The following is a 109529-nucleotide window of genomic DNA, read 5'->3' as shown; positions in this document are numbered from 1 at the left end:
CGCCGCGGTGGGTGGGATCGTGCGGTTTGCGTGGTTTCGCGGCAGCCGGGACCGGGGCTGCGGCGGAGGGCTGCTCGCCGCGGCGGACGGGGGGCCGCTGCGGGCGCCCGTGCACCACCGGCCGCTTGCGTTCGTCGGGCAGGTGGATCTCGCCGAGCCCGAGGCGCGTCTGCAGCCGCTTCATCCACAGCGGCGCCCACCAGCAGTCGTCGCCGAGCAGCTTCATGACCGACGGCACCAGGAACATCCGGATCACGGTGGCGTCCAACAACAATGCCGCCATCAACCCGAACGCGAGGTATTTCATCATCACCAGGTCGGAGAACACGAATGAGCCGGCGACCACGGCAAGGACGGTCGCTGCGGCGGTGATGATGCGGCCCGTCGTCGCCGTGCCGATCCGGATCGCCTCCGCGGTGGACATACCCCGCGCCCGTGCCTCGACCATCCGGGAGACCAGGAACACCTCGTAGTCGGTCGACAACCCGAAGACGACCGCGATGATCAGACCGATGACCGGCGCGGTCAGCGGTGTCGGCGTGAAATTCAGCCACTTGGCGAAGTGGCCGTCGACGAAGATCCACGTCAAAATGCCCATCGTCGATCCGAGCGTCAACGCGCTCATCACCGTCGCTTTCACCGGCAGCACCAGCGATCCGAAAGCCAGGAACATCAACAGCGTGGTGGTGCTCAACAAAATGACCAGCATCAGCGGCAGCTTGGCGAATATGCCGTGAATGCTGTCCTGCACCAGCGCCTGGGTACCCCCGACCATGATGTCGAGGCCTTTGGGTGCCGTGATGGCCCGCATCTCCTCGATCTTCTTGGCGGCGTCGTTGGAGTTCGACAAGCCGTTCTGGATCACCCGAACCGAGCTGTCCTTCGGATGCGACGTCCCATTGGGCCCTGCGACGCACGGATTACCGGCGATGTTCGGACAGGGCCGTTCTTCCCACTGCTTGCCGGTGAACCCGGAAAGCGGTGCCTTGCTGCGGATTTCGGCGACCTGCTGGTCGGTGACCTTGCTGTGGTTGGTGCTCTGGATCACCAGGGTCAACTGCTCGGTGCGGTAGGTGGGGAAAAGCTTGTCGAAATGCTCCTGTGCCTGACGCACCGGATTGTCTGGGGGCAGGTACTTTTCGCTGAAACCGCCGAGCTTGAGATTGAACAGCGGAAAAATCAGCACGATCATCGCGATCACGATGGGAATGGCGAACCATAGCGGCCGCTTCATCACCCGGTTGACCAGCTTGCCCCAGAACTCCTGTTCGACCTCTTCGCGGGTCTTGGTCTTTTGCAGCAGGTCCGCCAGCCAGTTCAGGTAGGCCCGGGAAATCTTCCAGTTCTGCAGGAACGGCACCCGAAACAGCGTGCGCACGCCGAGGGCGTCGACGTTGCGGCCGAGGATGCCGAGCACGGCGGGCAGGATCGTGATCGACAGGATCGCCGACAGCATGACCGCTGCGATGGTGGCGTAGGTAAGCGATTTCAGGAAGCCCTGCGGGAACACCAGCATGCTGGCCGCGGACACGGCGATCAACACCGCCGAGAACGTCACCGTGCGCCCGGCGGTCATCATCGTGCGGCGAACCGCAACCTCGCTGTCGTAGCCCTCGGCGATCTCCTCCCGGAACCGGCTGACCACGAACAACCCGTAGTCGACGGCGATACCGAGGCCGATCATGGTCACCACTGGTTGGGCGAAGAAGTGCACCGGGCCGAACATCGCGATGAACCGCATGATGCCCAGCGCGCCGGCAATACTCAGCCCGCCGACCAGCACCGGCAGGCAGGCTGCGACCACGCCGCCGAACACCAGGAACAACACCACGGCCACCAGCGGCAGCGCCAGAACTTCCATCCGTCGCTGGTCGGTTTCGATGGTGCCGGTCAATGCACTGGCCACCGGTTCGAGGCCGGCGAGTTCGACGGTGCCGCCGTCGAGCTTCTGCAGGTCGGGTGCGATGGTCTTGTAGTTGGTGAGGATCGTGTCGTCGTTGTCGCCCTTGAGCGGGATCGACACGAAGGTGTGCTTCTTGTCCGGGGTCGCCATGCCCTTCACGACCGGGCTGTCGGGCGCCGCCAGGTAGCCGACCCACCCGAGCACCTGATCCGGGTGCTCGTCCTTGAATTTGTTGAGTTGGTCTTTGACCTTCTTCGACCAGCCGGGGTCGTCGACCGTCTTGCCCTTCGGTGCGGTGAACGTCGCCACAATGTGACTAGTCCGGTCGCGGCCGTAGGTGTCGTCACCCAGCACCGACGCCTTGACCGACTGACTGCTGTCGTCGTAGAAACCGCTTTGCGTGACGTGCTTGCCCAGGCTGAGCCCGAAGATGCCGCCGCCGAGGCACACCGCCACCATGACGCCGATTACGACGAACCGGTAGCGGTACACAGTTCGACCCCACCAGGCGAACACGTAAGCTCCTTACTGGATCTGCTGAACCATCTCGGTGACCCGCGGCCTTTTTATCCAGTTATCAGACACGCGAGGTCAATAGCGATGACAGCGGCCGGAACGGCTGCAGCCATGCCCCCTGCTCAGGCAGCGAATCCAACCCGATTCGCGGCAGCGGCTCCCGGAAAACACCCGCGATGTCCTCCAGGTCGACGAATTCCAAGGTATCCGACGCTAACGCCCAACTCGCGTGTTCACGAAATCCGAGCACCGAAACGGGTACCCCGTCGCGGGAGATTTCCTCAAGCGGCGACCGGAAGGCCTGGCCGTCGGCGGAGGCCACCACCAGCGCCGCCAGCCCCTCGGTGTGCCGCTGTTCGATGTGGGCCAGCATGTCGCTGTCGACATCGCTGTCCTCGTCGACCTTCGGTTTGGCGAAAACAGCGAAGCCCACGTTACGCAGGGCATCCACCCACGGTCGAACCACCTCGGCGCTGCCGGGCGCGATGTTGGTGAACACGGTGGCCTCAGGTTCCGCGGACACATCGTCGAGGCCGGCTGCCACCTCGGCGGTGCGAGCGAGCAGCCACCGGCCGAGTGCATCGAAGCGCGGCCGTTCCAGCGCAGTCGGCCGACGGCCCAGGATGGATCCCAGGCCCATGTCCAGGTTCGGCGCGTCCCAGACCAGTAGCACCCGGCGAGCGCCCGGGCCGCCGGCGACGGCGCCGGGCGGCTCCTCCGGTGCCGGGAACGGTGTGCTCGCTTCCTCGGTCAGGCTCATGATGCGCGTCTTTCCCAAAGCAAGTCGGTGACGGCACTGCCCGCATGCCGCGCCTTGGTCTCGTATTTGGTGGTCGGGCGGACCACCGAGATCGGCAACGACGGGGCGTCCGGATCTATCCGGCGCAGTCGCGGCTCGGCATCGCCGACCTCGGCGATCTGCTCGGCGTACCCGGGATGGTCGGTCGCGGCGTGCAACACGCCGCCGGCTTCCAGGCGCTCGGCGATCAGGGCAACCGTGGCCGGCTGGAGCAGTCGGCGCTTGTGGTGACGGGTCTTCGGCCACGGGTCGGGGAAGAAGACCCGCACGCCGCTCAGCGAGCCCGGAGTGATCAGGTTCTCCAGCACATAGACGGCATCGCCGCGGATCAGACGGATGTTGGTGACGTTCTCCCGCTCGATGGCGCTGAGCAGCTGCGCCAGCCCCCGGCGGTACACCTCGACGGCGATCACGTCGACATCCGGTTCGGCTTGCGCCATCGCGAGCGTCGAAGTCCCTGTGCCGCAGCCGATTTCGAGCACCAAAGGGGCTTCACGGCCGAACCATGCGCGGATGTCCAGCGGTTCGTCCGGCCCGTCGGCGGCGCGTGCCTGGGTGCCGAGTTCCGGCCAGAGCCGCTCCCAGGTCCGCTGCTGGGCCGCCGACAGGGCAGCACGGCGGGTCCGGAAACTGGTGGTCCGGGGATAGCCGACGGCGTTGCGCTGCGCAGACACGCCGGTGTCGGGGCGTGCCTCTACCCCGGGCTGTGCGTGCATCCGTCCATCGTTACCCATGAATCCATGATGTCGCCGTCGGCGGCACAGATTGATACCCAACAGTTGCCTTCGAGTGGTAGTGGTGGCTCGCGCCGCGACCGCGCGGATGTCACCATGCGCTTGGCCCTGTTCGTTTTTTTCAGGCGACAATGGGCGGGATTTGACGTCCTCCCCGGACCGCGTTCGGGGATTTCAACCCGGTCCTACCTACTTATGCGGCAGGAGAACAAGGGTGAGGTTCACAGTTCATAGACCGCCCTGCGGCGAGGTCTCCCTGTGCTGGTACCGCCCGTCCGGCGGCGATGTTGCGGGCCGCGTTCACGTCGGCGTGGCACGGCCCCGCGCGACAGGCCACACACGCGAAGACCGCTTGGCTCTTGCGGTTCTCGGGTGCGATGTGCCCACAGGCGGAGCATCGTTGCGAGGTGTACGCGGCCGGGACCCGTTGGATGCGGCCCGCGGCTTTGTGGTCGAGTCGGGCAACCAGCCCGCCCCACCCTTGAAGGCTGATCGCACGATTAAGCCCGCGCTTCTGCGCAACCCCAACACCGGGTTGCTCCACGGTGCCGCGCGCAGAGCGGGTCATCGCTTTCACGTCGAGGTCCTCCACCCGAATGGTGTCGAACCGCCGAGCCAGATCGGTTGTCGTCTTCTCGACCCAGTCGCGTCGCCGGTCGGCTTCGCGGGCTTTGAGCCGCGCGATGGCCAACTTGGTGCGCTGTCGACGGTTGGAGCCACGCTGGGCTCGCGCAAGGCGTTGCTGCAGGCGGCGGAGCCGGGTCCGCTCACCGGGTGTCAGGCCAGGGGCGTGGAGCAGCTCGCCGGTGGACAGCGCCGCCGAGATGGCCACCCCGCGGTCGATGCCGACCACGCTGCCGTCGGCTGGTCCCGGGATCGGGTCGGGGATGTGGGCGAACGCGACATGCCACCGGCCCGCTCGATCACAGGTAATGCGGTAGGACTTGACCCCCGCGGGGATGGCCCGAGTCGAGCGGAAGCGTACCCACCCGACCTTGGGCACCCACACTCGGCCATAGCGGCGGTTGACCTTCTCGATGTGGCGCGGCTTGACCCCGACCTGGCGGAAGCCTTCATGTACGCCGGCCTTGCGCCACGACGGGCGGCGATGGGTTCCGGCGAAGAAGTTCCGCATGGCATGGGTGAAGTCGCGCAGCGCTTGCTGCTGCACGGTTTGCGATCCGGCCGCCAGCCAGTCGTATTCGGCGCGGATCTCCGTCAACTGCGCGCACTGCGTGTTATACCCCGGGGCGCGACGGCCTGGCTGCCACAACTGATGCTGCTCGACGGCCAAATTCCACACAAACCGGGCATGCCGGCAATGCTCCACCAACACCACCTGCTGAGCCGGTGTTGGCAACAACCGAAACCGAGACATAACCGCAAAGTAGCCGCCGCGACCGACACCAACGGCCGTCACACGCCAGCGCACATCAGGATCGGCGTTCCTCCCGCGAATAAATTCCGGCGTATCCCTCCGGAGGAGTTCAGATGAGCGGACACGGATATCGGGTTTTCGCCGATGAGCTGGACCGATTCGCCGCCGAGGTCGCAGATCCGCGCTGGGCGGCGATCGCCGATCGGCTCGGCGCGCCGCTGCACGTGGCGGTAGCGGGACGTCGCGGGGTGGGCCGCAGCACCCTCGCGCATGCGTTGGATCGGCTCGGCATCACGGTGACGACGTCACCGGACGCCGATCTGGTCGTCTACGTCATCGCTGAAGTGGTCAAACCCGAGGATCGCGACGCCATCGCGGCGGCATCGCAACCGGTGTTGGTGGTGCTGAACAAGGCGGATCTGACGGGCGTCTCGGGCGCCGCGCTCGACGGGGTCGCCGCCGAGCCCGTGGTGGGCTTACTCGCCGTCGCTGCACTCGACGAGCCGTTGGACGACACCATGTGGGCTGCGCTGCAGGCGCTGTCCGTCCGGCCGGCCGACCTGGACTCGCCGGACAGCTTTGTCGCGGGCGAGCATCCGGTGCCGGTCGAGGTTCGGCGCCGGCTGGTCGGCGCGCTCGACCTGTTCGGCATCGCTGCGGCCATCGCGGCGATCAGGCGGGGCGCGACGCCCGCCGAGACGCGCACCCTGCTGTGTCACCTCAGCGGCATCGACCGGGTCGTCCAGAAGATCGGTGCCGTCGGCGCTCAGGTGTATTACCGCCGCGTGCTGGATGCCACCGCCGACTTGGCGACGCTGGCCGTGACGGACCGGCGGGCCGGCGAATTTCTATCTCGCGAGGAGACCGTGCTTGCCCGGATGGCGGCCGCGGTGGACGTGGTCGAGGCGGCCGGCATGCCGGTCGACCGCAGCGACGATGCCGACGCGTGTCTGCGCCGCGCGGTGAGCTGGCAACGTTATGACCGGGAGCCGGTGGCGGGCCTACACCGCGCCTGCAGCGCGGATATCGTCAGGGGTTCGTTACGGCTCTGGTCGAAGGTCGGGGGAACAGCGTGAGCGACAAAGCGCAGGACGACCCGGTCGCCGGCGTGGACGCACTGGTCGGGTCGATCGGACCTCGACTGGACGCGCCGATCATTCAGCGTCGAGATGTGGTGCTGGTAACCGGTCCCTGGCTGGCCGGGGTCACCGGGGTGCTCAACGCGTTGCGTGACCGACTGCCCGACCACACCTTCGTGGAGTCGACGGATCTGCCGGCCGGCGAAGCACCCATGGCGGTGGTGTTCGTCGTCTCCGCGACCGCCCCGCTGACCGGCTCCGACTGCGTGCTGCTCGATGCCGCAACCGCCGACACCGACGTCGTCATCGGCGTTGTGTCCAAGATCGACATACATCGCAACTGGCGCGACGTGCTCAGCGCCGACCGCGAGGCCCTGGAGGCACACGCGCCGCGCTACCGGGATGTGCCCTGGGTGGGCGTCGCGGCCATGCCAGAACGGGGCGAACCACGCGTCGACGACCTGATCGCCGTTATCGGAGAACAACTCGGTGACCCGGACATCGCACGACGAAATAGGTTGCGGGCGTGGGAATCCCGATTACAAACCGTCGCGGACCGGTACAACCGTGACGCGGAGGGGGCCGGACGCCAGGCGCGGATCGAGGCGCTGGGTGAGCAGCGCAGCAGCGTGCTGCGGCAGCGACGGCTGGCCAAATCTGAGCGCACCATCGCGCTGCGGAGCCAAATCCAGCAGGCCCGAGTTCAGCTCTCCTACTTCGCCCGCAACCGCTGCGCCTCGGTGCGCTCCGAGCTGCAGGAGGACACGGCCGCCCTGACCCGGCGCAAGCTGCCGGCGTTCGAGGCCTACGCGCGCGGTCGCATCGATGAAGTGGTCGCCGAGGTGGACCAGGGCAGCGCGGCGCATCTGGCGGACGTCGCGCAGGTGCTCGGACTTGCCGTCGACCCGCCCGCCCCCGCCGCACTGCCCAAAATCGACATCCCCGCTCCACCGCTGAAATCACGGCGGCTGGAAACCCGGCTGATGATGCTGGTGGGCGCCGGTTTCGGGCTCGGCGTGGCATTGACGCTCAGCCGGTTGGTCGCCGATCTGGCCCCCGGGCTGACCGTTGCCGGAGTTGTGGCCTGCGTGGCGATCGGGCTGGCGGTCACCGTTTGGGTGGTCGGCACCCGCGGGCTGCTGCGCGATCGGGCAGTGCTCGACCGCTGGGCGGGTGAGGCGACCGCGTCATTGCGGTCCGCGCTCGAGCAGGTGGTCGCGACACGAGTGCTGGCTGCCGAGTCGTCGCTGTCCGCCGCTCTGAGCGAGCAAGACGAGACCGAGAGCGCGCGGGCCGCCGAGCAGATCAGAGCCATCGACACCGAGCTGCGTGAGCATGCCGCCGTCGGGGCGCGGGCCGCGGCACTGCGGGCCAGGGAGATGCCGACACTGCAGGCCGCACTCGAGGCGGTGCGGGCCGAGCTCGGTGAACCGGCGGAACCGACGGAATCCGAAACCGACCGCGGCGAGCGCCCAACCGAGACGGCGTCAGCTGTGGCAGATGAGGCGATCTGAATCGTTCCTGTGAGTGAGCTGATACACGCCCGAGCCCTTTGGGTATACGACCCGCGATAACCTGTGTTAAGGACTACCGAAGATTAGCCGAGCAAAAACGTACACAGGGATGCAGGAGATTTCGATGACGTCAGCGACCGTTCCCGGTCTGGATACCGCGCCGACAAACCACCAGGGCCTGCTGTCCTGGGTGGCGGAGGTCGCCGAGCTCACCGAGCCGGACCGGGTGGTGTTCGCGGATGGGTCCGATGAAGAGTGGCAGCGGCTGGCCCAGCAGCTGGTTGAGGCCGGTACCTTCAAGAAGCTGAACGAGAAGAAGCACCCCAACTCCTACCTCGCGCTTTCCGACCCCTCCGACGTCGCGCGCGTCGAGTCCCGCACGTTCATCTGCACGGAGAAAGAAAGCGGCGCCGGTCCGACCAACAACTGGATGGAGCCGGCCGAGATGCGCTCGATCATGACCGACCTGTACCGCGGATGCATGCGGGGCCGCACCATGTGGGTGGTGCCGTTCTGCATGGGCCCGCTGGGCGCCGAGGACCCCAAGCTGGGCGTCGAGATCACCGACTCCGAATATGTCGTCGTCTCGATGAAGGTGATGACCCGGATGGGCAAGGCCGCGCTGGAGAAGCTCGGCGACGACGGGTTTTTCGTCAAGTGCCTGCATTCGGTCGGCGCTCCGCTGGAGCCGGGCCAAAAGGACGTGCCCTGGCCGTGCAATGACACCAAATACATCACCCACTTCCCGGAAACCCGCGAAATCTGGAGCTATGGCTCGGGTTACGGCGGCAACGCGCTGCTGGGCAAAAAGTGCTACTCGCTGCGGATCGCCTCGGCGATGGCCCACGACGAGGGCTGGCTGGCCGAGCACATGCTGATCCTCAAGCTGATCTCACCGGAGAACAAGGCGTACTACATCGCGGCGGCGTTCCCGTCGGCGTGCGGCAAGACCAACCTGGCGATGATCCAGCCGACGATCCCGGGCTGGCGCGCCGAAACGCTCGGCGACGACATCGCCTGGATGCGGTTCGGCAAGGACGGCAGGCTCTACGCGGTCAACCCGGAGGCCGGCTTCTTCGGGGTCGCGCCGGGCACCAACTGGAAGTCCAACCCCAACGCCATGCGCACCATCGCCGCGGGCAACACGGTGTTCACCAACGTCGCGCTGACCGACGACAACGACGTGTGGTGGGAAGGACTGGAGGGCGAACCGGATCACCTGATCGACTGGAAGGGTCAGGACTGGATTATTCGCGAGACGGAAACCAAAGCCGCGCATCCCAATTCGCGCTACTGCACACCGATGTCGCAGTGCCCGATCCTGGCACCCGAGTGGGACGATCCGCAGGGTGTGCCGATTTCGGCAATCCTGTTCGGCGCCCGCCGCAAGACCACCGTGCCGCTGGTGACGCAGGCCCGTGACTGGCAGCACGGGGTGTTCATGGGCGCGACGATGGGCAGTGAACAGACGGCGGCCGCCGAGGGCAAGGTCGGCACCGTGCGCCGTGACCCGATGGCCATGCTGCCGTTCTGCGGCTACAACGTCGGCGACTACTTCCAGCATTGGCTCGACCTGGGCAAGAACTCCGACGAGTCCAAGCTGCCGAAGGTGTTCTTCGTCAACTGGTTCCGCCGCGGCGAGGACGGCAAATTCCTGTGGCCGGGCTTCGGCGAGAACAGCCGGGTGCTGAAGTGGATCATCGACCGCATCGAGGGCACGGCCGGCGGCCGGGACACTGCAATCGGCATTGTTCCCTCTGCCGAGGACATCAACCTGGACGGTCTGGACGTCGAGCCCGCCGACGTGGACAAGGCCTTGGCCGTCGACGCGAGCGAATGGCGCCAGGAACTGCCGATGATCGAGGAGTGGTTCGAGTTCGTCGGCGAAACGCTGCCGACCGGCGTCAAGGACGAGTTCGACGCGCTCAAGCACCGGCTGGCCGAGGCCGACTAGTCGCGTCCAGGGTAGCCGAATCGGTAACATCGGCTTACCGAATCCTCGTTTGCGACGAGTCTGACCAGCAAATTTGAGTTGCTATCGTCTACTTTTTAGTAGACAGGCTATGTTGCTGGATGCCGCTCAAGTGGGTACCTTCAGCTTCAACGGTGCAGACGACTGAAGGGGGACCATGACGAGCACGCTGCCCCGGCTCGTTCCCTCAGCCGTGCCGTCGCGGACGCTGATCCGCTCGCTGTCCATCACCGGCGCCATCATCTGCCCGGCCCTGGTGGTGCTCGTCGCCGGCCTGCACCTCACTCCGGTTCTCGGCTTGATCGTGTACGGGGCGGCTGTCGTGGCGGCCAGCTTCCTGCTGGCCTGGGCCGCCGAGGCAGCCCAGCTCGACGTGTCCGGCGGCATGGCGATCGCCGTGCTGGGCGTCATCGCCGTTCTGCCCGAATACGCGGTGGACCTCTATTACGCCTTCGCCGCCGGCCATACCCCCGCTTACACCCAGTACGCCGCCGCGAACATGACCGGATCGAACAGGCTGCTGATGGGCATCGGGTGGCCGGTCGTCGTGCTGGTCAGCATGCTGGTGGCGCGCAAGACCGGCGGCGGTAAGGTCCGCGAACTCGTGCTGGACGCCAGCAACCGAGTGGAGGTCGGTTTTCTGATGATCGCCGGCATCGTCGCGTTCGTCGTACCGGCGACCGGCCGCATCCACCTCGTCTTCGGCGTGGCACTGCTGGCCTGGTTCGGTTTCTACCTGTACAAGCTGAGCCGCGGCGACGTCGAGGAGCCCGAGCTGGTCGGCACCGCCGCGGCACTGGGCGCACTTCCCGACCGGGTTCGCCGCATCGCGGTGGCGGCGCTGTTCGTCGGCGCTGCGTCGGTGATCGTGGCATGCGCAAAACCGTTCGCCGAGAACCTGATCGACGCCGGAGTCCAGCTCGGTATCGACCGCTTCCTCCTGGTGCAGTGGCTGGCCCCGCTGGCGTCGGAGGCGCCGGAGTTCATCATCGCGATCATCTTCGCCGCGCGGGGCAAGGGCGCGGTCGCGATCGCGACGTTGATCTCGTCGAAGGTGAACCAATGGACGTTGCTGGTGGGCTCGTTGCCGGTGGCGTTTGTGCTCGGCGGTGGCGGCACGTCGCTACAGCTGGACGGCCGCCAGATCGAGGAAATGGTGCTCACCGCCGTGCAGACCATGATGGGCGTGGCCCTGCTACTCGGCCTGCGGTTCCACCGCTGGGCGGCATGGATGCTGCTCGGGCTGTTCCTGCTGCAATTCCCGATCACCTCGACCGAGGGCCGGATGCTGCTCAGCGCGGCCTATGCGGCCGTGGCCGCGGTGGCGCTTGTGCGCAATCGCCGCCACCTGGTGCCAACTCTGTTGGCGCCGTTCGCCGGTCGGGCCAAGCTGCACGGCGGGCATCCGCACCAGTTAGCCGCCAGTCACGCGACCCCTTGACACGTGTCAAGTTTGGCGGCGGTACAGTCTGCGCATGCAGATCCGCGAGCATCTCGGCGCTGACAAGCCCGCTGTCATTCTCTATCCGTCCGGGACGGTGGTCACGTTCGAGGATCTGGAAGCCCGCGCCAACCGGCTAGCGCACTACTTCCGGAGGGCCGGTCTGGCTGAAGGCGACGCCGTCGCGATTTTGATGGAAAACAACGAGCACATCCATGCGGTCATGTGGGCTGCCCGGCGCAGCGGACTGTACTACGTGCCGATCAACACTCATCTGACCGCGCCCGAGGCGGCCTACATCGTCGACAACAGCTCGGCGAAGGCGATCATCGGCTCGGCCGCGCTGCGCAAGACTTGCGAAAACCTGGCCGAGCATCTGCCTGCCGGCCTGCCTGACGTGCTGATGATCGCTTGCGATCAGGGAGAGGCCGATCTCGACGGTTGGCTGCGCTACCCGGAATGCGTTGCCGACCAGCCGGATACACCTATCGACAACGAACTCGAGGGCGATCTGCTGCAATACTCGTCCGGCACGACCGGTCGGCCCAAGGGCATCAAACGAGAGCTGCCACACGTCCCGCCGGCCGAGGCGCCGGGGATGATGTCGGCGCTGGTCGGCTTCTGGATGAATCCCGACTCGGTCTACCTGAGTCCGGCGCCGCTGTACCACACTGCGCCGTCGGTATGGTCGATGACCATTCAGGCAGCGGGTTTGACGACGGTCGTCATGGAGAAGTTCGATCCCGAGGGCTGCCTTGATGCCATCCAGCGCCACCGGGTCACACATGGGCAGTTCGTCCCGGCCATGTTTACCCGGATGCTGAAACTTCCCGAGTCAGTGCGTAATTCGTATGACCTTTCCAGCCTGCAGCGGGTGATGCACGCGGCCGCTCCCTGCCCGGTCGAGATCAAGAAGCAGATGATCGACTGGTGGGGGCCGATCGTCGACGAGTACTACGCTTCCTCGGAAGCCATCGGGTCCACGTTGATCAGCGCCGAGGAGTGGCTGGCGCATCCTGGCTCGGTCGGAAAGCCGATGATGTGCCAGCTACACATCCTCGACGAGGACGGCAACGAGCTGCCGCCAGGCCAGCCGGGGGAGATCTACTTCGAGGGCGGATTCGCTTTCGAGTACCTCAACGACGCGGCGAAAACCGCGGCCTCCCATGACAAACACGGTTGGGCGACTGTCGGCGACATCGGCTATGTCGACGACGAGGGCTACCTATACCTGACTGATCGCCGTCACCACATGATCATTTCCGGTGGGGTCAACATCTATCCGCAGGAGGCCGAGAACCTCCTGGTCACTCATCCGAAGGTGCTCGACGCGGCGGTGTTCGGCATTCCCGATGAGGAGATGGGTCAGAGCGTCAAGGCGGTGGTGCAGACCGTCGACCCGGCGGACGCCACCGACGAATTCGCCGACGAGCTGCTCGGCTGGCTGCGAGACCGCTTGGCGCACTACAAGTGCCCGCGGTCGATCTCGTTCGAAGCGCAGCTGCCGCGCACCGACACCGGCAAGCTGTTCAAGAACGAACTGGTCGAGAAGTATTCGGTGTGACACTGCGCATCGTCGACGTGTCGGAGCCGCCCTCCGACGCCGACACCGCGCCGTACGCCACTCCGGTGATCGCCGTTGGACCCCTTGCCCATGCGGCCGAATTCTGGTTAGAGAACGCGACATTCACCCTGACCGAGGCCGACACCGACGACCGTCGCGCGATCACCGTCGCGTCGATCGGCTCCGCGATCGCCGAGCTCGCCGCTCGTGTCGACCGGTGGCCGCAGGCCAGCGCCGTTTGCGATGACGTGCTGCGCTCGATTGATCCCGCTGGTCCGACGCTGGCCGGCGTCGTGACCGAGTCGCTGGCCTACTCCACGCTGCAGGCCGGCCCGGAATTCGCCCGCTGGCTCGCCGAACGCGGCCCCGTCCGCATGCCCGTCATCGCCGACCCGGTGCAGGTGGAGCGCGAGGGAAATTCCTTGCACATCAAGTTCAATCGGCCGTCGAGGCATAACGCATTTTCCAACGATGCGCGCGCGGCCTTGCTGGAGGCGTTGGCGGTTGCGGAGCTGGACACTTCGGTCGACGAGGTCGTGCTGTCCGGTAACGGGCCGTCCTTCTGCAGTGGCGGCGACCTCGCCGAATTCGGCACGCTCAGCGACCCGGCCAGCGCGCACCTCGCCCGCACCCGGCACAGCCCCGCGTTGGTGCTCGATGCGCTGACCGCCCGGCTGGGCCCGGCCTGTCGCGCCGAGGTGCACGGGCAGGTGCTGGGCAGCGGCTTGGAGATGGCGGCGTTTTGCGGACGCGTTGTGGCTCAGCCGGACTCGGTGTTCGGACTGCCAGAGCTGAGCCTGGGACTGATTCCCGGGGCGGGTGGGACCGTGAGCGTGACGCGGCGAATAGGCCGTTGGCGCACAGCGTATTTGGTGATCAGTGGTCAGACTATCGATCCGGCAAGGGCGCTGGCCTGGGGCCTGGTGGACGCGGTCGGCTAACCCGTAAGCACTCCATGCTCGCCGAGGAATCGCGTGATCGCGTCGATCATCACGAGGCCATCGAGCAGGTCCAGGCTGTTGTGGTCCGCTCCCGGCACCAGCAGGAATCGCTTTGGTTCGCGGGCCGCGTCATACAGCCGTCGGCTCAGTTTCGCCGGAACCAAGCCGTCGCGGTCGCCGGCAATCACCAACAGCGGCGCAGCCAGCCGGCCGATTCGCCTGATAGACGGATACTGGTCGGTCAGCACCGCAGCGACCGGTAGCCACGGGAAGAGCAACCGCCCGACATCGGTCAGCGACGTGAACGGCGAGCGCAACACCATTGCAGCGGGCGGAAACTCGAGCGCCAACCGAATCACCACTGCCGCGCCCAGTGACTCACCGAAATAGACGATCCGATCGGGATCCACCCCGGGTTGAGCGGCCAGGAATGCCCGTGCGGCACGTGCATCGGCGGCCAGGCCATCTTCCGACGGACTACCGGGATTGCCGGCGTAGCCGCGGTAGTCGAACAGCAGTACCGACAGGCCGATGCTGGACAGAGCGGCGGCCAGTGGTGCGCGCAGCGTGCGGTCACCCCCGTTGCCGTTGCACACCAACACCGCCGGACCACCGGCCGGGCCAGGCAAGAACCACGCTCCCAGCGCTAGCCCGTCCTCGGTGTGCAGCACAACGTCCTCGGCGCCGGGCAAGAAGGCAGCCGCAGGCGGCACCGGCCCCGGCGACGGGAAATAGATCAACCGCCGTTGCAGCGACGTCAACCCAGCCCGCCGAGTGGCCAGTTGAAGCACGCGATCCCCGAAAAACCGTGACATAAGTGGCCACTCGGCACTAGATGCCGCCGCGGGCGACCAGTTGCCCGGCGATCACGTTGCGCTGGATTTCGTTGGTGCCTTCGCCGACGATCATCAACGGCGCGTCGCGGAAGTATCGCTCGACGTCGTACTCGGTGGAGTAGCCATAGCCGCCGTGGATGCGCACGGCGTTCAACGCGATCTCCATGGCCACCTCGGAGGCGAACAGTTTGGCCATGCCGGCCTCCATATCGCAGCGCTCACCGCTGTCGTAGCGTTCGGCCGCGTAGCGCGTGAGCTGGCGAGCGGCGGTGAGCTTGGTCGCCATGTCGGCCAGGTAGTTGCCGACGGCCTGGTGCTTCCAGATCGGCTGCCCGAAGCTCTCGCGCTGCTGCGCATACGCCAACGCATCGTCGAGCGCGGCCGTCGCCACGCCCAATGCGCGTGACGCGACCTGAATGCGGCCGGTCTCAAGGCCTTTCATCATCTGCGCGAAACCCTCGCCCGGTGCGCCGCCCAGGATCGCCGACGCCGGTACCCGGAAGTTGTCGAACGAGAGCTCGCAACTCTCCACACCCTTATAGCCCAGCTTGGGCAGGTCGCGTGACACAGTCAGCCCCGCACCGTGCTCGACCAGCAGCACCGAGATGCCCTTGTGCCGAGGCTCGGCGCTCGGGTTGGTCTTGCACAGCAGCGCGATCAGACCGGAGCGTCGGGCATTGCTGATCCAGGTCTTGGTGCCGTTGATCACGAGCTCCCGGGAATCGGGGCCCTCGGGCAGCGCGGTGGTCGACATGTTCTGCAGATCACTGCCGCCGCCCGGCTCGGTGAGCGCCATCGTCGCCCGCAGCTCACCGGTGGCCATCGGCGGCAGATAGCGCCGCTTCTGTTCCTCGGTGCCGAACAGACCCAGCAGCTTGGCCACGACGGTATGTCCACCCATCGCGCCGGCAAGGCTCATCCAGCCGCGCGCCAATTCCTGGGTGACCAGCACGTAGCACGGCATCGACACTGGGGTGCCGCCGTATTCCTCCGCAATCGCCAGCCCGTAGATGCCGATGCGCTTCATCTGCTCGATCCACGCTTCGGGATACTCGTTGGCATGTTCACGTTCGCGCACCGTCGGCTTGACTTCTTTGTCGACGAAGTCGCGCACCGTCTCGACCAGCATCGCCTCTTCGTCGTTGAGACCCATACCGCCATGCTGACACGGCGGCAAACCGGATGACCGGCGGCCCATACTTCGACGACCTGCATGTCGGCCAGGTCTTCGCCGGCGCGCCCTCGATGACGTTGACGCCCGGGCTGGCTGCCGTGCACCAGAGCATCCTGGGCGACCGGCTGCGGTTGCCGCTCGATGCCGAACTGTCATTGGCGGTGACAGGCTCGACTGCGCCGCTGGCCCACCCGGGGTTGGTCTGTGACGTCGCGATCGGCCAGTCGACGCTGGTGACCCAGCATGTCAAGGCCAACCTGTTCTACCGTGGGCTGGCGTTCTATCGCTTCCCCGCGATCGGCGACACCCTGTTCACCCGCACCGAGGTCGTGGGCCTGAAGAAGAATTCGGTCAAGCCCGATCGGGCGCCCACCGGTCTGGTGGCGTTGCGAATGACGACCATCGACCAGGCCGATCGGTTGGTGCTCGACTTCTATCGCTGCGCCATGTTGCCACTGAGCGCGGACGCCGGTCCCAACGCCGCGGAGCACGCCGATGACCTGTCGAAGGTCGGCGCCGATCTGGCTGCACCGCCGTCACCCGTCGACGATTGGGACGGCGACGTTTTCCGCCAGCGCATCCCAGGACCGCATTTCCACACCGAAATGGCGGGCGCGGTACTGCACAGCAGCGCCGATGTGGTCAGCAATGCACCCGAATTGGCTCGCCTGACGCTGAATATCGCTGCGGTACACCATGATTCACGCGTTAGCGGCCAGCGGTTGGTGTACGGCGGTCATACCATCGGCCTGGCGCTGGCCCAAGCCAGCCGGTTGCTGCCCAATTTGGCGACGGTGCTGGGCTGGCAGTCCTGCGATCACACCGCTCCGGTGTACGAGGGCGACACCCTCTACAGCGAGTTGCACATCGAATCCGCCGAGCCGGCCGCCAACGGCGGAGTGCTGGGCTTGCGATCGCTGGTCTACGCCGCCTCAGACTCAGACACCGTGAGACAGGTCCTGGACTGGCGGTTTACCGCACTTCAGTTTTAGCGTCGCGCACAATGGGGGCGTGGACGCGGCGGCGGACTGGGCCGATAGCGGGCTGGCCTATTTGACCGGCCTGCCCGACGCCCAGCCGGACTTCTCCCGCGCCGCCGTGCTGGCCGAAGCACGTCGGGTGTGCGCCGACATCGCCCGGCTCATCGGTGTCGACGTCGACGCCGCAACGGTATTGGCGGGCCGTGCCGCGATCCTCGGCCTGACCCGCCGCGGCCACGTTTCGGCGGGGGGCGCCACCTGGCTGTTGCCCACCGCCGACGGCTGGTGCGCCGTCGCGCTGCCCCGCGCCGACGACATCGCTGCGCTACCCGCGCTGCTGGAGACCGACGACGTTCCCGCCGACGCGTGGTCGGCGCTATCCTCTTGGGCCGCAACACGTTCGACTGACGCCGTTCTCGACCGCACCCGCTTGCTGGATATCGCTGCAGCGGGGCTCGGCGAAGTCAGCGCCGCCCCGCCGGCGGTGGAGCGCGCCGGCAGCAGTGCCGAGCCACGGCCGGTCGACGGGCTGTTGGTCGCCGATCTGTCGTCACTGTGGGCCGGGCCGCTGAGCGCGCAGTTGCTCGCCCGGGCGGGGGCGGTCGTCGTCAAGGTGGAAAGTCCGTCGCGGCCGGACGGGACCCGTGCCGGCGAGCCGGCCTTCTACGATTGGATGAACTTCGGAAAGCTCTCCTATGCAATCGATTTCGATGACGACATCGAGGCGCTGCGGCAGCTGCTGGCGGCCGCCGACGTCGTCATTGAGGGGTCCCGGCCCGCAGCGCTGCGCCGCCGCGGGCTCAGCGCTGACGACATTCCGGCCCGGCGGGGTCGAGTCTGGTTACGCGTCAGCGGTTATGCCGGTCAGCCGGACCGGCCGGCGTTCGGCGACGACGCCGCGGTGGCCGGGGGACTGGTCGGCGCCGATGCCGAGGGACCGGTGTTCTGCGGCGATGCGATCGCCGACCCGCTCAGCGGGCTGGCGGCGGCGCGAGCACTCGGGGAGTCGCTGCGCCGCGGCGGGGGCGAGGTGATCGAGGTGTCGATGGCGCAGGTCGCCGCGCAGTACGCGGCGCTGCCGACGGCACCTTCGGCTGGCGACGCGCCAGTCGCCCGCCCCCAGGCGCCGCCGCTCAACCCGTCGGCATCACCGCTGGGTGCCGACAACATCGCGGTGCGCCACATCGTGTCCGAAAGACTATGTGAATCATGCTGATTCGGCGAGCCACCACGTTGGACGGCGCGATGGTCGACCTGCGGGTGGGTGAGCGGATCGACGAAGTGGCCGACAACTTGGCGCCGCGGGCCGGCGAGGAGGTGTTCGACGCGGCGGGCGGAACCGTGCTGCCCGGCCTGCACGATCACCACGTCCACTTGTACGCAGCGGCGGCCGCCGCGACTTCGGTTCAGGTCGGTCCGCCCCAGGTCCGCGACCGCGAAGCGCTGGCCAACATGTTGGCGAACAGCAGGCCCGGCGACGACGGCTGGATACGCGCCGTCGGATACCACGATTCGGTCGCCGGGCCGCTGGACCGCGCACTGCTGGACTCGATGATTCCGTCGGTGCCGGTGCGGGTGCAGCATCGCAGCGGCGTGCTGTGGATCCTCAACTCGGCGGGCCTGGCCGCCATCGGTTTACCGGAGCATTCGGACGGCCGGCTGCGCAGCACCGACTCGTGGTCGGATGCGCTGACCCGCCGCGAAACCGGCCTGGCCGAACTGAGCAATCGGTTGAGTCGTTACGGCGTCACCGGAATCACCGACGCCACACCGGATATCGGCGCCACCGACATCGTGCGATTGACCGAGCTGCACCGCAAGGATGAACTGCGCCAACGCATGCATTTTCTGGCCCCCGGCAAACGCATCCTGCACGACGACGCCCTCGATCTCGACGAGCTCGCCGGATGGATCGCCCTTCGACATCACAGCGGCGGCCCGGTCGCCATTCACTGCGTAACTGCCGCCCAGCTGATCGTCGCCATCGCAGCGCTGCGACAAGCCGGCACGCACCCGCGCGACCGGATCGAGCATGCCGCCGTCGTCCCGCAAGACTCCGTAGGCGACCTCGCCACGCTCGCCGTAACCGTGGTAACCCAGCCAAACTTCGTCGCCGAGCGTGGCGATCAGTACCTCGACGAGGTTCCCACGACCGAGCACGACCAGCTATGGCGCGTGGCGTCGTTGCTCCGGGCCGGTGTGGCGGTGGTGTTGTCCACGGATATGCCCTTCGGCGATGCTGACCCATGGGCGTCGATGCGCGCGGCCGTGCATCGCACCACGCCGAGTGGTGCCGTGCTGGGCGCTGACGAACGCATCTCGGCGCGAACGGCTTTGACGATGTTCTTCGGCTGTCCTGATGAACCCACGCGACTGCGCGCTGTGGCGCCGGGAGAGCCGGCGGATCTGTGTGTGCTCAGGCTGCCGCCCGCGGCGGCGCTGGCCGAGCTGGACGTGGACATGGTCGCTGCTACGATCATCGGCGGCAAGATCGTGTACGTCGCCGGTTGAGCACCGGGCCAAAACGTCAGTGCGGTAGCTCGCGGAACGGTGTATTGCGGTACGGGTCAGGCTCTTTCGGTAGGCCCAGCATACGCTCGCCGATGATGTTGCGCTGAATCTGATCGGTTCCGCCGCCGATCGACGTGAAGTAGGCGTTCATTGTCCGGAACGTCACCTCCTCACCGCGGGGATTCTCCGGGCCGGCCAACATGGCCTCGGCGCCGACGATCTCGGTCTCGACGCGGGCCGTCTCGTGCAGAATCCGCGACATCGCGATCTTGCCCAGCGCCATCAGCGTCGCCGCCTCGGCGCGGTCGGTGGCGGCCTTGGATCGCTGCCTGTTCCAACGGTTGACGGTGGCCAGGGCGTCGATCCAAGCGATCTGCTGACGGAGATGAGCATCGTCGAGCCGGCCCGCCTCCCGAGCCAGCTCCACCAGGTGATTCTGCTGCTCGGGTCTGGGCCGCTTGACGTCTTTGGTGGTGCGGGCGAGATCGCCCATGAACCGGCGTTCATAGCCGAGCGCGACCTGCAGCACCGACCAGCCGGCTCCCGGCTCGCCGACCATGTTGTCGGCCGGCACCCGGGCATTCTCGATGAATACCTCGTTGAACTCCGATTCGCCGGTGATCTGGTGGATCGGACGGATCTCCACACCGGGCTGGCGCATCGGGAACATGAAGAAGCTGATGCCGTTGTGCTTGGGCACATCCCAGTCGGTGCGGGCCAGCAGCATCCCGTAATCGGCGGTCCTGGCGAATGACGTCCATACCTTTTGCCCGTTGATCACCCATTCGTCGCCGTCGCGGTCGGCGCGGGTGCGCAGGCCCGCCAGGTCCGACCCCGCGCCGGGCTCGCTGTAGAGCAGGCACCATTTGCTTTCGCCGCGAATCGACGGAGGGATCAGCCGCCGCCTCTGCTCGTCGGTACCACAGTCGTGCAGGGTGCAGGCGAACAGGTTCGCCCGGTCGTGACCGCAGCCCGATGCACCGACTGCGGCGAATTCCTCAGCGACAAGACGTGATTGGGAATCTGACAAGCCGCAGCCGTACCACTCGGGCTCCCAGCTCGGGACCGCCCACCCGGCGTCGACGACCGTGTGTGCCCACTGCGCGCGATCGACACCCGGAGACCAGTTGGCGGCCAGCCAGTCTCGGACCTCTCTGCGCAGCTCCTCGTCAGTCATGGCGCCGCTCCTCCTCATCGCTGCGTCCCCCTCGCCGCTGCGCGGCTGGGGGTGCCCCCACTGCATCGTCGCCGGCGCGAGTCAAGGCTCACGCTCCGATCTGCTCAAGGTAGCGCTCACGGTGCCACGAGGAACTGCCCAGCAGCTGGGCGTCAGTGCGGGCGCGCCGCAGATACAGGTGCGCCGGATGCTCCCAGGTGAACCCGATGCCGCCGTGCACCTGGATGTTGGTCGCGGCGACGAAGACGAACGCGTCCGAGCAATATGCCTGTGCCAGTGCAAGGTCCGCGAGGCGCGACGGTGCCTGCGCCGCGAACGACTCGGCGACATAGCGCGCCGCCGACACCGCCGACTCGGCCTCCAGCAGCATGTCGGCGCACATGTGCTTGACGGCCTGAAAACTGCCGATCGCCCGGCCGAACTGGAAGCGGGTCTTGGCGTACTCGGCGGCCATCTCCACGGCGCGGCGTGCACCGCCGGCCTGCTCGCTGACCAATGCCACCGCCGCGCGATCCAGCGCCGCGTCAAGGGCTTCCACGCCGGCGCCCAGCCGCCCGACCAGACGTGCCGGCGTGTCGACGAATTGGACGCGGCACTGCTTGCGGGTCTGATCCACCGTGGTCGATGGCGTCACGTCCAGCCCGTGCGCACCTGACTCGACGGCGAACACCGCCGGCCCGGCGTCGGTGCCGGCGAGCACATACAGCAGTTCGGCCGATTGCGCGTCCAGCACGAAGCGCTTGTCGCCGGTGACGTGCCAAGCCCCACCGACGGTCTCAGCGCACGTCGCGATCGAGTCGGGCACCCGGGCGGAGCCGTCCTCGGCGAACGCGACCGTCGCGATCAGGTGACCGGCCGCAATCCTGGGCAGCACAGTTGCGCATTCGTCGGCGTCGCCGGCTTCGGCCAGCAGACCGGGCACCAGCACGGCAGTGGAAAGATACGGTGCGACCAGCAGCGCCCGCCCCATCTCTTCCATCACGATGCCCAGCTCCACCGGACCGGCCCCGACGCCGCCGTGCTGCTCGGGGATCAGCAACCCCAGCAGACCCATCTCCGCCAACTCCTGCCACACCGCCGGATCGAACCCGGTATCGGTGGCCATCAACGCTCGCACGGCGGCCTCCGTCGAGCGTTTCGCCATCAAGTCGGCGACCGCGCTTCGCAGTGCCCGCTGCTCGTCGGTAACCGAAAACGACACCCGTCAGTCCTCAGCTCCCAGCGCCTTGCCCAAAAACGCGCACTGGCTGGCGAAAAAGTCCTGTGAGACTTGAGCTTTCGGTATGAACAGGTCGAACCCGTGGAAAGCGCCGGGGACGACCTCGACCTGGCACGGCACCCCGGCCTTGGTGAGGCGCTCCGCGTAGGCCAAGTCCTCGTCATGGAACAGGTCGTTGGTGCCGACGCCGATCCACGCCGGGGGTAGGCCACTGAGATCGTCGCGGCGTGCCGGGACGGCGACCTGCGGGTCAGCATCGCCGAGATAAGCCGTCCAGCCGAAACGATTGCTGTTCGGGCTCCACAGCCGGTAGTTCGGATTCTTGGGACCGGTCGCGCTGCGGTCGTCGAGCATCGGGTAAGCCAGCAGCTGCGCAGCCGGGGTGAGCTCGCCGCGGTCCCGGGCCAGCAAGGCCAAGGCCGCCGCCAGGCCGCCGCCGGCGCTGGCCCCGCCGATGGCCACTCGCCCCGGATCCACCGTGGGCAAGCCGGCCAGCCAGGCCAACGCCGAATAACAGTCCTCCAGCGCGGCCGGGTAGGGATGTTCGGGGGCCAGCCGGTATTCGACCGACGCCACCGTGGCGCCCAACCGTCGGCTGAAGCGACGGCACAGTTTGTCGTCTTGCCGCGCCCGGCCCACCACGTAGCCGCCGCCGTGAATCCACAGCAGCGCGGGCGTGGTTTCGCCGACACCCTCCGGCCGGAACAAGCGGACACCGGCGCCGGAATCGAGGGTGAGCACTTCGACGCCGTCGGTGCTGCCGCGCCGAAACACGTTCAGTGCCGCCCGCATAAGTGGCAAAGTCCGCGGGCTGACCAATGTGCGTGGGGTGACGCGCGCGATCCGGCGAAGGTCGGGGTGAAAATCGGCGCTCGACATCGGTCCAGTATGGCGGGAGTTCCCGTCATGTCGACGGCTGGCTCCGAATACTGATGTGATGAGTAATAGCAAGCGTTTGCGGTGGCGCAGCCCACTACGCGGCCCCTGGCTGACGTCGATGCTCGGCTCGGTGCTGTTGGTGACGCTGCCGATCGTCATCCTCACCGGCCTGCTGTCCTACATCGCGTACGGGCCGCAGCTGGGCCAGGCCATCCCCGCCGACGTCGGCTGGCTGCGGCTACCTGTCTTCGACTGGCCCACCGAGCCGTCGTGGCTGTACCGGCTGACCCAGGGCGTGCACGTCGGGCTGGGTTTGGTGCTCATCCCGGTGGTGCTCGCCAAGCTGTGGTCGGTGATACCGCGGCTGTTCGTGTGGCCGCCGGCCTCCTCGCCGGCCCAACTATTGGAGCGGGCATCGTTGCTGCTACTGGTCGGCGGGATCCTCTTCGAGATCGTCACCGGTGTGCTCAACATCCAGTACGACTACGTTTTCGGGTTCAGCTTCTACAGTGCCCACTACTTCGGGGCCTGGGTCTTCATCACCGGCTTCGTCATGCACGTCGTGCTCAAGATTCCGCGCATGGTTACTGGGCTGCGCACGCTGCGACTGCGAGATGTGTTGCGCACCAAGTCATCAGATACTCGCCCAGAGCCGCCCGACCCGGACGGTCTGGTGGCCGCGGATCCGGCTGAACCCACGATGAGCAGACGCGGTGCGCTGGCGCTGGTGGGTGCAGGCGTGTTGTTGATGACCGTGCTGACCGCCGGCCAAACCATCGGCGGGCTCACTCGCCCCGCGGCGTTGTTGCTGCCTCGCGGCCGTAGCCGCGGCTCCGGCGATTTCCAGGTCAACAAGACCGCCGTCGCCGCCGGCATCGATCCGCAAGACACCGGGGATCGATGGCGGCTGACGTTGCGCGCAGGCGCGTCGACAGTGGTGCTGGACCGTGCCGCGTTGGCGGCCATGCGCCAGCACAGCGCGCGGTTGCCGATCGCCTGCGTGGAAGGCTGGTCGACCACTCAGACGTGGAGCGGGGTGCGGCTGGTCGACTTGGCCCGGCTCGCCGGGGTGCGCGCACCGCGAGCGGCAACGGTGGTGTCGCTGCAGCGTCGCGGCGCGTTCGGGCGAGCAACCTTGCAGGCCAACCAGATCGCCGATCCCGACGCACTGCTGGCACTGCGCGTCAACGGCGCCGACCTGTCGCTTGACCACGGATACCCGGCACGAGTCATCGTCCCGGCACTGCCGGGTGTGCACAACACCAAATGGGTTGCCGCCATCGACTTCGAGGCGGGCTGACGTGACTCGTTGGCGCGCAATCTACGGCTCCCATCCGCTGCACCTGGTGACCATGGCCGCGGGTTTCGCGTTGTTCGGCTACGTCGTGGCGACCGTCAAACCGATCACGCTGTGGAACCCACACACCTGGTGGCAGTCGATCGCCGTCTGGTTCGCCGGAGCCGTCATCGCCCACGACCTGCTGCTGTTCCCGATCTACGCGCTGGCCGACCGCTTGCTGGGCGGCCGGCCTGTGCGCTGGCCCGGTGTCTCGGCGCGCAACTACGTCCGGCTACCGGCGCTGGGATCCGGCCTGACGCTGCTGGTGTTCCTGCCAGGCATCATCCGGCAGGGCGCGGGGACCTACCTGGCCGCGACCGGCCAAACTCAGCAGCCGTTTCTGGGCAGATGGCTGCTGCTCACCGCCGCAATGTTCGGCGTCAGCGCCGTCGTCTACCTGATCCGGGCGGCAGGTGTCTTCCGGCGACTCGGCGGTGATCAGCGTTTGGAGTGACACCCCGCGAGGTACGCTCCCGCCATGACGGTGCGACCGGCGAGCCGGGCGAGATGGTTACTGAGAGCCCGCCCGTCCGACTATCTGCTGGCAATGAGCGTTGCGACGGCGTCGTTGCCCGTGGTCGGCAGGCGTCTCGAGCCGCTGGGCGGGGCCACCGCGATGGGTGTCTGGGGCTGCCGGGTCCTGCCGGAGTTGGTGTCCGCCGCAGCGAAGTCCTGGCTGACTCCGGGCATCGCCGAGATCCGCAAGGCCGAGCGCGACAAGACCCGGGCCGTCTCCGACGCCGCGCTGCGCGGCATCGTGTCGGCCAAGGACCTGGACATCGAGTGGCCGGCGCCCGAGCGGATGCCGCCGATGTGGAAGCTGCTGCAGCAGCGCCGTTTCCTGCACCGCGGCTCGGTCCGCTACGGCGAACACCCGTGCCAGCTGCTCGACGTGTGGCGTCGCAAGGACCTGCCGGTCCGACCGGCGCCCGTGCTGATCTTCGTACCGGGCGGCGCCTGGGTGCACGGCAGCCGCACCCTGCAGGGCTATGCGTTGATGTCGCATCTGGCCGAACTGGGTTGGGTGTGCCTGTCGATCCAGTACCGGGTTGCGCCGCACCACCGCTGGCCGGCCCACATAACCGACGTCAAAACCGCGGTGGCTTGGGCACGCGCCAACGTCGACAAGTTCGGTGGCGACCGCAATTTCGTTGCGGTAGCGGGTGCTTCGGCGGGCGGGCACCTATCCGCGCTGGCCGGGCTCACCGGGAACGACCCGGGGATGCAGACCGAGCTGCCGGCGGGCTCGGACACCGCGGTGGACGCCGTGGTCGGCATATACGGCCGCTACGACTGGGAGGACCGCTCGACCGCCGAGCGGGTCCGTTTCGTCGACTTCCTCGAACGCGTGGTGGTCAAGCGCAGGATCGACCGCCACCCCGAGGTGTTCCGTGACGCCTCGCCGATCGCCCGGGTGCATCGAGATGCCCCGCCGTTCCTGGTGATTCACGGCAGCAACGACCGGGTGATACCGGTCGAGCAGGCGCGCAGCTTCGTTGAACGGTTGAGGTCGGTTTCTCATTCGGTGGTCAGCTACATGGAGCTGCCGGGCGCCGGTCACGGTTTCGACCTGACCGATGGGGCGCGCACCGGCGCAATGGCCACCGCGGTCGGGCTGTTCCTCAACCAGGTCCACCGCAACCGGGTGATCGCGGCCAAAGAGGTCATTTAGCCGTCGGCCGACTGTATGGTCCCCCCATGAGGGTCCGAAAAGCGGGAGCACACAGGTGAAAAGGCTGAGCGGCTGGGACGCGGTGCTGCTGTACAGCGAGACACCGAATGTGCACATGCACACCCTCAAGATCGCCGTGATCGAGTTGGACCCCGACCGCCGCGACTTCGACATCGACGCGTTTCGCAGGGTCATCCACAGCCGGCTGTACAAGTTGGAACCGTTCTGCTACCAGCTGGTGGACATCCCGCTCAAAATGCATCACCCGATGTGGCGGGAAAACTGCGACGTCGACTTGACGTACCACATCCGGCCCTGGCGGCTGCCCGCCCCCGGCGGTCGCCGCGAGCTCGACGAGGCGATCGGCGAGATCGCCAGCACGCCACTGGATCGCAGCCACCCGCTGTGGGAGATGTATTTCGTCGAGGGCCTGGCCAATCATCGGATCGCGGTGGTCGGCAAGATCCACCACGCTCTGGCAGACGGGGTCGCGGCCGCCAACCTGCTGGCCCGCGGCATGGACCTGCAGCCCGGGCCGCAACGCGACAGCCGCGCCTATACACCCGACCCGGCCCCGTCGACCGGAGAGTTGGTGCGATCGGCGCTTGCTGATCACGTCCGCCACATCGGGCGGATCCCCCGGACCATCGGCTACACCGCACAGGGTGTCAACCGGGTGCGTCGCAGCACGCGCAAGCTTTCACCCGAGCTCACTCGGCCCTTCACGCCGCCGCCGACGTTCATGAACCATATGCTCACGCCGGAGCGCAGATTCGCCACGGCCACACTGGCATTGGCGGATGTCAAGGAGACCAGCAAACGGCTCGGGGTGACCATCAACGACATGGTGCTGTCCGTCTCATCGGGCGCGCTGCGCACATTGCTGCAACGCCACGACGGCAAGGCCGACCATCCGCTGCTGGCGTCGGTGCCGGTGAGCTTCGACTTCTCGCCGGAGCGGATTTCGGGGAACTACTTCACCGGGATGCTGGTGGCGCTGCCCGTCGACGTCGATGACCCACTCGAGCGGGTGCGGCTCAGCCATGACAACGCCGTCTCCGCGAAGGAAAGCCATCAGCTGATGGGGCCCGAATTGGTCAGCCGGTGGGCGGCCTACTTCCCGCCGGCGCCGACGGAGTCGCTGTTTCGGTGGCTGGCCAACCGCGGCGGGCAGAACAAGGTGCTCAACCTGAATGTCTCCAACGTTCCCGGCCCGCGCGAACACGGGCGGGTCGGCGGCGCGCTGGTCACCGAGATCTATTCGGTGGGGCCGTTGACCGCGGGCAGCGGACTGAACATCACGGTCTGGAGTTACGTGGACCAGCTCAACGTCTCGGTCCTCTCCGACAGCGCCACCCTCGAGGATCCCCACGAAGTGACCGAGGCGATCATCGAAGACTTCATCGAAATACGCCGCGCCGCGGGCCTTTCCGAAAAGCTCACGGTCGTCGAGACCGCGATGGCACAGGCCTAGCCGATTACCGGGAGGCGGCGCTCTTTGGCCAACTCGTCGAGCGCCCGTTGCATCACTCGGCGGACGTGGGCGTCGACTGCGTCGATGTCGGGTTCCTCGCCGAACTCGGCGGTCACGTCGATCGGATCGAGCACCTGCATGACGATCTTGGTCGGCAGCGGCACGTTGACCGGCACCACAGCGGAAAGCCCGAATGGAAAGCCCACCGAGATCGGCAGGATCTTCACGCGCATCAGCTTGTCCAGCCGCAGTGCGTGGGCCAGCCACGTGCCGCGCGACAGGTACAGCTGGTTTTCCTGACCGCCGACGGCCACCGCCGGCACGATCGGCACCCCGGCATTCAGCGCCGCGCGCACGTATCCGGTGCGCCCGTCGAAGTCAACGATGTTCTCCGACAGCGTCGGTCGGTAGACGTCGTAGTCGCCACCCGGGAACACCACCACCACTCCGCCGGACCGCAGGGCCTCGTCGGCGTTCTCGTGATTGGCGCGGATGAACCCCGTGCGGACGAAGAAGTCGCCCAACGGGCCGGTGAACAAGACGTCGTGGCTCAGCGTGTACACCGGACGGTCATATCCGAATTTCTCGTAGAACCCTGTCGCGAAGACCGGAACGTCCATCGGGAACAGCCCACCGGAGTGGTTGGACACCACCAGCGCGCCGCCCGGCGGGAACGACTCCAGCCCGCGCACCTCCGCGCGGTGATAGCCCTTGATCAGTGGACGGATCCAGCCGATCACGCGTTCGGTGAGCCCGGGGTCCCACTTCGATGTTTCGGTTCGCTCGACGTCGGTGGCAGTCATTTGGCTGTGATGCTAGCCGGGCGGCGATGCCGGGTTCAGGCCGGCCGATACGATCGCGCTGTGAACACTGAGAGCGAAGAAACCGGATCCCCAGTTCTCGTCGAACAGCGAGACCGGATCCTGATCATCACCATCAACAGGCCGAACGCCAAGAACGCGGTCAACGCCGCGGTCAGCAAGGGCCTGGCCGACGCCATGGATCGGCTCGACGGCGACGCCGGCCTTTCGGTGGGGATCCTGACCGGCGCGGGTGGCTCCTTCTGCGCGGGCATGGATCTCAAGGCGTTCGCTCGCGGCGAGAACGTCATCGTGGAGGGCCGCGGCATGGGCTTCACCGAACGTCCACCGACCAAGCCGCTGATCGCCGCCGTTGAAGGCTACGCGCTGGCCGGTGGCACCGAACTGGCGTTGGCCACCGACCTGATCGTCGCTTCCAGAGAATCCGCGTTCGGTATTCCTGAAGTCAAACGGGGCCTGGTCGCCGGCGGTGGCGGATTGCTGCGGTTGCCGCATCGCATCCCGTATGCGATCGCGATGGAGCTCGCGCTGACCGGAGACAACCTGCCCGCCGAACGGGCGCAAGCCCTGGGGCTGGTCAACGTGCTGGCCGAGCCGGGCAAGGCACTGGACGCGGCAATCGCGTTGGCCGAGAAGATCACCGCCAACGGTCCGCTCGCCGTGGCCGCCACCAAGCGGATCATCGTCGAGTCCCGCGGCTGGAGGCCGGAGACTATGTTCGCCGAGCAGACGAAGATCTTGATGCCGGTGTTCGCGTCAAACGACGCCAAAGAAGGCGCGATCGCGTTCGCGGAGAAACGGCCTCCGCGCTGGACCGGGACCTGACTTCAGGCGGTGGTGGGCTTGGCGCCCAGCACCCGCTGTAGATCGGGCTTCATCTGCTGCAGCTGCTGACCCCAGTACGCCCAGTTGTGGGTGCCGTTTTCGAAGTTGAAGACCCCGTTGTGGCCGCCGGCGCCGACATAGGCGTTTTGGAAAGTGCGATTGCTGTCGATGGCGAATCCCTCCAGCGCGCCCAGCCCGGTCACGTTGGCGTTGGTGGCGTCGAGAGGTGTCGAGGTGCCGTTGCCGCAGTAAACCCATACCCGCGTGTTGTTTGCGGCGAGCCTGGCGGCGTTGACGGTCGGATCGTGGCGCGCCCAGGCCGGGTCGGACGGCGGACCCCACATCGCATTGGAGTCGAAGCCGCCGTCGTGCTGCATGGCGATGTGCACCAAGCCCGGCCACTGGCCCTGAGAAAGATTGAGAAAGCCCGACATCGATCCGGCGTAGATGAATTCCTGCGGGTGATAGCCGGCCAGGTCCAGGGCCGACGAACCGCCCATCGATGCACCCACCACGGCGTTGCCGTCCCCCGGGACGCTTCTGTTCGCCGACAGCCAGGCCGGAAGCTCCTGGGTCAAAAAGGTTTCCCACTTATACGTGTAGGTCTGACCATTGCCGACCGCCGGTTGGTACCAGTCGCTGTAGAAGCTCGACATGCCGCCGACCGGCATGACCACCGACAGTCCGGAGCCGTGGAACCAATCGAACGCCGCGGTGTTGCGGTCCCAGCCGTTGACGTCGTCAGCCGCCTCCATGGTGTCCAGAAGGTACAGCGCGTGCGACCCCGGACTGCCGCCTTCGAACTCGACGGGGATATCGCGGCCCATCGCCGGCGACGGAATTGCGAGCTGCTCGACGGGAACGCCGGAGAAGGCGCTCACCGGCGCTGCGCCGCCGTAGGTGGCCAGCAGGCCGGGCAATACCGCGGCTGTTATCGCTGCAACGGCGAATCTGCGCACCGGGGCCATCGGTTCCCCCAACCCTGCAGAGTGGCGGCCATGCTGACGTGCAGGTCAAAAGCGTATCTTGCTCGACGCCGCCGTGGGCCGGTATTTGGATGATCTAAACTACAACTGAACGTGACACTTCCGGGCGCATTTGTAACGGGTTGACACCAAGAAAGTTCGAGGATGAGCATTTCGTTACTTCTCGAGATGGCCGCGTCGAGCAATCCCGACCGGACGGCCGTCGTCTCTGGGGACACCCGGCTGACCACCCAGGAGTTGAGCGAGCTCGCCGACGGCGGCGCCGGCGTCATCGCGAAATCGAACGCCGAACATGTGGTGTACGTCGGCACAGGCGGGGTGATGCTGCCCCTGCTGATCTTCGCGTCGGCACGCGCCGAGCGGGCGTTCACCCCGATCAACTACCGGCTCTCCGCAGAAGGCATCCAAGCGTTGATTCGCCGGCTGCCCACACCGCTGGTGATCGCCGACAGCCGCTACCGGGACATGGTCGGCGGACAGGTAATGGACTCCGAGGAATTCTTGGCCCAAGCCCGCAGCGCGGAACCGGCCGCTGAGTTTCCCGACCCCGACGCCACCGCAATCGTGCTGTTCACTTCTGGCACCACGTCGCAGCCCAAAGCCGTTGAGCTGTCACACAATAACCTAACCAGCTACGTCACCGGCACGGTGGAGTTCGAATCTGCCGAACCGACCGATGCAGCCCTGATCTGCGTGCCGCCCTATCACATCGCCGGCGTGGGTGCGGCGCTGTCCAACCTGTATGCCGGCCGAAAGATGGTGTATCTGCCCAACTTCGACGCCGAGGAATGGGTGCGACTGATCAACGCCGAGCACGTCACCACCGCGACGGTGGTGCCCACCATGCTCGACCGCATCGTGAGCGTGCTGGAAAGCGGCAAGCACGAGCTGCCGTCGCTGCGCAATCTCGCCTACGGCGGCTCGAAAGTGGGCTTGCCGCTGGTGCGCAGGGCGCTGGAGCTGTTGCCGAACGTGGGTTTCGTCAACGCCTACGGCCTGACCGAGACCAGCTCGACGATCACCGTCCTCACCCCGGAGGACCACCGTCAGGCGCAGGCGGCAACGGATGCCGCCGTGGCGAAGCGGCTGGGTTCGGTGGGTCAACCGGTGCCCGGCGTCGAGGTACAGATCCGCGACGAGAACGGCGCAGTGCTGCCTGCGGGGCAGACCGGCGAGTTGTTCGTGCGCGGTGACCAGGTCTCGGGCCGATACAGCGGGATCGGCTCGGTGCTCGACGCCGACGGGTGGTTTCCCACCAGAGACATCGCCACCCTCGACGAGGACGGCTATCTGTTCATCGGAGGACGCAGCGACGACACCATCATCCGCGGCGGGGAGAACATCGCGCCCGCCGAACTGGAGGACGTGCTGATCGAGCACCCCCGGGTGCGCGATGTCGCCGTCGTCGGCGTCGACGACCCGCAGTGGGGCCAGGCGATTGTCGCGGTGGTGGTGCCGACCCCCGGCGTCGAGCCGGACCCCGACGAACTGCGTGAGTATGTCCGCAAGAGCCTGCGAGGTTCGCGTACCCCCGACCGAGTAGTCTTTCGCGACGAGCTGCCGACCAATGCAACCGGCAAGGTGCTCCGCCGCGAAATCGTTGAATGCCTTACGACTCTAGGATCGAAACCATGATCAAGAACGGAACCCGTATGGCCAGCCAAGTGTGCGACACCCAGGTCATCGTCGTGCGCAGCGCCGACAGCCTCGACGACTTGCGCTGCGGCGGTGCGCCGATGGTGCCGTTGGGCGGCGAGCGTTCCGGTGAGCTGGATCCGGCGTTCGCCGACGGCAACGTGATGGGCAAACGCTACGTGGACGAGACCGGCGCCGAGGTGCTGGTGACCAAGGCGGGCGCCGGGACGCTGACGATCGGCCAGACCGCGCTGAGCCTCAAGGAAGCCAAGCCGCTGCCGGCCAGCGACTAACCCCTGGGGACTCGCGCTACTTCGGTAGTCCGTTGCGACGGACGAATTCCCTTGACTTGATCAGGAACTCGAGCTGATCGTCGACCTTGTGTAGCGGGTCGGTGCTACGTGTCGAACGGCACAGGACCACGGCGCCCTCCAGGGAAGCGATCGCCATCACCGCGAGCGAATCGGCGTCCGACTCGGCGAAGCCGTCGGCGACGAAGGCCCGAGTCAGCGCTGCGCGCCAGTGAGCGAAAATCCGTCCGGCCTCGGCGGTCAACTGAACTTCGTCATCAGGGCAGCCGATCGCTGCGGCCACGACGGGGCACCCGGCGTTGAAATCGCTCTCCGCCAGCACGCCCTCCCAGAATTCGACGAACTGCCGCAACAGCACCATCGCACCTCGCCCGGCGGCGGCGTCGATATCGGCGGTGATGGCATCCCCCGCGTACTGGAGCGCTTCGGCCAGGATCTGATTGCGGCCATCGGGAAAGTGGTAGTACACCGAGCCGCGTGGCGCGCCGCTGCGGCTGAGCACCTCGTCGATGGTCACGCCGGCGGCGCCGCGTTCACGCATCACCTCGGCGGCGCTGATCAGCATCTTGGTCCGGGTATCGCCGCGCTTTGCGCGCGCGCGTGTTGCCAGTGACATGGTGACCTCCCCCTAGTCCGATCGTCAGGCAGCGTGCGAATGGCGCCAGTGGATGGCACGCGGACTGAATCGCACGGAACGCAACGGCTTGCGGCGTAGGTCGGGAATCTCCCGGCTGAAGCGGAGGCCGGCGATGTTGAGCTCAACGATCATCATGATCTTCTCCTGGGCTCTTCGAGTGCCCTCATGCGCCGGGTCCACCGACCCATGAATTATGTAATAGACCATACAGCAGATGGATTTATTAGGCAAATGTCTTATGCGGAGGATAATAATCCCCTGGAAGAACCAGCTATGCCGCCTTAATCCGCCGAGCGATGATATCGGGCCTATGCAATATTGCATATTCCGGCGGGGTGCGGTTCACTCGGCCCATGAGCAATGCGCTACCCGATCTGGAAACCGTCACCGTGGAGCGCGACGGGCACGTCCTGCTGATTGGCCTGAACCGGCCGCATAAACGCAACGCCTTCAACCAGGCGATGCTCGCCGACCTGGCCCGCGCCTACGGGCTACTGGAGTCCGATGCCTCGGTGCGCGCCGGCGTTCTGTTCGCACACGGCGACCACTTCACCGGTGGTCTCGATCTGGTCGACGTCGGCCCCAACATCGCGTCCGGGGACTTACCCGCCCCGGCAGACGGACGGGACCCATGGCGCCTGGACGGGCCCTGGACCACGCCGCTGGTGGCCGTCGCGCACGGCTGGTGTATGACGTTGGGCATCGAGCTGCTGCTGGCCGCCGACATCCGGCTTGCGGCGAGGGGAACCCGATTCGCGCAGTTGGAGGTCCAGCGCGGTATCTACCCATTCGGGGGTGCGACCCTGCGGTTCCCGCGCGAGGCCGGATGGGGCAACGCCATGCGGTGGCTGCTCACCGGTGACGAGTTCGACGCCGAAGAGGCCCATCGCATGGGAATGGTGCAGGAGGTGGCCGACGACGCCGCGGCCGCTCTGACGCGTGCTCGCGAGATCGCCAATACGATCGCCGAGCGCGCGGCGCCGCTGGGTGTGCGGGCCACGCTCGCGTCGGCCCACCTGGCCCGCGAGCAGGGTGACGCGGCCGCGATCGAACGGCTGCGACCCGACGTCGCCGCCTTGTTCGGTACCGCCGACGCCGCCGAGGGTGTGCAGTCGTTCGTCGAGCGTCGTCAAGCCCGATTCGAAGGTCGCTAGGGCAATGCGCCGAACGTGCAGCCATGGCGGAAAAATCGCGAAATTCTCGCCGTCAGTGCACGTTCGGCACGGGGCAGCCCTTAGCTCTCTACGGTGTAGCCCATCGGCATCAGCACGCTCTTTTGCTGCGTGAAGTGCTCCACACCTTCCGGTCCGTTCTCGCGGCCGATGCCGGAGTTCTTGTAACCGCCGAACGGGCAGCCGGGATCGAAGGCGTACCAGTTGATCCCGTAGGTCCCGGTGCGGATCTTCTCCGAGATCTCAATGCCCTTCGGCACATTGGAGGTCCACACGCTGCCCGCCAACCCGTACACCGAATCGTTGGCGATCGCGATCGCGTCCTCCTCGGTGTCGTAGGGAATGATGGACAGCACCGGCCCGAAAATCTCTTCCTGCGCGATCGTCATCTTGTTGTCGACGTCGGCGAACAGCGTGGGCTGCACGAAGAATCCGTTGTCCAGGCCCTCCGGACGGCCACCACCGCACACCAGCCGAGCGCCCTCTTCGATGCCCTTGGCGATGTAGCCCTCGACCCGGCTTCGTTGCTTCTCCGAGATCAGCGGCCCGATCTGGACGGCCGGGTCCGACGGCGGCCCCACCGGTAGCGCCTGCACGAAAGCGCTTACCGCATCGACGATTTCGTCATAGCGTGAGCGCGGCGCCAGGATACGGGTCTGGTTCACGCAGCCTTGTCCGGCGTTCATCACCCCGGAGAACACCATCATCGGAATCGCGGAGGCCAGGTCGACATCCTCGAGGATGATCGCCGCCGACTTCCCGCCGAGCTCCAATGTGCACGGCTTGAGCATGTCCGCGGCACGCTTGCCGACCTCCTTGCCGACCGCCGAGCTGCCGGTGAAGGTGAACATGTCGATGTCGGGGTTCGACGTCAGTGCCTGGCCGGTCTCGATTCCGCCGGGCACCACCGACAGCACACCCTCGGGCAGGCCGGCTTCGGCAAACACCTCCGCCAAAGCGTTTGCGGTAAGCGGGGTTTCGGCGGCCGGCTTGAGCACCACCGTGCAGCCGGCAAGCAACGCCGGCCCGAGCTTGTTGACCGCCAGGAACAGCGGCACATTCCATGCCACGATCGCGCCGACCACCCCGACCGGCTCGCGGTAGACGATGGTCTGCCCGTAGGAGCCGTTGCGGGTCTCCTTCCACTTGACCTGATCGACGGCGTCGGTGGCGAAGAAGTTCATCGCCCCCATCGAACCCATCCAGTGCATCGTCTCGATGATGGTCGGCGGCTGACCGGTCTCATCGGTGAGCAGCTTGGTGAAAAGCTCTTTGCGGTCTTCCATGAGCTTTACCGCCGCAGCAATGACCGCCGCGCGTTCTTTCGGCGGGGTCGTGGGCCACGGCCCCGAGTCGAACGCCTTGCGGGCCGCCGCGACGGCGGCGTCGACGTCGGCTGCCGCCGCCAACGGCACCTTGCCGACGTACTCGCCGGTGGCCGGGCAATGGACCTCGATGACGTCGGAGGTCGAAGGTTCCGTCCACTTGCCGCCGATGAAAAGCTTGTCGTATTCGGTCTTCTGGCTGTCGGTCATGGCGCCACCCTACCCAAGCCAAGGCAAAACGAGAACATGTTTCATTCTCGCGGTTGGAGGACCAGCACGAGATTGCTCACCAGGAACTCCCGTAGCACCGGTACAGAGGTCAGCCACCAGGCCCATCGCGGGTGGTAGCGGGGGAATGCGCAGACCATGGCGCCCGTGCTCGCCGCCCAGCGCAGCCCGTCGGCCGCCGATACCGCGAACAACGACGACCCGTAGTCGTTCTTCGCCGGGTGGCCGTGTTTGCGGGCATAGCGCGCCGCGGCCCGCGCCCCGCCCAGGTAATGGCTCAGCCCCATTTCGTGACCGCCGAACGGCCCGAGCCACACCGTGTAGGACAGCACCGCCAAACCGCCCGGTCGGGTCACCCGCAGCATCTCGGCGCCCAGTTGCCATGGCCGCGGCACGTGCTCTGCGACATTGGACGACAGGCACATGTCCACACAGTCATCGGCGAACGGCAGCGCCATACCCGACGCGCGCACGAAGGCAACCGACAGGTCGTCGGGCGCCCCACTGGGCGCATGCATCTCGGCCGGGTCGGGCTCGACTCCCAGATAGCGGATGCCGGCCTCGGCAAATGCCGCCGCGAAATATCCCGGTCCGCCGCCGACGTCGAGCAGCGTGCAACCGGCCGGCGATCGGCCGTGGATGCCCAGCCACAAGTCGCTGATCATCGCCGCGGTGTCGGCGGCCAGCGCGCCGTAGAAGCGGGCCGGGTCCCGCTGCTCATAGCGGAACTCCGACAGCAGCCGCAGCGAGCGGGAAAGCGTCGCCCGCCGGGCGAACGTGTCGGTGGCGGCCATCGGCCCAACCATACGGTTGGCGCCCGCTAGGCTGGCGATCGATGTCTGCTCTGCGGTCCGCCCTGCTGCTGTGTTGGCGCGACACCGGGCACCCGCAGGGCGGCGGGAGCGAAACCTACCTGCAGCGCATGGGAGCGCAGCTGGCCGCGGCCGGTGTCGTGGTCACTTTGCGCACCGCCCGCTATCCGGGCGCGGCGCGGCGCGAAGTGATCGACGGCGTGCGGATCAGCCGCGCCGGCGGGCGTTATTCGGTGTACCTGTGGGCGCTGCTGGCGATGGCTGCGGCGCGGATGGGGCTGGGACCGCTGCGGCGGGTGCGGCCGGACGTGGTGATCGATACCCAGAACGGTTGGCCGTTTCTGGCCCGGCTGATCTACGGTCGGCGGGTCGCGGTCCTGGTACATCACTGCCATCGCCAGCAGTGGCCGGTGGCCGGCCGGCTTCTCGGCCGGGTCGGTTGGTTCGTGGAGTCGCGGCTGTCGCCGTGGCTGCACCGGCGCAACCAGTACGTGACCGTTTCACTGCCGTCGGCGCGTGACTTGATCGCCCTTGGTGTGGGCAACGAGCGAATTGCCGTGGTGCGCAATGGTCTCGACGAAGCGCCGTCATCGTCGTTGTCTGGCCCGCGGGCGGCCACACCGCGCGTGGTGGTGTTGTCCCGGCTGGTACCGCACAAGCAGATCGAGGACGCGCTCGGTGCGGTGGCGTTGTTGCGGTCCAGGGTGCCCGGCCTGCATCTCGACATCGTCGGCGGCGGATGGTGGTGGGGGCGGCTGGTCGACCACGCGGCGCGGCTCGGTATCAGCGATTCGGTGACCTTCCACGGCCACGTCGACGATGCGACCAAACACCATGTGCTGCAACAGTCTTGGGTGCACGTGCTGCCGTCGCGCAAAGAGGGCTGGGGCCTGGCGGTGGTCGAGGCCGCTCAGCATGCGGTCCCCACGATCGGCTACAGATCGTCCGGCGGGTTGGCCGACTCCATCATCGACGGGGTGACCGGCGTCTTGGTCGATGATCACGCCGAGCTGGTGGATCGGCTGGAGGAGCTGCTGGCCGACCGCGTGCTGCGTGACGAACTGGGCGGCAAGGCGCGTGCGCGCAGCGCCGAATTCTCTTGGCAGCAAAGCGCGGACGCGATGCGCAGCGTGCTGGAGTCGGTGGTAGCCGGCGACCGCGTCAGCGGAGTGGTGTAGCGGCGCTCGCCGGATGCCGTCGGGCGCGCAGCCGCGATCCGGCCATCGCCAAACCGCCGGCCAGCATCGCCAGCCATACGACGTGGGCGAACATGACCACCAACCGTCGATCCGCCGACACCCCGATCGCCGTCCCGCCGACGCGATACAGCACCAAGTCGCGCCCTCGATAGCTCACCGGCAGTCGCTCGAAAGTCCTTGCGGCCATGCCCATGTCGCCCGGAGTGCCCGATTCGACCACCAGCCATGTCACGCCGGCGCGGCGAAGCGTGACGGGATCGGCGCCCGCCAGCAGCAGACCCTGCACCTCGCGCGCCCGGCTTCCCTCACCGGGCACGCTGACGCCGGAAATGGTCAGGTCGCCGGTCGTCAGAACGTCGGCGCGCACCCAGCGCGGCAGCGGATCGAGCACCGGCGCCGGCCCCGACCAGGCGAAGCGCCGCATGGTGCCGGCGGGCAGCACCGCGACCGCCCCGGGCTCCCGGTTGACCATCGCGGCAACGGCTGCCCAATCGGCCGGGTAGTGCACCGGCGTCAGCTTTCCGCCCACACCCCACGCCAAGTCGGGCAACGCGAGCACCAGTGCGGTGCAGCAGGCCAGCGCGGTCGCCGTCGGCCGCAGCCATCGGCGCAGGGTCAGCACGGCGCCCGCGCCCGCCAGCGCGTACCCGGGCATCGCCAGCGCCACCCACTTCTGCCCGTCGCGCAGCACGCCCAGGCCGGGCGCGATGTCGACGACCGCCCGCAGCAGCGCCAGCCCGGGGCCGGTGGCGAGCGCGGGGGGCACCAGCACCGACACCGCCGCCAACACCAGCAGTGGCAGCGCCGCCCGACGACGCGCCAGTGCGGGCAGCCCGGCGGCCACCACAACCAGCAGCACCGCGGCCGACAGCACCGCGAAAAGGCTTGCCCGCGAACCGGGTACGGCCTCGCCGTTCCACATCCCGCCCAGGCTGGCCAGGCTGCCCAATGTGCCAAGACCGGGCTCGGCGCGGGCCGCGAACGCGGGAAGGCCGCGGGCATGCGCCCACCCCGTCGACGAGGAGCCCAGCGCAGACGCCGTCAACCACGGCAGCGCCGCGAGCACCGCGGCAGCCAGCGTGACCGCGGCGCACAGCCAGCGCGGACGACCGGTTCCCGGAGCCGCCACGCAGACCAACCCGACCGTCGCGGCGAGCATCAGCCCGGTCGGAGTCAACCCGGCCAACGCGATCCAGAACGTCAGCCCGAAAAGCCGCGCCCAGCCGGCGTCGTCCCCGGAGCGCAGTGAGAGCATCGTCGTCGCAACCCATGGCAGGCAGCCGTAGCCGAGCAGGAGGCTCCAATGGCCCTGCAGGAGCCGTTCGCCGACATAGGGATTCCAGATCGCCAGCGTGATCGCGATGAACTGACCGCTGGCCCCGGCCTCCGGCAATACTGTCGCCACCAACCGGGCCGCGCCCCAGCCCGCCAGAAACAGCCCCAGCACCAGCAGCGCCTTCACCACGACTCCGCCGTCGATGCAGTGCGACGCCAGCGCCACCGCGAAATCCTGCGGTGTCGCGCGTGGGGCGGACGTCAACCCCAGTGCGCTATCGGACAGATACGACCGCGGCGTTGACACCGCGTCGCGTAGCAGCAAATACCCGGGGGCGAGCAGCGGCGCCACCACCAGCAGCGCCAACACCAGTGCGCACCCGAGACGGGACCACCGCAGGATCCGTGCCGTGGTCACACTCGCGGACTAGGGCCGCTCGGGTGGAGCGGCGCCGGGCGGACCGGGTTCGTGCGGCACATCCTTGGGCGGCGTGGGCAGGATCTCGGTCTCGGCTTCGGCACCGGACACCGGTTCTTCTGCCGGCTCGCCGCGGCCGAAGAAGCCATGGTCGGCGGTGTCGAGTCCGGGGTCGAGCAGCGCCGCCTCGGTCCGCAAGCTGAACGAGCCGAGCAGCAGCCCGCCGATCAGCGCGATCAGGCCGGACGCGGTGAAGGTGATCGGCAGCACCCGCGACCACAACGCCAACCGGTCACGCTCGTTTCGGGCGGCATTCACTTGCGATTCGATGGTCTCTTCGTTCGACGTGACCTTGTAGTCGGCCAGCGTGAGCTCCGGCTTCAACGGGTCGCGGGCAAAGTAGTGATTGGCGTGCTCTTCTTCCTTGACGATGGTCCCCGACTCCGGGTCCACCCAGAAGGTGCGCTGCGCCGCGTAGTAGCGGCTCATGGTGATCTTCTCGTCCGGATCGCCGGGCACGCCCCACATCGCGGCGGTCGCGGTGGCCTTGCTGTCATCGTCGTTGGCGTACAGCGACGGGTACGTCACCGGGTCGGCCAGCTTGCCGTCGGCGTCGTAACCGACGTCCTGGGTGAACCGGTAGGTGGTCAAGCCGTTGACGTCTTCTTCTCCGTCGTAGTTGGCGTCGAACGCCTTCTGTGCAATCGGGTCGAAGTAGGGATACGTCCGTTTCTCGGTGTGGAACGGGAACCGGTAGGCCAGTCCATCGTGCGGCAGCGCGATGTTGGTGGGTGGGGTGTCGTCATTGAAGCCGCGCGGCTTCTGGATGGCGCCGCCGGGATGGGTCTCGTCGGAAACCGCCATCGCGGTTTTGCGGTTGAGCGTGACGGTGTCGACGAGCGCGAGCAGCAGGCCGGTGTCCTTTTGCTTGTCGCTGCGACGAACCGAGGTGCCCACCTGGAGCGTGACCACATCGGCGTTGGCGGGGGACTCGACGCTGATCTGCTGCTGGGACACCAGCGGCACGTTCTTGTTGACGACGTACTTCTGGCTGTTCATCGAGCCCGGGTCCAGCGCGGTGCCGCTGCCGTCGCTGATCAAGGTGGCATCCAGGTCGAGCGGGATCTTGGTGATCCTGCTGGTGGTGTACGTCCACAGCAGCAGCGCGGCGATCAGCAAGGCGGCTCCGAGTCCCATGATTCCGCATGCGGCCATCCGCAACATGACTGCTCGGTTCACGCTGCCGTGACCTCCTTCTGGTCTCCTGCGGTTTGGGGACCGCCAAGCAAAACTCGTTCGACCCTAACAGCAAAATTTAAGGTCGCCGTTTATGTCTCCTAGGTGGGCAAAGCGGTTGTACCCGATTTGTCGGGCAACCCATCACGCCGCCACACTGATCGTCATGGACGGCCGACAGGTGGGCGGGACCCGCAGCTTCCTGCCTGCTGTGGAAGGCATGCGGGCGTGCGCGGCGATCGGCGTCGTGATCACCCACGTCGCTTTTCAGACCGGGCATGCCGGCGGAGTCGATGGCCGGCTGTTCGGCCGCTTCGATCTGGCGGTCGCGGTGTTCTTCGCGTTGTCGGGGTTCTTGTTGTGGCGCGGACACGCCGCCGCGGCGCGAGGCCTGGGGCCGCGTCCGTCGACAGGTCACTACCTGCGATCGCGTGCGGTCCGCATCATGCCGGCATATCTGGTGGCCGTCGTGGTGATCCTGACCCTGCTGCCGGATGCCGATCACCCGAGCCTGACGGTGTGGCTGGCGAATCTGTCGCTCACCCAGGTCTATGTGCCGCTCACGTTGACCGCCGGGCTGACCCAGATGTGGAGCCTGTCGGTGGAGGTCACCTTCTATCTGGCGTTGCCGATCCTTGCGCTGCTGGCCCGCCGGATACCCGTTGCCGCCCGGGTGCCGGTGATAGCGGGTCTCGGTGTCGCCAGCTGTTTTTGGGGCTGGATCCCGTTTGCCGCACCTGCAGGCGTGAATCCGCTGACCTGGCCGCCCGCTTTCTTCTCCTGGTTCGCGGCGGGGATGTTGCTCGCGGAGTGGGTGCACAGCCCGATCGGGTTGCCGCACCGGCTGGCGCGACGCCGGCTGCCGATGGCCGTGGCGGCGGTGGCGGCCTATCTGGTGGCCGCCTCACCGCTGGCCGGGCCGGCGGGGCTGATTCCCAGTACCGCCGCCCAGTTCACGGTGAAGACGGCAATGGGGGCGGTGGTGGCGCTCGCACTCGTCGCGCCGTTGGTGCTGGACCGGCCCGACACCGACCACCGACTGTTGGGCAGCGCACCGATGGTGACGCTGGGCCGCTGGTCCTACGGAATATTCATCTGGCATCTGGCGGCGTTGACCATGGTCTTCCCGGTAATCGGCGAATTCCCGTTCAAGGGCCATATGCCGGAGGTATTGGTGCTGACGCTGATCTTCGCCATCGCGATCGCCGCAGTCAGCTACGCGCTTGTCGAATCACCGTGCCGGGAAGCGTTGCGAGAGTGGGAGACCCGTAAAAAACGGGGCCAGGAAGCCCGAGCGGTTACCCCGCGTCAAGAGGACGCAATCGCCCCATGACCTGATCGCGTACCGCCGAGCGTCGCGCCTTGCCGGCGTCGTCACGCAATGGGGTTTCGACGAATTCGACGGTGCGCGGCACCTTGTAGGGGGCGATGCGCTCGCCCAGAAACGCCTGCACGCCGGCCTCGTCCAGTCCCGACCCCTCGACCGCCTGCACCAGGGCGTGCGGCACCTGGCCCAGATCACTGTGGGGTATGCCGACCACCAGACACGACAGCACATCCGGGAGAGCGGACAGGGCGTTCTCGATCTCTGCGGGATAGACGTTGCGGCCGCCGACGGTGAACATGTCGACCCGGCGATCGGACAGATACAAAAACCCGTCCTCGTCGAAATAGCCCAAGTCGCCCAAGGAATCCCAGCCGTCGCGGTTTTTCGCTTTGGACCCGACGTAGCGGTAGGTCGGCGCGCTGCCGGGGCTTGGCCGCATGTAGATCTCGCCGCCCACCCCGGGCGGGCAGGGGTTGCCGTCGTCGTCGAGCACCTTCATCTCGCCGGCAACCACCACGCCAACCGAACCGCGATGGGTCAACCACTGGTCGCCGGAGATGAACGTCAGGGCCTGTAATTCGGTGCCGCCGTATAACTCCCAGACTTTTTCGGGGCCCAGCAGGTCAATCCACGCCTGTTTGATCGCGGGCGGGCATGGTGCCCCCAGGTGCCAGAACCGCCGGATCGACGACAGGTCGTAGGCATCGGGGTCGGCGCGGTAGACCGGCAACAGGCGCTGCATGATGGTCGGCACCGTGGTCAGGAACGTCACCCGGTGATCGGTGACCAGGCGCAGAAATTCGTGCGGCTCGAACCGCGGCATCAGCACCAGGTGATGACGCATCAGCAACGCGACCACCGCTGTGGTGAACCCGGTGTTGTGGCTCAACGGCACGGACACCAAAGTCGTATCGCCCTCCTGAGCGCCCAACGGGTAGCCGATTATCGGCGGGATCCGGCTGTCGCCACCGGCCTCGATGAGCTTGGGGCGGCCGGTGCTGCCACCGGAGGCCAACGACTTCCAGCACGGCGACACCGCTTCCGGTAGTGGGGCGTCAGACGTTTTTGGCATGAAACCTGCTGGTACACTTGGAATTTCGCCGCGAGGGTCGTCGCGCCCAACCAGCAGGGCACGTGTGCGCAGGTCCAACAGGCCTTCGAGCTCGGCATCAGGAAGTCGTGGGGACAGCGGCTGGGGCACCGCGCCCAACTTCCAGCACGCCACCGCGGCCTGCACCCACTCGACGGAGTTCGGCAACACGATGCTCACGTAATCGCCGACGCCCACGCCACGTTCGGCGTAGGCGCGGGCGAGCCGGTTGGTTGACAAGTCGAGTTCCGCGCGGGTGATGGTGCGCCCGGCGCAGGTGACCGCCGGTTCGTCGGGAGCGATCGCGGCCAGCGCCGAAATCTGCGTGCCGATCGGCGCGACCGGCTCACTCACTGGTAGGCACCTTGCCGCTCGAAGATGCGGCGCGGGTTGTCGACCAGCATGGTGTGCAGCTGCTCGTCGGTGACACCGCGCTCCTTCAGCGCCGGGATCACGTCGTTATGGATGTGTAGGTAATGCCAATTGGGGGCGGCCACGGGCATCAGCTCCTCGGGCAGCGCGTCGAAATAGCAGTTGGCGTCATGGGATAGCACCATCTTGTCGGCGTGCCCGCGCTCGCACATCTGCGCCACGATGTTGACTCGGTCCTCGAACGGCAGGATCACGTCGATGCCGAACCGGTCCATGCCGAGGTAGGAGCCGGCGGCGATGAGCTCCTCGAGGTAGCCGATGTCGGTGCTGTCGCCGGAATGGCCGATGATCACCCGGCTCAAATCGACGCCCTCCTCTTCGAAGATGCGTTGCTGCTCGAGCCCGCGCCGCAGTCCGGCGTGGGTGTGGGTGGAGATCGGAACCCCGGTGCGTTTGTGCGCCTGGGCGACCGCGCGCAGCACGCGTTCGACGCCCGGGGTGATGCCGGGCTCGTCGGTGGCGCACTTCAGGATCCCCGCCTTGATGCCGGTGTCGGCGATGCCCTCTTCGATGTCGCGGACAAACATGTCGGTCATGATCTCCGGCCCGTCCAGCTGGGTTCCCGGGCCTTGATAGTGGAACCGGAACGGCACGTCGTTGTACGTGTAGAGGCCGGTCGCGACAACGATGTTCAGGTCGGTTTCGGCGGCAACCCGGGCGATACGCGGGATGTAGCGGCCCAACCCGATCACGGTGAGGTCGACGATGGTGTCCACCCCGCGCGACTTCAGTTCGTTGAGCCGGTTGACGGCGTCGGAAACCCGTTGGTCCTCGTCGCCCCAGGCTTCCGGATAGTTCAGCGCGATTTCGGTGGTCATGATGAACACGTGCTCATGCATCAGCGTGACGCCGAGATCGCCGGTATCGATCGGTCCGCGTGCGGTATTCAGTTGCGACACGCACCTGATGCTAAGGCTCTCGCGGCTCAAGTTCGAGCGGCGGGCTTGAAAGCACCACGCGATGACGGCCGCAGTGCTGCACTGGTACAAGGGGCGGTGACGAACGGAAGTAGCGGAGCAGACCGATGAGCCAGGTTCAATTTGGCGTGTCACTCGCACCGAGGACCGAAGATCTCGACACCATCGTCAAACTCGCCGTCGCCGCCGACGCCGCCGGCCTGGATCTGCTCGCCATCCAAGACCATCCGTATGTGGCGGAGTTCGTCGATACCTTCAGCCTGATCGGGCATCTGCTGTCGCGGACCACGCGGATACGGATTTTTCCTGATGTGGCCAACCTGCCACTGCGGCCGCCGGCAATGCTCGCAAAGGCTGCCGCCACATTGGATTTGCTCAGCGGCGGGCGCTTCGAGCTCGGTCTTGGTGGGGGCGCCAGCATGGACGCCATCGCGGCGATGGGTGGACCTGTTCTCGCGCGCCGGGACGCCCTGCCGGCGCTGGCGGAGGCTATCGACGTCATCCGCGCTTTGTGGCGAGCCGGAGAAACCGCCCACGCCGGTGGCGACCACCACCGCGTCGACGGAATCGACGCCGGGCCTGCGCCGGCGCACGCGATCGGCATCTGGCTGGGCTCCATCGGTTCGCGGGCTCTGGATTTGACCGGCCGTGTCGCCGACGGGTGGGCGGCGCCCATCCCGAAGTACCTGGCCCATGAAGACCGGGCGGCGGCGCAGGATCGCATCGATACCGCCGCCAGGGCCGCCGGACGGGACCCACGCGCCATCCGACGACTCGCTCAACTACCGGGCATCATCACCGACGATCGCGACGACGGTGCACCTGTGGGCAACGACTCCATCGTCGGCCCACCGCAGCGATGGGTGGAAACCATCGATCATTTCGTGCGCGATCTCCGGTATGACACCGTGATCTTTTGGCCCGACCAGACCACCGAAATCCAGCTTCGCCGGTTCACCGACGAAGTGATGCCCGGCGTGCGCGCCAAGCTGACCCGAGGTGATCGGGGAGAGATGCTGTGAAACGTAATGAAACGGCCGACAGCGGTAATTCCCTAGCCCGCAATGGAAACGACACTCGTGCTGTGCGTGCGGCAGAGTTGGGTAGCGCGGCATTGGTCGATGCGATGGGGCGGGTTCACATCCACCGCGCGCACATCCTCGCGTTGGCAAGCCCGGATCCGACACGGCCGCTTTTCGGCCCCGCAGTCACCATCGCTTTTCTGCCTTACCGTGACGACCTGCCAGAAAGCCAGCTCGGATTCGCTGACCTGTTCTACGAGGCGATCGGGGAAGACCCGAATGGGCGGGTACTGGTGTTGTCCAGTGGTGGTTATCCCGACGCATCTCATAGCGGAGGCACCAAACTATCCAGGGTGCACAACAATCGATTGGCCGGTGTGCTAACCGACGGGCGACTACGAGACTTCGATGAATTGCGCCGCTATGACTTCGCGACTTGGTGCCGCGGTGAGGCCACCCGGTGGGGTGGCGAGACCGTGATGCCATACGCGGCCAACATCGCCGTCGAAGTCGGAGGCGTACTAATCACCCCAGGCGATTACGTATACGCCGACTCGGCGGGCGCGGTGGTAATCCCGGCAGGCAGCCTGGACCGAGTTCTCGACGAAGCATCCAAAATCGACGACGAAGACCGCGAATCCCTCGAGCAGATCCGCAACGAGCGGTCGGCAGGCAGCCAATAAGGGGCCCCTGTCGCGCGTCTACGCGGCCTCCTGGGACGGCGCGGCATGTCTAGTGCACGCCTCTTGGCAGGCATGGTTGATCCCCGGCAGCATCTGGTGTGTGACGTCGGCGCTGGTGCGGATGGTCAGCGCCGCCGCGATTCCACCGGTCGCGGCTACGGCTGCGGCGATGAGCATCGCAACTGCGAAGCTGTGGCCGAGGGGTTGTCCGGCGCCGGCGCGCATACCGGCAGCGACGGGCAGCACCGCGACGGCCAGTAGGCCCGCGAGCCGCGCGATCGCATTGTTGACGCCCGAGGCGGTTCCCGCACGGTTGTCGGACACGGCGGCGAGGACGGCCGCCGTCAGTGGAGCAACCGTGATCGCCAACCCCACACCGAAGACAACGACGGCGGGCAGTACGGCGCCGAGATACGACGCCCCAGGCGCGATGCGAGCCATTAACGCCAAACCCGCGACCGCGGTCAGCGGGCCAAAAGTCATGGGCAGCCGGGGGCCCGTGCGCTCCGCGAGGGCACCGACCAACGGGGAGCCAACCAGCATGATGATAGTTGTGGGCAGCGTCGCGAGACCGGTAGTCAAGGCGGAGTAGTGCAGGCTTTGCTGCAGCTGCAGGGCGAGCAGAAAGAGTGCGCCGCCTACAGCGAAATAGACCGCAAGAGTGGTGAGGTTCGCGCCGGTGAACTGGCGGGAGCGAAACAGGTCCAGAGGTAGGACCGGTGCGGTCGCATGTGTCTCGATCATGGGAAAGGCCACCAGCGCGGTGACACCGATGGCAGCGGCGGTCACAGGGACTAATGTCCAGCCGCGGGCCGGTGCTTCGATCAACGCGTAGGTCATTCCCCCGAGACCGAGTGTGACCGCTGCGGCGCCGAGGATGTCCGAGCGCCCCCCGGCTGTGGTGTCACGGGATTCGGGCACGTGACGGGCGGCGATCCACATCGCGGTGGCGGCCAGTGGAATGTTCAAGAAGAACACCCACCGCCACGATGCGGCATCGACCAGCCAGCCGCCGATGAACGGACCCAGCGCCGTGGTTACCCCGGACATGCCTGCCCAAACGCCCACCGCACGGCCCCGGTCTTTGTCTGTAATCCCTGCATTGATCAATGCCAGGCTGCCGGGCACCAACGCCGCCGCACCGACGCCCTGCACCAACCGTGCGCCGATCAGCCAGCCCGCGGTGGGTGAAAGACCGCATGCGAGAGAGGCTGCAGTGAAAACGATCAGGCCGCCGACAAAGACACGGCGACGGCCGTAGCGGTCGCCTGCCGCGCCGCCCGAGAGTAGCAATGCGCTTAACGACAGCAGGTAGCCGTCGAGTATCCACTGCTGGCCGGCCAACCCGGCGCCCAACTGCCGCCCTATGGCGGGAAGCGCGATGTTGACCACGGTGCCGTCGAGCAACGCGATCCCGGAGCCCAGAACTGCGGCTACGATCAGCCACCGCGCGCGGGGTGATGCCAATGGTGCTTGACGCGGGACGGTCACTGGTTGGGACGTGTTTGGTGCGTCTTCCAACGATCCGGATCGTCTTCGAGCGCAGCCCGATCCCAGTCGGCGTGAATGGCCGCGGCTTCGTAGGTGTCCTGCAAAAAACCGAGCAGTGTCCGGTCAGGGTCGGCCGCCTGCCGCACCGCCTCATATGGCAGGAGGAACTCGCCGAGATCCTTGCTGTAATAGGCCTCTGACGGGCTGACGGGGTGTTCGGCGAAGCCGTCTGGCTCGGGATAGGCATAGGCATAGAAGGCGCCCTCGTCACCGCCACCTGGAAAGAACCCGCAACTGCTCAACTCGCGCGAGTATCCCTCGACCATCACCCAGTCGCCGACATTTGGGGCGCCACCCGGATGACGAGGCGCGCCGCGCCCGGAAAATCTGGTGCAGGCGAGATCCATTGCACCCCAAAAGAAATGTACGGGGCTCACCTTGCCCATGAAACGGGAGCGGAACTGGCCGATCACCCGGTTCGCCTGGAGCAGCTGGCGCCAGAACAGGTTCGCCGCGTCAGGGTCGTACGAGGCATGCTCGACATCCTCGGCGAATCTTGGGGCTGGATCCACCTCGTTGGGGTGCGACTGGATGCGCGTGTGGAATCCCAACTCGTCCAGTGCCTGCATTGTTTGCGAGTAGAACTCGGCCACCGATTTCGGTTCCAGCCGAACGGTACGGGTCGCGCCGCTGCTGCTGCGGATCACCAACTGGTGGTCGATGAAATCGAATTCGATGTCGAAGGCCTCGGTCCGATGCGGGATCGCCGATGTCGTCAAACCGCGCGGAGTCACGTACGAGGTGACTTGCCACCAGTGATTAACCATCGGCGAATGGGCGAGCCGGACCTTACCGACGATCTGGGTCCACATGTGCAGCGTGTCCCGGGTCGGAGCCCAATCGTCGACCCGCAGGCTCGGCCACGCGTCAGTGCCTTGGTGATCTCTCGTCATGATCACTCCTCGGTTCGGTTGTTTACCGGTGTTCGGGATTGGCGGAATCCGGTTGGCATCCGGCGTCCCAGGCGCTGCGCTGGTTGCCGTAAGCGGGGATACCCCCGGCTGCGGTCAGCATCCGCGCCAGATGCAGCAGGTTGTACGTCATGAATGTGGTGTTGCGGTTGGTGAAATCATTCTCGGGACCGCCCGAGCCAGGATCGAGGTATGACGGTCCCGGGCCGGCCTCGCCGATCCATCCGGCGTCGGCCTGGGGTGGGATGGTGTATCCGAGGTGCTGCAGGCTGTAGAGGACGTTCATCGCGCAGTGCTTGATTCCATCCTCGTTTCCGGTGATCAGGCATCCGCCGACCCGGCCGTAGTAGGCATATTGACCGTTGTCGTTGAGCAGGCTCGAACACGCGTAGAGGCGTTCAATCACCCGCTTCATGACCGAACTGTTGTCGCCCAACCATATTGGGCCGCACAGCACCAGGATGTGTGCATCGAGCACCCGAGGAAACAGTTGCGGCCATTCATCGGTGGCCCAACCGTGCTCGGTCATGTCGGGCCACACGCCTGTGGCGATGTCGTGATCGACGGCCCGCAACTCGTCGACCTCAACGCCGTGCTGGCGCATGATCTGCGAGCTGAGACGTATCAGCCCTTCCGTGTTGCTGACCTCCGGGGAGCGCTTCAAGGTTGTGTTGATAAACAGCGCTCGCAGCCCATCAAACCGCGGTGGCATCGTCGCCCCTTTACCGCATGCATGTCGTCCGACCGTGTAGTTCGACTCTAAGAGGCCCCGCGATGGTGTAACAGCCTTGACTGTGAGGTGGCTCACAGTAGAATGACCACTGGTCATCGGCGCTAGGAGGACTCGATGCCGACAGTGACGTGGGCGCGCGTCGATCCGGTTCGTCGCGCGGCCGTGGTGGAAGCTGCAGAGGCGGAGTTCGGGGCGCACGGCTTCTCACGAGGCAGCCTGAATGTCATCGCCCGGCGAGCAGGGGTTGCCAAGGGCAGCCTGTTTCAATACTTCGCCGACAAACGCGACTTGTATGCGTTCATCGCCGACGTCGGCAGCCAGCGGGTTCGTGCCTACATGGAGGCACGCATCCGCGAATTGGACCCGAGCCGACCGTTTTTCGACTTCCTCACCGACCTGCTCGACGACTGGGTCGCATACTTCGCCGACCATCCACGCGAACGTTCGCTGCACGCCGCGGCGAGCCTGGAGGTCGACACCGACGCGCGCATCAGCGTGCGTTCTGTCATCCACCGCCACTACCTGGAAGTGCTGCGGCCGCTGGTGCGTGACGCGCACACCCGCGGCGACCTGCGGGCGGATGCCGACACCGACGCGTTGTTGTCGCTGCTGCTGCTGATCTTCCCGCATCTGGCTCTGGCGCCTTATGTGCGCGGCATGGATCCGATCCTCGGGCTCGACGAGCCCTCTCCTGAGCAGCCGGCGCTGGCCGTGCGCCGGCTCGTCGCCGTCTTGGCGGCCGCATTCTCCGCAGTGCCGCAAGCCCACCGCAAAGACCTGAAGGAGGTCAACTCATGACACGCACACGTTACGGCTCACTGGCCGCGGGCGGGCTGAACTGGAACAGCCTGCCGCTCAAGCTGTTTGCCGGCGGCAACGCGAAGTTCTGGAATCCGGCCGATATCGACTTCTCCCGCGACCGGGCGGACTGGGAGGCGCTGACCGATCGCGAACGCAACTACGCCACCCGGCTGTGCGCCGAGTTCATCGCCGGCGAGGAGGCGGTGACGAAGGACATCCAGCCGTTCATGGCCGCGATGAGGGCTGAGGGTCGGCTGGGAGACGAAATGTACTTGACGCAGTTCGCGTTCGAGGAGGCCAAACACACCCAGGTGTTCCGAATGTGGCTCGATGCCGTCGGGATCGACGACGACCTGCACAGTTACCTCGAAGAAGTTCCGGCATACGGGCAGATATTCAACGAGGAACTCCCGGATTCGCTGAACACGCTTTACGTCGATCCCTCGCCGGCGGCTCAGGTTCGGGCGTCGGTGACGTATAACCACATCGTCGAGGGCATGCTTGCGCTGACCGGCTACTACGCCTGGCACAAGATCTGCGTGGAGCGCGGCATCCTTCCCGGCATGCAGCAGCTCGTCCAGCACATCGGTGACGACGAGCGACGGCACATGGCGTGGGGCACGTTCACCTGTCGGCGCCATGTCGCCGCCGACGACGCCAACTGGACGGTGTTCGAGACGCGGATGAACGAGCTCATCCCGCTGGGGCAGCAACTGGTCGACGACGGTTTTGCGCTATACGGCGACGACATGCCCTTCGGTCTGTCGGTGGAGGAGTTCATGGCCTACGCCACCGACAAGGGGATGCGACGGTTCGGCACCATCAGCAGCGCCCGGGGCCGTCCGCTCGAGGAGATCGACCTCGACTACTCGCCGCTGCAGCTGGAGGACACCTTCGCCGACGAGGACGAAAAGGCCCTGGCCGCGGTCTGAGTCGCCGGCCAGCGCGAGCTACTCGACCTTGTCGCCGCCGCCGGCGTCACCGCTGTCCGCTGAGCCGATCCAGACGGTCTTCGCGTTGCAGAATTCGCGGATTCCGTGCCCGGCGAGCTCGCGGCCGTAGCCGGATCGCTTGATGCCGCCGAACGGCAGCTCGGGATAGGACACCGTCATCCCGTTGATGAAGACCTGTCCCGCTTCGATGTCGTCGATGAAGCGTTGCTGTTCGGACTCGTCGCGGGTCCAGGCGTTAGAGCCCAGCCCGAACGTCGTCGCGTTGGCGATGTCGATGGCCTCCTCGATATCGGCCGCACGGTATACCGAAGCGACCGGCCCGAACACCTCCTCACAGAAGATCGGCATGTCCCGGGTGATGTCGGTGATCACGGTCGGGGGGTAAAACCAGCCCTGGCCGCCGAGTCGTTTTCCGCCGCAACGGATCACCGCACCGGCTGCGACCGCCTCGCCGACCAGCTTCTCGACATCGTCGCGGCCGGATTCGGTGGCCAGCGGGCCGACGTCGGTGTCCGGGTCGGTCGGATCACCCACGCGTAGCGCGGCCATCTTCTCGACGAACTTGTCCACGAAGTCGTCGTAGATATCGGTGTGGATGATGAATCGTTTGGCCGCGATGCAGGATTGGCCGTTGTTCTGTACCCGCGCGGTCACCGCGTTCGTGACCGCTTCGTCCAGATCGGCCGACGGCATCACGATGAACGGGTCGCTGCCGCCGAGCTCGAGCACGGTGGGCTTGATCTCGTCGCCCGCGATGGCGCCCACCGACTGGCCGGCCGGTTCGCTGCCGGTCAGGGTGGCCGCGGCGACTCGGGGATCACGCAGGATGTCCTCGACGGCGCTGGAGGGAACGAGCAGCGTCTGGAAGCAGCCGTCCGGAAAGCCGCCGCGTGCGATGACGTCGGAGAGATAGAGCGCAGTCTGCGGCACGTTGGACGCGTGCTTGAGGAGGCCGACGTTGCCGGCCATCAGCGCCGGCGCGGCGAACCGGACGGCCTGCCAGAGCGGGAAGTTCCAGGGCATCACGGCCAGCACGACGCCCAGCGGCTGATACCGGGTGTACGCCTTCGATGCGCCCACTGCCTCACCGTCAGCCGGCTCGTCGGCGAGCAGTTTCTCGGCATGCTCGGCGTAGAACCGAAAACCCTTGGCGCACTTGAGCGCCTCGGCCTTCGCCGCTTTCAGCGTCTTACCCATTTCCAGGGTCATCATCTCGGCCACCTGATCGGCCTCGGCCTCCAGCAGGTCGGCCGTGGCGTTCGTCCACTCGGCGCGTTGCGCATAGCTGGTGCGCCGGTAGTCGGCGAACCGATCGTGGGCGCGCGCGATGGCGGCGTCGATTTCCTCGGCTGTCGCCGGGGTGAAAGTTTTGACCGTCTCTCCGGTGGCGGGGTTGATCGTGGCGATGGACACGGTGGCCTCCTCGAGCGCTGGACGGATTCCGCCCTCCAGCCTGCCACTATCGTGGCGTGTGTGAGTACCGCCGCCCAGCTGATGGTCAAGTGCCTGGAAAACGAGGGTGTCGCCGTTGTCTTCGGCTTGCCTGGCGAGGAGAACATCCGTTTTGTGCAGGCGTTGGCCGCCTCGGACATCCGCTATGTGCTCACCCGCCACGAGCAGGGTGCCGCGTTCATGGCCGAGATGTACGGGCGGGTCACCGGCCGGGCCGCGGTGGTGTCCACCACGTTGGGGCCCGGCGCCATCAACATGCAGCTCGGCGTGGCCGATGCCACCACCAACAGCACACCGATGGTCGCGATCTCCGCGCAGGTCGGCCAGGACCGCGAATACAAGGAGTCGCACCAGTACGTCGACCTGGTGTCGATGTTCGCGCCGATCACCCGGTGGGCCGACGGCGTCCCCACCGCACGCGCCATCCCGGAGATGTTCCGCAAGGCGTTCAAGGTGGCCGAGACCGAACGCCCGGCCGCGGTCTATCTGGCCGTGCCCGAGCACATAGATGCGGACGAGACCGACTACGACCTTGCGCCGCTGCGGCGCGATGTCGTGCGCGCCGAGGCGCCGGCCGCGGGTCAGGTGGCGCGGGCCGTCGACATCCTGCGCGATGCACAACGGCCGGTGGTGCTGGCCGGGCACGGCGCGGCCCGCAATGACGCGACCGCGGCGCTGGTCCGGTTCTCCGACGAACTCGGGATTCCGGTCGCCAACACCTTCCACGGCAAGGGCGTGATGCCCGACGATCACCCGAACAGCATCGGGACGATGGGGTTCATGCGCCATGACTACGTCAACTTCGGGTTCGACAACGCCGACGTCGTCATCGCCGTGGGTTACGAGCTGCAGGAGTTCGACCCCGTCCAGATCAATCCGAACGCCGACAAGAAGATCATCCACATCCATCGCTTCCCCGCCGAGGTCGACGCGCATTATCCGGTCGACGTCGGCATCATCGGGGACATCAATGCTTCATTGGACGCGCTCACCGACGCGCTTTCCGGGCACCGCTTCGCCAATGACGCGGTCGCGCCTGGCTGTGACCTACTGGCAGAGGAATTCGCACGCGGACAACAGGATTCGCGATTTCCGCTTGCTCCTCAGCGGGTGGTCGCCGATACCCGAGCGGCGCTGGGCCGCAGCGACGTTGTGCTGGTCGACACCGGCGCCACCAAGATGTGGATGGCGCGGCTGTATCCGACGTACGAATGCAACACCTGCTTGATTTCGAATGGCTTGTCCACCATGTCGTTTGCCTTGCCTGGCGCGCTGGGCGTGAAGCTGGCCCGCCCGAAGTCCAAGGTGCTGGCGGTTGTCGGTGACGGCGCGTTCATGATGAACTCGCAGGAGATCGAGACCGCCGTTCGGGAGCGGATCCCGTTGGTGGTACTGATCTGGGACGACGGCGGTTACGGGCTGATCGAATGGAAGATGGACCTCGAACTCGGCGACCATTACTACGTCAAGTTCGGTAATCCGGATGTGGTGAGCTACGCGGAAAGCTTTGGCGCCAAGGGATATCGCATCAACGCCGCGGACGAGTTGTTGCCGACGTTGAAAACCGCGCTGGACGACGACGGCGTCTCGCTGATCTCCTGCCCGGTCGACTACTCGGAGAACCTGCGCCTGACCGAGCGCCTCGGCCAGCTGGACGAGACGCTGTAGTACTTCACGAAGTTGGGTTATCCCCGTCGGTCAATCAATCGTCTTTACCCGATGCCGCCCGGGCTCACACCACAGAGCTAGCGGTAGCGCAGCCCTAGCAGCATCAGCACGGCGCCGACAAACGCGGTGACGGTGCGGACGTGGTTCCACGCCGTCCACGTGCGGAAGTACGCCCGCCATTCGCGTGTCAGCATCGGCGGCCGACAGCCCTACCGGGTTTACGGCGTCGAGATGGGCCCAAAGCAAGTGTGACGCAGTGAAGTCGAAGCGTTTAAGGGACCTCAGCCCTCTCTGTCGTGCACCCCGTCGCGGTCACCCGGGTTCCAGGTGCCAGGAATCATCGGCATCCTGGCCCGGCCGCCCAGTTCATCACCGCCCAGGGTGGTGAGGCCCGCCGCGGCAGAATTTTCCTTGCATGCCGTGCCTGCGAAGCCCAGCTTCCCGGCGCCGCGTTCTGACGCTAACGTCGCCGGCTCCTCCCAGTCCGGATCGACGTTGACGTTCATGTCGATGAACTCATCGCCGTATCCACGCTGCCGCGCCCGCTGGCGCCGACGGACCCGCGCGGCCTCCCGCGCGGCCACCACGGAGGCCGCCGCGGCCGAATCGGGCTCTGGCGCCTTCTTTTTCGCATCGGCGGCAGCTCTCGCACCCATTCCTGAACCAGACCCGATACCCGGGGGCGCAACGGCAAAAGGAGGCACAAATGGGACCGCACCCGCGGCCGGCGGCGCGGGCGGTGCCGGGCTGGCCGCGGTGCTGGCCGTTGGCATAGGCGCGGGCGCGGGCGCCGACGGTGCGGCCGCAACAGGCACGGTGATTGGGGTCGTTCCGAGCGCCGCCGGCAGGTTGGCCACTGCAGGAGGGGGTGGAGCTGCCGGCGCCGCCACGGGCGTAGGTGGGGGCGCGAGCCCGGTCAGGCCGGCGAGACCGCCCAGGGCCCCGAGTGGAGCCACGGCGACGAGCGCGGGTACCAAAAACAGCTGCGGCTGCGTCGGGAGCCAACTAGCGAGCTGGGCTAGGTGAGTCGGCCAGTCGAGCAGCACGAGGTTGGTGATGAACTCGAAAGCCGCCGCGGGGTTTTCGGCCAACAACGCGCCAAACTGCTGAAAGTCCGAGAACAGTTCGAGCGCTCGAGCGACCCACCAGAGCAAGTCTCCCGGGTTGGTGTAGGCCTCAAATGGCAGTCCGTTGAGCGTCCCCTCGACCGGATCCCATTCGATCCCAAACGGCCGCAGGATTTGGGCGACGAACTGATTGAGCGGGCTGTCGAACCCGTGCTCATGGCCGTGGTGGTCGTCGTCTTCCTCGTGATCGTGTTGGGCGGTGGTGTCGGCTTTCAAGATCTGCGGGGCCGGATCGGTCTGCGGGGTGGCGGCCACCGCCGCGGTGGAGACTGCTTCATAGGTCGTCATGGTGGTGGCGGCCTGGATCCACATCCGCGCGTAGTCGGCCTCGTTGACCGCGATCGGAATCGTGTTGATCCCAAAGAAATTCGTCGCCACCAGGGCACTGTGGATAGCGTGGTTGTTGGCCAGCTCCGGCAGCGTCGGCATCGCCGCCAGCGCGGCGGTGTAGGCCGTGCCCGCGACCTCGTGCTGCGCGGCCGCCGCAGCGCTGTGAGCGCTGGCCTGCATCAACCATGCCAGATACGGGGCATGCGCCGCCACGTAGGACTCCGCGCTCGGACCCTGCCATGCCCAGGCTTGTGTCGACGTCAACACCGCGCTGAGTTCCTCTGCTACCGAGGCGTATTCGGCACTCAGCGAGCTCCACGCGGCGGCCGTGCCGAACAGAGACGCCGGGCCCGGGCCGCTGCTAAGCAACGCCGAATGCACCTCCGGCGGTGAGGCGATCCAGATCGGTGCGATCATCAGCGAATGCCCCCGCTGCAGTCAGCGATCAGCGTGGTGGGTGCGGCAGGCAACGTCATCTTCGGCAACTCCTGGGCTGGAAAGGCTAACGGGTCGCCGAGACGGTATTTGAAAATGGTTGTCGTTATCAACGGTGCCCGCCATCCTCATACCAAACGCATAAGGCCAAGGGCCGCGTATGGAGTTAAGTAGCGGCTGCGTCGGATGGGCACCTCGGATGGCGTGGCCAGCCCGCAAGCGTAGGTCAAAAACAGCGACACCGCCGCGAACACGATCACCAGGCGGGCGAACCGGCGGGGTCTTGGGCCATCGCGGGCGGTGCTGGGATCGGGAACACGGCCGACCATGACGAAGCGTCGATTACGCTGCAGCCCAACAGAATCGCCAACCGACTATTCGGAGATCCTGCGGCTGACCGAGCGGCTCGGTCAGCTGGGCGAGACGTTGTAATAGCTACCGCAATACGGCGGCGCCGTACCAGTGTCAAAGCAGCAAGGCGACTTCGACGTCGAGGCGGTCGTCCGTGATCGGTCTGCCGCGGCGTTCGACGGCCCTGTGGACGCGGTACTTCACAGAGTCAGAATGCAGATGCAGCTCCTCGGCGGCCGCCTTGTAACTCGAGCCGGTGCGCAAGAACACTCGAAGCGTATTCTGGCAAAGTCATGACCGCATTCGACGGAAACACTGTTTTTCTCAAAGAATTGGCGAGCCAGGTGGAAGCCGCGGACGCGCCCTCCCGCCTGGAGGTCACCAACGCGATGACCGGTCAGCCGCTTGGGGATGTCCCGCGCTGCACACCTGATGATGTAGCCGCTGCCGCCGCGCGCGCCCGGGCGGTTCAGCCGGGATGGGCCGCCCGGCCGATCAAGGAACGAGCTTCCGTGCTGCTGCGCTTCCACGATCTGGTGCTCAAGCGACAGGATGAAGTCCTCGATCTGATCCAACTGGAGAACGGCAAGGCGCGCCGGCATGCGTTCGAGGAAGTCCTCGACGTATGCTTGACGGCCCGGTACTACGCCAATACCGCCGCCGACTACCTGCGTCCGAAACGACGTCAAGGTGTGCAGCTGATGCTCACCCAGGTCACCGAACTCCATCACCCCAAGGGCCTGGTCGGCATCATCTCGCCGTGGAACTATCCGCTGACGCTCGGCATCAGCGACGCCATCCCGGCGATCGTCGCAGGCAATGCGGTGCTGACCAAACCCGATCAGCAGACACCGTTTTCGGCGCTGTGGGCGGTGCAGTTGCTCGAGGAGGCCGGCATGCCGCCGGGTTTGGTGCAAGTCGTCACCGGATCCGGCTCGGAGTTAGGCGCGCCGATCATCGAGCAGTCGGACTATTTGATGTTCACCGGTTCCACCGCTGTCGGCCGCACCGTCGCGGCGCAGGCGGGTCACCAGCTGATCGACTGCTCGATGGAGTTGGGCGGCAAGAACGCGCTGCTCGTCCTCGACGACGCCGATGTCGGCAAGGCGGTATCTGGCGCGCTGCGGGCCGCGTTCTCCAATGCCGGGCAGTTGTGCATCTCGGTCGAGCGCATCTACGTCCCGGCGACCCTGTGGGATGAATTCACCACGCGTTACGCGGACGCCGCCAAGGCGTTGAAACTCTCCGCCGCCCTGGACTACTCGGGCGATATGGGTTCGCTGATCTCCGAGAAGCAGCTCAAGACCGTAATCGACCATGTCGACGACGCGGTGGCCAAGGGCGCCGCCGTGCTGGCCGGTGGCAAGGCGCGCCCCGACATCGGACCGCACTTCTACGAGCCGACAATCCTTTCCGGGGTTCGCGAAGGCATGCTTGCGTTCGCCGACGAGACGTTCGGGCCGGTTGTGTCGCTCTACCGCGTCGAGAGCGAGGACCAGGCGATCGCGAAGGCCAACGACAGCGACTACGGCCTCAACTTCAGCGTCTGGACCTCGGATCCGAAGCACGGCCAGCGAGTTGCCGCCCGCCTGCAGGCGGGCACCGTCAATGTCAACGAGGCCTATGCGGCGGCCTGGGGATCGGTCGACGCACCGATGGGCGGCATGAAGGCGTCGGGCCTCGGGCGCCGCCATGGTGAGCACGGAATCCTCAAATACACCGAATCGCAGACGATTGCGACCGAACGCCTGCTGCCCGTCGGCGCCCCGACTTGGCTAAAGCCCGACCGCTATGCGCGGATCATGACCGCTGGACTGCGCGCCCTCAAACGGCTGCCCGGAGTCAAGTAGGAGAACAGCGATGCCCAACCAATTCGACTCGGTAGGTCAGCGCTGATGGGCATAGTCGATGTTTCGCGGTGGCAGTTCGGGATCACGACCGTCTACCACTTCATCATGGTGCCGCTGACGATCGGACTGGCTCCGCTGATCGCGTTGATGCAGACGGTCTGGGTGGTCACCGACAACACCTCCTGGTATCGATTGGCGAAGTTTTTCGGCAAGTTGTTCCTGATCAACTTTGCGTTGGGGGTGGCAACCGGGATCGTCCAAGAGTTCCAGTTCGGCATGAACTGGAGCGAATATTCACGCTTCGTCGGTGACATCTTCGGCGCACCACTGGCCATGGAGGGGCTCGCCGCGTTCTTCTTCGAGTCGGTCTTCGTCGGATTGTGGATCTTCGGCTGGAGCCGGCTGCCGCGCCTCGTGCACCTGGGATGCATCTGGGTCGTGGCGATCTCGGTGAACGTCTCTGCGTTCTTTATCATCGCCGCCAACTCGTTTATGCAACATCCGGTCGGAGCGCATTACAACCCGGCGACCAAACGCGCCGAACTCGACAGTATCGTAGCGCTTTTCACGAATAACACTGCGATAGCGGCATTTACGCATACTGTCGTGGGCAGCTGGGTGACCGCCGGTGTGTTCGTCGCCGCGATCTCTACCTGGTTGATGGTGCGCGAACCGACAGCGGACGAGGCGCGCACCATGTACCGACCGGCGACCATCCTGGGCTGCTGGGTTGTGCTGGTGGCCGCCGTGGCGCTGTTCTTCACCGGGGACGTCCAGGGCAAGCTGATGTTCAAGCAGCAGCCGATGAAAATGGCGTCGGCGGAATCTTTGTGCCACACGGCAACCGACCCAACGTTCTCGATCCTGACGGTGGGTACCCACAACAATTGCGACAGCGTCGTGCGCGTCCTCGAGGCGCGATACGCGCTGCCCTTCCTGGCCGAAGGCAAGTTCAGCGGTGTAACGCTCGAAGGTGTCAAAGACATCCAACAGCGAGACGAGAAACAGTTCGGACCGGGCAACTACCAGCCGAACCTGTTCGTGACGTACTGGTCGTTCCGCGCGATGGTCGGACTGCTCGCCGTGCCGCTATTGTTTTGCCTTGCGGCCCTATGGATGACGCGAGGCGGCCGCATTCCCAAGCTGCGGTGGCTGTCCTGGTTCGCGCTGCTGACGATCCCGACCCCGTTCTTGGCCAACAGCGCCGGGTGGATATTCACCGAAATGGGCCGCCAACCGTGGATCGTGGCACCCAACCCGAACGGGGATCCGATGATCCACATCACCGTGCACCAGGGCGTGTCCGACCACGTCGCCGGTATGGTGCTGTTCTCGCTGATCACACTCACGCTGGTCTACGGTGTGCTCGCGGTGATCTGGTTCGGGTTGATGCGCCGCTACGTGGTTGCCGGGCCCCAGGAGCACGATGCCGAACCAGCGCCTCCCGCGGCGCCGAGTGAGGACGAGGTTGCGCCGCTGTCGTTCGCGTACTGAAAGGAATTGATCGCCGGTGGATTTGCATGAACTCTGGTTCGCAATCCTCGCCGCACTATTCGTCGGCTTTTTCATTCTGGAGGGCTTCGACTTCGGGGTTGGGATGTTGATGGCGCCGCTGGGCCGCGTCGCCAAGGGCGACGCCGAGCAGCACCGACGAACCGTCCTCAACACGATCGGGCCGGTCTGGGACGGCAACGAAGTGTGGCTGATCGTCGCCGGCGGTTCCATGTTCGCCGCGTTCCCCAACTGGTACGCCACGGTTTTTTCTGCGCTCTATCTACCCTTGCTGGCCATTTTGTTCGGGATGATCCTGCGTGCCGTGGCCATCGAATGGCGTGGGAAGATCGACGACACAAAGTGGCGCAGTTGGGCCGATATCGGCATCGCGGCCGGATCCTGGCTCCCCGCAGTGCTCTGGGGCGTCGCATTCGCGATCCTGATACGGGGACTGCCGGTGGACGCGAACCATCGGGTCCATCTCGCGTTCGGCGACATCATCAACCCCTACACTGTGTTGGGCGGTGTGGCGACCACCGCCCTGTTCCTATTCCACGGTGCGGCTTTTCTGGTCCTCAAGACCGCCCAAGGCGTTCGCGAAGACGCGTTGCGTTTCGCAACAGTCATGTCATTGCCCGTGACGGCCGTCGTCGCAGTATTCGGCCTGTGGACCCAGTTGGCCCATGGAAAGGACTGGACCTGGTATCTGCTGGCGGTCGCCGTAGCCGCCCAGCTGGCCGCGGTCGCACTTGTGTGGCGTCAGCGGATCGGCCTGAAAATCATGACCGGAAACCCCAGGGAGGGGTGGACTTTCGTCTGCACAACGCTCGTCGTCGCCGCGGTCGTCGTGCTGCTATTTGGCGCGCTGTATCCCAACCTGGTGCCGTCGACACTGAACCCGCAGTGGAGCGTCACCATCTACAACGGGTCGTCGACTCCCTACACGCTGAAGATCATGACGTGGGCCGCGCTAATCACCGCCCCGGCGGTACTCGTTGCCCAGGCTTGGACGTATTGGGTATTCAGCCGCCGTATTTCTGCCGAGGCCATCCCGCCGTCAATTGGGTTGCGCAGGGACGCTGCCGGACCGCGCGCCGACACGACGCGTGACGTCCCCGCGGTGTAATTGATCCTGCCGTCGACAAAAGGTCGGAGACGGGATCCGCGCCGCCAATCTGAGCGCCTAACCTCACTCGGCTCCCCGGAACGTCACCTTCTCCAACGCAACGGGTCGCAGGTAACCACCCTCGAGTGTGCGATGCCACCACGCCCGTTCGCGCACGAGTTCCCGCCATGTGGTGAACCGGTAGCGGTAAAGCTGGGCTCGCACATAGCGCGGCGGCGTATCCGGGAAGGGATTGTGGCGCAGCAGACGCAGCGTCGGCGGGTCGTTCTGCAGTAGCCGTACCAGGAATCCCCGAAGCCACGGGTATGCGTAGTGCGGGGAGATGGCCGCGAACCACATCAGCCAGTCCAGGCGGAGGTGATACGGCGCCCATTGCGGCGGCAGCCGGCGAATCGCTCCGGGCTTGCCCTTGAACTCGTATTCCTTCCACACCGTGTGATCGGTGATCTCTGCCTCGTCGGTACCTTCGATCACCACCTCCCGGCGGGTTCGCCCGATGCTGCCGAATGCGCCGTAGGTGTTGATCAAATGGAGGGGGTTGAATGACATGTTCATTCGCTGTGCGCGGGAAATCATGTTGCGCACCGGCCAGTAGGTCAAAAACAGCGACACCGCCGCGAACACGATCACCAGGCCGGCGAACCACGGCGGCGTCGAAGCCATCGCGGACGGCGCTGGGATCGGAAACACGGCCGACCATGACGACGCGTCTATTACGCTGCAGCCCAACAGAATCGTCAACCAGTTGAGCCACGCGAAGTTGCCGGAGGCCACCAACCACAGTTGGGTGATGACGACAATCGCCCCCGCCACGCTGGCCACCGGCTGCGGGGCGAACAACCCGAACGGCACCACGAGCTGCGCGAAATGGTTGCCCGCCACCTCGATTCGGTGCAGCGGCTTGGGCAAATGATGGAAGAACCAGCTCAGCGGCCCGGGCATCGGTTGCGTCTCGTGGTGGTAGTACAGGCAGGTCAGATCGCGCCAGCACGAGTCGCCACGCAGCTTGATCAGTCCCGCACCGAACTCGAGCCGGAACAGCAGCAAGCGCGCCAACCACATCGTCAGCAGCGGCGGAGCGACCCGGTCGTTTCCGAGGAAGATCGCCAGAAAACCGGTCTCCAGTAGCAGCGACTCCCAGCCGAACGAATACCAGGTCTGTCCGACGTTGACGATCGACAGATAAAGAATCCAGAGCAGCAGCCACATCGACATCGCCGCCCAAAGCGGCACCAGGCCGGTCACCCCAGCGATGATCGCCGCCGACAGCGCCGCACCCAGCCACGCGACGACGGCGAACAGCCGATCGGAATAGCGGAAGTGGAAGAGGCTCGGCACCTGGCGGAAGGACACCCGCGCCAGATATTGGGGGACCGGCAACATTCCGTGCTCGCCGATCAGCGCGCGGAATTGGCGCGCGGCAGCGACGAATGCAATCAGGTACACGGCCGCGATACCGCGCTCCAGTATCAGTCGGCCCAGCCAATATTCGGGTGCGCTCAACCATCCCATGCCCGCGGCTCCTTGGACGGTAAGCGTCCATTGTCCCGCGTATCTCGCCAATCAGTCGGAAATCGAGGGCCGCCGTCGCGACACGACCACCGACGCGGCCACTGCCGCCAGCGAAATCAGAGCCAGCAGTTGCACACCGGCGGAGTGCCCGGCGTAACCGTGGACCGACCGCCACGGATGCCGGGACAGCGCGGCACCGGCCAGAATCAGTCCACTTGCGCTCAACACCACGTTGACCGTCGACCGGTGCCGCGGCTGATCACGCAGCATCCACTGGAGCCCCAACGCGGCGCCGAACACCACGACGCCCACGACGCCGGCGACCAGCCCCCCAGCGGAAAGCAGCGCAACCGAGGCCCACGGCCCGGGTGCCCACGGGCGGGCGGGAGCGTCTTCTCGCTGCCGGCGGCGCGCGGGCCACCACGCCATCAGCGCCAACAGCGGCAGCAGCGCCAGCCCGCTGGCCAGGCCGGCCCGGTACCACGAATTGGGCGCGAAGGCGAGCGTGACGGTGCCGGACGTTCCCGCCGGCATCACCCAGCCCTGCTGCCATCCGTTGACCGCTACCGGCGTCAGTCTGATCCCGGAGCTGGTGCGTGCCACCCAACCGGGATTGATGCTTTCCGGCACCACCAGCACCCGCGACGTCGTCGCGTCCGGTAGCCGGATCTCGCGACGGGCCGGACTCCATACCCCGGTATCGGCCTGAACCGTTCTGGCACTGGGCAATTCGGCGGCGAGTGGCCCGGATAGCTGAGCGCCGTCGACGACGAACCGCTCGCCCGGGCTGATCAACAGCTCCTGCTGACCGGCCGGCAACGCGATCGGCTGACGCTCGCACGGTTGGGCGGCCACCGGGTCGCCGCGCAGCAGTGCTCCGACCGTGGTCTTGATCGTCGTGTGCACGAACCTGCCGGCGATGGCGAGCACCGGACCGTGGGCGCAGTCGACGGTGATTGCGCGGGCCCGGTTACGCGCGGGGTCGGCGGCCGCCACGGGTCGGTGGTCGCTGCCGAGCACCGCGATCTCGGCCAGCCCCGGCGGCTTGAGCTGGTCGAAGCCCAGCGCGGTGCGGTCGATGACGTCGTCCCAGTCGAGCAGGCTGAGCGTGACCCTGTCGGTGATCCGCGGTTTCAGCGACAGGCTTTGTGCTCCGCCGGCCCCGTCGCCGGATGTGCGCACTTCGCGGACCTGCGGGCCGTCGCCGAGGTCGACGGCGACCAGCGTGGGATGCGCGGGTACCGGCGACGCGGCGGGCAGCAGGCGCAGCCCGGTCACCTCGGTCGGCCGGGGCAGGGTGATGGTCAGCGTCGGCGGTGTCTTCTGCTGCACCACCCGCTGCGGCGCAATCCACGCGGTGGCCGGATCGCCGTCGGTGGTCGCATACGCCGAGCCGAGGACATCGACCAGATCGGAATCACCCTTGGCCCGTGCGGTGTCCGGCTCGGCGATCAGATCGGCCAGCTTGGGACCCTGCCGTGCGCGCACCCAGACGGCCGGCGTGACCGACACCGGTTGGGGCACGGTCAGCGTGCGGCTGAACGTGACCGGCGTTTCGGGTAGCAGCGCCATCGACGCCGCGCAGTGCATAATCCCGGGATCCCCTGGACCCTCGGCGCAGCCCGGTCGGTCGAGCGGTTCAGCGCCCAGGTCCCACCGGGCGACCGCGGCATTGCCCGGCGGTCCGGGAACCAGCACGGTGTGGCGCAAGTCGACCGGGTGCGCGAACCCGAAGGCGTCGTATTGGGTGATCGACAGGTCGGTGATGCCGAACTGCACACCGGCGGATCCGTCGTTGGTGCCGATCGCGGTGACGCGTACCCACGGCGTTTCGCCATATGGCAGCGCCGCGGTCAGCGGTTTGCCGGCCTCGTCGAACCGCAGCGTGGTGGTGCCGTTGACGGTGGACACCTGGATCCTGCGGACCTGGGCGCCGACGGCGGTCGCACTGGGTTTGACCGTGATGACGGCGTTGGTCACCGGATGGTCGAAGTCCACTTGCAGCCATTGCCCGACGGCGGACTGCAGCCCGTTGGACACCCACGCGGTCGCCGGATCGCCGTCGATCGCGGCGGCGGGCGAGGACGCGGTGGCGACGTCGGGCAGAGCTGTGGCATCCGACGACGAGCTGGACACCGTGAGCCGGCCGCCGGTCCAGCCGCCGTATACGGTCGGCGCGCCGGGGGTGGGGTAGTCGGGCACCCGGTTGAAGGTGTGCCGGGCGTCGCCGGCGGCGCGGATCGCCGACGAATGATTGTCGACTCGGCCGTAGTCGGTCTCCCTGGCGACCGGGGTGTCGGTGGCCGTGACGACGGGAGTCGGCAGACCGGCGCGGGTGGCCTCGGCGGTCGTCAGCACCGGGCCCAGGGCGGGCTCACCGAGCAGGCGCCCGCGCTCGTCGAGGCGCAGCAGCACCTCGGACCCGCCGTCGACGCGGGCCAACTGGTCGGTGTCGACGAGGTAGGGCGCGGCAGGATTGCGCGCCGCCGCTTCGTCTTTGAGGACTCGGTAGATCTCCACGGCGGGATACCTCGGCCGTAATCCGCTGTCGCTGACGAATCCCGACACCGGGCCCGGCCCGACCGGCGCACCGAACTGCGCGACCTTCTGCAGCCGCGGCGACCCGGCGATGGCCCGGTGCACCAAGATCGGGCGCGCCGACCGCGACGTGTCGGGGTCCAGGTCGTTGCGCAGCACGACGTACGAAATCCCTTGGCGGGCAAGGGTATCAGCCAGACCCAAGGAGGGTCTGCCGGCGGCGAACAGGCGTTGCACCGAGTCCAGCGCCCGGATGGTCTGCGGCGGTGTCAGCGGGATGGAATCGCGTACCCCCCAAGGACTCTCGCCGAGCACCTGGAACGGCTCGTCGTGGCTGGTACCCCACAGCTGGGTGGCAAACGGCGCGCCGGGAACCACCAACACCCGACCCGGAGCCGGCGTACCGGTGTTGTGTTCGGTGAGCCAGTCGGCGGTCTCGTGCCAATACCGCGGTATCGCGCTGAAGGTGCCGGGCGGGGTGATCCGGCCGGTCCACGCCAGCGAGGTGCTTACCAGAAGGGCGGTCAGCACAGCGATTCCGGCCGCCACCCGTTTGTCGCGTTCCGGGTGAGCTAACGCGTGGATCCACACCGGCCTCGGTGCACTGCCAGGCAGCGGTATCCGGCCCAGCAGCTCGGCCAGGCCCAGCAGTACCGGGATCCGGATCAGGGACTCCAGCTTGTGCACGTTACGTAGCGGGGCTCCGCCGGCATCCAGGAAGGCCTGCACCTGATGCGCCATCGGTGAGCCCAGCCCGCCGCCATAGCCGGCGGCCAGCAGCACCACGCCGACCAGGAGCATGGTCACCAGCCGCCCGGACACCGGGCCCCCGCGCATTGCCATCCCGGCGAGCCCGGCCAGCCCGGCGGCGGCGACCAGGCAGGTGCCCAGGATCGCGACCGAGCCGGTGACCAGTGGTGCCCCCGCGGTGGCGTCGGGCGCCACGAACGGCGTCCAGCTGTCGGTGCCGCGCAGCACTTCGACCAGTGACGACCATTGCGTTGTGACACCGGAAGATTCGATGAAATCCAAAAACGGCGGGCTGATCCGGGCCATGAGTACCAGCGCCACCAGCCACCACGACATCGCGAGGGCCAGGGCAACCAGCCACCATCCGGTGTATCGCCACCACAGCCGGTTCGGCCGATGGCAGGCCCACCAAATCACGGCGGGCAGACAGCCCGCCAGCGTCGCGATGGCGTTGACGGCCCCCATCAGCGCGACCGCGAGACCGGCCTGCCCGGCCAGCCGTCGCACCGACCTGCCGGGATCTGCGCGCAACGCGAGAATCGTCGGCAGCAGCACCCACGGCGCCAGCATGATCGGCAGGGTCTCCGACGAGATCGACCCCAGGGTGGTCAGAACCCGCGGCGACAGTGCGAACGCCGCCGCGGCGATCACCCGCGACGTCGGCGTCCCGATGTGCAGCGCCTCGGCGACCCGCAGCAACCCCCAGAAACCCACCGTCAGCAGCAGCGCCCACCACAGCCGCTGCGTGATCCAGCCCGGCAGCCCCAGCAGGTGACCGGCCAAGAAGAACGTGCCGTGCGGAAACAGGTAGCCGTAGGCCTGGTTTTGCGCCTGCCCGAATGGCAGCTCGCTGTTCCACAGGTTGGTCGCCCGAACCAGGAAGCGCAGCGGGTTGGCGGTGAGGTCGAGCTTGGTGTCGGGAGAAATCTGCCCGGGCGACTGGACGAAGCTCAAGGCCAGCGCGACCGTGCCGACCAACCACAACCAGCGCCGCGAGAGCGGCGAGCTCAGGCTAGCTGCGGTTGCCGTACTCAACCCGATTGAGTACCGACGACTGCGGGTCGCCGCCGGGAAGTGGGGGCTTGGTGTCCTGCTGCACCATCAGCGTGATCCCGAAGATGGCGGCGGCACCCAGCAGCAAACCGACCACGACGCTGGCGGCGGCGGGCGCCACGAACCGATTCATAGTCGCCAAACCTAGCAGAACTAGCGGTCGCGGTCGTTGCCCGTGGGAGCGGCGGCCATGGCGTCATGACAGCATGGGCGGATGTCTTTTCCCCGCGTTCTGGCCGCGCTCGCCGCGGTGACGATGCTGTCGGCGGCGTGCGGCGGCACCGGCGAACGACCCAAGTCGGCACCGGCGCCGTCCCACCAGGCCGCCGCCGCACCGGCATGCGGGGACTCGGCGGCCGTCCTGGCGGCAATGTCGACCCGTGACAAGCTGGCTCAGCTGCTGATGGTCGGGGTGCGTAACCGCGTCGACGCCACGGCTGTGGTGAAAGACCACCACGTCGGCGGCATCTTCATCGGCAGTTGGACCGAGCTGTCGATGCTGAAAGACGGGTCGTTGAAGGGTCTTACCGCGTCGACAGCCCTGCCGCTGGCGATCAGCGTCGACGAAGAAGGCGGGCGGGTGTCCCGGCTGTCTCCGCTGATCGGGCCGGCGCCGTCGGCGCGGGTGCTGGCCCAGACCCAGTCTCCTGAACAGGTCTACGGCACGACGCTGAAGCGGGGACAGCGGATGCACGACCTGGGCATCACCATCGATTTCGCTCCCGTGGTCGACGTCACCGATGCGCCGGACGACACCGTGATCGGCGACCGGTCGTTCGGCTCGGATCCCGCCAAGGTCACCGAGTACGCCGGGGCATATGCGCGGGGCCTGCGCGACGCCGGGCTGCTACCGGTGCTCAAGCATTTCCCCGGACACGGGCACGGGTCCGGCGACTCGCACACCGGCGGGGTCACCACGCCGCCGCTCGCCGAGCTGCAAAAAGACGATTTGGTGCCCTATCGGACGCTGGTCACCGCGGCCCCGGTCGGCGTCATGGTCGGCCATCTGCAGGTTCCCGGGCTGCCCGGCAATCTTCCGGCAAGCCTCAACCCGGACGCCGTGCGGTTGCTGCGCACCGGCAGCGGCTACGGCGGTCCGCCCTTCAATGGCCCGGTGTTCAGCGACGACCTGTCCAGCATGGCTGCGGTGAACGAGCGCTACACCGTGCCCGACGCGGTCTTGCGGACCCTGCAGGCGGGCACCGACATCGCGTTGTGGGTCACCACCGACGAGGTGCCCGCGGTGCTGGCTCGCCTCGAGAAGGCCCTGGCCGCAGGTGAGCTGACGATGCCGGCGGTCGATGCGTCGGTGCTGCGGATCGCGCAGATGAAGGGCCGACGCTCTGAGTGCGGGCGCTAGCGCACTGGATTCAGCTAACCTCGGTGGCGTAAAGCAGGTCTGGAAGGGCACAGCATGGCAGGTGGCACCAAGCGGCTACCGCGTGCTGTCCGCGAACAGCAGATGCTCGACGCCGCCGTCGAGATGTTCTCGAAAAACGGCTACCACGAGACGTCCATGGACGCGATCGCCGCCAGAGCGCAGATCTCCAAGCCGATGCTCTACCTGTATTACGGCTCCAAGGAGGAGCTGTTCGGCGCCTGCCTGAACCGCGAGCTGACGCGGTTCATCGACGGTGTGAGCGAAGACATCGACCCCGAGCAGAGCCCGAAGGACTTGCTGCGCAACGCAATTCTGTCGTTCATGCGCTACATCGACGCCAACCGGGCGTCGTGGATAGTGATGTACACCCAGGCCACCAGCTCGCAGGCGTTCGCGCACACCGTGCGGGAGGGACGTGCGCGGATCATCGAGCTGGTCGCCCGACTACTGCAGAGCGGAACCAGGCACCCCGACCCCGACGCCGACTTCGAGATGATGGCGGTAGCGCTGGTCGGGGCGGGCGAGGCGGTGGCGACCCGGCTGAGCACCGGCGATACCGACGTCGACGAGGCGGCCGAACTGATGATCAACCTGTTCTGGCGCGGCCTCAAGGGCACGCCGTCGGATAGGGACGTGGCCGAAGTCGGCGGCGGTCAGTCCGGCGCGAGTGTCGGTTAGCGCGACCTGACCGTTCCCGTGAGGTAGGGGTATCCCTTGGCGATGTTGCGCAAGCTGATGTCCCAGCCACCTTCGACCTGATCGACGTACAGACCCGGACTGGCGGGCAGCACCACCGGTTTTCCGAACCGCACCGAATACGTGACCGCGTCGGGCAGGCCGGCCTCAAGGTTCGCCAATACCGCTGCGGCACTGAACATCCCGTGTGCGATGACGGTGGGGAAGCCGAACAGCTTGGCCCCGATCGGGTTGGTGTGGATCGGGTTGTGATCGCCGCCGACGGCGGCGTAGCGACGAATCTGGCCCGGGGTTATCCGCAGGATGGCGTTCGGCGGAGGCAACTTGGGCTGCTTCTGGGGCGGCGGTTTGGGCTCGTCGGACAGGCTGGTGCGCTGCTGATGCAGGAAGGTCGTCACCTGATGCCACGCGAGATCGTTGCCGACGCTGACATCGGACACCACATCGACAAGCAGGCCCTTGCGGTGTTCGCGAAGGTTCTCCGCATGCACCGCGATCCCGACCGTGTCGGTCACCGCGATCGGCCGGTATTGCTCGATGTGGTTTTCGGTATGCACGGCTCCCATTGCGGCGAAAGGAAAGTCGAATCCGGTCACCAGCGACATCACCGTCGGGAAGGTCAGCGCGAACGGATAGGTCAACGGAACGGTGTCGCCGTAGCGCAGCCCGGTGACCGCGGCATAGTCGGCCACGTTGGACCGGTCGATCTGCAGGTCCTGCACTTTCAGCATTCGGGTAGGCAGGGTGTCGCTGCGCGGCACGAACGGCAGCGCCCCGGCCGCCGCGCGCACGAGATTCTTCAAACCGCTTGGCTGTGTCACTTCACGCCCCCAACATTGCCTGGCCGCACACACGAATCACATTGCCGGTCACCGCGTTTGACGCCGGGCTGGCGAAGTAGGCGATGGTCTCGGCGACATCGACGGGCTGCCCGCCCTGAAACAGCGAGTTCATCCGACGGCCCACCTCGCGGGTTGCCAGCGGGATGGCGGCCGTCATCTGTGTTTCGATGAATCCCGGTGCGACGGCGTTGATCGTGATGCCCTTGCCGGCAAGCTCGGGCGCCAGGGCCTGGGCAAGGCCGATCATGCCGGCCTTGGTGGTGGCGTAGTTGGTCTGCCCGCGATTGCCCGCGATGCCGGCCATCGACGACAGCCCGATCACCCGGCCACCCTCGCCGATGCTGCCGTTGCCGACCAGTCCCTCGGTAAGTCGAAGCGGGGCAAGCAAATTGACGGCGAGCACGGCGTCCCACCGGGCATCGTCCATGTTGACCAGCAACTTGTCGCGGGTGATGCCGGCGTTGTTGACCAGGATGTCGGCCCGGCCGTTGTGGTGCTCACCCAGATGTTCGGTGATCTTCTCCACGGCGTCGTCCGCGGTGACGTCGAGGGTCAGCGCCGTACCGCCGACTCTGCTGGCTGTCTTTTCGAGCGCCTCGGCGGCCGCCTCGACGTCGATCGCTACCACCCGGGCTCCGTCGCGAGCGAACACCTCGGCAATCGTCGCGCCGATACCCCGGGCGGCGCCGGTGACGATGCCGGTCTTGCCGTCCAGCGGGCGGTCCCAGTCGCTCGGCGGGGTGGCATCCTCGGCGCCGACGTAGAACACCTGGCCGTCGACATAGGCCGACTTCGCCGACAGGATGAACCGCATCGTGGACTCCAGGCCGGTGGCGGCAGGTTTGGCGTCGGGGGCCAGGTAGACCAGCTGAGCGGTGGCGCCGCGGCGCAGCTCTTTGCCCAGGGAGCGGGTGAAGCCCTCCAGCGCGCGCTGCGCGATCCGCTCGTCGGTGCTGCCCGCCGCCTCGGGCGTGGTGCCGACGACGACGACGCGGCCGGAGGGGCCGAGGTTGCGCAGCAATGGGGTGAAGAACTCGTACAGCGCCTTCAACCCGGCCGGCGCGGTGATACCGGTGGCGTCGAAAACCAGCCCGCCGAACGAATCCGCCCAGCGGCCACCGAGATTGGCGCCCACCACGTCATAGTCCGTGTTCAGCGCCGCGCGCAGCGGCTCGACCACCCGGCCCTCACCGCCGATCAGCAGCGACCCGACCAGCGGCGGATCGCCGACCCGATAACGGCGCAACGGCTCGGGCTGCGGAACGCCGAGTTGCTTGGCCAGAAACGACCCGGGGCCGGAGTTGACGACCTGGGAGAATAGATCCGATGAAACCTTGGGGGCCACTGAGTTGCCTTCCGTATCGAGCCTGTCATCTGTCGACTACCGTATCGATAGCGAACTTACTCCAGAGTAAGATCAGTAGGTAGTATGCCTACTGGGTACTAATCGCGGATAACCCCCACCTGACGGAGATAAGCGTGAGTTTTGAAAGTTCTTCTTCAAGTTCCCAGCCGAAGGTCAACGCCGACGGGACCCGTTCGACGCGGCGCGTCGCCGTGCTGGGCGGCAACCGGATCCCGTTCGCGCGCTCCGACCGCGCGTACGCCGACGCGTCCAACCAGGACATGTTCACCGCCGCCTTGCGCGGGCTGGTCGACCGATTCGGCCTGGCCGGTGAACGGCTGGGCGCGGTGATCGGCGGTGCGGTGCTCAAGCACAGCCGCGACTTCAACCTGATGCGCGAATGCGTGCTGGGCTCGGCGCTGTCGTCCTACACGCCGGCGTTCGACATCCAGCAAGCCTGTGGGACAGGGCTGCAGGCGGCGATCGCCGCGGCCGACGGCATCGCCTCCGGCCGCTACGAGGTTGCCGCCGCCGGCGGGGTGGACACGACTTCCGATCCGCCGATCGGTTTCGGCGATAACCTGCGCCGCACGCTGCTGGCGCTGCGCCGGTCGAAATCCAACGTCGAGCGGCTGAAGTTGGTGGGCAAGCTGCCCGCGACGCTCGGGGTCGAGATCCCGGTGAACGCCGAACCTCGAACCGGGTTGTCGATGGGTGAGCACCAGGCGATCACCACCAAGCAGATGGGCATCAAGCGGGTCGATCAAGATGAGCTGGCCGCGGCCAGTCACCGCAACATGGCGGCCGCCTACGACCGGGGTTTCTTCGACGACCTGGTCACCCCATTTTTGGGTCTCTACCGCGACGACAACCTTCGGCCGGACGCGTCGGTGGACAAGCTGACCAAACTCAAGCCGGTGTTCGGCGTGAAAGCCGGCGACGCGACGATGACCGCAGGCAATTCCACGCCGCTGACCGACGGTGCCTCGGTGGCGTTGCTGGCCAGTGAGGAATGGGCCGCCGAGCACTCCCTGTCGCCACTTGCCTATTTCGTGGACGCCGAGACGGCCGCGGTCGACTATGTCAACGGCGCCGACGGACTGCTGATGGCGCCGACTTACGCGATACCCCGACTGCTGGCCCGCAACGGGCTGAGCCTGCAGGACTTTGATTTCTACGAATTCCACGAGGCTTTCGCCTCGGTGGTGCTCGCACACCTGCAGGCGCTGGAATCCGAGGAGTACTGCAAGCAGCGGCTGGGATTGGATGCCGCGTTGGGCTCCATCGACCGGTCCAAGCTCAACGTCAACGGTTCGTCGCTGGCCGCTGGTCACCCCTTCGCAGCCACAGGCGGGCGGATCCTCGCGCAGGCAGCCAAGCAACTGGCGGAGAAGAAGGCAAAGCAGCAGGGCGGGGGGAAAGACGCCGCGAAGCCGTTGCGCGCGCTGATCTCGATCTGTGCTGCCGGCGGCCAGGGCGTCGCCGCCATTCTCGAAGCCTGATACCGCAGGGCAGAAGGGCTTTCGGTCGCCAGGTAGCGACGTTTAGCAACGACACCGGACGGGTAACCGAGGAGTCGGATAGCTCCGTGTTGTCGTCCGACCCCCCGACCCGATGGCAGCGCGGGGCATCCTTGGATTAGGCCATACCTGTACCCCTACGGGGTGGCGTTAAGGGGCCGCCGCAGGAAAGAGGGGAGCCAGCGGCGGCCCCTTTTCGGCGCAAGCCTCCACGTGGATGAGCAGACGTAAAAGCCCCCGACACGCGGTTCGCGCGGGGGGCTTTTACGTCCGCTCGGCGAGGCTTAGAACGCTGCCTCGTCGAGCTCCATGATTTCGTTGTCGAGCGTCTCCAGCACCTGGCGAGTGCTGGTCAGCAGCGGCAGGAAGTTCTTCGCGAAGAACGACGCCACGGCGATCTTGCCCTCGTAGAAGGCCCGGTCGGCGTCGCTCACGCCGGCGTCGAGCGCCTCCAGCGCCACCGCGGCGTGACGCTGCAGCAACCAGCCGATCAGCAGGTCACCGACACTCATCAGGAAGCGCACCGAGCCCAGGCCCACCTTGTAGACACTGGTGACCTCCTCCTGCGCGGCCATCAGGTAGCTGGTCAGCGACGCGGCCATCGCCTGAACGTCGGCCAGCGCAGTGGCCAGCAACTCACGCTCGGCTTTGAGCCGGCCATTGCCCGACTCGTTCTTGACGAACTCCTCGATCTGGCTCGCCAGGTGGCCCAGCGCCACACCCTTGTCGCGGACGATCTTGCGGAAGAAGAAGTCCTGCGCCTGGATGGCGGTGGTGCCCTCGTAGAGCGAGTCGATCTTGGCGTCGCGGATGTACTGCTCGACCGGGTAGTCCTGCAGGAAGCCCGAACCACCGAACGTCTGCAGGCTCTCGGTCAGCTTGGCGTAGGCCTGCTCCGAGCCGACACCCTTGACCACCGGCAGCAACAGGTCGTTGACCTTGACCGCCAGCTCGGGGTCGATGCCGTGCACCGCAGTGGCCACGGCCGCGTCCTGGAAGGTACCGGTGTAGGTGTAGAGCGCGCGTAGACCCTCGGCGTACGCCTTCTGCGTCATCAGGCTGCGACGCACATCGGGGTGATGAGTGATCGTCACCCGCGGCGCGGTCTTGTCGGTCATCTGGGTCAGGTCGGCGCCCTGCACACGCTCCTTGGCGTAGTCCAACGCATTGAGGTAGCCGGTGGACAGCGTCGCAATGGCCTTGGTACCGACCATCATTCGGGCCTGCTCGATGACCTCGAACATCTGCGCGATGCCGTTGTGCACCTCGCCGACCAGCCAGCCCTTGGCGGGAACGCCATGCTGACCGAACGACAGCTCACAGGTCGCGGAAACCTTCAGGCCCATCTTGTGCTCGACATTGGTGACGAACACGCCGTTACGCTCGCCGAGCTCACCGGTCTCGAAGTCGAACAGGAACTTGGGCACGAAGAACAGCGACAGGCCCTTGGTGCCCGGCCCTGCGCCCTCGGGGCGGGCCAGCACCAAGTGGAAAATATTCTCGAACAGGTCGCCGGAGTCACCGGACGTGATGAACCGCTTGACACCGTCGATGTGCCACGACCCGTCGTCCTGCTTGACCGCCTTGGTCCGGCCGGCGCCGACGTCCGAACCAGCGTCCGGCTCGGTGAGCACCATGGTCGAACCCCAGCCGCGCTCAGCGGCCAGGACGGCCCACTTCTTCTGCTCTTCGGTGCCGAGGTGGTAGAGGATGTTGGCGAATCCAGCGCCGCCGGCATACATCCAGACCGCGGGGTTGGCGCCCAGAAGGTGCTCATGCAGCGCCCACACCAACGCCTTGGGCATCGGGGTGCCGCCGAGCGCCTCATCGATACCGACCTTGTCCCAACCGGCATCGAGCACCGCGTGAACGGACTTCTTGAACGACTCGGGCAGCGTCACCGAGTGTGTCTCCGGGTCGAAGACCGGGGGATTCCGGTCGCCCTCGACGAACGACCCGGCGACTGGGCCCTCGGCCAGCCGGCTCATCTCCGCCAGCATCTCGCGGGCAGTGTCGGTGTCCAGGTCGCCGTAGTCGCCGTCACCGAGTGCCTTGTCGACACCGAAGACCTCGAACAGGTTGAATACCTGGTCACGGACATTGCTCTTGTAGTGGCTCACTATTCCTCCTCGATGAGAACGCCACCTTGGTTGGGTACTAGGGCTAAGTTACCCACCAGTAACAGGGCCAACTATACCGATCGGTAACTTCAATGCAAGCAAGTGTGAGCTAAATTCCACTGCCTAATTAACCAACCGGTTGGCATGGCCCTCGTGGATGCGGTGATATGCTGGTCTACCTGCGGCGATGGCGAATCCGCGGCAACTGTGTCGATGGTCACGCGACTCGTCGTAGCGGACCTTGGCGACCCCTCGCGGCCGTCTCCGCGGGGGTGTGAGGCCGGCCGAGTAAGGTCGGCAATGCGAATCCCGTCGATGCGAATGAACACCGGTGAACTCACCTGAAAAGCTGACGCCCTCGTCCCTGCGCGAGGCCTTCGGCCACTTTCCGTCCGGGGTGATCGCCATCGCCGCAGAAGTCCGCGGGGTCCGCGAAGGGCTCGCGGCGAGCACCTTCGTCCCGGTGTCGCTGGACCCGCCGCTGGTGTCGTTCTGTGTGCAGAACACGTCGACCACCTGGCCGAAACTCAGGGACGTGCCGGCGCTGGGCATCAGCGTGCTCGGCGAAGCGCACGACGCGGCCGCGCGCGCACTGGCCGCGAAGACCGGCGACCGGTTCGCCGGTTTGGAAACGGTCTCCAACGGCAGCGGTGCGGTCTTCATCAAGGGCACCGGCGTGTGGTTGGAAAGCGCGATCGAGCAACTGATACCCGCGGGGGATCACACGATAGTCGTGCTGCGCGTCAGCGATGTTCGGGTCGACCCCGAGGTAGCGCCGATCGTGTTCCACCGCAGCGTCTTCCGCCGCCTCGGCGCCTAAAGACCCGGTGTGCTCAGCCTAGCGACGGAACAACTTGTTGCCCAGCCACACCACGGGGTCGTACCGGCGGCCGGCGACGCGTTCCTTCATCGGGATGATCGCGTTGTCGGTGATCTTGATACTTTCGGGGCAAACCTCGGTGCAGCACTTGGTGATGTTGCACAACCCGAGACCGGCCTCGTCCTGGGCCAGATCCCGCCGATCCGCGGTGTCGAGCGGATGCATCTCCAGTTCCGCCACCCTGATGAAAAAGCGCGGCCCGGCGAACGCCTGCTTGTTCTCTTCATGGTCGCGGATCACATGGCAGACGTTCTGGCACAAGAAGCATTCGATGCACTTGCGGAACTCTTGGGAACGCTCCACATCCTGCTGCGCCATCCGGTACTCGCCGGGCTGAAGGTCCTTGGGCGGGGTGAATGACGGGATCTCACGGGCTTTCTCGTAGTTGAACGAGACGTCGGTGACCAGATCGCGGATCACCGGGAAGGTCCGCAGCGGTGTCACGGTGACCAGCTCGTCTTCGGCGAACGTCGACATCCGCGTCATGCACATCAGCCGCGGTCGGCCGTTGATCTCCGCCGAGCACGATCCGCACTTGCCGGCCTTGCAGTTCCAGCGCACCGCGAGGTCGGGTGTTTGGGTCTGCTGCAGCCGATGGATGACGTCGAGCACCACCTCGCCCTCGTTGACCTCGACGGTGAAGTCCTGCAGGGCGCCGCCACTCTCGTCACCGCGCCACACCCGCATGCTGGCGTTGTAGGTCATTTAGGTACTCCGTCCTGGGTGCTCGGCCAGCTCCTCGTCGGTGTAGTACTTCTCCAGCTCGGAGATCTCGAAGAGCTCCAGCAAGTCGGCCCGCATCGGAACCTGCGCCTCACGGGTGACGCTGATGTGGGGCAAGGCGGAATCACCTTCTGTCCGGCACACCAACAAGGTGTTGCGCCACGTGGCGTCCATAGCGGGATGGTCGTCGCGGGTATGCCCGCCGCGGCTTTCGGTGCGCTCCAGCGCGGCCTTGGCCACGCACTCGCTGACCAGCAGCATGTTGCGCAGGTCGATGGCCAGGTGCCACCCCGGGTTGTATTGGCGATGCCCTTCGACTTGCAGATTGGCGAATCGGGCCCGCAGCTCCTCCAGCCGCGACAGCGCCTGGGAAATCTCGTCGGCCTTGCGGATGATGCCCACCAACTCGTTCATGGTGTCCTGCAGGTCGATCTGCAGCTTGTACGGATTCTCCGCCGGCGAGCCATCTTTCGGCCCGTCGAACGGCGAGAGCGCCAGCTTGGCGGCGGCCTCGACCGCATCCTCGGAAACCGAGGGGCGGCTGCTGAGCGCCCGCACGTAGTCGGCGGCCCCCAGGCCTGCGCGCCGGCCGAACACCAACAGGTCCGACAGCGAGTTGCCGCCCAACCGGTTTGAGCCGTGCATGCCGCCGGAGCACTCCCCGGCCGCGAACAGGCCGGGAACCGTGGCCGCGCCGGTGTCCGGGTCGACCTCCACGCCGCCCATCACGTAATGGCAGGTCGGTCCGACTTCCATCGGCTCCTTGGTGATGTCGACCCCGGCCAGCTCCATGAACTGGTGATACATCGAGGGGAGTCGACGCTTGATCTCCGCGGGCGTCAGCCGTGACGCGATGTCGAGGTAGACCCCGCCGTGCGGGGTGCCGCGGCCGGCCTTGACTTCGGAGTTGATCGCGCGCGCCACCTCGTCACGGGGCAGCAGATCCGGGGTGCGGCGGGCCGAGTCGTTGTCCTTGAGCCACTGGTCGGCCTCTTGCTCGGTTTCGGCGTATTGCCCTTTGAACACCGGCGGGATGTAGTCGAACATGAACCGCTTGTCATCGGAGTTCTTGAGCACTCCGCCATCTCCGCGGACACCCTCGGTGACCAGGATTCCCTTCACGCTGGGGGGCCATACCATGCCGGTGGGGTGGAACTGCACGAACTCCATGTTGATCAGCGTCGCGCCGGCCCGCAGCGCCAGCGCGTGCCCGTCGCCGGTGTACTCCCAGGAGTTCGATGTCACCTTGAACGACTTGCCGATCCCCCCGGTGGCCAGCACGACCGCGGGAGCCTCGAACAACAGGAACCGGCCGGTCTCGCGCCAGTAGCCGAACGCGCCCGAGATCCGATCGCCGTCCTTGAGCAGCTCGGTGATCGTGCATTCGGCGAACACCTTGATCCGCGCCTCGTAGTCGCCGAGTTCGGCGTGATCCTCTTGCTGCAGCGACACGATCTTCTGCTGCATCGTGCGGATCAACTCCAACCCGGTGCGGTCACCGACGTGCGCCAGCCGCGCATAGGTGTGCCCGCCGAAGTTGCGCTGGCTGATCCGGCCGTCCTTGGTGCGGTCGAACAGCGCGCCGTAGGTCTCCAGTTCCCAGACCCGGTCCGGTGCCTCCTTGGCGTGGAGTTCGGCCATTCGCCAGTTGTTCAGGAACTTCCCGCCACGCATGGTGTCGCCGAAGTGCACTTGCCAGTTGTCTTTGGGATTGGAGTTGCCCATCGACGCGGCGCAGCCGCCCTCGGCCATCACCGTGTGGGCCTTGCCGAACAACGACTTGCACACCACCGCGACCTTCAGGCCGCGTTCCCGCGCCTCGATGACCGCGCGCAGGCCTGCGCCGCCGGCACCGATCACGACGACGTCGTAGGAGTGCCGTTCGACCTCAGTCATGAAACCTCACTCAACTCTTACCGTGCTGAAATAATTTGTCAGCCAATGAATCTCAGGTCGTGGATGGTGCCACTGGCGACCAGCATGATGTAGAAGTCAGTCAAAATCAGCGTGCCCAACGTGATCCAAGCCCACTGCATGTGCTTGGTGTTGATCACACTGACCTGCGTCCAGAGCCAGTAGCGCACCGGATGCCTGGAGAAGTGCTTGAGCCGGCCGCCGGTGACATGCCGGCAGGAGTGGCAGGACAGGGTGTAGATCCACAGCAGAATCACGTTGGCCGTGAGAATGATGTTGCCCAGTCCGAAGCCGAAACCGCTCGGCGAGTGGAAGGACTTGATGACGTCGTAGGTGTTGATGATCGAGATGATGCACGCCGCGTAGAAGAAGTAGCGGTGGATGTTCTGCAAAATCAGGGGGAACCGCGTCTCGCCGGTGTAAGCCGAATGTGGTTCTGCCACAGCGCATGCCGGTGGTGACTGCCAGACCGTGCGGTAGTAGGCCTTGCGGTAGTAGTAACAGGTCAACCGGAAGGCCAGCAGAAACGGCAGCGAGATGAACGCCATCGGGATGAACCACGGCAGCTCGCCAACCCATGCCCCGAAGTGCCGGGCGCCTTCCACACATGACTCGCTGACACAAGGCGAGTAGAACGGCGTCAGGTAGTGGTAGTCCTCGACGTAATAGGCGCTGCCCCAGAACGCCCGGACCGTCGCATAGATGACAAACACCGAGAAGCCAAGATCGGTCCAGAAGATCGGCAGCCACCATCGGTCGGTGCGCAGTTTGCGTTGCGGCAATTGGGCGCGTGTCGGAGAGAAGACTCCGGTGGCAGGGCGGTCCGCCGTGGGTGCACTCATTGTGATGTGATCCTCTTCGCGTGGGCTGCTGGCAGAGTACTCACATCGCAGCGCCCCGCTGTTAGCGGGGGCGGGTCAGGACCGGCTGTGCCCGCCGACGCCTTCGTCGTCGACGTCACGCCAGAACTCGGTGTCATATTGGGTGTCGGGGATCGGGATCTTCTCGCCGGAGTGAGTGACGTTGTGCCGGGCCAGATCCAGCTCGCCGGCGTCGATATCGAGCAACTCGACGTCGTTGAGGATCCGCTCGGCGTCGTTGACGATCCGTCGCATCGCCGGGGTGTCGCCGTACCGCGACTTCAAAGCCGTCACGCACCGCCGCAGGCCACCGATGAGGTCGTGAAGTTCGGCGAGTTCAGTAGTGCTGGACAACGGATCTCCCTGATGAGGTGTCATGGATCACAGTACGTCACCCGATACTATCCACCGCCCACACGCCTCGTGAGACAGGTCACTTGGGCGCGACTGTGCAGCCAGACGCCCGCTCGTCGCCGAACGTGCGCCCAGCCGCACTCTCGAGCCGGCCGGTCAACGCAAGCAGCCCCCGACACGCCGTGCGCGCGGGGGCTTTTGCGTTATCGGACTACTTGGTGATCGCGATGCGCTTGGCCTGGGTTCCGGCGTATGCGCCGGCCACCCGGACGGTCAGCACGCCCGCGTCATACGACGCCGAGACGGCCTCGCTGGTGATGTGCGCCGGCAGCTCGAATGACCGGCGGAACGACCCGTAGCGGACCTCGCGCAGCGTGCGCCCGTCCTTCTCCTCAGCGTGCTCGTCGCGACGCTCGCCGTGGATGACCAGGCTTCCGTTGTCGAGCTCGACGTTGACGTCCTTTTCGACGTCCACGCCCGGCAGCTCGAGGCGGACCACCGCATCCTCGCCGTCCTTGACGATTTCCGCGGCAGGGCTGAACCCAGCGGTTACCGGCTTGAACCAGTCGCTTGCGGCGGACGGACCGAAGAAGTCGCGCATCCAACGGTCGACGTCCCAAGCGGGCCGCGACCACAACGTCAGGTTGCTCATTGGTGTCTCCTAGTGCTCTGTGATTGCCGGCACTGCGCCGGTGCTACTGGTATAAACATGAGTCGACCACGCTTAAGTTCCACCTGCGTGTTCGCCAGAAGTGAATCGGGTACAGAAACAAGCTCACACTCGTCCGGACGGGTTGTGAGGACACTGTCATGGCGGCGTCACATTCAGCCATATTTCGGCAATATCGCCTTCCTAACCTCGTGATATGTCCTCAGCCGGGAACGCGCGCACCCCCCGCGACGTCGTCGTCGTCGGGCACGGGATGGTGGGCCACCGGCTGGTCGAGGCGCTGCGGGCTCGGGATACCGACGGTTCGTGGCGCATCACCGTACTGGCCGAGGAGTCGGACGCGGCCTACGACCGGGTCGGCCTGACCGGCTACACCGAGCATTGGGAGCGCGACCTGCTGGCGCTGCCCGGCAACGACTACGCCGGCGACGATCGGGTCCGGCTGTGTTTGCGCAGCCGCGTGATCGAGATCGACCGGACCGCCAAGGTCGTGCTGACCGCCGACGGCTTGCGGCATCGCTACGACGCGCTGGTGCTAGCGACCGGTTCCTACGCGTTCGTCCCGCCGGTGCCCGGTCACGACCTGCCCGAGTGCCACGTCTACCGCACGCTCGACGACCTCGACGCGATCCGCGCCGACGCCAAGCGCACGCTGGACGCCGGGCACACCCGCGCCGGTGTGGTGATCGGCGGGGGACTCTTGGGGCTGGAAGCGGCAAACGCGCTGCGCCAGTTCGGTTTGCACACGCACATCGTCGAGATGATGCCGAGGTTGATGGCTCAGCAACTCGACGAGGCCGGCGGCGCACTGCTGGGAAGGATGATCGCCGACCTCGGCATCGCCATGCACCTCGGCGTGGGCACCGATGCGATTGAATCGGTTGAGCACTCGGACGGCGCCCGTTCGGTGCGGGTGCGGCTCGCGGACAGTGAGGTCATCGACGCCGGGCTGGTCATCTTCGCCGCCGGCATCCGTCCCCGCGACGAACTGGCCATTGCGGCGGGCTTGAGCGTCGCCGAGCGGGGTGGGGTACTCACCGACTTGTCTTGCCGGACAAACGATCCCGACATCTACGCCGTCGGCGAAGTGGCCGCCATCGAGGGGCGCTGCTACGGCCTGGTCGGTCCCGGCTACACCAGCGCCGAGGTGGTGGCCGACCGCTTGCTGGACGGCGCTGCGGAGTTTCCCGGTGCCGACATGTCGACGAAGCTCAAATTGCTCGGCGTCGACGTCGCCAGTTTCGGCGATGCGCTGGGGGCCACCCCGGACTGCCTCGAGGTCGCGGTCCATGACGCGGTGAAGCGCACGTACGCCAAGCTGGTGCTCTCCGACGACGCGAAGACGCTGCTGGGCGGCGTGCTGGTCGGTGACGTCTCGTCGTACGGGGTGCTGCGACCGATGGTCGGCGCCGAGCTGCCCGGGGATCCGATGGCCTTGATCGCACCGGCCCAATCCGGCAGCGGCGCAACCGGTTTGGGTGTCGGTGCGTTGCCGGATTCGGCGCAGATCTGCTCGTGCAACAACGTCACCAAAGGTGATTTGACCGCGGCGATCGCCGATGGCTGTGCCGATGTGGCTGCGCTCAAGTCATGCACTGCGGCCGGCACGTCGTGCGGTTCCTGCGTCCCGATGCTCAAGCAGCTGCTCGAGGCCGAGGGCGTGCAGCAGTCCAAGGCGCTCTGCGAGCACTTCAGCCAGTCGCGCGCCGAGCTGTTCGAGATCATCTCCGCCACCGAGATCCGGACGTTTTCCGGCCTGCTGGAGCGCTTCGGTACCGGAAAAGGCTGCGACATCTGCAAACCCGCCGTCGCCTCTATCCTGGCGTCTACCGGCTCCGAGCACATCCTCGACGGCGAACAGGCCTCCCTGCAGGACTCCAACGACCACTTCCTGGCCAACATTCAGCGCAACGGCAGCTACTCCGTTGTGCCGCGGGTGCCCGGCGGTGACATCAAGCCCGAACACCTGATTCTGATCGGCCAGATCGCGCAGGACTTCGGGCTGTACACCAAGATCACCGGCGGGCAACGCATCGACCTGTTCGGTGCCCGCGTCGACCAGCTGCCGCAGATCTGGAAGCGGCTGGTCGACGGCGGCATGGAATCCGGTCACGCCTACGGCAAGGCGGTGCGCACGGTGAAAAGCTGCGTGGGAACCGACTGGTGCCGCTACGGCGTGCAGGACTCGGTGCAGATGGCCATCGACTTGGAGCTGCGCTACCGCGGACTGCGGGCGCCACACAAGATCAAGCTCGGTGTGTCCGGCTGCGCGCGTGAGTGCGCCGAGGCGCGCAGCAAGGACGTCGGCGTCATCGCCACCGAAAAGGGCTGGAACCTCTACGTCGGCGGCAACGGCGGCTTTACGCCCAAGCACGCGCAGTTGCTCGCCAGCGACCTCGATGACAAGACGTTGGTCCGCTATATCGACCGATTCCTGATGTTCTACATCCGCACCGCCGACCGGCTGCAGCGCACCGCGCCGTGGATCGAATCACTCGACGGCGGGCTGGACCACGTGCGCGACGTGGTCTGCAACGACTCCCTGGGCCTGGCCGAGGAATTCGAGGCGGCGATGGAACGGCATGTGGCCAACTACAAGTGCGAATGGAAAGGCGTACTGGAGGATCCGGCCAAACTGTCTCGGTTCGTGTCCTTCGTCAACGCCCCCGACGCCGTCGACTCGACGGTGGCGTTCACCGAATACAACGGACGCAAACGGCCCGCGGCACCCGACACCGACGGTCGGGCCGAGCCGGTGCTCATCGGTATGCCGCAGGTGCGGGCATGACACGACAAGAGAATGAGGTGATCTCATGACAGCGCTACTTGACGACACTGCCCAGATGCTCGACCGATCCTGGACAGTGGCGTGCGCCTACGACTACCTCATCCCCGGCCGTGGTGTCGGCGTGCTGCTCGACGACGGCTCCCAGGCGGCGTTGTTCCGGCTCGAGGATGGATCGTTGCGCGCGCTGGGAAACGTCGACCCGTTCTCCGGCGCCGCCGTGTTGTCCCGCGGTCTGGTCGGGGATCGCGGCGGGCGCGCCGTCGTTCAATCGCCCATCGGCAAGCAGGCTTTCAGCCTTGACGACGGCCGTTGTCTCGACGATCCTGCTATGACGGTTCCGGTTTATCCGACGCGCCTCGTCGAGGGGATCGTGCAGGTGGGTCGGTAAGGCCGCTCGGCGCCGACGAATCGGCGGGCGATCAACCGCGCCAGCCCGGGATGCGTCCCTATCGGATCGCTGACGATGTCCGCGCCGCTGCTGCGCAGCCGCTCTTGAAAGAGCCCTTCGGCCAACAGATATGACGCCACCGCCACTCGAGCCCGAGAGCGGCGGCGCGCGTCGGCCACCGCCGTGGGCACACTCGGCTCGCCGGTGGCGGCAAACGCCAACTCCACCCTCGAGCCGGTCAGCGCGGACAGCATCCCGGCGGCGACGCGCAGGTCGACACGCGCTGCCGGATCCGATGTACCCGCCGCCGCCAGGATCACCGAATCACCCGGACACCAACCGGCTTTGCGCAACTGCTGAGCCACCAGCCGGGCCACCTGCGCGTCGGGCCCCAGCGCCGCGGTGACCGTGACATCGGGATGCCCGCTCGCCTCGACGTGAGCGGGCACGTCGACGCGGACATGGTATCCGCGGGACAGAAACGCCGGTACCACGACGGCCGCGCGGCCGGTTTCCGCCGCACAGGACAGTACCTCGCTCGGCGCGGGCCCCAGCACGTCGACGAACGCGGTCCGCACCGGGTGAGCAACCAGCGCGCTGACCTGTTGAGCGAGGTCGCCGATCATCGCGACGCCTTCGGGTCTGCGGGTGCCGTGGGCGACCATGACCAGATTCATGCCGCATCCGAATTCTCGTCGACGGCCAACCGATAGCCTCGCTTGACGACGGTGGCCACAATGTTCTTGTCGCCCAACGCCGTTCGCAATCTCAACACCGCCGTATCCACCGCATGGGGATCGGTGCCGTTGCCGGGGAGAGCCCGTAGCAGCTCGGTGCGAGCCACCACCACGCCCGGGCGTTGCGCCAACGCGCGCAAGGTGGCCATCGCGGCCGGTGACAGCGACCTGACCGTGCCGTCGACCACCACGCAGGAACCGCGGATCTCGATGCGGTGACCGGCGGCGTGCACCGTGCGCGACCGCAGCGCCGGCAACTCCTCGGCGATGTGCCTGGCCAGCGCTCCCAACCGCATCCGTGAGGGCGACGACGTCGGAACCCCCTCCCGCGCCAACGGCTGTGCGGTGACCGGGCCCACGCACATCGCGTGCACGTCGGTGCTGAGTGCGTCGAGTAGCTGGTCGAAGATGCCGAGATCGCGGGCCCGCATCAGCGTCGCCGCCGCCGCCGGTGCCGAGGTGAAACTGACGGCGTCGAACTGCCGTTGGGCGATCTGGGTGATCAGCTGATCGAACTCGCCACCCGCGCGCGCCGGTAGCCACCGGTATACCCGGATCGGCACGACATCGGCGCCCGCGGAGCGCAGTTCGTCGAGAAACTCCGGGAACGGGTCCCAGTCCTTGGTGGCGCCGTGCAGCTGGACCGCGATACGACAACCGGCAACGCCGCACTCCAGCAGATAACGCAGGACCTCGCGCAACGATTCGGAATCCGGAGACCACTCCTCGCGCAGGCCGGCGGCGCGCAACGCGCCGGTCGCCTTCGGCCCGCGGGACACGATCCGAGCGTCGAAGAGCGCCGCGGTCAGCGAGTTGGCCAGTCCCCACCCGTCGGCGGCGGCGATCCACCCGTGGAATCCGATGCCGGTCGTCGCGATCAGGATGTCTGGCGGATCGGCCACCAAAGCCTCGGTGTGACGGTGCAATTCGTCATCGTCCGGTAAGGCGACCATGGTGATCGCCGCCGCACTGGCGACCGTTGCGCCCTGGCGGCGCAGTAACGCGCACAGCTCGTCGGCGCGCCGCGCGGATGTGACCGCCACTCGATAACCGGTGAGTGGCGGCGCGGCTGCCTGACTCATATTGATTGTGTATGCCCAACAGATTTCGGTCGCGTTACCCGGCAATTGCCGACGCGTTGCCCTGCTCTGCGGTGTCGCTCACACGCGAGCGCGCCGACGCCCACCTGCGGCTAAGCTGCGGCCGGCACGGCGGTCGGGGAGGCGACCTCGGAACTCACAGCCGGCGCGGAGACCGGCCGGCGGACATACATCGTCCAGGTGAGAAGTGAAGCCGCGCAGTAGAACGACACGAAGACCCAGAACGCGGAGGTTGCCGACCCGCTGGTCAAGTAGGACTGTCGCAGCGCCAGGTTGATACCGACGCCGCCGAGCGCGCCGATGGCGCCGGCCAGCCCGATCAGCGCCCCGGACATCGCCCGCGACCAGTGCTGCCGTTCGAGCTCACTGGCATCCAGTGAGCGGCTGCGTGCCTCGAAGATCGACGGGATCATCTTGTACACGGAGCCATTTCCTATGCCGGACAACACAAACAGCGCAACGAAACCGATGACGTAGCCGACCATGGTGGCGCCCGTCGCCGGACCGCGGCTGTGCTCGTCGAGCGTGCTGACCCCGATCAGCAATCCCGCGGCGGCGATCATGGCGGTGAAGGTGGCAAGGGTGATGCGGCCACCGCCGAGGCGGTCGGCGAGCCGACCGCCGACGACCCGGGCCAGCGATCCCAGCAGCGGCCCGAGGAATGCGATCTGGGAAGCGTGTAGGGCGGCTTGCGCGGCGCTTTGACCGCTGGCGGCGAAGTTGATCTGCAGTATCTGGCCGAACGCGAACGAAAAGCCGATGAACGACCCGAAGGTGCCGATGTACAAGAGTGCGACGGCCCAGGTGTCGCGCATGGACAGGATCGAGCGCATTGCGGTCACGTCGATCTTGTGATGGTCGAGGTTGTCCATGAACAGCGCGGCGGCGATGCCTGTCGCGGACAAGAAGACCAGGTAGACCGCGCATACCCAGTACGGCTGCCGGTTACCGGCGATGGCGAGGACCAAAAGGCCGATCAGCTGGATCACCGGCACCCCGAGGTTGCCCCCGCCGGCGTTGACCGCCAGTGCCCATCCCTTGAGCCGCTGCGGGTAAAACGCGTTGACATTTGTCATCGACGCCGCGAAGTTTCCGCCGCCCAGACCGGTCAGCGCCGCGCAGACCAGATACGGCCACATCGGCAGCCCGGGGTGAGCCAGCAACCAGATGGTGCCCAGGGTCGGGATCAACAGCACGAACGCGGAGAACATGGTCCAGTTGCGGCCGCCGAACGTCGCGGTCGCCAGGGTGTAGGGAATCCGCAGAAAAGCGCCGACCAGGGTGGCGGTGGCGGCCAGCAGGAACTTGTCGCCGGCCGAGAAACCGTAGACCGCCTGCGGCATGAACAGCACCAGCACCGACCAGATGGACCAGATCGAGAAGCCGAGATGCTCGGCGACCGTCGACCAGATCAGGTTGCGGCGCGCGATGTTCTTGTTGCCGGCTTCCCAGGCCACTGTGTCCTCGGGATCCCAGTCGGTTATCAGATGCGAACGTGGCATGCGTTCAAACTAGGAATCCTTTGTTGCCCGAAAGCGCTCCGTCGTGACCCGGGTGTGAACATCCGCTCACCGGCGCGTTCGCGACGGTGTGAGGCCGCAGCTCAGGGCCGTCTTACCAGACGTCGCCGTCGCGCCAGTCGCAGGTCAGCGCCGCCGCGGTATCCAGGCTGAGCCCGACCGGCAGGACGAACACCGTGCCGTCGTCGTCAGGAGTGCGGGTCACCCCGGTGGGCGCCAGCACCGACGTCGGGCCCTGCCACGGCAGCCAGCCGCGCAGCGTGTAGAGCCGCCTGCCGCGGTCCGAGGAACTCAGTGCCCCAAGCCGATAGCCGCCGCGGATCACTTGTTCGCAGGCGTCGAGTATCGCGATCGCCAGTCCTTGGCCGCGCCAGTCTTCCCGCACGGCCACGGCTTCCACGTAGCCGCAGCGCAACGCGGTGCCGCGGTAGAGCAGCCGCCGTTGCACCACGGCGCCGTGCGCGATGATCGCGCCGTGATCCAAGATCAGGGCATGCATCCCGCCCAGCGTGTGATCCCAATCGGTGTCGGAGAACTCTCCGGCGAAAGCGTCGGTGACCATTTCATGGGCGCCCTGCCGGGTTTCGCTGTCGAGGTCGGCGGTGTGAATCAGGCGTGCCGTATGCACTGGGGTGCGCACACTGCCGGTCTACCAGGTTTCACGCGCCAGCGGCAGCCGAAGTCATTTCGGAACCGTGTGGAGAGCGAGGCCGCGACCAATGCAGCCGCACATACTGCCCCGGGCGCACCTGGGCGACCTTGTCGATGTCCTCGTCGGCCACCACGCCGGCCACCGGATAGCCGCCGGTGACGGGGTGGTCAGGTCCGAGGATCACCGGTAAACCGTTGGGCGGCACCTGGATCGCACCGCGGGTGGCTCCTTCGCTGGGCAGCTGACGATCCGGCCACCGATACCGCAGTGGGCGTCCCTCCAACCGCATCCCCACCCGGTCGCTGCGGTCGGACGCCATCCAGATTGTGTGCACCAGCGCGTCGGGGTCGTCGAGCCACTCGTCGCGCGGCCCGGGCACCACCAGAAGTTCGACCAGATGCTCCTCGATCGCCGCGACCGGCGCCTGCTCGAGTTCGGGGTAGTCATCGCTGTGCTCACCGATCGGCAGCACATCTCCGGGCTGCAGCGGCAACGGTCCGATCGCCGACATGACGTCATAGCTGCGTGACCCCAGCACGGGTGTGACGTCGATGCCGCCGCGCACTCCCAGATAGCTGCGCAGCCCCGCGTACGGGGAACCCATCGAGATGACTTCGCCATCACGGACGTGGTGAATACTGTTGGTACCAAACGCAATACCGTTGACACTCGGATCGGTGTCAGCACCGGTGACCGCGATGTCGACGTCGCCGCCGCGAACCCGTGCAGCGAACCCGCCGAAGGTCACCTCGATGGTGGCGCGGTCGTCGGGGTTGGCCAGCAGCCGGTTCGCCAGCGTGTGCGACCGGCGGTCGGCCGCCCCGGAGCGGGTGACGCCAAGGTGGGCCAGCCCGACCCGGCCGAGGTCCTGAACAAGCGCCAGCGGTCCGGGGCGCAGGATTTCCAGCGTGGTCACAATCGCCTCTCCTAAGCGGCTCGGAACTGAACCCACATGCCCGGCGTAAGCAGCGCCGGATTCGGCCGGTCGATATCCCACAGCGCCGCGTCGGTGTGGCCGATCAGCTGCCACCCGCCGGGAGACCGCCGCGGGTAGATGCCGCAGAATTCGTCGGCCAGGCCCACCGCGCCAGCCGGTACCGATGGCCGCGGCTCGGCGCGCCGGGGCACTGTCAGGCGAGGGTCGCCGCCGACGAGATATGCGAAACCCGGGGCGAAGCCGCAGAATCCGACCCGCCAAGGGGTCGCGGTGTGCGCGTTGATGACTTGCGCGGTGGAGAGACCGGTACGGTCGGCGACCTCGGCGAGATCAGCGCCGTCGTACACGACGTCGATCACCGTGCAGTCCTGCGGCGGGGCGGTCTGGATGGCGTCGCTGCTCACCTGCAGCTTGCGCAGTCGATGGCGGACGACGCTCTGATAACGGGGACCATCGAGCTTCACCAGCACGGTGCGGGCGGCCGCCACGACGTCGAGCACACCGGGCAGGTCCGCCTCGCGCAGCGCCGCCGCCCATGCCAATACGTCTGCGGTGCTGTCGAACTGCAGCAGCAGTGCCTGATCGCCGTAGTCGAGAACGGTGTCGGCGATGTTCAGATCCATTGCCACGCTCATTACTCGACAGTAACCCCGCGTTATCGGCCGCCGAAACAACTTTTCGAGCACTGCCAGAGGTGCCTTAGCGAACGCTCAGATGCGCAGAGTCTTGGCCATCAGTGGCGGCAACTGATCGGCCAGCAGCGGGTAGCTCAGCGGGGATGCGAACGCGATCGCTCCGGCCTGCTCCTTGGTGGTGAACATGCTGCGCGATGACAGGGCCGCCACATCGCGATCGGCCATCAGCGCCGCATGATCGTCCTCGGTGTCGGTTGTCCAGATCAGCAGATCCGCCGCTCCGAGCACGGATTTGATCTTGTCGCGCGGTACGAAAGCCCGCTGCGGATCAACTGCGAAAGCCTCGACGCTGTCGGGGATGGTCAGGCCCATCTGGGTCAAAAACTCGGTGCGCCAGCCCGTCGTCGCGATCGCATTGCCTTGGTAGAGGCTGCCTTGCAGCAGCACCACCTTCTTGCCCTTGAATTGCGGATTTTTCTCCCCAGCCCCCGTGAACCGCTGGTCCACGCCGGCGATCAGCGACTTCATCTGGTCGCTCTGGAACACCGCCTGGCCGATCGCGGTGGCTTGTACCTTCCACGGTTCGAAAAACGCGTCGCCGCCGGACTGCGGAACCGTCGGGGCGATCGCGGACAGCTTCTGATACGTGTCGGCGTCCACCCCGGCGTCGGTGGCCACGATCAAGTCGGGTTTCAGACTCGCGATCTGCTGGACGGCGATTCCGTTGTCCAGGTTCAACACAACGGGTTTGGCGTTGCCGAGTTTGGGCTGGGCCCACGGCCATACGGCGAACGGCTGGTCGCCGAACCAGTTGGTCACCGCGACCGGAATGACACCGACCGCCAGCAAATCGTCTTGCCCGGTGTAGCCCGCGCTGACGACCCGCTTGGGTGGCGCGGGCACGGTCGTCTCGCCAAACGCATGTGGGACCGTGACCGGGTGGTCACCGCCGCTGCCGGACGTCGCTTTGTGGGACGAGCATGCCGCCGAGCTGGTGGCCACCAGTAACCCCGCTGCTCCGGCGGCGCGCAGGAATCCGCGTCGACTCCATTGCTCATGCATCGCGTGAGACCTCACTTCTCTGTAAGGCGGGCCGCGTAACGGGTCGGCCACGGGCTGTAGTCGGCGATCAACTCCTCCTGCGGCGGCCGCTGGTCGGCGGGCACATGCTGCAGGTTGATCCGGATCCGGTACCAGATCGAACTCGGCCCGCGCATCCCGTCGACCAGGACGTCGGCCGGCTGCAGCCGGCCGGCCGCAGCGGGGTAGCGGTCCCGCCAGACGTCCAGCGCGGCCATCGCCTCGTCCTTGGTTTTGGTGCGGGCGATTTCGATCAGCGGCATCGGGGATTGGCGTCGGCCCGCTCCGGCTCGTTTGCGCGCTCCTTTCGGCGCCTTCTCCGCGGGCCCGAGTTCCTCGGCGCGCGCCAGCAGCGGCTCCAAGCCGCCGACGGAGGCGTCCATATCCGCCCACGGATCCCCAATGTCGGCGAACCGTTCGGGCACCGAGGCCATCGTGAATGCCGCCGGATCGCAGTCGGCGACCTCGTCCCAGTGCAGCGGCGTCGACACCCGGGCATCGGGGGTCGCCCGCACCGAATACGCCGAGGCGACGGTTCGGTCTTTGGCATTCTGGTTGAAGTCGACGAACACACCTTGGCGTTCTTCTTTCCACCAGCGCGCGGTGGCCAGATCGGGCGCGCGTCGCTCCACCTCACGTGCCACGGTCTGGGCGGCCAGCCGAACCTGCCGAAACGGCCAGTGCGGTGCGATTCGGGCATAGATGTGAAAGCCGCGCGACCCCGACGTCTTGGGCCACGCGGTCAGCCCGTAATCCTCCAGCACCTCGCGGGCGACGGCGGCGACGTCGACGATCTGCGGCCACTGCACGCCGGGCATCGGGTCCAGGTCGACGCGCAGCTCATCGGGATGGTCGAGATCGGCGGCGAGCACCGGATGTGGATTGAGGTCGATGCAACCCAGGTTGACCGCCCAAGCCAGGCCGGCGGCGTCATGGATGACGGCCTCGGCGGCCGAGGTGCCCGACGCGTACCGCAGTTCGGCGACGTCTACCCAGTCGGGTCGCTTCGCGGGCGCGCGCTTCTGAAAGATCGCCTCCTGCTCGATGCCCTTGACGAAGCGTTTCAGGATCATCGGACGCCCGACCACGCCGCGCAGGGCACCCTCGGCGACGGCCAGGTAGTAGCGGATCAAATCCAGTTTGGTGTGGCGGCAGGCGGGGAAGATCACCTTGTCCGGATGGGTGACCTGGACCCGGCGTCCGTCCACTTCCAGGGACATCGGGCCGGCCATGCAGTTCATGGTAATTTTCCACGTCGCGGTGCGACGTGGGTCACATAGGGTGGAGCTATGCCTAATCTTCCTGACCCGTTCGGGGCCGCGGCAAAAGTCCAGCAGTATGCAACGCGTGGCCTGGCCGAACTGCACTATGTGCGCAAGATCTTCGAAGCAGGCGGATTCCCGATCGAGCCGCCGCAGAACGTGGCGGCGATGGTGAACGACATCCGCAAATGGGGCGAGATCGGCATGCTCCCTGCGCTGCACGCGCGGCGCAACCCGGACAAGGTGGCGATCATCGACGACGACGGTGAATTCACCTGGAAGGAACTCGACGACGCCGCCAACGCGGTCGCCCACGGTCTGCTGGACAAGGGCGTCAAAGGTGGCGACGGTGTCGCCATCCTGGCGCGCAACAGCCGCTGGTTTGCCATCGCGGAGTACGGATGTGCCCGCGTCGGCGCCCGCATCATCTTGCTGAACAGCTCGTTCTCCGGCCCGCAGATCAAGGAGGTGTCGGAGCGCGAAGACGCCAAACTGATCATCTACGACGACGAATACACCGACGACGTCAGCAAGGCCGAGCCGCCGCTGGGCAAGCTGCGGGCGCTGGGCACCAATCCCGACGCAGACAAGGATTCGGGCAGCACGGACGAGACGCTCGCCGATCTGATCGACCGCAGCAGCGGCGAGCCCGCGCCCAAGGCGAGCAAGCACTCGTCGATCATCATTTTGACCAGCGGCACCACCGGCACCCCGAAGGGCGCGAACCGCAGCACCCCGCCGACCCTGGCGCCGATCGGCGGCATCCTGTCGCATGTTCCGTTCAAAGCCGGGGAGGTGACGGCTCTGCCGGCGCCGATGTTCCACGCGCTCGGCTTCCTGCATGCCACCATCGGGGCATTCCTGGGCTCGACGCTGGTGCTGCACCGCAAGTTCAAGCCGCCGGTGGTGCTGGAGGACATCGAGAAGTACAAGGTGACGGCGGTCGTGGTCGTGCCGGTGATGTTGGCGCGGATGCTCGATGCACTGGAAAAGATGGACAAGAAGCCCGACCTGTCCAGCTTGCGGATCATCTTCGTGTCCGGCTCCGCGCTCAATGCCGATGTGGCCGAACGGGCACTCAAGGACTTCGGACCCGTTGTCTACAACATGTACGGCTCGACCGAGATCGCGTTCGCCACCATCGCCGAACCCAAACACTTGGAATACAACTCTTCGACGGCGGGGCCGGTCGTCAAAGGGGTGCGGGTCAAGATCTTCGACGAGAACGGAAAGGAGTTGCCGCAGGGCGAGGTCGGGCGGATCTTCGTCGGCACCAGTTTCCCGTTCGAGGGTTACACCGGCGGCGGTAACAAGCAGATCATCGACGGAATGTTGTCCTCCGGCGACGTCGGTTATTTCGACGAGCACGGCCTGCTCTACATCAGCGGCCGCGACGACGAGATGATCGTCTCCGGCGGCGAGAACGTCTTCCCCGCCGAAGTCGAGGATTGCATCACCGGGCATCCCGACGTGGTCGAGGCCACCGCGATCGGCGTCGAGGACAAGGAGTGGGGCCACCGGTTGCGCGCCTTCGTCGTCAAGAAGGAGGGTGCCGACATCGACGAGGACACCGTCAAGAAGTACGTGAAAGATCAGTTGGCCAAGTACAAGGTGCCGCGTGAAGTCGTCTTCCTCGACGAGCTGCCGCGCAACCCGACCGGCAAGATCCTCAAACGCGAACTGCGTGAGATGGAGGTCAACTGAGCCTGTACCGGCGGCTTGGCGGCTATGACGTGATCGCCGCCGTCATCGAGGAATTGTTCACCAATCTGCGCGCTGACCCGGCATTTGCGCGTTTCGGGTCGGGCCGCAGCCAGGACTCCCAGCTGCGGTCCCAGCAGTTGCTCGTCGAGCAGATGTGTGAGCTTGCCGGTGGCCCTTGCCATTACACCGGCCGCGATATGAAAACGTCACACGCCGGCCTGGCGATATCTGCTGCCGAGTGGGATGCGAACATGAAATACGCGACGGCGGCGCTGGTGAAAAGCGGTGTACGCGAACCGGAAAGGACTGAATTTCGGGCGCTGTTCGAGCGCTACCGGGCGGACATCGTCGAAGCTTAGCTTGTTCAGCCGTCGAATCCGGTTGCGCCGTCGAGTTGTTCGCGCAGAATGTCGAGTTGTCCGGTGTGGCGGGCGGTTTCCTCGATCATGTGCACGTAGATCCAGCGCAAGGAGACCTGCCCAAACCTGACATGCGGGACCACGTGGTCGAGGAGATACCTGCCGGCGATCCGCCGGGATTCCTCGCATTGGGTTTGATACTGGGCTATCAGTGTGCGCAGTGACTCGTCGGGAAGAAGCTCAAACTCCCAAGAACGCTCATGGGTGCGACGGTTGTCGTTGCTCCGGTCCTGCAAAAGCTGATCGAACCAACCGTATTCGACCCAACGCAGATGCTTGATGAGCCCGCCCACCGTGGTCTGCGATGCGACGAGCCGTCGGCGAGCATCGCTATCGGACAGGCCGGTTACCTTGCGCACCACGATATCTCGATAGTCGTCGAGGAATGACTCCAGCGTGGCGCGCTCGCCGGTTGGTTGCTGCTCGCGCCGCTTGGGTTTCATTGAGATTGCTTCCAGAGCTGTAGTTTTCGTCGAGTCACGACCATGACGGCAATCTCAACGCGATCTACGGGTCGCGGGGCAGACCCAGCAGGCGTTCGGCGATGATGTTGAGCTGCACCTCCGAGGTGCCGCCGTAAATCGTGGTGGCACGGCTGGCTAATAGGTGGTCGTCCCACTTGCCGGGCAGCTGTTCCGGGTCGCCGATCGCGGCCTCGGCACCGAATGACGCCACCCCGAACTCGGCGTAGCCCTGGCTGGTCCGCATCGACAAGAGCTTGGAGATCGCTGCCGACGGCATCGCGTCCCCGCCGGTCAACGTCAGCAGCGTCGAGCGCAGGTTGAGCACCTTGGCGGCGTGGCCCTCGGCGATCAACTGGCCGGCGCGGTTCTGCGCGACCTGATCGAACTGGCCGTCCCGAATGAACTCCACGAACTCGTCGAGGGTGGCCAAAAACGGTGCCTCACTGCTGCCGATCGACACCCGCTCGGCCGTCAGCGTATTGCGGCTGACCTCCCAGCCCCGGTTCACCTCGCCGAGCACCGCGTCGTCGGGCACGAACACGTCGTCGATGAAGACGGTGTTGAACATCGCGCCGCCGGTGAGCTCGCGCAGCGGCTTCACATCCACGCCTTCGCTTTTCATGTCCAGCAGGAAGTAGGTGATGCCATTGTGCTTCGGGGCGCTCGGGTCGGTTCTGGCCAGCAGCGCCCCCCAGTCGGAGAACTGCGCCGCGGTGGTCCAGATCTTCTGGCCGGTGATGCGCCATCCGCCATCGGTTTTGGTTGCCTTCGTGCTCAGGCCGGCCAGGTCGGACCCGGCGCCCGGCTCGGAAAACAGCTGGCACCACAACATGTCGCCGCGAAACGTCGGCGGCAGGAACCGTTGCTTCTGCTCCTCGGTGCCAAAGGCGACGATCGACGGGACGATCCACGACGCGATGCCGATCTGTGGCCGCTTGACGCGTCCGGCGCTGAATTCCTGGGCGATGATGATCTGCTCCACCGGGCTGGCGGCTCGGCCCCACGGCTTGGGCAGATACGGCAGCACCCAGCCGCCCTCGGCGATCGCGGTCTTGCGGTCCTCGCGTGGTATCGCCTTGAGCGCGGCGACCTCGTCGCGGATCTCGGCCCGCAGTTTCTCGGTGTCGGGATCCAGGTCGATGTCGACGTTGCGCATACCCGTGCTGGTAGCGGTATCGACCACGCGCTGCGGGTAGTCGGTTCGGCGGCCGAAGCAGGCGGCCAACATCAACGCGCGACGGTAATAGACATTCGTGTCGTGTTCCCAGGTGAACCCGATGCCGCCGTGCACCTGGATGCAGTCCTGGGTGCAGCGCTGAGCGGCTGCCGGCGCCAACGTCGCCGCCACCGCGGCGGCGAACTCGACCGCGGAACTGGCTTCATCGATCGCACGCGCGGCATCCCACACCGCGGCGGTGGCCCGCTCGGTGTCGGCGATCATCTCGGCGCACTTGTGCTTGACGGCCTGGAACTGGCCGATCGGTCTGCCGAACTGTTCGCGGATCTTGGCGTACTGCGACGCGGTGTCGGTGGCCCAGCGCGCCACCCCGACGGCCTCCGCCGACAGCAGGGTGGAAATCAGGGCGTGCGCGACCACTGTGCTGAGGTTGCTCAGCACGGCATCGTCGCCGAGCTCGACGGCGTTGGCGCGCACGTGGGCGATGGGTCGCAGCGGGTCGACACTTTTGACCGGCTCGATTTCGAGCTGGTCGGCCCGCAACACCACCCACGCTTCGCCACTGTCGATGGCCACCGGCAATACCAGCAGCGAGGCCTCACCCGCAGCGGGCACCGCCCGGACCTCACCGCGGATCACCAAGGCGTTTTCATCTGGGCCGTGGCGCGTCGCGGTCAGCCCGGAATCCAGCGCGTACGCGGCGATGGCGGTGCCCGAAGCCAGATCAGCGAGCAGCTTGGTGTCCGGGTCATGCGCCGAGATCAGTGCGCTGGCGATCGCCGACGGCACGAACGGCCCGGGTACGGCGCCATAGCCGAACTCAGCGAGTACGACGGCGAGCTCGAGGATGCCGAAACCCTGGCCGCCAACCGACTCGGCCAGGTGGACGCCCTGCAAGCCTTGCTCGGCCGCCGCCTGCCAGTACGGCGGCGGGTTGTCGATCGGTGTCTCCAGCGCTGCGTGCAGTACCTCTGACGGCGCGACCCGCGCCACCAGGGATCGGACCGAATCGGCCAGGTCTTGGTGCTCAGGAGTTATTGCAATCGGCATTGTTTGCCTTCCTCACGCCGGTTCGGCCAGTCCCCTCAATCTAATAACCGGTCGGTTGGTTGACCACGGGGGTCTCTCAGCGCCACCGCTTGGCGATCCACTTGGCAATCGTGTCCGCCTGCTCGCTGCGTGCCCCGGGCGTGGTGAAGTAGTGGTCGGAGTTGATAGCGCAGAGCGATTTGTCGGTAGTGGCCAGCGCGTCGTGGATGCGCTGGGCATCGGAGGGAAAGACACCGGTGTCGGCTTCGGCGTTGATCACCAGGGCGGGGCAGGTGATCCGCGCCAGATGCGGCTCGGCCCTGGTCTGCGCGGTGCGCAGGCTCCACATGGCCATCCAATTGCGCAGTGTGCAAGCCGCTGCGATGCCGTGCGCGGAGCGGTTGGCCTTGGCCGGGATGCCGGCATAACACATGTTGGGCTGACGTTTTGTCGGCTCGATGGTCGGATCGACCATGCGCGGATCGGCCCAAGTGCGCATCACCGTGAACGGCCTATCGGAAAAACCCGCTGCGCGAACACGTTTCAGCTCCTTCTCCGCCCAGTCGGTGATGGAGTTGTTGCGCGCCGCCTGCGCGGCCCGGTAACGGTTGAGGAACTCAGGCGAGTACGGCGGGCCATTGTGCTCGTTGAACAAATCGAGGTCGGGATCGGTTGCGACGGGGTCATCCTCTTGAACGACGGAGGCGTCCATCCACGCCGTCAACACGTCCGGGCGGCCGGGATGGGCCGCGCTCGCGACGTAGCCGTCGGCGGGCAACAGCTCGGTCAGGCCGGCCGCGGGCCGCATTCCTGGAAGTGGGGTCACGTTCGGCTCGACTGCCTGCGACTGGTAGGCGGCCATCAACGATCCGCCACCGGAATTCCCCAGCAACACAACCGCTTCCACGCCCTGCACCTCACGCAGCCAGCGGACACCGACCCCGATGTCCACTAGCGCGTGATCGAGCAGAAAGCTGCTTTCAAAACCACGGAAACGGGTGTTCCAGCCCAGGAATCCGATGCCGCGCGTGGCCATGTAGTCGGCGAGATAGTGCTCAGAAAAGTCGATCTGGTAGTGCGCGGCGATCATCGCCACTTTCGGCTTGCGTCCTACTCCGCGGTGATACAGCCCCTGGCAGGGGTGTCCGCCCGCGCCAGCGCGCCGGGCGGTCGGCGACGGAAGCCCGATGAATTCACGAATAACCCCTGGTGTACCGGTCTGGTGAGTCACCTCAACGGACCTCGCTCAAACCCGATGGACACTGGGCGCCTCCTCTCGCTGCGACCCCTGCGACCCCTGGAAGAGAACTGAATCTGATGTTAGGTTCACATCCAGATCTCCGCTGCGGAAACCAGCGATGCGCTGCGCCGACGGACGGGAGGCCGGAGATGATCAAGCCGCACAACACCAATTCCGAGTTCGAACTCGGCGGTATCAACCACGTCGCGCTGGTGTGCTCGGACATGGCGCGCACCGTCGACTTCTACAGCAACGTCCTCGGCATGCCGCTGATCAAATCGCTCGATTTGCCCAACGGTCAGGGACAGCATTTCTTCTTCGACGCCGGCAACGGTGACTGCGTCGCATTCTTCTGGTTCGCCGACGCTCCGGACCGCGTACCGGGCCTGTCGTCGCCGGGCGCCATCCCGGGGATCGGGGACATCACCAGCGCCGTGAGCACCATGAACCACCTCGCATTTCACGTCCCGGCGGAGAAATTCGACAGCTATCGACAGCGACTCAAGGACAAGGGAGTACGGGTCGGCCCGGTGCTCAACCACGACGAGAGCGAGCGGCAGGTTTCCGCCACGCTGCATCCCGGTGTCTATGTACGGTCGTTCTATTTTCAGGACCCCGATGGCATCACCCTCGAATTTGCATGCTGGACCAAGGAATTCACGACGAGCGATGCGCAGGCCGTGCCGAAGACGGCGGCCGACCGCCGGGTGCCGGTGGGCCGCTAGTCGCGGTACAGCGCCGGGTCACCGAGCCGGTTGAGCAGCGACGCGAGGTGGTCGACCAGCTGGTCGGGGCTCAGACGCAGCTCGCCGCCCAGCCACGCGCTCAGCGTCTGACCTACGCCGCCGACCACGAAATGTGATGCGGCCTTGATGCGGTCGTTCTCCGACATCCGCAGCGCGCTGCCCACATGCTGGCCGGAGAGCATGGCGAACAGCGCACTGGACTCCTCGCGTTTGCGCACCAGCACCGCATTGGCCGGCTGCGAGCTGAACAGCAGGCGACCCACCCGCGGATCGCCTTGGATCGTGCGCACGATGTTGGTCATGAGGGCCCGGGTCTGCTCCTCGGGTGGCGCCGCGGCCACCGCCGCCTGCGTGGTAGCCGCCAAATCGGCTATCACCCAGTCGAAAACGGCGTCGACGAAGTCGTCCTTGTTGGCGAAGCTCTCGTAGAAGTAGCGGGCGGCCACGCCGGCGCGACGGCATACCCCCCGCACGGTGAGCTCGTCACCCTTCCGATCGGTACCCAGCAAATCCAGGCCGGCAGCCAACAGGCGGCTGCGGCGCTCGGCCAGGCGGTCGGCGGGATCGACACCCCGATAGGGCCGCGCACTCGCCGTCTCCGCTAAGGCCATGGGCACCATCTTTCTTGACATCGAAGCGGCCCGCACGGCAATATCGGGAAACAAGCGTTCTCACAATTAGCGAGCAGGTGTGCGGCCATGACCATTCAGCATGTCGAGCGGGCGGTCAGCGATCCGCCGATCAGCGAGTTCACTCGCCGCCGGCCACCACGAGCCGCCCGCATCGATGACGGTTTGATGGGGATGGCACTGCTGGCCGGTCCCGCGAACGTGATCATGGAGCTTTCGCGGCCGGGCGTCGGCTACGGCGTGCTGGAGAGCCGCGTCGAAAGCGGTCGCGCGGACCGGCACCCGATCAAGCGGGCACGTACCACGTTCACCTACCTGGCGGTGGCCATCGCAGGCACCGACGCCCAGAAGGCGGCGTTTCGCAGGGCCGTGAACGGGGCGCACGCCCAGGTCTACTCGACGCCCGAGAGCCCGGTCGAGTACAACGCGTTCGACCCGGAGCTGCAGCTGTGGGTGGCGGCATGCCTCTACAAGGGCGGCGTCGATTTCTACCGCACGTTCGTCGGCGAGATGAACGAGGAAGACGCCCAACGGCACTACCGCGACGGCATGGTGCTGGCCACGACATTGCAGGTCCCGCCGGAGATGTGGCCGGCGGATCGCGCCGCGTTCGACAAGTACTGGCAGGAGTCGCTAGACAAGGTGCACATCGACGATGCGGTGCGCGGCTACCTGTACCCGATCGCGGCCGGCCGGATGCCGGGAGTGACGTTGCCCGGCCGTCTGCAGAGGTGGGCGGACAAACCCGGGCTGTTGATCACCACCGGCTTTCTGCCGCAACGTTTCCGCGAGGAGATGCGGTTGCCCTGGGACGCGGCCAAACAGCGGCGGTTCGACCGGCTGATCGCGGTGCTGCGCACTGTCAACAAACTCATGCCCCGGTTTGTCCGCCAGTTCCCGTTCAACGTGCTGCTGTGGGATCTGGACCGTCGGATCAAGACGGGTCGCCCCCTGGTCTAGTTCCTCACCCGGAAGACTTCCACATCCTCGGGGACGCCCTTGAGGTGTTGTGCACCAAGGCTTTCGAAGCCAGGCCGAACTCGGGTGTCATCCACGTCGACAAGTGTGGCATTGCGCAGGTCACCACCATGCCGGATTGAGCACTCGGCGGCGAGAAACGGGTCGGCGTAAGGTCGGTTGTCGTGCGTACTGACAAAGACACCTGGGACATCACGACGAGTGTCGGTTCGACCGCGTTATTCGTGGCCACCGCCCGAGCATTGGAAGCGCAAAAGCCTGACCCGTTGGCCGTGGACCCGTTCGCCGAGGTGTTCTGCCGCGCGGTCGGCGGGCCCTCCGCGGATGTGCTCGACGGCAAGCTACCCGAACATCAATTGAAGACAAGCGATTTCGGCCAGCACTTCGTCAACTTCCAGGGTGCCCGGACGAGATATTTCGACAACTATTTCCGGCGGGCCGCCGACGCCGGCGTTCGGCAGGTGGCAATCTTGGCCGCCGGGTTGGACTCACGCGCGTATCGGCTGTCCTGGCCGGACGGCACGACGATCTTCGAACTCGACCAACCACAAGTCCTGGACTTCAAGCGTGAGGTGCTCACTGACCACGGCGCCGAGCCCAAAGCCGAGCGTCGCGAAGTCGCCGTCGACCTGCGGGAAGATTGGCCACAGGCGCTGCGGGACAGCGGATTCGATCCGGCGCAGCCGTCGGCCTGGATTGCCGAAGGTCTGTTGATCTATCTGCCCGCCACCGCGCAGCAGGATTTGTTCACCGGCGTCGACGCGCTCGCGTCTTTTGGCAGTCACATCGCGGTGGAGGACGGCGAGCCGCTGCCGCCGGAGCAATTCGCAGCCGCCGTCGAGGACGAACGCCAAGCGAACGCCAGGGGCGAGCAGCGGCTGTTCTTCCAGCTGGTCTACAACGAGCGGTTCGCACCGGCCGACCAGTGGCTGAGCGAGCGCGGCTGGACCGCGACGGCGACCCCGCTGGCCGACTATCTGCGCGAGCTGGGCCGGCCAGTGCCCGGGATGGATATCGAGGCCGGGTCGATGGTTGCCCGCAACCGATTGGTCAGCGCCGTCAAGGGCTGACGCCGCCCACCCGCCCGAGCCCGATATAGAAACGACACCCATTTTCATTAAGCGCCTGCGCGACGGTATGGTTACCGCCAGGTCTTGGGCCGAGGAGGTGTCGTGTCGAGCCGTTATGCAGCGGCTAAGTCGTCACCACGCGGTGAGCAAGGCCACGCATCGGGCCAATACGTGCATCTCGACACTTAGCTTATGCAATGCTAACTTCAGCAAAGTTAGGTTGTACTAACCCCGGGAGGGTATAGGGCGTGGAAATCGGTGACAGCGGCATGCTCGCGACTCGTCCTGTGGCACCCCGGGTGGACGACGATGTGATCAGCCGATTCGCCACCTGTTGCCGCGCGCTCGGGCTGACTGTCTACGACCGCCGACGCCCGGCGGACCTGGCCGCCGCCCGGTCCGGGTTCACGGCGCTGACCCGCATCGCCCACGACCAGTGCGACGCATGGACCGGGCTGGCCGCCGCAGGTGACGTGTCCGCTCGGGTGCTGGAAGCAGTTTCGCGTACCGCGGACACCGCTGGTGTGTTGCAGCGCCAGGTGGAACTGGCGCCCGGTGCCCTGGGTTTCCACTACGACACCGGACTGTATTTGCAGTTTCGGGCCGCCCAACCCGACGACTTCCAGCTCGCGTATGCCGCGGCACTGGCAGCCGACGGCCGCTACGCTGACGCGCACGAGCTCGTCGCCGACGTCACCGAGCGCCGGCCGAGCTGGCGGGAGGCCCGCTGGATCGCCAGCGTCATCCACTACCGCGCCCAGCGCTGGGCAGATGTCGTCAAGCTGCTGTCCCCGATCGTCAACGAGCCGGGCCTCGACGAGCATTTCACCCACGCCACCAAGATCACCCTGGGCATCGCGCTGGCCCGGCTGGGCATGTTCGCACCGGCGCTGTCGTACTTGGAGGAGCCGGAAGGTCCGATTCAGGTGGCCGCGGTCGACGGCGCGTTGGCCCGGGCGCTGGCACTGCGCGCGGACGGCGATGAGGACACCGCCCGGGAAGTGCTGCAGGACCTGTATGCCGCCAACCCGCAGAACGCCCAGGTCGAAGAGGCGCTGCTGGACAGCAGTTTCGGGATCGAGACCACCACCGCAGACCGCATCGACGCGCGCACCGATCCGTGGGATCCCGAAACTGAGCCCAGCCCAGGCGATTTCATCGACCCCGGAGCCCAGGAGCGCAAGGCTGTGCTGCTCGCCGAGGCCGAAAAGGAGCTCGACGAGTTCATCGGCCTCGATCAGGTCAAAAATCAGGTGGCGCGGCTGAAAAGCGCCGTGGCGATGGAGCTGGTGCGCAAGCAGCGTGGCCTGGAGGTGGCGCAGCGCACCCACCACTTGGTCTTCACCGGGCCGCCCGGGACGGGCAAGACCACCATCGCCCGGGTCGTCGCCAAAATCTATTGCGGCCTTGGCCTGTTGAAGAAGGAGAACATCAAAGAGGTGCACCGCGCCGATTTGATCGGCCAGCACATCGGGGAGACCGAGTTCAAGACGAACGCAATCATCGACAGCGCGCTGGATGGAGTGCTGTTCCTCGACGAGGCCTACGCGCTGGTGGCCACCGGCGCCAAGAACGACTTCGGCTTGGTCGCCATCGACACATTGTTGGCCCGCATGGAAAACGATCGGGATCGGCTGGTGGTGATCGTCGCCGGGTACCGCGCCGACCTGGATCGGTTCCTCGACACCAACCAAGGTCTGCGGTCGCGTTTCACCCGCAGCATCGACTTCCCGTCGTATGCACCGACCGAGCTGATCGAGATCGCCAACTTCATGGCCGAAAAGCGCGACAGCGTCTTCGAACAGGCCGCGCTCGATGAGCTGGAGAGAGTGTTCGCGCAGCTGGCCGAGATGTCGAAACCCGACAGCACAGGAGTCGAGCGCCGCGGCCTGGACATCGCAGGGAACGGCCGATTCGTCCGTAATGTCGTCGAAAAGTCCGAAGAGGAACGGGAATTCCGGTTGGACCACTCCGAGCACGCCGAGACCGGCGAGTTCACCGACGAGGAGTTGATGACCATCACCGCCAGTGACGTCGCCAACACGGTGGGACCGCTGCTGGCAGGCCTCAACCTGGAGTTGCCGGCATGACGAATCCAGAGCCGGCCGGCGACCGCCGCTCATTCGCGTCACGAACCCCGGCAAACGACAACCCCGACAAGGTGGTCTACCGACGTGGCTTCGTCACACGCCACCAGGTAACCGGCTGGCGGTTCGTGATGCGCCGGATCGCCTCCGGTGTCGCCCTGCACGACACCCGGATGTTGGTCGACCCGTTGCGCACCCAGACCCGCGCGGTGCTGATGGGCGCGCTCATCCTGGTCACCACGTTGGTCGGCTGCTTCGTCTTCTCGCTGATCCGGCCCAACGGCTCGGCGGCCAACAATCCGATACTGGCCGACCGGTCGACCGCCGCGCTGTATGTGCGAGTTGGGGATCGGCTGCACCCGGTGCTCAACCTGACCTCGGCCCGGCTGATCTCCGGCAGGCCGGTCAACCCCACCACCGTGAAAAGCAGTGAGCTCGACCGATTTCCGCGCGGCAACCTGATCGGCATCCCGGGCGCGCCCGAGCGGATGGTGCAAAGCACCAGCAAGGACGCCGACTGGACGGTGTGCGATGCCGCCACGGGCCCAGCCTCCGGGGTCACGGTGATCGCAGGGACTCCGGACAGCAGCGGCGCCCGCGCCACAGCCCTCGGCGAAGGACACGCGGTGCTGGCCAGCAACGGCAGTGGCAGCTGGCTGCTGTGGGACGGCCGGCGCAGCCGGATCGACCTTGCCGACCGCGCTGTCACCAGCGCGCTGGGCCTGCCCAGCGACATCCCGGCGCCCCGGCCCATCGCCGTCGGCCTTTTCAACGCGATCCCCGAAGCGCCGGCGCTGGCGCCGCCCGCGATTCCGGACGCCGGAAGCCCGGCGCGGTTCGGCCTCCCGCTGCCCGCCCCGGTCGGAGCCGTGGTGGTGGCGCACGCGTTGGAAGCAAACTCGGACAGCAGCTTGCTGTACTACGCCGTCATGCCCGATGGCCTACAGCCGATTTCACCGGTGCTGGCCGCGGTGCTGCGTAACGCCAACTCCTACGGTCTGGATCAGCCGCCGCGGCTGGGCGCCGATCAGGTCGCCAGGCTGCCGGTGTCCCGGGTGCTGGACACCGGTCGTTTTCCCGATCGACGGATCACCCTTGTCGACGCGTCCCGCGATCCGGTGACCTGCGCGCACTGGAGCAAGCCGGACGGGGCCAGCACGAATTCGCTGACGCTGCTGTCCGGTTCGGCGCTGCCGGTGCCGGAGTCGGTGCAAACCGAGGATCTGGTCGGCGGTGGAACCGGCGGTGTCGCCACCCGCGTCGCGATGGCGCCGGGAACCGGGTACTTCACCCAGACCGTCGGCCAAAACGCGGCGTCACCGGCGGCCGGGTCGCTGTTCTGGATCTCCGACACCGGTGTCCGCTACGGCATCGACAATGAAGGTGGCGCGACCGGGCACACGAAAACCGCTGAGGTTCTTGGCCTGAGCCCGCCGCCAACCCCGATACCCTGGTCCGCGCTGTCGCTGTTCGCGCCGGGCCCGACGCTCTCCCGCGCCGACGCACTGCTCGCACACGACGGGCTGTCCCCCGACTCCCGACCCGGTCGTGCCACCTCAGCCCAAGGGGAGACCCGATGAGCCGACTGATCTTCGAGGCCCGCCGGCGGCTACCACCGCCGGCGACCCGCAAGGGAACCATCACCATCGAGGCGCCGCCCGAGCTGCCCCGGGTGATCCCGCCGTCGTTGATGCGGCGGGCGCTACCGGTGATGATCGTGATCCTGATCGTCGGCATGATCGTCGCGATGGTCGCCACCGGAATGCGGCTCATCTCCCCACAGACACTGTTTTTCCCGTTCGTGCTGCTGTTGGCCGCGACCGCGCTGTACCGCGGCACCGACAACAAAACGCGCACCGAGGAAGTCGACGCCGAGCGGGCCGACTACCTGCGTTACCTGTCGGTGGTGCGGGACAACATCCGGGCCCAGGCCGCCGAACAGCGCGCCGCGGCCGAATGGTCGCATCCCGATCCGGCCGAATTGGCCGCGATACCCGGCTCGCGACGCCAGTGGGAGCGCGACCCGGCCGACGACGACTTTCTGGTGGTGCGCGCCGGTGTGCACTCGGCCGCACTGGCCAGCGCACTGCGGGTCAGCGACACCGCTGACGAGATCGACCTGGAACCGGTGTCGCACAGCGCATTACGTAGTCTGCTCGACACCCAACGCACCGTGCGCGACGTGCCGACCGGCATCGATTTGGCCAAGGTGTCGCGGATTACCGTGCTTGGCGAGCCGGACGAGGTGCGGGCGGCGTTGCGCGCCTGGATCGCTCAGGCGGTGACGTGGCATGACCCGACCGTGCTCGGCGTCGCGGTGGCCGCCCCGGATCTGGAGACGCCGGAATGGTCGTGGCTGAAATGGCTGCCGCACGTTGACATTCCCGGCCAGCTCGACGGTGTCGGCCCGGCCCGCTACTTGTCGACCAACATCGAAGAGCTGGCCGCGCTGCTGGGTCCGGCGCTGGCCGACCGCCCGCCGTTCACCGGTGGTGCGGCGGACGCGCTGCGCCACCTGCTGATCGTCGTCGACGACCCCGACTACGACGTCAAGGCGTCCACGTTGGCGGCTGGATGGGCCGGGGTCACCGTGGTGCACCGATCGGCCACACCGCCGCACCGCGAACAGTATTCGGATCCCGAACGCCCGATCCTGCGCATCGCCAACGGCGTCATCGACCGTTGGCAGACCGGAGGCTGGCAACGCTATGTCGACACCGCCGACCAGTTCGGCGCCGACGACGCGGCCCACCTCGCGCGCCGACTGTCGCGCTGGGATTCCAACCCCACCCACAGCGGGCTGCAGTCGGCGGCCACCCGCGGCGCCACCTTCACCACGCTGCTGGGCATTCAAGATGCGTCGCAGCTGGACGTGCCCACGCTATGGGCACCGCGGCAGCGCGAGGACGAGCTGCGGGTGCCGATCGGCGTGACCGCGACCGGGGAGCCGCTGATCTTCGACCTCAAGGACGAGGCCGAGGGCGGGATGGGCCCGCACGGCCTGATGATCGGCATGACCGGCTCCGGCAAATCGCAGATGCTGATGTCGATCCTGTTGTCGCTGTTGACGACTCACTCGGCAGAGCGGCTCATCGTGATCTACGCCGACTTCAAGGGTGAGGCCGGCGCCGACAGCTTCCGTAATTTCCCTCAAGTCGTCGCCGTGATATCGAACATGGCCGAGAAGAAGTCGCTGGCGGACCGGTTCGCCGATACGCTGCGCGGCGAGGTGGCCCGGCGTGAGGTGCTGCTGCGCGAGGCCGGGCGGCGGGTGCAGGGCAGCGCGTTCAACTCGGTGACCGAATACGAGAATGCGATCGCCGCCGGACACGACCTGGCGCCGATCCCGACGCTGTTCGTCGTTGCCGACGAGTTCACGCTGATGCTCGCCGACCACCCCGAGTACGCGGAACTGTTCGACTACGTTGCCCGCAAAGGCCGCTCGTTTCGCATCCACATCCTGTTCGCGTCGCAGACGCTGGACATCGGCAAGATCAAGGACATCGACAAGAACACCTCCTACCGGATAGGTCTGAAGGTCGCCAGCCCCGCGGTTTCGCGGCAAATCATCGGCGTCGAGGACGCCTACCACATCGAGTCCGGCAAGGAGCACAAAGGCGTGGGCTTCCTGGTGCCCGCCCCCGGCGCCGCGCCGATCAAATTCCGCAGCACCTACGTCGACGGCATCTACGACCCGCCGCAGAGGGCGAAAACGCTTGTGGTGCATTCGGCCCCCGAGCCCAAGCTGTTCACCGCGGGCCGGGTGGAACCGGATCAGAACACGGTCATCGTCAGCGATGGCGAAGAGGAAACGACCAGTCCGCCGCGCAAGTTGATCGCGACCATCGGCGACCAGCTGGCGCGTTATGGTCCGCGTGCGCCAGAGCTGTGGCTGCCGCCGCTCGACGATCCGATCCCGCTGAGCACGGTGCTGGCACGCGCGGCACTGCCGCAAGGCCAATGGCGGTGGCCGCTGGGCGAAATCGATAAGCCCTTCGAGATGCGCCGCGACCCGCTGGTGTTCGACGCACACTCGTCGGCGGGCAACATGGTGATTCACGGCGGAGCCAAATCAGGCAAATCGACTGCCCTGCAGACGTTTATCCTGTCGGCGGCAAACCTGCACTCGCCTCGCGAAGTGAGCTTCTACTGCCTGGACTACGGCGGCGGACAGCTGCGGGCGCTGGAGGACCTGGCGCACGTCGGCAGTGTGGCCTCGCCGCTGGAGCCCGAGCGCATCCGTCGGACCTTCGGCGAACTCGAGCAGCTGCTGCGGTCGCGGCAACAGCGGGAAGTCTTCCGGGAGCGGCAAGCGTCCGGGTTCGACGACGAGTTCGGTGAAGTGTTCCTGGTCATCGACAACCTGTACGCGTTTGGCCGCGACAACACCGACCAGTTCAATACCCGAAACCCCCTGCTGGCCAAGGTAACCGAACTCGTCAACGTTGGACTGGCGTACGGGATCCACGTGGTCATCACCACCCCGAGCTGGCTGGAGGTCCCGCTGGCCATGCGGGATGGCTTAGGGCTGCGCCTGGAGCTCAAACTGCACGATCCGCGCGACAGCAATGTCCGTCTCGTCGGCGCATTGCACCGGCCGGCCGAGGCCGTGCCACCCGACCAACCCGGTCGAGGGCTGACCATGGCCGCCCAGCACTTCCTGTTCGCGGCGCCTGAACTGGACCAGGTGGCCGCGATCAACGCCCGTCATCCCGAGGTCACGGCGCCACCGGTGCGGCTGCTGCCCACCAACCTCACCCCCGCCGCAGTTGGCGCGACATATCGCGGCGTCGACCGGATCGTCATAGGCCAGCGCGAAGAAGACTTGGCGCCAGTCGAACTCAACTTCACCGACAACCCGTTGTTGCTGGTGCTGGGCGACACCAAATCCGGTAAGACCACGCTGCTGCGCCACATCATCCGCACCGTCCGGGAAAACTCCACACCCGACCACGTGGCGTTCACGGTGGTGGACCGGCGCTTGCATCTCGTCGACGAGCCACTGTTTGCCGACAATGAATACACCGCCAACGTCGACCGGGTGATACCGGCGATGCTGGGCTTATCGGCGCTCATCGAGCGGCGGCGGCCACCCGCTGGCCTCTCGCCGGCCCAACTTGCCGATTGGTCGTATGAGGGCCACACCCACTACCTGATCATCGATGACGTCGATCAGATACCGGATACGCCGGCACTGACGGGCCCGTACGTCGGGCAGCGGCCCTGGACCAGCCTGATCGGGCTGCTGGCACAAGCCGCCGACCTGGGACTGCGGGTGATCGTCACGGCGCGCGCGAGCGGCTCCGCGCACGCGTTGATGACCAGCCCGTTGCTGCGCCGGTTCAACGACTTGCAGGCAACCACGTTGATGTTGTCGGGCAATCCGGCCGACGGCGGCAAGATTCGCGGTCAGCGATTCGATCGGTTGCCCGCGGGCCGGGCAATTCTGTTGGGCGACAGCGACAGCCCCACCTATGTCCAATTGGTCAACCCTCTGGTCGACGAGAGTGTGACCGTTGACGGTCGAAAGGAGTATCTGCCATGACGCTGCGAGTTGTTCCCGAGGGTTTGGCCTCGGCCAGCGCCGCCGTAGAAGCGATCACTGCGCGGCTGGCCGCCGCGCATGCGGGTGCGGCCCCGTTGATCACGGCTGTCGTGCCGGCGGCGGCCGACCCGGTGTCGCTGCAAACTGCAGTCGGGTTCAGTGCCCAGGGCAGCGAGCACGCCACTGTCGCGGCGCAGGGCGTGGAGGAACTCGGCCGTGCCGGGGTCGGTGTGGGTGAGTCCGGCGCGAGCTATGCGACCGGTGATGCGGCCGCTGCGTCGTCGTATTTGGTGGCCGGCGGCTGACTATGACCGCGCCGGTGTGGATGGCTTCGCCGCCTGAGGTGCATTCAGCACTGCTCAGCAGCGGTCCTGGCCCTGGGTCGCTGTTGGCGGCCGCGGCGGCATGGGCCTCGTTGAGCGCTGAATACGCCTCGGCTGCAGGCGAACTCACCTCACTGTTGGGCGCGGTGCAGGCCGGTTCCTGGGAAGGCCCGAGCGCCGAGCAGTACGTGGCCGCGCACGCACCGTATCTGGCGTGGCTGATGCAAGCGAGCGCGAACAGCGCGGGGGTGGCTGCTCAGCACGAGGCCGCAGCGGCCTCCTATGTCACCGCGCTTGCCGCCATGCCGACGTTGGCGGAGTTGGCCGCCAATCACGCCATCCACGGCGTGTTGGTGGCCACGAATTTCTTTGGGATCAACACGATTCCGATCGCGCTCAACGAAGCCGACTACGCGCGGATGTGGATCCAGGCGGCTACCACGATGGCCACATATCAGGCGGTTTCCGGTACGGCGTTGGCGTCGGCGCCCCGCACCACGCCAGCGCCGTCGGTCGTGACGCCCGGTGTCGGCGAGAGCGGCAACGCCGCGGCCACCGCGCAGCAGGCCGGCGCGCAGGCCCAGGCCGCGCAGTCCGGGTCGTCGCTGAACCTGTCCGACCTGCTGTCGTCGTTTTTGAACTTCTACAAGAACCTGCTCAGCCAACTGTCCACGTTCCTGCAGAATCCGGCCGGCTCCCTGCAGCAGATGCTGGCCGCCTTCGCGGCGAATCCCGCTGCGGCACTGCTGGCTTTCGGTCCGCTGCTGGCCTTCGCGGCCTACGAGGTGATCTCGCCCATCGCCACCTACGGGCCGATGCTGTTAGCCCTGACGCTCGCGCTGCCCCTCGGTATCAACAACGCGCTCTCGCTCGCTGCGCCGGCCGAGCCGGCCCCCGTACCTGCCGCAGTCGAACCACCGGTCGGTGTGGCATCCGTCGCAGCCGGTGGGCAGTCCGCGGCGTTGCCCCTGGCCGGGCTGGCGCCGACAGGTGTCGCACCGGTGGCCGCCGGTGGGTCGGCACCGGCGGTGGGCACTGCGGCAGGCGCCGCGCCGGTGGCCACCGGTGTCAGCCCGGGTTTCGCCTATGTGGTGGGAGGCATCGGTCCCGACGAGGGGCCCGGGCCGACGTTGATCGATCGCAAGGGCGTCAAGGCGCCCGCTCGCCACGTTCCCGCGGCGGTCGCAGTGGGCGCGGCCAGCCGGGAGAAAACGCGGGCGCGACGTCGGCGCCGCGCGCAAATGCGAGACTTCGGCGACGAGTTCGCGGATATGGACAGCGATCTCGGCCCGAGCAGCGCGCCCGAAGAGGAGGGCTCGGCGCGGGCGTCGGGGCAGGACGCGGGGCCGTTGGGTTTCGCGGGGACGGTGCGTAGGGACGCCGTGGGGGCGGTCGCGGGGCTGGCCAGGCTGAGCAGCAATGGATTTGGCGACGGTCCGAGGATGCCGATGGTGCCGGGTACCTGGGATTCGGACACCGCCGAGGGGGAGGGGGATGACGGCTGAGTGTTCTTGTGTGACAACGGTAACCGATAAGAAGGGATGTTGGTGATGAGTTTGTTGGATGCTCATATTCCGCAGTTGGTGGCGTCGCAGTCGGCGTTTGCGGCCAAGGCGGGGCTGATGC

Annotated in this window: 90 protein-coding genes and 3 pseudogenes; 44 read left to right on the top strand and 49 right to left on the bottom strand. The window is 66.5% G+C overall.

Annotation, left to right across the window (positions count from 1 at the left end; all coding sequences use genetic code 11):
* From mmpL3 to AWC06_RS16750, 4 genes are all read right to left on the bottom strand, one after another.
* On the bottom strand, positions 1 to 2419 hold a 2419-nt coding region (gene mmpL3, locus AWC06_RS16765), incomplete at its 3' end, for a trehalose monomycolate exporter MmpL3 (protein WP_085199146.1).
* A 61-nt stretch (positions 2420 to 2480) separates the two neighbouring features.
* On the bottom strand, positions 2481 to 3179 hold the full coding sequence (locus AWC06_RS16760) for an NYN domain-containing protein (protein WP_085199136.1): 699 nt from the start codon (positions 3177 to 3179) through the stop codon (positions 2481 to 2483).
* Positions 3176 to 3952 carry a tRNA (guanosine(46)-N7)-methyltransferase TrmB gene (gene trmB, locus AWC06_RS16755; RefSeq protein ID WP_085199135.1) on the bottom strand — a complete coding sequence of 259 codons (777 nt, stop codon included), beginning with the start codon at positions 3950 to 3952 and terminating at the stop codon, positions 3176 to 3178. Before trmB ends, AWC06_RS16760 begins: the two co-directional genes overlap by 4 nt.
* Before the next feature lie 193 nt (positions 3953 to 4145).
* Complete coding sequence (locus AWC06_RS16750) at positions 4146 to 5330, bottom strand: RNA-guided endonuclease InsQ/TnpB family protein (RefSeq protein ID WP_085199134.1); 1185 nt, start codon at positions 5328 to 5330, stop codon at positions 4146 to 4148.
* 113 nt (positions 5331 to 5443) lie between these two features.
* On the opposite strand from AWC06_RS16750, the gene AWC06_RS16745 reads away from it, so the two are divergent.
* The 6 genes from AWC06_RS16745 (at position 5444) to AWC06_RS16720 (ending at position 13841) form a co-directional block, all read left to right on the top strand.
* Positions 5444 to 6406: a hypothetical protein gene (locus AWC06_RS16745; protein WP_085199133.1), complete on the top strand. Its 963-nt coding sequence runs from the start codon at positions 5444 to 5446 to the stop codon at positions 6404 to 6406.
* Positions 6403 to 7923, top strand: a complete 1521-nt coding sequence (locus AWC06_RS16740) for a hypothetical protein (RefSeq protein WP_085199132.1) — start codon at positions 6403 to 6405, stop codon at positions 7921 to 7923. The genes AWC06_RS16745 and AWC06_RS16740 overlap by 4 nt, the downstream gene beginning before the upstream one ends.
* Positions 7924 to 8047: 124 nt before the next feature.
* Complete coding sequence (locus AWC06_RS16735; protein WP_085199145.1) at positions 8048 to 9877, top strand: phosphoenolpyruvate carboxykinase (GTP); 1830 nt, start codon at positions 8048 to 8050, stop codon at positions 9875 to 9877.
* A gap of 175 nt (positions 9878 to 10052) precedes the next feature.
* Positions 10053 to 11336: a sodium:proton exchanger gene (locus tag AWC06_RS16730; protein WP_085199131.1), complete on the top strand. Its 1284-nt coding sequence runs from the start codon at positions 10053 to 10055 to the stop codon at positions 11334 to 11336.
* Between the two features lie 34 nt (positions 11337 to 11370).
* Positions 11371 to 12900: a fatty-acid--CoA ligase FadD4 gene (gene fadD4 / locus AWC06_RS16725; RefSeq protein WP_085199130.1), complete on the top strand. Its 1530-nt coding sequence runs from the start codon at positions 11371 to 11373 to the stop codon at positions 12898 to 12900.
* A 65-nt stretch (positions 12901 to 12965) separates the two neighbouring features.
* The gene (locus AWC06_RS16720) at positions 12966 to 13841 is read left to right on the top strand and encodes an enoyl-CoA hydratase/isomerase family protein (protein WP_372458118.1); all 876 of its coding nucleotides are present in this window, start codon (positions 12966 to 12968) and stop codon (positions 13839 to 13841) included.
* Here the strand turns inward: AWC06_RS16720 and AWC06_RS16715 are convergent.
* The gene (locus tag AWC06_RS16715) at positions 13838 to 14632 is read right to left on the bottom strand and encodes an alpha/beta hydrolase (RefSeq protein WP_227371063.1); all 795 of its coding nucleotides are present in this window, start codon (positions 14630 to 14632) and stop codon (positions 13838 to 13840) included. The two genes, AWC06_RS16720 and AWC06_RS16715, sit on opposite strands and share 4 nt — an antisense overlap.
* A 40-nt stretch (positions 14633 to 14672) precedes the next feature.
* Positions 14673 to 15830, bottom strand: coding sequence for an acyl-CoA dehydrogenase family protein (locus tag AWC06_RS16710; protein WP_085199128.1), 1158 nt, complete (start codon positions 15828 to 15830; stop codon positions 14673 to 14675).
* A gap of 29 nt (positions 15831 to 15859) precedes the next feature.
* Here AWC06_RS16710 and AWC06_RS16705 point away from each other — a divergent pair, with 29 nt between their 5' ends.
* From AWC06_RS16705 to AWC06_RS16695, 3 genes are read left to right on the top strand one after another with little or no spacing between them, the layout of a single operon-like run.
* Positions 15860 to 16843, top strand: coding sequence for a MaoC family dehydratase (locus AWC06_RS16705; RefSeq protein ID WP_085199127.1), 984 nt, complete (start codon positions 15860 to 15862; stop codon positions 16841 to 16843).
* Between the two features lie 19 nt (positions 16844 to 16862).
* Positions 16863 to 18047, top strand: a complete 1185-nt coding sequence (locus AWC06_RS16700) for a CoA transferase (RefSeq protein ID WP_085199126.1) — start codon at positions 16863 to 16865, stop codon at positions 18045 to 18047.
* Positions 18041 to 19342 (top strand): amidohydrolase family protein, encoded by a 1302-nt coding sequence (locus tag AWC06_RS16695; protein WP_085199125.1) that lies wholly within the window; start codon positions 18041 to 18043, stop codon positions 19340 to 19342. The genes AWC06_RS16700 and AWC06_RS16695 overlap by 7 nt, the downstream gene beginning before the upstream one ends.
* Before the next feature lie 16 nt (positions 19343 to 19358).
* On the opposite strand, the gene AWC06_RS16690 is transcribed toward AWC06_RS16695, so the two are convergent.
* The 4 genes and pseudogenes from AWC06_RS16690 to AWC06_RS16680 all read right to left on the bottom strand — a co-directional run bounded on the left by AWC06_RS16690 (position 19359) and on the right by AWC06_RS16680 (position 22617).
* On the bottom strand, positions 19359 to 20519 hold the full coding sequence (locus AWC06_RS16690; RefSeq protein WP_085199124.1) for an acyl-CoA dehydrogenase family protein: 1161 nt from the start codon (positions 20517 to 20519) through the stop codon (positions 19359 to 19361).
* Positions 20512 to 20598 (bottom strand): annotated as a pseudogene (locus tag AWC06_RS24005) (hypothetical protein); the annotation flags it as partial. The gene AWC06_RS16690 and the pseudogene AWC06_RS24005, both read right to left, overlap by 8 nt.
* 9 nt (positions 20599 to 20607) lie before the next feature.
* Entirely contained in the window at positions 20608 to 21720 is a 1113-nt protein-coding gene (locus AWC06_RS16685) for an acyl-CoA dehydrogenase family protein (protein ID WP_085199123.1), read from the bottom strand.
* Between the two features lie 3 nt (positions 21721 to 21723).
* Positions 21724 to 22617 (bottom strand): alpha/beta hydrolase, encoded by an 894-nt coding sequence (locus tag AWC06_RS16680; RefSeq protein ID WP_085199122.1) that lies wholly within the window; start codon positions 22615 to 22617, stop codon positions 21724 to 21726.
* Between the two features lie 58 nt (positions 22618 to 22675).
* Here AWC06_RS16680 and AWC06_RS16675 point away from each other — a divergent pair, with 58 nt between their 5' ends.
* The 4 genes from AWC06_RS16675 to AWC06_RS16660 are packed head-to-tail and all read left to right on the top strand — an operon-like array spanning position 22676 to position 27102.
* A complete protein-coding gene (locus AWC06_RS16675; protein WP_085199121.1) occupies positions 22676 to 23917 on the top strand; it encodes a molybdopterin-dependent oxidoreductase in 1242 nt (413 codons plus the stop codon).
* Positions 23918 to 23969: 52 nt separating this feature from the next.
* On the top strand, positions 23970 to 24410 hold the full coding sequence (locus AWC06_RS16670; protein ID WP_085199143.1) for a hypothetical protein: 441 nt from the start codon (positions 23970 to 23972) through the stop codon (positions 24408 to 24410).
* A gap of 24 nt (positions 24411 to 24434) precedes the next feature.
* Entirely contained in the window at positions 24435 to 25628 is a 1194-nt protein-coding gene (locus tag AWC06_RS16665; RefSeq protein ID WP_085199120.1) for an alpha/beta hydrolase, read from the top strand.
* A gap of 55 nt (positions 25629 to 25683) precedes the next feature.
* A complete protein-coding gene (locus AWC06_RS16660; RefSeq protein ID WP_085199119.1) occupies positions 25684 to 27102 on the top strand; it encodes a WS/DGAT/MGAT family O-acyltransferase in 1419 nt (472 codons plus the stop codon).
* Here AWC06_RS16660 and AWC06_RS16655 read toward each other — a convergent pair.
* On the bottom strand, positions 27099 to 27905 hold the full coding sequence (locus AWC06_RS16655) for a 1-acyl-sn-glycerol-3-phosphate acyltransferase (RefSeq protein WP_085199118.1): 807 nt from the start codon (positions 27903 to 27905) through the stop codon (positions 27099 to 27101). The two genes, AWC06_RS16660 and AWC06_RS16655, sit on opposite strands and share 4 nt — an antisense overlap.
* A gap of 9 nt (positions 27906 to 27914) precedes the next feature.
* Here AWC06_RS16655 and AWC06_RS16650 point away from each other — a divergent pair, with 9 nt between their 5' ends.
* Positions 27915 to 28748 carry a crotonase/enoyl-CoA hydratase family protein gene (locus AWC06_RS16650; RefSeq protein WP_264480154.1) on the top strand — a complete coding sequence of 278 codons (834 nt, stop codon included), beginning with the start codon at positions 27915 to 27917 and terminating at the stop codon, positions 28746 to 28748.
* 2 nt (positions 28749 to 28750) lie between these two features.
* Here AWC06_RS16650 and AWC06_RS16645 read toward each other — a convergent pair whose 3' ends face one another.
* A complete protein-coding gene (locus tag AWC06_RS16645) occupies positions 28751 to 29716 on the bottom strand; it encodes an esterase family protein (RefSeq protein ID WP_085199117.1) in 966 nt (321 codons plus the stop codon).
* Between the two features lie 162 nt (positions 29717 to 29878).
* Between AWC06_RS16645 and AWC06_RS16640 the strand changes: the two genes are divergently transcribed.
* Positions 29879 to 31369 carry a class I adenylate-forming enzyme family protein gene (locus tag AWC06_RS16640; RefSeq protein WP_085199116.1) on the top strand — a complete coding sequence of 497 codons (1491 nt, stop codon included), beginning with the start codon at positions 29879 to 29881 and terminating at the stop codon, positions 31367 to 31369.
* Positions 31366 to 31662 (top strand): hypothetical protein, encoded by a 297-nt coding sequence (locus AWC06_RS16635; RefSeq protein ID WP_085199115.1) that lies wholly within the window; start codon positions 31366 to 31368, stop codon positions 31660 to 31662. The genes AWC06_RS16640 and AWC06_RS16635 overlap by 4 nt, the downstream gene beginning before the upstream one ends.
* A gap of 16 nt (positions 31663 to 31678) precedes the next feature.
* Here AWC06_RS16635 and AWC06_RS16630 read toward each other — a convergent pair whose 3' ends face one another.
* Together AWC06_RS16630 and AWC06_RS23815 are read right to left on the bottom strand one after the other, a co-directional pair.
* Positions 31679 to 32296 (bottom strand): TetR/AcrR family transcriptional regulator, encoded by a 618-nt coding sequence (locus AWC06_RS16630; protein WP_085199114.1) that lies wholly within the window; start codon positions 32294 to 32296, stop codon positions 31679 to 31681.
* Between the two features lie 24 nt (positions 32297 to 32320).
* On the bottom strand, positions 32321 to 32452 hold the full coding sequence (locus AWC06_RS23815) for a hypothetical protein (protein WP_264033138.1): 132 nt from the start codon (positions 32450 to 32452) through the stop codon (positions 32321 to 32323).
* Between the two features lie 218 nt (positions 32453 to 32670).
* On the opposite strand from AWC06_RS23815, the gene AWC06_RS16620 reads away from it, so the two are divergent.
* Positions 32671 to 33471 (top strand): crotonase/enoyl-CoA hydratase family protein, encoded by an 801-nt coding sequence (locus AWC06_RS16620; protein WP_085199112.1) that lies wholly within the window; start codon positions 32671 to 32673, stop codon positions 33469 to 33471.
* Between the two features lie 80 nt (positions 33472 to 33551).
* Here the strand turns inward: AWC06_RS16620 and AWC06_RS16615 are convergent, their stop codons facing one another.
* Both AWC06_RS16615 and AWC06_RS16610 read right to left on the bottom strand, forming a co-directional pair.
* A complete protein-coding gene (locus tag AWC06_RS16615; protein ID WP_085199111.1) occupies positions 33552 to 35024 on the bottom strand; it encodes an aldehyde dehydrogenase in 1473 nt (490 codons plus the stop codon).
* A 41-nt stretch (positions 35025 to 35065) separates the two neighbouring features.
* Positions 35066 to 35836 carry a class I SAM-dependent methyltransferase gene (locus AWC06_RS16610; protein WP_085199141.1) on the bottom strand — a complete coding sequence of 257 codons (771 nt, stop codon included), beginning with the start codon at positions 35834 to 35836 and terminating at the stop codon, positions 35066 to 35068.
* Positions 35837 to 35877: 41 nt separating this feature from the next.
* On the opposite strand from AWC06_RS16610, the gene AWC06_RS16605 reads away from it, so the two are divergent.
* Positions 35878 to 37032: a glycosyltransferase family 4 protein gene (locus tag AWC06_RS16605; RefSeq protein WP_085199110.1), complete on the top strand. Its 1155-nt coding sequence runs from the start codon at positions 35878 to 35880 to the stop codon at positions 37030 to 37032.
* On the opposite strand, the gene AWC06_RS16600 is transcribed toward AWC06_RS16605, so the two are convergent.
* Entirely contained in the window at positions 37016 to 38728 is a 1713-nt protein-coding gene (locus AWC06_RS16600; protein WP_085199140.1) for an MmpA family trehalose lipid delivery protein, read from the bottom strand. The two genes, AWC06_RS16605 and AWC06_RS16600, sit on opposite strands and share 17 nt — an antisense overlap.
* A 27-nt stretch (positions 38729 to 38755) precedes the next feature.
* Positions 38756 to 39985 carry a cell envelope lipid trafficking protein PgfA gene (gene pgfA, locus AWC06_RS16595; RefSeq protein ID WP_169715368.1) on the bottom strand — a complete coding sequence of 410 codons (1230 nt, stop codon included), beginning with the start codon at positions 39983 to 39985 and terminating at the stop codon, positions 38756 to 38758.
* 163 nt (positions 39986 to 40148) lie between these two features.
* Between pgfA and AWC06_RS16590 the strand changes: the two genes are divergently transcribed.
* The gene (locus AWC06_RS16590; RefSeq protein ID WP_372458114.1) at positions 40149 to 41315 is read left to right on the top strand and encodes an acyltransferase family protein; all 1167 of its coding nucleotides are present in this window, start codon (positions 40149 to 40151) and stop codon (positions 41313 to 41315) included.
* Here the strand turns inward: AWC06_RS16590 and AWC06_RS16585 are convergent.
* Positions 41281 to 42753: an AMP-binding protein gene (locus tag AWC06_RS16585; protein WP_085199108.1), complete on the bottom strand. Its 1473-nt coding sequence runs from the start codon at positions 42751 to 42753 to the stop codon at positions 41281 to 41283. The two genes, AWC06_RS16590 and AWC06_RS16585, sit on opposite strands and share 35 nt — an antisense overlap.
* Positions 42750 to 43730: a phosphotriesterase family protein gene (locus AWC06_RS16580; protein ID WP_085199107.1), complete on the bottom strand. Its 981-nt coding sequence runs from the start codon at positions 43728 to 43730 to the stop codon at positions 42750 to 42752. Before AWC06_RS16580 ends, AWC06_RS16585 begins: the two co-directional genes overlap by 4 nt.
* Before the next feature lie 125 nt (positions 43731 to 43855).
* Between AWC06_RS16580 and AWC06_RS16575 the strand changes: the two genes are divergently transcribed.
* Entirely contained in the window at positions 43856 to 44770 is a 915-nt protein-coding gene (locus AWC06_RS16575; protein ID WP_085199106.1) for an LLM class flavin-dependent oxidoreductase, read from the top strand.
* A gap of 62 nt (positions 44771 to 44832) precedes the next feature.
* Complete coding sequence (locus tag AWC06_RS16570) at positions 44833 to 45453, top strand: RraA family protein (RefSeq protein WP_227371064.1); 621 nt, start codon at positions 44833 to 44835, stop codon at positions 45451 to 45453.
* An 18-nt stretch (positions 45454 to 45471) separates the two neighbouring features.
* Here AWC06_RS16570 and AWC06_RS16565 read toward each other — a convergent pair whose 3' ends face one another.
* From AWC06_RS16565 to AWC06_RS16555, 3 genes are read right to left on the bottom strand one after another with little or no spacing between them, the layout of a single operon-like run.
* Positions 45472 to 46944, bottom strand: coding sequence for a DHA2 family efflux MFS transporter permease subunit (locus AWC06_RS16565; RefSeq protein ID WP_085199104.1), 1473 nt, complete (start codon positions 46942 to 46944; stop codon positions 45472 to 45474).
* Positions 46941 to 47897 carry a DUF5996 family protein gene (locus tag AWC06_RS16560; protein ID WP_085199138.1) on the bottom strand — a complete coding sequence of 319 codons (957 nt, stop codon included), beginning with the start codon at positions 47895 to 47897 and terminating at the stop codon, positions 46941 to 46943. The genes AWC06_RS16565 and AWC06_RS16560 overlap by 4 nt, the downstream gene beginning before the upstream one ends.
* Before the next feature lie 22 nt (positions 47898 to 47919).
* On the bottom strand, positions 47920 to 48627 hold the full coding sequence (locus AWC06_RS16555; protein WP_085199103.1) for a flavodoxin family protein: 708 nt from the start codon (positions 48625 to 48627) through the stop codon (positions 47920 to 47922).
* A 135-nt stretch (positions 48628 to 48762) separates the two neighbouring features.
* Between AWC06_RS16555 and AWC06_RS16550 the strand changes: the two genes are divergently transcribed.
* Together AWC06_RS16550 and AWC06_RS16545 are read left to right on the top strand one after the other, a co-directional pair.
* Entirely contained in the window at positions 48763 to 49446 is a 684-nt protein-coding gene (locus AWC06_RS16550) for a TetR/AcrR family transcriptional regulator (protein WP_085199102.1), read from the top strand.
* Positions 49443 to 50381 carry a R2-like ligand-binding oxidase gene (locus tag AWC06_RS16545; RefSeq protein ID WP_085199101.1) on the top strand — a complete coding sequence of 313 codons (939 nt, stop codon included), beginning with the start codon at positions 49443 to 49445 and terminating at the stop codon, positions 50379 to 50381. Before AWC06_RS16550 ends, AWC06_RS16545 begins: the two co-directional genes overlap by 4 nt.
* Positions 50382 to 50399: 18 nt before the next feature.
* Here the strand turns inward: AWC06_RS16545 and AWC06_RS16540 are convergent, their stop codons facing one another.
* Positions 50400 to 51815, bottom strand: a complete 1416-nt coding sequence (locus AWC06_RS16540) for an NADP-dependent succinic semialdehyde dehydrogenase (protein WP_085199100.1) — start codon at positions 51813 to 51815, stop codon at positions 50400 to 50402.
* 60 nt (positions 51816 to 51875) lie between these two features.
* On the opposite strand from AWC06_RS16540, the gene AWC06_RS16535 reads away from it, so the two are divergent.
* The gene (locus AWC06_RS16535) at positions 51876 to 53522 is read left to right on the top strand and encodes an acetolactate synthase large subunit (protein WP_085199099.1); all 1647 of its coding nucleotides are present in this window, start codon (positions 51876 to 51878) and stop codon (positions 53520 to 53522) included.
* Between the two features lie 281 nt (positions 53523 to 53803).
* Here the strand turns inward: AWC06_RS16535 and AWC06_RS16530 are convergent, their stop codons facing one another.
* Both AWC06_RS16530 and AWC06_RS16520 read right to left on the bottom strand, forming a co-directional pair.
* Positions 53804 to 55396, bottom strand: coding sequence for a PPE family protein (locus AWC06_RS16530; protein WP_085199098.1), 1593 nt, complete (start codon positions 55394 to 55396; stop codon positions 53804 to 53806).
* Positions 55397 to 55879: 483 nt separating this feature from the next.
* Positions 55880 to 56050: pseudogene (locus AWC06_RS16520) on the bottom strand (helix-turn-helix domain-containing protein); the annotation flags it as partial.
* A gap of 8 nt (positions 56051 to 56058) precedes the next feature.
* Here AWC06_RS16520 and AWC06_RS16515 point away from each other — a divergent pair.
* From AWC06_RS16515 to cydB, 3 genes are read left to right on the top strand one after another with little or no spacing between them, the layout of a single operon-like run.
* Entirely contained in the window at positions 56059 to 57615 is a 1557-nt protein-coding gene (locus AWC06_RS16515) for a succinic semialdehyde dehydrogenase (protein ID WP_085199096.1), read from the top strand.
* A gap of 45 nt (positions 57616 to 57660) precedes the next feature.
* Positions 57661 to 59109, top strand: coding sequence for a cytochrome ubiquinol oxidase subunit I (locus tag AWC06_RS16510; RefSeq protein WP_085199095.1), 1449 nt, complete (start codon positions 57661 to 57663; stop codon positions 59107 to 59109).
* Between the two features lie 16 nt (positions 59110 to 59125).
* A complete protein-coding gene (gene cydB / locus AWC06_RS16505; RefSeq protein ID WP_085199094.1) occupies positions 59126 to 60235 on the top strand; it encodes a cytochrome d ubiquinol oxidase subunit II in 1110 nt (369 codons plus the stop codon).
* A 63-nt stretch (positions 60236 to 60298) separates the two neighbouring features.
* On the opposite strand, the gene AWC06_RS16500 is transcribed toward cydB, so the two are convergent.
* Genes AWC06_RS16500 through AWC06_RS16490 form a run of 3 tightly spaced genes read right to left on the bottom strand, consistent with a single transcriptional unit; the run spans position 60299 to position 66221 of the window.
* On the bottom strand, positions 60299 to 61747 hold the full coding sequence (locus tag AWC06_RS16500; RefSeq protein ID WP_085199093.1) for a lipase maturation factor family protein: 1449 nt from the start codon (positions 61745 to 61747) through the stop codon (positions 60299 to 60301).
* A gap of 51 nt (positions 61748 to 61798) precedes the next feature.
* Positions 61799 to 66046, bottom strand: coding sequence for an alpha-(1->3)-arabinofuranosyltransferase (locus AWC06_RS16495; RefSeq protein WP_139820092.1), 4248 nt, complete (start codon positions 66044 to 66046; stop codon positions 61799 to 61801).
* A gap of 1 nt (position 66047) precedes the next feature.
* Positions 66048 to 66221, bottom strand: a complete 174-nt coding sequence (locus AWC06_RS16490; protein ID WP_067342410.1) for a DUF2613 domain-containing protein — start codon at positions 66219 to 66221, stop codon at positions 66048 to 66050.
* An 81-nt stretch (positions 66222 to 66302) separates the two neighbouring features.
* On the opposite strand from AWC06_RS16490, the gene AWC06_RS16485 reads away from it, so the two are divergent.
* Both AWC06_RS16485 and AWC06_RS16480 read left to right on the top strand, forming a co-directional pair.
* The gene (locus AWC06_RS16485; RefSeq protein ID WP_085199091.1) at positions 66303 to 67448 is read left to right on the top strand and encodes a glycoside hydrolase family 3 N-terminal domain-containing protein; all 1146 of its coding nucleotides are present in this window, start codon (positions 66303 to 66305) and stop codon (positions 67446 to 67448) included.
* 54 nt (positions 67449 to 67502) lie between these two features.
* The gene (locus tag AWC06_RS16480; RefSeq protein ID WP_085199090.1) at positions 67503 to 68147 is read left to right on the top strand and encodes a TetR/AcrR family transcriptional regulator; all 645 of its coding nucleotides are present in this window, start codon (positions 67503 to 67505) and stop codon (positions 68145 to 68147) included.
* Here the strand turns inward: AWC06_RS16480 and AWC06_RS16475 are convergent.
* Positions 68144 to 68986, bottom strand: coding sequence for a MaoC/PaaZ C-terminal domain-containing protein (locus AWC06_RS16475; protein ID WP_085199089.1), 843 nt, complete (start codon positions 68984 to 68986; stop codon positions 68144 to 68146). The genes AWC06_RS16480 and AWC06_RS16475 overlap by 4 nt on opposite strands.
* 1 nt (position 68987) lies before the next feature.
* Positions 68988 to 70352 carry a 3-oxoacyl-ACP reductase gene (locus tag AWC06_RS16470; RefSeq protein ID WP_085199088.1) on the bottom strand — a complete coding sequence of 455 codons (1365 nt, stop codon included), beginning with the start codon at positions 70350 to 70352 and terminating at the stop codon, positions 68988 to 68990.
* A gap of 134 nt (positions 70353 to 70486) precedes the next feature.
* On the opposite strand from AWC06_RS16470, the gene AWC06_RS16465 reads away from it, so the two are divergent.
* A complete protein-coding gene (locus AWC06_RS16465) occupies positions 70487 to 71854 on the top strand; it encodes an acetyl-CoA C-acetyltransferase (RefSeq protein ID WP_085199087.1) in 1368 nt (455 codons plus the stop codon).
* 302 nt (positions 71855 to 72156) lie between these two features.
* On the opposite strand, the gene AWC06_RS16460 is transcribed toward AWC06_RS16465, so the two are convergent.
* Positions 72157 to 73992 carry an acyl-CoA dehydrogenase gene (locus AWC06_RS16460; protein ID WP_085199086.1) on the bottom strand — a complete coding sequence of 612 codons (1836 nt, stop codon included), beginning with the start codon at positions 73990 to 73992 and terminating at the stop codon, positions 72157 to 72159.
* 331 nt (positions 73993 to 74323) lie between these two features.
* On the opposite strand from AWC06_RS16460, the gene AWC06_RS16455 reads away from it, so the two are divergent.
* Positions 74324 to 74812, top strand: a complete 489-nt coding sequence (locus tag AWC06_RS16455; protein WP_085199085.1) for a flavin reductase family protein — start codon at positions 74324 to 74326, stop codon at positions 74810 to 74812.
* An 18-nt stretch (positions 74813 to 74830) separates the two neighbouring features.
* Here the strand turns inward: AWC06_RS16455 and AWC06_RS16450 are convergent, their stop codons facing one another.
* The 5 genes from AWC06_RS16450 to AWC06_RS16430 form a co-directional block, all read right to left on the bottom strand.
* Complete coding sequence (locus tag AWC06_RS16450) at positions 74831 to 75577, bottom strand: succinate dehydrogenase/fumarate reductase iron-sulfur subunit (RefSeq protein ID WP_085199084.1); 747 nt, start codon at positions 75575 to 75577, stop codon at positions 74831 to 74833.
* Positions 75578 to 77491 (bottom strand): fumarate reductase/succinate dehydrogenase flavoprotein subunit, encoded by a 1914-nt coding sequence (locus AWC06_RS16445; protein ID WP_085199083.1) that lies wholly within the window; start codon positions 77489 to 77491, stop codon positions 75578 to 75580.
* A 38-nt stretch (positions 77492 to 77529) separates the two neighbouring features.
* Complete coding sequence (locus AWC06_RS16440) at positions 77530 to 78351, bottom strand: hypothetical protein (RefSeq protein WP_085199082.1); 822 nt, start codon at positions 78349 to 78351, stop codon at positions 77530 to 77532.
* 75 nt (positions 78352 to 78426) lie between these two features.
* A complete protein-coding gene (locus tag AWC06_RS16435; RefSeq protein ID WP_169715367.1) occupies positions 78427 to 78723 on the bottom strand; it encodes a hypothetical protein in 297 nt (98 codons plus the stop codon).
* A 211-nt stretch (positions 78724 to 78934) separates the two neighbouring features.
* Positions 78935 to 79375 carry an Hsp20/alpha crystallin family protein gene (locus AWC06_RS16430; RefSeq protein ID WP_085199080.1) on the bottom strand — a complete coding sequence of 147 codons (441 nt, stop codon included), beginning with the start codon at positions 79373 to 79375 and terminating at the stop codon, positions 78935 to 78937.
* Between the two features lie 214 nt (positions 79376 to 79589).
* Between AWC06_RS16430 and nirB the strand changes: the two genes are divergently transcribed.
* Positions 79590 to 82181 carry a nitrite reductase large subunit NirB gene (nirB, locus tag AWC06_RS16425; RefSeq protein WP_085199079.1) on the top strand — a complete coding sequence of 864 codons (2592 nt, stop codon included), beginning with the start codon at positions 79590 to 79592 and terminating at the stop codon, positions 82179 to 82181.
* A 55-nt stretch (positions 82182 to 82236) separates the two neighbouring features.
* Positions 82237 to 82569, top strand: coding sequence for a nitrite reductase small subunit NirD (gene nirD, locus AWC06_RS16420; protein ID WP_139820091.1), 333 nt, complete (start codon positions 82237 to 82239; stop codon positions 82567 to 82569).
* On the opposite strand, the gene AWC06_RS16415 is transcribed toward nirD, so the two are convergent.
* From AWC06_RS16415 to ligD, 8 genes are all read right to left on the bottom strand, one after another.
* Positions 82524 to 83246 carry a sirohydrochlorin chelatase gene (locus AWC06_RS16415; RefSeq protein ID WP_085199077.1) on the bottom strand — a complete coding sequence of 241 codons (723 nt, stop codon included), beginning with the start codon at positions 83244 to 83246 and terminating at the stop codon, positions 82524 to 82526. The genes nirD and AWC06_RS16415 overlap by 46 nt on opposite strands.
* The gene (locus AWC06_RS16410) at positions 83243 to 84388 is read right to left on the bottom strand and encodes a uroporphyrinogen-III synthase (RefSeq protein ID WP_085199076.1); all 1146 of its coding nucleotides are present in this window, start codon (positions 84386 to 84388) and stop codon (positions 83243 to 83245) included. Before AWC06_RS16410 ends, AWC06_RS16415 begins: the two co-directional genes overlap by 4 nt.
* 110 nt (positions 84389 to 84498) lie before the next feature.
* Entirely contained in the window at positions 84499 to 85908 is a 1410-nt protein-coding gene (locus AWC06_RS16405; RefSeq protein ID WP_085199075.1) for a nitrate/nitrite transporter, read from the bottom strand.
* 112 nt (positions 85909 to 86020) lie between these two features.
* Entirely contained in the window at positions 86021 to 86566 is a 546-nt protein-coding gene (locus AWC06_RS16400; RefSeq protein WP_085199074.1) for a GNAT family N-acetyltransferase, read from the bottom strand.
* Between the two features lie 19 nt (positions 86567 to 86585).
* Positions 86586 to 87494: a 5-oxoprolinase/urea amidolyase family protein gene (locus AWC06_RS16395; RefSeq protein ID WP_139820088.1), complete on the bottom strand. Its 909-nt coding sequence runs from the start codon at positions 87492 to 87494 to the stop codon at positions 86586 to 86588.
* Positions 87495 to 87505: 11 nt separating this feature from the next.
* Entirely contained in the window at positions 87506 to 88150 is a 645-nt protein-coding gene (locus AWC06_RS16390; RefSeq protein ID WP_085199073.1) for a 5-oxoprolinase subunit B family protein, read from the bottom strand.
* Between the two features lie 75 nt (positions 88151 to 88225).
* Entirely contained in the window at positions 88226 to 89212 is a 987-nt protein-coding gene (locus AWC06_RS16385; RefSeq protein ID WP_085199072.1) for an ABC transporter substrate-binding protein, read from the bottom strand.
* Positions 89213 to 89223: 11 nt separating this feature from the next.
* The gene (gene ligD / locus AWC06_RS16380) at positions 89224 to 90471 is read right to left on the bottom strand and encodes a non-homologous end-joining DNA ligase (RefSeq protein WP_085199071.1); all 1248 of its coding nucleotides are present in this window, start codon (positions 90469 to 90471) and stop codon (positions 89224 to 89226) included.
* A 48-nt stretch (positions 90472 to 90519) separates the two neighbouring features.
* Between ligD and fadD2 the strand changes: the two genes are divergently transcribed.
* Entirely contained in the window at positions 90520 to 92196 is a 1677-nt protein-coding gene (fadD2, locus tag AWC06_RS16375; protein WP_085199070.1) for a long-chain-fatty-acid--CoA ligase FadD2, read from the top strand.
* Positions 92193 to 92555, top strand: coding sequence for a group I truncated hemoglobin (locus AWC06_RS16370; RefSeq protein WP_085199069.1), 363 nt, complete (start codon positions 92193 to 92195; stop codon positions 92553 to 92555). Before fadD2 ends, AWC06_RS16370 begins: the two co-directional genes overlap by 4 nt.
* 5 nt (positions 92556 to 92560) lie before the next feature.
* Here AWC06_RS16370 and AWC06_RS16365 read toward each other — a convergent pair whose 3' ends face one another.
* The 3 genes from AWC06_RS16365 to AWC06_RS16355 all read right to left on the bottom strand — a co-directional run bounded on the left by AWC06_RS16365 (position 92561) and on the right by AWC06_RS16355 (position 96516).
* The gene (locus AWC06_RS16365; protein ID WP_085199068.1) at positions 92561 to 93058 is read right to left on the bottom strand and encodes a DinB family protein; all 498 of its coding nucleotides are present in this window, start codon (positions 93056 to 93058) and stop codon (positions 92561 to 92563) included.
* Positions 93059 to 93122: 64 nt separating this feature from the next.
* Positions 93123 to 95306 (bottom strand): acyl-CoA dehydrogenase family protein, encoded by a 2184-nt coding sequence (locus tag AWC06_RS16360; RefSeq protein ID WP_085199067.1) that lies wholly within the window; start codon positions 95304 to 95306, stop codon positions 93123 to 93125.
* 76 nt (positions 95307 to 95382) lie between these two features.
* On the bottom strand, positions 95383 to 96516 hold the full coding sequence (locus AWC06_RS16355) for an alpha/beta hydrolase (protein ID WP_085199066.1): 1134 nt from the start codon (positions 96514 to 96516) through the stop codon (positions 95383 to 95385).
* Between the two features lie 158 nt (positions 96517 to 96674).
* Here AWC06_RS16355 and AWC06_RS16350 point away from each other — a divergent pair, with 158 nt between their 5' ends.
* Positions 96675 to 97250, top strand: coding sequence for a VOC family protein (locus AWC06_RS16350; protein WP_085199065.1), 576 nt, complete (start codon positions 96675 to 96677; stop codon positions 97248 to 97250).
* Here AWC06_RS16350 and AWC06_RS16345 read toward each other — a convergent pair.
* Positions 97247 to 97882 carry a TetR/AcrR family transcriptional regulator gene (locus AWC06_RS16345; RefSeq protein WP_372458117.1) on the bottom strand — a complete coding sequence of 212 codons (636 nt, stop codon included), beginning with the start codon at positions 97880 to 97882 and terminating at the stop codon, positions 97247 to 97249. The two genes, AWC06_RS16350 and AWC06_RS16345, sit on opposite strands and share 4 nt — an antisense overlap.
* Before the next feature lie 87 nt (positions 97883 to 97969).
* Here AWC06_RS16345 and AWC06_RS16340 point away from each other — a divergent pair, with 87 nt between their 5' ends.
* The 8 genes and pseudogenes from AWC06_RS16340 to esxG form a co-directional block, all read left to right on the top strand.
* Positions 97970 to 98860: an oxygenase MpaB family protein gene (locus tag AWC06_RS16340; protein WP_085199063.1), complete on the top strand. Its 891-nt coding sequence runs from the start codon at positions 97970 to 97972 to the stop codon at positions 98858 to 98860.
* A 182-nt stretch (positions 98861 to 99042) separates the two neighbouring features.
* The gene (locus AWC06_RS16335) at positions 99043 to 99948 is read left to right on the top strand and encodes a class I SAM-dependent methyltransferase (RefSeq protein ID WP_085199062.1); all 906 of its coding nucleotides are present in this window, start codon (positions 99043 to 99045) and stop codon (positions 99946 to 99948) included.
* 248 nt (positions 99949 to 100196) lie between these two features.
* Positions 100197 to 102038 (top strand): type VII secretion AAA-ATPase EccA, encoded by a 1842-nt coding sequence (gene eccA / locus AWC06_RS16330; protein ID WP_085199061.1) that lies wholly within the window; start codon positions 100197 to 100199, stop codon positions 102036 to 102038.
* Complete coding sequence (eccB, locus tag AWC06_RS16325) at positions 102035 to 103615, top strand: type VII secretion protein EccB (RefSeq protein WP_085199060.1); 1581 nt, start codon at positions 102035 to 102037, stop codon at positions 103613 to 103615. The genes eccA and eccB overlap by 4 nt, the downstream gene beginning before the upstream one ends.
* On the top strand, positions 103612 to 107580 hold the full coding sequence (gene eccCa / locus AWC06_RS16320) for a type VII secretion protein EccCa (protein WP_085199059.1): 3969 nt from the start codon (positions 103612 to 103614) through the stop codon (positions 107578 to 107580). The genes eccB and eccCa overlap by 4 nt, the downstream gene beginning before the upstream one ends.
* A complete protein-coding gene (locus AWC06_RS16315) occupies positions 107577 to 107885 on the top strand; it encodes a PE family protein (RefSeq protein WP_085199058.1) in 309 nt (102 codons plus the stop codon). The genes eccCa and AWC06_RS16315 overlap by 4 nt, the downstream gene beginning before the upstream one ends.
* Positions 107886 to 107887: 2 nt before the next feature.
* Positions 107888 to 109408, top strand: coding sequence for a PPE family protein (locus tag AWC06_RS16310; RefSeq protein ID WP_085199057.1), 1521 nt, complete (start codon positions 107888 to 107890; stop codon positions 109406 to 109408).
* 45 nt (positions 109409 to 109453) lie between these two features.
* Positions 109454 to 109529 (top strand): annotated as a pseudogene (gene esxG / locus AWC06_RS23055) (type VII secretion system protein EsxG); the annotation flags it as partial.

It is taken from the genome of Mycobacterium fragae, from assembly GCF_002102185.1.
Lineage (GTDB): Bacteria > Actinomycetota > Actinomycetes > Mycobacteriales > Mycobacteriaceae > Mycobacterium > Mycobacterium fragae.
This window is presented reverse-complemented; position numbering and strand designations above follow the sequence as displayed.

Coding starts and splice junctions, on each gene's coding strand:
- AWC06_RS16680 (WP_085199122.1), bottom strand. CDS start 22,617: ATGTCGAGCGCCGATTTTCACCCCGACCTTCGCCGGATCGCGCGCGTC.
- AWC06_RS16405 (WP_085199075.1), bottom strand. CDS start 85,908: ATGCCACGTTCGCATCTGATAACCGACTGGGATCCCGAGGACACAGTG.
- AWC06_RS16410 (WP_085199076.1), bottom strand. CDS start 84,388: ATGAGTCAGGCAGCCGCGCCGCCACTCACCGGTTATCGAGTGGCGGTC.
- eccB (WP_085199060.1), top strand. CDS start 102,035: ATGACGAATCCAGAGCCGGCCGGCGACCGCCGCTCATTCGCGTCACGA.
- AWC06_RS16415 (WP_085199077.1), bottom strand. CDS start 83,246: ATGAATCTGGTCATGGTCGCCCACGGCACCCGCAGACCCGAAGGCGTC.
- AWC06_RS16485 (WP_085199091.1), top strand. CDS start 66,303: ATGTCTTTTCCCCGCGTTCTGGCCGCGCTCGCCGCGGTGACGATGCTG.
- AWC06_RS16340 (WP_085199063.1), top strand. CDS start 97,970: ATGACCATTCAGCATGTCGAGCGGGCGGTCAGCGATCCGCCGATCAGC.
- AWC06_RS16345 (WP_372458117.1), bottom strand. CDS start 97,882: ATGGCCTTAGCGGAGACGGCGAGTGCGCGGCCCTATCGGGGTGTCGAT.
- AWC06_RS16575 (WP_085199106.1), top strand. CDS start 43,856: ATGAGCCAGGTTCAATTTGGCGTGTCACTCGCACCGAGGACCGAAGAT.
- fadD2 (WP_085199070.1), top strand. CDS start 90,520: ATGCCTAATCTTCCTGACCCGTTCGGGGCCGCGGCAAAAGTCCAGCAG.
- AWC06_RS16440 (WP_085199082.1), bottom strand. CDS start 78,351: ATGAGTGCACCCACGGCGGACCGCCCTGCCACCGGAGTCTTCTCTCCG.
- AWC06_RS16730 (WP_085199131.1), top strand. CDS start 10,053: ATGACGAGCACGCTGCCCCGGCTCGTTCCCTCAGCCGTGCCGTCGCGG.
- AWC06_RS16695 (WP_085199125.1), top strand. CDS start 18,041: ATGCTGATTCGGCGAGCCACCACGTTGGACGGCGCGATGGTCGACCTG.
- AWC06_RS16545 (WP_085199101.1), top strand. CDS start 49,443: ATGACACGCACACGTTACGGCTCACTGGCCGCGGGCGGGCTGAACTGG.
- trmB (WP_085199135.1), bottom strand. CDS start 3,952: ATGGGTAACGATGGACGGATGCACGCACAGCCCGGGGTAGAGGCACGC.
- AWC06_RS16705 (WP_085199127.1), top strand. CDS start 15,860: ATGACCGGCGGCCCATACTTCGACGACCTGCATGTCGGCCAGGTCTTC.
- AWC06_RS16645 (WP_085199117.1), bottom strand. CDS start 29,716: ATGGCCCCGGTGCGCAGATTCGCCGTTGCAGCGATAACAGCCGCGGTA.
- AWC06_RS16760 (WP_085199136.1), bottom strand. CDS start 3,179: ATGAGCCTGACCGAGGAAGCGAGCACACCGTTCCCGGCACCGGAGGAG.
- AWC06_RS16630 (WP_085199114.1), bottom strand. CDS start 32,296: ATGTCACTGGCAACACGCGCGCGCGCAAAGCGCGGCGATACCCGGACC.
- AWC06_RS16365 (WP_085199068.1), bottom strand. CDS start 93,058: ATGAAACCCAAGCGGCGCGAGCAGCAACCAACCGGCGAGCGCGCCACG.
- AWC06_RS16530 (WP_085199098.1), bottom strand. CDS start 55,396: ATGATCGCACCGATCTGGATCGCCTCACCGCCGGAGGTGCATTCGGCG.
- AWC06_RS16710 (WP_085199128.1), bottom strand. CDS start 15,830: ATGGGTCTCAACGACGAAGAGGCGATGCTGGTCGAGACGGTGCGCGAC.
- AWC06_RS16555 (WP_085199103.1), bottom strand. CDS start 48,627: ATGCCACCGCGGTTTGATGGGCTGCGAGCGCTGTTTATCAACACAACC.
- nirD (WP_139820091.1), top strand. CDS start 82,237: ATGCTCGACCGATCCTGGACAGTGGCGTGCGCCTACGACTACCTCATC.
- AWC06_RS16510 (WP_085199095.1), top strand. CDS start 57,661: ATGGGCATAGTCGATGTTTCGCGGTGGCAGTTCGGGATCACGACCGTC.
- AWC06_RS16650 (WP_264480154.1), top strand. CDS start 27,915: ATGCTAGCCGGGCGGCGATGCCGGGTTCAGGCCGGCCGATACGATCGC.
- AWC06_RS16605 (WP_085199110.1), top strand. CDS start 35,878: ATGTCTGCTCTGCGGTCCGCCCTGCTGCTGTGTTGGCGCGACACCGGG.
- AWC06_RS16640 (WP_085199116.1), top strand. CDS start 29,879: ATGAGCATTTCGTTACTTCTCGAGATGGCCGCGTCGAGCAATCCCGAC.
- AWC06_RS16430 (WP_085199080.1), bottom strand. CDS start 79,375: ATGAGCAACCTGACGTTGTGGTCGCGGCCCGCTTGGGACGTCGACCGT.
- AWC06_RS16590 (WP_372458114.1), top strand. CDS start 40,149: ATGGACGGCCGACAGGTGGGCGGGACCCGCAGCTTCCTGCCTGCTGTG.
- nirB (WP_085199079.1), top strand. CDS start 79,590: ATGTCCTCAGCCGGGAACGCGCGCACCCCCCGCGACGTCGTCGTCGTC.
- AWC06_RS16550 (WP_085199102.1), top strand. CDS start 48,763: ATGCCGACAGTGACGTGGGCGCGCGTCGATCCGGTTCGTCGCGCGGCC.
- AWC06_RS16635 (WP_085199115.1), top strand. CDS start 31,366: ATGATCAAGAACGGAACCCGTATGGCCAGCCAAGTGTGCGACACCCAG.
- AWC06_RS16450 (WP_085199084.1), bottom strand. CDS start 75,577: ATGACCTACAACGCCAGCATGCGGGTGTGGCGCGGTGACGAGAGTGGC.
- fadD4 (WP_085199130.1), top strand. CDS start 11,371: ATGCAGATCCGCGAGCATCTCGGCGCTGACAAGCCCGCTGTCATTCTC.
- eccCa (WP_085199059.1), top strand. CDS start 103,612: ATGAGCCGACTGATCTTCGAGGCCCGCCGGCGGCTACCACCGCCGGCG.
- AWC06_RS16500 (WP_085199093.1), bottom strand. CDS start 61,747: ATGGGATGGTTGAGCGCACCCGAATATTGGCTGGGCCGACTGATACTG.
- AWC06_RS16655 (WP_085199118.1), bottom strand. CDS start 27,905: ATGACTGCCACCGACGTCGAGCGAACCGAAACATCGAAGTGGGACCCC.
- AWC06_RS16735 (WP_085199145.1), top strand. CDS start 8,048: ATGACGTCAGCGACCGTTCCCGGTCTGGATACCGCGCCGACAAACCAC.
- AWC06_RS16750 (WP_085199134.1), bottom strand. CDS start 5,330: ATGTCTCGGTTTCGGTTGTTGCCAACACCGGCTCAGCAGGTGGTGTTG.
- AWC06_RS16350 (WP_085199065.1), top strand. CDS start 96,675: ATGATCAAGCCGCACAACACCAATTCCGAGTTCGAACTCGGCGGTATC.
- AWC06_RS16515 (WP_085199096.1), top strand. CDS start 56,059: ATGACCGCATTCGACGGAAACACTGTTTTTCTCAAAGAATTGGCGAGC.
- AWC06_RS16690 (WP_085199124.1), bottom strand. CDS start 20,519: ATGACTGACGAGGAGCTGCGCAGAGAGGTCCGAGACTGGCTGGCCGCC.
- AWC06_RS16670 (WP_085199143.1), top strand. CDS start 23,970: ATGGCCGCGGGTTTCGCGTTGTTCGGCTACGTCGTGGCGACCGTCAAA.
- AWC06_RS16310 (WP_085199057.1), top strand. CDS start 107,888: ATGACCGCGCCGGTGTGGATGGCTTCGCCGCCTGAGGTGCATTCAGCA.
- AWC06_RS16745 (WP_085199133.1), top strand. CDS start 5,444: ATGAGCGGACACGGATATCGGGTTTTCGCCGATGAGCTGGACCGATTC.
- AWC06_RS16390 (WP_085199073.1), bottom strand. CDS start 88,150: ATGAGCGTGGCAATGGATCTGAACATCGCCGACACCGTTCTCGACTAC.
- AWC06_RS16480 (WP_085199090.1), top strand. CDS start 67,503: ATGGCAGGTGGCACCAAGCGGCTACCGCGTGCTGTCCGCGAACAGCAG.
- AWC06_RS16315 (WP_085199058.1), top strand. CDS start 107,577: ATGACGCTGCGAGTTGTTCCCGAGGGTTTGGCCTCGGCCAGCGCCGCC.
- AWC06_RS16560 (WP_085199138.1), bottom strand. CDS start 47,897: ATGACGAGAGATCACCAAGGCACTGACGCGTGGCCGAGCCTGCGGGTC.
- ligD (WP_085199071.1), bottom strand. CDS start 90,471: ATGAACTGCATGGCCGGCCCGATGTCCCTGGAAGTGGACGGACGCCGG.
- AWC06_RS16610 (WP_085199141.1), bottom strand. CDS start 35,836: ATGGCCGCCACCGACACGTTCGCCCGGCGGGCGACGCTTTCCCGCTCG.
- AWC06_RS16385 (WP_085199072.1), bottom strand. CDS start 89,212: ATGCATGAGCAATGGAGTCGACGCGGATTCCTGCGCGCCGCCGGAGCA.
- AWC06_RS23815 (WP_264033138.1), bottom strand. CDS start 32,452: ATGATGATCGTTGAGCTCAACATCGCCGGCCTCCGCTTCAGCCGGGAG.
- AWC06_RS16620 (WP_085199112.1), top strand. CDS start 32,671: ATGAGCAATGCGCTACCCGATCTGGAAACCGTCACCGTGGAGCGCGAC.
- AWC06_RS16615 (WP_085199111.1), bottom strand. CDS start 35,024: ATGACCGACAGCCAGAAGACCGAATACGACAAGCTTTTCATCGGCGGC.
- AWC06_RS16675 (WP_085199121.1), top strand. CDS start 22,676: ATGAGTAATAGCAAGCGTTTGCGGTGGCGCAGCCCACTACGCGGCCCC.
- AWC06_RS16490 (WP_067342410.1), bottom strand. CDS start 66,221: ATGAATCGGTTCGTGGCGCCCGCCGCCGCCAGCGTCGTGGTCGGTTTG.
- AWC06_RS16445 (WP_085199083.1), bottom strand. CDS start 77,491: ATGACTGAGGTCGAACGGCACTCCTACGACGTCGTCGTGATCGGTGCC.
- AWC06_RS16360 (WP_085199067.1), bottom strand. CDS start 95,306: ATGCCGATTGCAATAACTCCTGAGCACCAAGACCTGGCCGATTCGGTC.
- AWC06_RS16665 (WP_085199120.1), top strand. CDS start 24,435: ATGACGGTGCGACCGGCGAGCCGGGCGAGATGGTTACTGAGAGCCCGC.